Origin of the sequence: Mucilaginibacter sp. OK268 (assembly GCF_900103125.1) — a bacterium.
In the GTDB taxonomy this organism is placed as follows: domain Bacteria; phylum Bacteroidota; class Bacteroidia; order Sphingobacteriales; family Sphingobacteriaceae; genus Mucilaginibacter.
On sequence record NZ_FNJV01000011.1, the window covers coordinates 115,344 to 230,686 of the forward strand.

At 42.7% G+C, this 115,343-nt stretch carries 102 protein-coding genes, 1 tRNA gene and 1 riboswitch (2 of these 104 cut by a window edge); of the genes, 57 read left to right on the plus strand and 46 right to left on the minus strand.

Annotated elements, in window-relative coordinates; all coding sequences use genetic code 11:
• The 3 genes from BLR84_RS26050 to BLR84_RS26060 all read right to left on the minus strand — a co-directional run.
• Positions 1-128: the 5' end (the start) of a glycoside hydrolase family 125 protein gene (locus BLR84_RS26050; protein WP_090473195.1), read on the minus strand. Its footprint begins 1,306 nt before the window's first position; the window shows 128 of its 1,434 coding nt (coding positions 1-128); it begins with the start codon at positions 126-128; its stop codon lies beyond the left edge, outside the window.
• 237 nt (positions 129-365) lie between these two features.
• On the minus strand, positions 366-2,102 hold the full coding sequence (locus BLR84_RS26055) for a phospho-sugar mutase (protein WP_090473196.1): 1,737 nt from the start codon (positions 2,100-2,102) through the stop codon (positions 366-368).
• A 264-nt stretch (positions 2,103-2,366) separates the two neighbouring features.
• Complete coding sequence (locus tag BLR84_RS26060; protein ID WP_090473197.1) at positions 2,367-3,146, minus strand: heparin lyase I family protein; 780 nt, start codon at positions 3,144-3,146, stop codon at positions 2,367-2,369.
• 167 nt (positions 3,147-3,313) lie between these two features.
• Between BLR84_RS26060 and BLR84_RS26065 the strand changes: the two genes are divergently transcribed.
• Positions 3,314-4,357 (plus strand): LacI family DNA-binding transcriptional regulator, encoded by a 1,044-nt coding sequence (locus BLR84_RS26065; protein WP_090473198.1) that lies wholly within the window; start codon positions 3,314-3,316, stop codon positions 4,355-4,357.
• Between the two features lie 221 nt (positions 4,358-4,578).
• On the opposite strand, the gene BLR84_RS26070 is transcribed toward BLR84_RS26065, so the two are convergent.
• From BLR84_RS26070 to mraZ, 15 genes are all read right to left on the minus strand, one after another.
• Entirely contained in the window at positions 4,579-5,823 is a 1,245-nt protein-coding gene (locus tag BLR84_RS26070) for an aminotransferase class I/II-fold pyridoxal phosphate-dependent enzyme (RefSeq protein WP_090473199.1), read from the minus strand.
• Positions 5,824-6,093: 270 nt separating this feature from the next.
• The gene (ftsZ, locus tag BLR84_RS26075; protein WP_090473200.1) at positions 6,094-7,695 is read right to left on the minus strand and encodes a cell division protein FtsZ; all 1,602 of its coding nucleotides are present in this window, start codon (positions 7,693-7,695) and stop codon (positions 6,094-6,096) included.
• A 225-nt stretch (positions 7,696-7,920) separates the two neighbouring features.
• Complete coding sequence (gene ftsA / locus BLR84_RS26080) at positions 7,921-9,261, minus strand: cell division protein FtsA (protein ID WP_090473201.1); 1,341 nt, start codon at positions 9,259-9,261, stop codon at positions 7,921-7,923.
• Between the two features lie 4 nt (positions 9,262-9,265).
• Positions 9,266-10,132, minus strand: a complete 867-nt coding sequence (locus tag BLR84_RS26085) for a cell division protein FtsQ/DivIB (protein WP_090473202.1) — start codon at positions 10,130-10,132, stop codon at positions 9,266-9,268.
• Complete coding sequence (murC, locus tag BLR84_RS26090) at positions 10,125-11,483, minus strand: UDP-N-acetylmuramate--L-alanine ligase (protein ID WP_090473203.1); 1,359 nt, start codon at positions 11,481-11,483, stop codon at positions 10,125-10,127. Before murC ends, BLR84_RS26085 begins: the two co-directional genes overlap by 8 nt.
• Positions 11,484-11,538: 55 nt before the next feature.
• A complete protein-coding gene (murG, locus tag BLR84_RS26095) occupies positions 11,539-12,648 on the minus strand; it encodes an undecaprenyldiphospho-muramoylpentapeptide beta-N-acetylglucosaminyltransferase (protein ID WP_090473204.1) in 1,110 nt (369 codons plus the stop codon).
• Positions 12,649-12,724: 76 nt separating this feature from the next.
• Positions 12,725-13,870 (minus strand): FtsW/RodA/SpoVE family cell cycle protein, encoded by a 1,146-nt coding sequence (locus BLR84_RS26100; protein ID WP_090473205.1) that lies wholly within the window; start codon positions 13,868-13,870, stop codon positions 12,725-12,727.
• A gap of 50 nt (positions 13,871-13,920) precedes the next feature.
• Positions 13,921-14,262 (minus strand): four helix bundle protein, encoded by a 342-nt coding sequence (locus tag BLR84_RS26105; RefSeq protein ID WP_090473206.1) that lies wholly within the window; start codon positions 14,260-14,262, stop codon positions 13,921-13,923.
• A gap of 55 nt (positions 14,263-14,317) precedes the next feature.
• Positions 14,318-15,694 carry a UDP-N-acetylmuramoyl-L-alanine--D-glutamate ligase gene (gene murD, locus BLR84_RS26110; protein WP_090473207.1) on the minus strand — a complete coding sequence of 459 codons (1,377 nt, stop codon included), beginning with the start codon at positions 15,692-15,694 and terminating at the stop codon, positions 14,318-14,320.
• 61 nt (positions 15,695-15,755) lie between these two features.
• Positions 15,756-16,997: a phospho-N-acetylmuramoyl-pentapeptide-transferase gene (gene mraY, locus BLR84_RS26115; protein WP_090473208.1), complete on the minus strand. Its 1,242-nt coding sequence runs from the start codon at positions 16,995-16,997 to the stop codon at positions 15,756-15,758.
• 219 nt (positions 16,998-17,216) lie between these two features.
• A complete protein-coding gene (locus tag BLR84_RS26120) occupies positions 17,217-18,677 on the minus strand; it encodes a UDP-N-acetylmuramoyl-L-alanyl-D-glutamate--2,6-diaminopimelate ligase (RefSeq protein ID WP_090473209.1) in 1,461 nt (486 codons plus the stop codon).
• Positions 18,674-20,782, minus strand: coding sequence for a penicillin-binding protein (locus tag BLR84_RS26125; RefSeq protein ID WP_090473210.1), 2,109 nt, complete (start codon positions 20,780-20,782; stop codon positions 18,674-18,676). Before BLR84_RS26125 ends, BLR84_RS26120 begins: the two co-directional genes overlap by 4 nt.
• A complete protein-coding gene (locus BLR84_RS26130) occupies positions 20,772-21,185 on the minus strand; it encodes an FtsL-like putative cell division protein (RefSeq protein WP_090473211.1) in 414 nt (137 codons plus the stop codon). The genes BLR84_RS26125 and BLR84_RS26130 overlap by 11 nt, the downstream gene beginning before the upstream one ends.
• Positions 21,182-22,084: a 16S rRNA (cytosine(1402)-N(4))-methyltransferase RsmH gene (gene rsmH, locus BLR84_RS26135; RefSeq protein ID WP_090473212.1), complete on the minus strand. Its 903-nt coding sequence runs from the start codon at positions 22,082-22,084 to the stop codon at positions 21,182-21,184. Before rsmH ends, BLR84_RS26130 begins: the two co-directional genes overlap by 4 nt.
• The gene (gene mraZ / locus BLR84_RS26140) at positions 22,077-22,541 is read right to left on the minus strand and encodes a division/cell wall cluster transcriptional repressor MraZ (RefSeq protein ID WP_090473213.1); all 465 of its coding nucleotides are present in this window, start codon (positions 22,539-22,541) and stop codon (positions 22,077-22,079) included. Before mraZ ends, rsmH begins: the two co-directional genes overlap by 8 nt.
• A gap of 258 nt (positions 22,542-22,799) precedes the next feature.
• Here mraZ and BLR84_RS26145 point away from each other — a divergent pair, with 258 nt between their 5' ends.
• Positions 22,800-23,750: an amidohydrolase family protein gene (locus BLR84_RS26145; protein ID WP_090473214.1), complete on the plus strand. Its 951-nt coding sequence runs from the start codon at positions 22,800-22,802 to the stop codon at positions 23,748-23,750.
• 21 nt (positions 23,751-23,771) lie between these two features.
• On the opposite strand, the gene BLR84_RS26150 is transcribed toward BLR84_RS26145, so the two are convergent.
• Positions 23,772-25,001: a PepSY-associated TM helix domain-containing protein gene (locus tag BLR84_RS26150; RefSeq protein WP_176852158.1), complete on the minus strand. Its 1,230-nt coding sequence runs from the start codon at positions 24,999-25,001 to the stop codon at positions 23,772-23,774.
• 72 nt (positions 25,002-25,073) lie between these two features.
• Entirely contained in the window at positions 25,074-27,557 is a 2,484-nt protein-coding gene (locus BLR84_RS26155; protein WP_090473216.1) for a TonB-dependent receptor, read from the minus strand.
• A 186-nt stretch (positions 27,558-27,743) separates the two neighbouring features.
• Here BLR84_RS26155 and BLR84_RS26160 point away from each other — a divergent pair, with 186 nt between their 5' ends.
• Positions 27,744-29,057, plus strand: coding sequence for a polysaccharide deacetylase family protein (locus tag BLR84_RS26160; RefSeq protein WP_176852159.1), 1,314 nt, complete (start codon positions 27,744-27,746; stop codon positions 29,055-29,057).
• On the opposite strand, the gene BLR84_RS26165 is transcribed toward BLR84_RS26160, so the two are convergent.
• The 5 genes from BLR84_RS26165 to thiD form a co-directional block, all read right to left on the minus strand.
• Entirely contained in the window at positions 29,058-29,480 is a 423-nt protein-coding gene (locus BLR84_RS26165; protein ID WP_090473218.1) for a hypothetical protein, read from the minus strand.
• A gap of 51 nt (positions 29,481-29,531) precedes the next feature.
• Positions 29,532-29,987 carry a DUF2314 domain-containing protein gene (locus tag BLR84_RS26170; RefSeq protein ID WP_090473219.1) on the minus strand — a complete coding sequence of 152 codons (456 nt, stop codon included), beginning with the start codon at positions 29,985-29,987 and terminating at the stop codon, positions 29,532-29,534.
• Positions 29,988-30,589: 602 nt separating this feature from the next.
• Entirely contained in the window at positions 30,590-30,928 is a 339-nt protein-coding gene (locus BLR84_RS26175; RefSeq protein WP_090473220.1) for a cupin domain-containing protein, read from the minus strand.
• Between the two features lie 241 nt (positions 30,929-31,169).
• Positions 31,170-33,038: a CocE/NonD family hydrolase gene (locus tag BLR84_RS26180; RefSeq protein WP_090473221.1), complete on the minus strand. Its 1,869-nt coding sequence runs from the start codon at positions 33,036-33,038 to the stop codon at positions 31,170-31,172.
• A gap of 138 nt (positions 33,039-33,176) precedes the next feature.
• Positions 33,177-34,010 carry a bifunctional hydroxymethylpyrimidine kinase/phosphomethylpyrimidine kinase gene (thiD, locus tag BLR84_RS26185; RefSeq protein WP_090473222.1) on the minus strand — a complete coding sequence of 278 codons (834 nt, stop codon included), beginning with the start codon at positions 34,008-34,010 and terminating at the stop codon, positions 33,177-33,179.
• 55 nt (positions 34,011-34,065) lie between these two features.
• Positions 34,066-34,158, minus strand: a riboswitch (TPP riboswitch).
• Between the two features lie 406 nt (positions 34,159-34,564).
• Here thiD and BLR84_RS26190 point away from each other — a divergent pair.
• The 4 genes from BLR84_RS26190 (at position 34,565) to BLR84_RS26205 (ending at position 39,684) form a co-directional block, all read left to right on the plus strand.
• Positions 34,565-35,515: an endo-beta-N-acetylglucosaminidase H gene (locus BLR84_RS26190; RefSeq protein ID WP_090473223.1), complete on the plus strand. Its 951-nt coding sequence runs from the start codon at positions 34,565-34,567 to the stop codon at positions 35,513-35,515.
• Positions 35,516-35,547: 32 nt separating this feature from the next.
• On the plus strand, positions 35,548-36,780 hold the full coding sequence (locus tag BLR84_RS26195) for an endo-beta-N-acetylglucosaminidase H (RefSeq protein ID WP_090473224.1): 1,233 nt from the start codon (positions 35,548-35,550) through the stop codon (positions 36,778-36,780).
• 121 nt (positions 36,781-36,901) lie between these two features.
• Complete coding sequence (locus BLR84_RS26200) at positions 36,902-38,233, plus strand: EndoS/ChiA family endoglycosidase (RefSeq protein ID WP_090473225.1); 1,332 nt, start codon at positions 36,902-36,904, stop codon at positions 38,231-38,233.
• Positions 38,234-38,382: 149 nt separating this feature from the next.
• Complete coding sequence (locus BLR84_RS26205) at positions 38,383-39,684, plus strand: EndoS/ChiA family endoglycosidase (protein ID WP_090473226.1); 1,302 nt, start codon at positions 38,383-38,385, stop codon at positions 39,682-39,684.
• A gap of 187 nt (positions 39,685-39,871) precedes the next feature.
• Here BLR84_RS26205 and pgk read toward each other — a convergent pair whose 3' ends face one another.
• The 5 genes from pgk to BLR84_RS26230 all read right to left on the minus strand — a co-directional run bounded on the left by pgk (position 39,872) and on the right by BLR84_RS26230 (position 44,749).
• Positions 39,872-41,062 carry a phosphoglycerate kinase gene (pgk, locus tag BLR84_RS26210; protein WP_090473227.1) on the minus strand — a complete coding sequence of 397 codons (1,191 nt, stop codon included), beginning with the start codon at positions 41,060-41,062 and terminating at the stop codon, positions 39,872-39,874.
• A 101-nt stretch (positions 41,063-41,163) separates the two neighbouring features.
• The gene (locus tag BLR84_RS26215; RefSeq protein WP_090473228.1) at positions 41,164-41,598 is read right to left on the minus strand and encodes a GNAT family N-acetyltransferase; all 435 of its coding nucleotides are present in this window, start codon (positions 41,596-41,598) and stop codon (positions 41,164-41,166) included.
• A 57-nt stretch (positions 41,599-41,655) separates the two neighbouring features.
• Entirely contained in the window at positions 41,656-42,693 is a 1,038-nt protein-coding gene (gene gap / locus BLR84_RS26220; RefSeq protein ID WP_176852165.1) for a type I glyceraldehyde-3-phosphate dehydrogenase, read from the minus strand.
• Positions 42,694-42,795: 102 nt separating this feature from the next.
• The gene (locus tag BLR84_RS26225; RefSeq protein ID WP_090473229.1) at positions 42,796-43,899 is read right to left on the minus strand and encodes an MraY family glycosyltransferase; all 1,104 of its coding nucleotides are present in this window, start codon (positions 43,897-43,899) and stop codon (positions 42,796-42,798) included.
• Positions 43,900-44,002: 103 nt separating this feature from the next.
• Entirely contained in the window at positions 44,003-44,749 is a 747-nt protein-coding gene (locus BLR84_RS26230) for a glycosyltransferase family 2 protein (RefSeq protein WP_218128492.1), read from the minus strand.
• Positions 44,750-44,843: 94 nt separating this feature from the next.
• Between BLR84_RS26230 and BLR84_RS26235 the strand changes: the two genes are divergently transcribed.
• From BLR84_RS26235 to BLR84_RS26375, 29 genes are all read left to right on the plus strand, one after another.
• Positions 44,844-45,635, plus strand: coding sequence for a polysaccharide biosynthesis/export family protein (locus tag BLR84_RS26235; RefSeq protein ID WP_090473231.1), 792 nt, complete (start codon positions 44,844-44,846; stop codon positions 45,633-45,635).
• Positions 45,635-48,055 carry a GumC family protein gene (locus BLR84_RS26240; protein WP_090473232.1) on the plus strand — a complete coding sequence of 807 codons (2,421 nt, stop codon included), beginning with the start codon at positions 45,635-45,637 and terminating at the stop codon, positions 48,053-48,055. Before BLR84_RS26235 ends, BLR84_RS26240 begins: the two co-directional genes overlap by 1 nt.
• 12 nt (positions 48,056-48,067) lie before the next feature.
• Entirely contained in the window at positions 48,068-48,583 is a 516-nt protein-coding gene (locus BLR84_RS26245) for a UpxY family transcription antiterminator (RefSeq protein ID WP_090473233.1), read from the plus strand.
• Between the two features lie 196 nt (positions 48,584-48,779).
• Positions 48,780-50,567 (plus strand): asparagine synthase (glutamine-hydrolyzing), encoded by a 1,788-nt coding sequence (gene asnB / locus BLR84_RS26250; protein WP_090473234.1) that lies wholly within the window; start codon positions 48,780-48,782, stop codon positions 50,565-50,567.
• Entirely contained in the window at positions 50,560-51,681 is a 1,122-nt protein-coding gene (locus BLR84_RS26255) for a glycosyltransferase family 4 protein (RefSeq protein WP_090473235.1), read from the plus strand. The genes asnB and BLR84_RS26255 overlap by 8 nt, the downstream gene beginning before the upstream one ends.
• Positions 51,682-51,683: 2 nt before the next feature.
• The gene (locus BLR84_RS26260) at positions 51,684-52,541 is read left to right on the plus strand and encodes an ABC transporter permease (RefSeq protein WP_090473236.1); all 858 of its coding nucleotides are present in this window, start codon (positions 51,684-51,686) and stop codon (positions 52,539-52,541) included.
• On the plus strand, positions 52,542-53,834 hold the full coding sequence (locus BLR84_RS30150) for an ABC transporter ATP-binding protein (RefSeq protein ID WP_143014002.1): 1,293 nt from the start codon (positions 52,542-52,544) through the stop codon (positions 53,832-53,834).
• A gap of 21 nt (positions 53,835-53,855) precedes the next feature.
• The gene (locus tag BLR84_RS26270) at positions 53,856-54,701 is read left to right on the plus strand and encodes a hypothetical protein (protein ID WP_090473237.1); all 846 of its coding nucleotides are present in this window, start codon (positions 53,856-53,858) and stop codon (positions 54,699-54,701) included.
• A gap of 38 nt (positions 54,702-54,739) precedes the next feature.
• Entirely contained in the window at positions 54,740-55,807 is a 1,068-nt protein-coding gene (locus tag BLR84_RS26275; RefSeq protein WP_176852160.1) for an acyltransferase family protein, read from the plus strand.
• Positions 55,808-55,814: 7 nt separating this feature from the next.
• Complete coding sequence (locus tag BLR84_RS26280; RefSeq protein WP_090473239.1) at positions 55,815-57,392, plus strand: hypothetical protein; 1,578 nt, start codon at positions 55,815-55,817, stop codon at positions 57,390-57,392.
• Positions 57,379-58,302: a glycosyltransferase family 2 protein gene (locus BLR84_RS26285; protein WP_090473240.1), complete on the plus strand. Its 924-nt coding sequence runs from the start codon at positions 57,379-57,381 to the stop codon at positions 58,300-58,302. The genes BLR84_RS26280 and BLR84_RS26285 overlap by 14 nt, the downstream gene beginning before the upstream one ends.
• 147 nt (positions 58,303-58,449) lie before the next feature.
• Positions 58,450-59,838 carry an MBOAT family O-acyltransferase gene (locus tag BLR84_RS26290; RefSeq protein ID WP_090473241.1) on the plus strand — a complete coding sequence of 463 codons (1,389 nt, stop codon included), beginning with the start codon at positions 58,450-58,452 and terminating at the stop codon, positions 59,836-59,838.
• Complete coding sequence (locus BLR84_RS26295) at positions 59,838-60,899, plus strand: hypothetical protein (RefSeq protein ID WP_090473242.1); 1,062 nt, start codon at positions 59,838-59,840, stop codon at positions 60,897-60,899. Before BLR84_RS26290 ends, BLR84_RS26295 begins: the two co-directional genes overlap by 1 nt.
• 17 nt (positions 60,900-60,916) lie before the next feature.
• Positions 60,917-62,128 carry a glycosyltransferase family 4 protein gene (locus BLR84_RS26300; RefSeq protein ID WP_090473243.1) on the plus strand — a complete coding sequence of 404 codons (1,212 nt, stop codon included), beginning with the start codon at positions 60,917-60,919 and terminating at the stop codon, positions 62,126-62,128.
• Positions 62,128-63,039, plus strand: a complete 912-nt coding sequence (locus BLR84_RS26305; protein WP_090473244.1) for a glycosyltransferase — start codon at positions 62,128-62,130, stop codon at positions 63,037-63,039. Before BLR84_RS26300 ends, BLR84_RS26305 begins: the two co-directional genes overlap by 1 nt.
• A complete protein-coding gene (locus BLR84_RS26310) occupies positions 63,039-63,959 on the plus strand; it encodes a glycosyltransferase family protein (RefSeq protein WP_143014003.1) in 921 nt (306 codons plus the stop codon). The genes BLR84_RS26305 and BLR84_RS26310 overlap by 1 nt, the downstream gene beginning before the upstream one ends.
• Entirely contained in the window at positions 63,960-64,889 is a 930-nt protein-coding gene (locus BLR84_RS26315) for a hypothetical protein (protein WP_090473246.1), read from the plus strand. It abuts the gene before it with no gap.
• Entirely contained in the window at positions 64,868-65,827 is a 960-nt protein-coding gene (locus tag BLR84_RS26320) for a glycosyltransferase family 2 protein (protein ID WP_090473247.1), read from the plus strand. Before BLR84_RS26315 ends, BLR84_RS26320 begins: the two co-directional genes overlap by 22 nt.
• Positions 65,820-66,821, plus strand: a complete 1,002-nt coding sequence (locus BLR84_RS26325) for a glycosyltransferase family 2 protein (RefSeq protein ID WP_176852161.1) — start codon at positions 65,820-65,822, stop codon at positions 66,819-66,821. Before BLR84_RS26320 ends, BLR84_RS26325 begins: the two co-directional genes overlap by 8 nt.
• Complete coding sequence (locus BLR84_RS26330) at positions 66,818-67,879, plus strand: glycosyltransferase family 4 protein (RefSeq protein ID WP_090473249.1); 1,062 nt, start codon at positions 66,818-66,820, stop codon at positions 67,877-67,879. Before BLR84_RS26325 ends, BLR84_RS26330 begins: the two co-directional genes overlap by 4 nt.
• A gap of 51 nt (positions 67,880-67,930) precedes the next feature.
• Positions 67,931-69,184 (plus strand): glycosyltransferase family protein, encoded by a 1,254-nt coding sequence (locus BLR84_RS26335; RefSeq protein WP_090473250.1) that lies wholly within the window; start codon positions 67,931-67,933, stop codon positions 69,182-69,184.
• A 43-nt stretch (positions 69,185-69,227) separates the two neighbouring features.
• Positions 69,228-70,520: a glycosyltransferase gene (locus tag BLR84_RS26340; protein WP_255367050.1), complete on the plus strand. Its 1,293-nt coding sequence runs from the start codon at positions 69,228-69,230 to the stop codon at positions 70,518-70,520.
• Positions 70,521-70,957: 437 nt separating this feature from the next.
• On the plus strand, positions 70,958-72,118 hold the full coding sequence (locus tag BLR84_RS26345; RefSeq protein ID WP_255367051.1) for a glycosyltransferase family 4 protein: 1,161 nt from the start codon (positions 70,958-70,960) through the stop codon (positions 72,116-72,118).
• Positions 72,108-73,514 (plus strand): exosortase Y-associated Wzy-like protein, encoded by a 1,407-nt coding sequence (locus tag BLR84_RS26350; RefSeq protein ID WP_090473251.1) that lies wholly within the window; start codon positions 72,108-72,110, stop codon positions 73,512-73,514. Before BLR84_RS26345 ends, BLR84_RS26350 begins: the two co-directional genes overlap by 11 nt.
• A complete protein-coding gene (locus BLR84_RS26355; RefSeq protein ID WP_090473252.1) occupies positions 73,511-74,650 on the plus strand; it encodes an XrtY-associated glycosyltransferase XYAG1 in 1,140 nt (379 codons plus the stop codon). Before BLR84_RS26350 ends, BLR84_RS26355 begins: the two co-directional genes overlap by 4 nt.
• Entirely contained in the window at positions 74,643-75,263 is a 621-nt protein-coding gene (locus BLR84_RS26360) for a class I SAM-dependent methyltransferase (protein WP_090473253.1), read from the plus strand. The genes BLR84_RS26355 and BLR84_RS26360 overlap by 8 nt, the downstream gene beginning before the upstream one ends.
• Positions 75,263-76,681, plus strand: a complete 1,419-nt coding sequence (xrtY, locus tag BLR84_RS30155; protein ID WP_255367052.1) for an exosortase Y — start codon at positions 75,263-75,265, stop codon at positions 76,679-76,681. Before BLR84_RS26360 ends, xrtY begins: the two co-directional genes overlap by 1 nt.
• 99 nt (positions 76,682-76,780) lie before the next feature.
• A complete protein-coding gene (locus tag BLR84_RS26370) occupies positions 76,781-77,341 on the plus strand; it encodes a WcaF family extracellular polysaccharide biosynthesis acetyltransferase (RefSeq protein WP_090473254.1) in 561 nt (186 codons plus the stop codon).
• Positions 77,342-77,349: 8 nt separating this feature from the next.
• Positions 77,350-78,921 (plus strand): hypothetical protein, encoded by a 1,572-nt coding sequence (locus BLR84_RS26375; protein WP_090473255.1) that lies wholly within the window; start codon positions 77,350-77,352, stop codon positions 78,919-78,921.
• A 136-nt stretch (positions 78,922-79,057) separates the two neighbouring features.
• On the opposite strand, the gene obgE is transcribed toward BLR84_RS26375, so the two are convergent.
• From obgE to BLR84_RS26395, 4 genes are all read right to left on the minus strand, one after another.
• Positions 79,058-80,062 carry a GTPase ObgE gene (gene obgE / locus BLR84_RS26380; protein ID WP_090473256.1) on the minus strand — a complete coding sequence of 335 codons (1,005 nt, stop codon included), beginning with the start codon at positions 80,060-80,062 and terminating at the stop codon, positions 79,058-79,060.
• Positions 80,063-80,185: 123 nt separating this feature from the next.
• Positions 80,186-80,758 carry an adenylate kinase gene (locus BLR84_RS26385; RefSeq protein ID WP_090473257.1) on the minus strand — a complete coding sequence of 191 codons (573 nt, stop codon included), beginning with the start codon at positions 80,756-80,758 and terminating at the stop codon, positions 80,186-80,188.
• Positions 80,759-80,810: 52 nt separating this feature from the next.
• A tRNA-Arg gene (locus tag BLR84_RS26390) sits at positions 80,811-80,887 on the minus strand.
• Positions 80,888-81,045: 158 nt separating this feature from the next.
• Complete coding sequence (locus BLR84_RS26395; protein ID WP_090473258.1) at positions 81,046-81,507, minus strand: redoxin domain-containing protein; 462 nt, start codon at positions 81,505-81,507, stop codon at positions 81,046-81,048.
• Positions 81,508-81,596: 89 nt separating this feature from the next.
• On the opposite strand from BLR84_RS26395, the gene bla reads away from it, so the two are divergent.
• A complete protein-coding gene (gene bla, locus BLR84_RS26400) occupies positions 81,597-82,319 on the plus strand; it encodes a subclass B1 metallo-beta-lactamase (protein WP_090473259.1) in 723 nt (240 codons plus the stop codon).
• A gap of 69 nt (positions 82,320-82,388) precedes the next feature.
• On the opposite strand, the gene BLR84_RS26405 is transcribed toward bla, so the two are convergent.
• Entirely contained in the window at positions 82,389-83,555 is a 1,167-nt protein-coding gene (locus tag BLR84_RS26405) for a peroxiredoxin family protein (RefSeq protein WP_176852163.1), read from the minus strand.
• 379 nt (positions 83,556-83,934) lie between these two features.
• On the opposite strand from BLR84_RS26405, the gene BLR84_RS26410 reads away from it, so the two are divergent.
• The 19 genes from BLR84_RS26410 to BLR84_RS26505 all read left to right on the plus strand — a co-directional run bounded on the left by BLR84_RS26410 (position 83,935) and on the right by BLR84_RS26505 (position 104,830).
• Complete coding sequence (locus tag BLR84_RS26410; protein WP_090473261.1) at positions 83,935-84,513, plus strand: Crp/Fnr family transcriptional regulator; 579 nt, start codon at positions 83,935-83,937, stop codon at positions 84,511-84,513.
• 213 nt (positions 84,514-84,726) lie between these two features.
• A complete protein-coding gene (locus tag BLR84_RS26415; RefSeq protein WP_090473296.1) occupies positions 84,727-85,623 on the plus strand; it encodes an SDR family oxidoreductase in 897 nt (298 codons plus the stop codon).
• Positions 85,624-85,772: 149 nt separating this feature from the next.
• Positions 85,773-86,573 (plus strand): hypothetical protein, encoded by an 801-nt coding sequence (locus BLR84_RS26420; protein WP_090473262.1) that lies wholly within the window; start codon positions 85,773-85,775, stop codon positions 86,571-86,573.
• A gap of 24 nt (positions 86,574-86,597) precedes the next feature.
• A complete protein-coding gene (locus tag BLR84_RS26425; protein ID WP_090473263.1) occupies positions 86,598-87,131 on the plus strand; it encodes a hypothetical protein in 534 nt (177 codons plus the stop codon).
• Positions 87,132-87,545: 414 nt separating this feature from the next.
• Positions 87,546-88,532 carry an NAD(P)H-quinone oxidoreductase gene (locus tag BLR84_RS26430; protein ID WP_090473264.1) on the plus strand — a complete coding sequence of 329 codons (987 nt, stop codon included), beginning with the start codon at positions 87,546-87,548 and terminating at the stop codon, positions 88,530-88,532.
• Between the two features lie 160 nt (positions 88,533-88,692).
• Positions 88,693-90,198: a F0F1 ATP synthase subunit beta gene (gene atpD / locus BLR84_RS26435; protein ID WP_076374642.1), complete on the plus strand. Its 1,506-nt coding sequence runs from the start codon at positions 88,693-88,695 to the stop codon at positions 90,196-90,198.
• Between the two features lie 82 nt (positions 90,199-90,280).
• Positions 90,281-90,535 (plus strand): ATP synthase F1 subunit epsilon, encoded by a 255-nt coding sequence (gene atpC, locus BLR84_RS26440; protein WP_076374640.1) that lies wholly within the window; start codon positions 90,281-90,283, stop codon positions 90,533-90,535.
• A gap of 777 nt (positions 90,536-91,312) precedes the next feature.
• Positions 91,313-93,025 (plus strand): dihydroxy-acid dehydratase, encoded by a 1,713-nt coding sequence (gene ilvD / locus BLR84_RS26450; protein WP_218128494.1) that lies wholly within the window; start codon positions 91,313-91,315, stop codon positions 93,023-93,025.
• 115 nt (positions 93,026-93,140) lie between these two features.
• Positions 93,141-94,877, plus strand: a complete 1,737-nt coding sequence (gene ilvB / locus BLR84_RS26455; RefSeq protein ID WP_090473266.1) for a biosynthetic-type acetolactate synthase large subunit — start codon at positions 93,141-93,143, stop codon at positions 94,875-94,877.
• 30 nt (positions 94,878-94,907) lie between these two features.
• Positions 94,908-95,513 carry an acetolactate synthase small subunit gene (gene ilvN, locus BLR84_RS26460; RefSeq protein WP_090473267.1) on the plus strand — a complete coding sequence of 202 codons (606 nt, stop codon included), beginning with the start codon at positions 94,908-94,910 and terminating at the stop codon, positions 95,511-95,513.
• Between the two features lie 159 nt (positions 95,514-95,672).
• On the plus strand, positions 95,673-96,731 hold the full coding sequence (ilvC, locus tag BLR84_RS26465) for a ketol-acid reductoisomerase (protein WP_090473268.1): 1,059 nt from the start codon (positions 95,673-95,675) through the stop codon (positions 96,729-96,731).
• 141 nt (positions 96,732-96,872) lie between these two features.
• Positions 96,873-98,291 (plus strand): 3-isopropylmalate dehydratase large subunit, encoded by a 1,419-nt coding sequence (gene leuC, locus BLR84_RS26470; protein WP_090473269.1) that lies wholly within the window; start codon positions 96,873-96,875, stop codon positions 98,289-98,291.
• Between the two features lie 111 nt (positions 98,292-98,402).
• Positions 98,403-98,696 carry an antibiotic biosynthesis monooxygenase family protein gene (locus BLR84_RS26475; protein ID WP_090473270.1) on the plus strand — a complete coding sequence of 98 codons (294 nt, stop codon included), beginning with the start codon at positions 98,403-98,405 and terminating at the stop codon, positions 98,694-98,696.
• A gap of 46 nt (positions 98,697-98,742) precedes the next feature.
• Positions 98,743-99,333, plus strand: a complete 591-nt coding sequence (leuD, locus tag BLR84_RS26480; protein WP_090473271.1) for a 3-isopropylmalate dehydratase small subunit — start codon at positions 98,743-98,745, stop codon at positions 99,331-99,333.
• A 119-nt stretch (positions 99,334-99,452) separates the two neighbouring features.
• Positions 99,453-100,529 carry a 3-isopropylmalate dehydrogenase gene (gene leuB, locus BLR84_RS26485; RefSeq protein ID WP_090473272.1) on the plus strand — a complete coding sequence of 359 codons (1,077 nt, stop codon included), beginning with the start codon at positions 99,453-99,455 and terminating at the stop codon, positions 100,527-100,529.
• A gap of 103 nt (positions 100,530-100,632) precedes the next feature.
• Positions 100,633-101,388, plus strand: coding sequence for a methyltransferase domain-containing protein (locus BLR84_RS26490; RefSeq protein ID WP_090473273.1), 756 nt, complete (start codon positions 100,633-100,635; stop codon positions 101,386-101,388).
• A gap of 128 nt (positions 101,389-101,516) precedes the next feature.
• A complete protein-coding gene (locus tag BLR84_RS26495; protein WP_090473274.1) occupies positions 101,517-102,683 on the plus strand; it encodes a 2-isopropylmalate synthase in 1,167 nt (388 codons plus the stop codon).
• 2 nt (positions 102,684-102,685) lie between these two features.
• A complete protein-coding gene (gene ilvA / locus BLR84_RS26500) occupies positions 102,686-103,936 on the plus strand; it encodes a threonine ammonia-lyase IlvA (protein ID WP_090473275.1) in 1,251 nt (416 codons plus the stop codon).
• Positions 103,937-104,101: 165 nt separating this feature from the next.
• Positions 104,102-104,830, plus strand: a complete 729-nt coding sequence (locus BLR84_RS26505; protein WP_090473276.1) for a hypothetical protein — start codon at positions 104,102-104,104, stop codon at positions 104,828-104,830.
• Between the two features lie 203 nt (positions 104,831-105,033).
• Here the strand turns inward: BLR84_RS26505 and BLR84_RS26510 are convergent, their stop codons facing one another.
• From BLR84_RS26510 to BLR84_RS26525, 4 genes are all read right to left on the minus strand, one after another.
• Positions 105,034-106,032 (minus strand): ABC transporter ATP-binding protein, encoded by a 999-nt coding sequence (locus tag BLR84_RS26510; RefSeq protein WP_090473277.1) that lies wholly within the window; start codon positions 106,030-106,032, stop codon positions 105,034-105,036.
• A 135-nt stretch (positions 106,033-106,167) separates the two neighbouring features.
• On the minus strand, positions 106,168-106,986 hold the full coding sequence (locus tag BLR84_RS26515; protein ID WP_090473278.1) for an outer membrane beta-barrel protein: 819 nt from the start codon (positions 106,984-106,986) through the stop codon (positions 106,168-106,170).
• Positions 106,987-107,003: 17 nt separating this feature from the next.
• Entirely contained in the window at positions 107,004-107,771 is a 768-nt protein-coding gene (locus BLR84_RS26520; RefSeq protein ID WP_090473279.1) for a hypothetical protein, read from the minus strand.
• Complete coding sequence (locus BLR84_RS26525) at positions 107,755-108,324, minus strand: RNA polymerase sigma factor (protein ID WP_090473280.1); 570 nt, start codon at positions 108,322-108,324, stop codon at positions 107,755-107,757. The genes BLR84_RS26520 and BLR84_RS26525 overlap by 17 nt, the downstream gene beginning before the upstream one ends.
• Positions 108,325-108,428: 104 nt before the next feature.
• On the opposite strand from BLR84_RS26525, the gene BLR84_RS26530 reads away from it, so the two are divergent.
• Positions 108,429-109,694: a metal-dependent hydrolase family protein gene (locus tag BLR84_RS26530; RefSeq protein WP_090473281.1), complete on the plus strand. Its 1,266-nt coding sequence runs from the start codon at positions 108,429-108,431 to the stop codon at positions 109,692-109,694.
• A 113-nt stretch (positions 109,695-109,807) separates the two neighbouring features.
• Here the strand turns inward: BLR84_RS26530 and BLR84_RS26535 are convergent, their stop codons facing one another.
• The 7 genes from BLR84_RS26535 to hemB all read right to left on the minus strand — a co-directional run.
• Positions 109,808-110,344 carry a CopD family protein gene (locus BLR84_RS26535; RefSeq protein ID WP_090473282.1) on the minus strand — a complete coding sequence of 179 codons (537 nt, stop codon included), beginning with the start codon at positions 110,342-110,344 and terminating at the stop codon, positions 109,808-109,810.
• A 111-nt stretch (positions 110,345-110,455) separates the two neighbouring features.
• The gene (gene hemE, locus BLR84_RS26540; RefSeq protein ID WP_090473283.1) at positions 110,456-111,481 is read right to left on the minus strand and encodes a uroporphyrinogen decarboxylase; all 1,026 of its coding nucleotides are present in this window, start codon (positions 111,479-111,481) and stop codon (positions 110,456-110,458) included.
• Positions 111,482-111,575: 94 nt separating this feature from the next.
• Positions 111,576-112,097: a hypothetical protein gene (locus BLR84_RS26545; protein WP_090473284.1), complete on the minus strand. Its 522-nt coding sequence runs from the start codon at positions 112,095-112,097 to the stop codon at positions 111,576-111,578.
• Positions 112,097-112,804, minus strand: a complete 708-nt coding sequence (locus tag BLR84_RS26550; RefSeq protein WP_090473285.1) for a response regulator transcription factor — start codon at positions 112,802-112,804, stop codon at positions 112,097-112,099. The genes BLR84_RS26545 and BLR84_RS26550 overlap by 1 nt, the downstream gene beginning before the upstream one ends.
• A gap of 15 nt (positions 112,805-112,819) precedes the next feature.
• Positions 112,820-113,695, minus strand: a complete 876-nt coding sequence (locus tag BLR84_RS26555; protein ID WP_090473286.1) for a sensor histidine kinase — start codon at positions 113,693-113,695, stop codon at positions 112,820-112,822.
• A gap of 112 nt (positions 113,696-113,807) precedes the next feature.
• Complete coding sequence (gene hemL, locus BLR84_RS26560) at positions 113,808-115,178, minus strand: glutamate-1-semialdehyde 2,1-aminomutase (RefSeq protein WP_090473287.1); 1,371 nt, start codon at positions 115,176-115,178, stop codon at positions 113,808-113,810.
• 114 nt (positions 115,179-115,292) lie between these two features.
• A protein-coding gene (hemB, locus tag BLR84_RS26565) for a porphobilinogen synthase (protein WP_090473288.1) crosses the window boundary here: on the minus strand, positions 115,293-115,343 show its final stretch. 921 nt of this gene lie beyond the right edge of the window; 51 of the gene's 972 nt are visible here — the last part of the coding sequence; its start codon lies off the right edge, out of view — the gene reads right to left on this strand; the stop codon is at positions 115,293-115,295.

A 115,343-nucleotide genomic window follows, 5' to 3' on the forward strand; every position in this document is an offset into this window, starting at 1 on the left:
TCGGCCAGTTTAGGGCGTTTACTTTCAAACGCAGGCAAAGTGCTGGCAAATAATGACGGCGTAACACCCAGGGTAAGGCCTGCGGCGGCTACCCCGTTCAGTTTAATGAAATGTCTTCTGGTGAGCATAAAGATTTTTTAATGGTAGCCGTAAAAATATAAAAGCCTTTGGTTATCCGAAAGATATTAGGGTTTTATTTTAAAAGGTTTTAGCAACAATGGGAGGGCTGTCATCCTGAGCCCGTCGAAGGATCGCGCGCAGAGGCCCACCCACCATGCTTCGACAGGCTCAGCATGACACAGCCCTTTATGAAACAGCAAAGGCGCCTGTCGGCGCCTTTGCTGTTTCATATGTTTTTACCAGGATTAAACCCCCAAATCCTTCATAATGGTATCAATTTTCGCTTCCAGTTGGTGATCGGTTTCGTGGTAAGCGGCTTTGCTGGCCAGTTTACCATTTACGCTGCAATAAAACTTGATCTTAGGTTCGGTACCTGAAGGGCGGGCAGATATGATGCTTCCGTCGGCGGTAATGAATTGGAGTACATCTGATTTTGGCAATTCCAGTGCTTTAGTGGTATTGCTGTTCAGATCGGTTTCTACACCTTTTTCATAATCTTTCAGCGTGATCACCTTTGATCCGCCTAAGGTAGCCGGCGGATTATTCCTGAATTTATCCATCATCGCTATGATCTCTTCGGCACCGGTTTTACCCTTTTTAGTGATCGAGATCAGCTTTTCTTTATAGAAACCATATTGTACATAAGTATCAATAAGGGCCTCAAACAAGCTGCTGCCTTTATCTTTATAATAGGCCGTCATTTCGGCAATAAAAGCGCTGGATACAATGGCATCTTTATCGCGCACCAGCTCACCTATCAGGTAGCCATAGCTTTCTTCACCGCCGCCAATAAAGGTTTGCTTGCCTTGTAGCTTGGTCATTAACTCGCCGATATATTTAAAGCCGGTAAGCGTATTATAAAAGGTAACGTTTTTAGCCTTGGCTATCGCCTCGATCAGGTTAGTTGTTACAATGGTTTTAACGATGTACTCCTTGCCGGTTAGTTTGCCTTTATCCTGCCATGCGGTCAACAGGTAATTAATGAGCAAACTGCCGGTTTGGTTACCGTTAAGCAGTATAAATTCGTTCTGATCATTTTTAACGGCGATACCTACACGGTCGGCATCCGGATCGGTTGCCAGCACCAGGTCGGCGTCTGTTTCTTTGGCTTTTTTAAGGGCCAGGGTTAAGGCTTCTTTTTCCTCGGGGTTTGGATATACTACGGTTGGGAAATTACCATCGGGCGTGGTTTGTTCATCAACCAATATCACATTTTCAAAACCAAAAAGCGCCAGGGCTTTAGGGGTTAAAGTGATACCCGTACCATGAATTGGCGAATACACAATTTTAAGATCCTTTTGTCTTTTGATAGCTTCGGGCGATACAGAAAGCTTCACAATTTCCGACAGGTACAGATCATCAATGTCCTTACCTATTGTTTCTATATTTTCTTCAACGCGGTTAAATTTAACCTCATCAATACTTTTTATAGCCGCTACTTCGTCCATCACGGCTTTATCATGCGGGGCAACCAACTGTCCGCCATCATCACCATACGCTTTATAACCGTTATATTCTTTTGGATTGTGTGATGCGGTAAGCATTACCCCGCTTTTGCAACCCAGGTGGCGTACCGCAAAGGAAAGCTCTGGCGTTGGGCGTAAGGCCTCAAAATAATACACGTGAATACCATTTGCCGAAAAAACCTCAGCTGTGGTAGAAGCCAAAAGATCGGCATTGTTACGACTATCATGCGCGATGGCTACTTTAATTTTTTCGCCAGGATAAGTTTTTTTAAGATAGTTGGCCAGTCCCTGAGTGGCAGTACCGATGGTGTACTTATTAACACGGTTTGAGCCCGGGCCCATAATACCGCGAAGACCACCTGTTCCGAATTCCAGGTCTTTATAAAATGAATCTGTTAATTCTGTATATGCCTTATCATCCAGTAATTTTTGTATCTGTTGTTTAACATCAGCATCGTAGCTGCCTTGAAGCCATGTATTTACTTTTTGTAGTACGGAGGGGTCTAATTCTTGCATGTGTACCTTTATTAATGGATAATTTGTTAAAATCAGTTTGATAACAAATATGGTAATAAAATGTGTGCGTGCAATTGAACAATAAAATATTTTGTGGAGGGGAAATTCCCTTAAGCGTCATTGCGAGGTACGAAGCAATCTCTACACAAGCAGGTCAACCATAAAAGTTCACTCTGTAAAGCATAGAGATTGCTTCGTACCTCGCAATGACGCGTTTTTTTATACAAGAGAAAGCCCCGGTAAACCGGGGCTTTCTTTTATTTGTTACTGAGCTACATCTGCATAACTTGTACCAATCCGTATCTTTTTAACAATATGGGTTGCTTGTGAAGCATCGCCGCCATATACACCCCATTTGGGATCGCAGGAGTCGCTGTCGAAAGTGCGGCAGTAATATCGTTGACTACTATTAGTAAAAGTTTGTTTTACCCCGTTATACCATAGTTCAATATAGCCGTCGGTGGCGCTATCTGATAATTTGATACGTAAGACAAATGATTGCCAGACACTCACAGCAAGCGGAATTGACCATGGCACACTGGCCACATGATTAATATCAAAATATTGCAGTTCCAGATTGCCGTTATTGGTGCGCAGCATTAGTGGATGGTTGGCTGTAGTGCTGGTTGGATAGGATTTCCACTGAAATACAGCATCCGTTTTTAAAGAGGTAGGCATATACAGCTTGTCTGTCCACCCGATGTAAAACTCGGACCCATTTAATGCCTGGTAGTTTTTGGCGCCATGGCCTTCTGTGCGATGACTGCCTGCCGGTTTGGTAAATTGCCAGCAAAGAGTGCCGGTTTCGTCCGTAACGGTGGTCATGGCACCCGAGCCTTCAATGTTTACATCTTTCCACACATTACTTGAGCCCAGGGAGGCATCACCATTAAATAGTACCGAGAATGTTTTTAGAGTTCCCGCGGTTTGTGAAGCGTTGCCCCCATTGTTTACAGGATTGGTCTTTGCTTCTTTTGTGCACTGCGATAGCAGCATTACGCAACCTGCCCCCAAGGCAGTTGCCATTAGTTGAATTTTTCTCATGTTCTTCTTTTAGTTTATAATGGTAAATTATATATTTACGCAACCGGTTGCGTAAATATATAAAAATAATAATTAAAAAGCTTTTGCTGATATTTTTTATATATCGTTAGGCTATCCGGATGATTATCTTTACCCGGTATCAGCATAAATGATAAAATTAAGTAAGTATGAGTATAGAGGATAGTTATCGATCCAATAAAGAAATTACTTTAATTGATATAGCGAGGGAGTTAAATGTTTCTAAAAGCACCGTATCACGGGCGCTGCAGAACCATCACTCTATTGGTGCCGCCACCAAGAAAGCAGTATTGGAACTGGCCGAGAAATATAATTATCAGCCCAATGCCATTGCCTCCAGCTTATTTAAAAAATCAACCAAAACAATAGGCGTTATTGTCCCCATCCTATCCCATTACTTTTTTTCGACGGTAATAGCCGGGATAGAGGAAGTAGCTTACAAAGCCGGGTATAAAGTGATCATTTGCCAGTCGCACGAGTTGTATGAGAGGGAGATGATCGTATCAAAAACATTATTATCGGCCAAGGTGGATGGATTGATCGTATCCGTTTCAAAAGAAACCGTTAATATGGATCATTTCCAGTCGTTTTTGAACAAGAACATCCCCTTGGTTTTCTTCGACCGATTGCCCTCCGGTATCCAAAGTAACAGTGTATCGGTTGATGATTATGAGGGCGCCTTTAAAATAGTGGAACACCTGATTGAGCAGGGCTGTAAAAAGATTGCCCACTTTACCGGGCCGTTGAACATTACACTCGCACAAAACAGGTTGCAGGGTTATAAAGATGCTTTATGGAAGCACAACATCCCCATAAATAACGAATTGATATACGAATGCGGTTTTGAAAGAGCCCAGGGAATAGCCACTACAGAAAAACTGCTTGCTGATAAAGCCTCCATCGATGCCATATTCGCGGTTTGTGATCCGGTGGCTATTGGCGTAATGCTCACTTTAAAGCAAAAGGGCATCAACGTCCCCCATAACATCGCGGTTGTTGGTTTTAATGACGATCCTACCGCTACGGTTATTGATCCTCCATTAACAACTGTTGCTCAGCCTGCGTTTGAGATTGGTGTCGCAGCCGGCAATATTTTCTTAAAGCAAGTCACTGAACCAGGGGGCGGATATATAAAAGAAATATTAAAAACGAATTTGGCTATCAGACAATCCAGTCTTTGGGGCAATAGATAAATACATTCGGGATAAGAAATAAGGACCTTATGTCAACAAAAAGCATGTCATTTCGAACGAGGTACGAGGAGAAATCTTTTGCATGGGATACATCCAGCGCAAAAGATTTCTCTCTTCGTTCGAAATGACATACTTTTTTTAATTAACGAAATCACCATCCAATCATTCTAAAATGAGAAAAGCCCCGGTAAACCAGGGCTTTTCTATTATATCATGAAGTCTTAAGCTATTTCCAGCTTATCCTCTTTGTAGTAACCTGATTTTAGTTTTTCGGCCATTTCGCTGTAGGCGTCAAGCGTGCGTTGTACGTCCTCTAATGAATGGGCAGCGGTTGGTATAATACGCAGTACGATCAATCCTTTAGGGATAACCGGATAGATCACAATGGAACAAAAGATACCGTAGTTCTCACGCAGGTCGCGGGTAAGACTGGTAGCCTCAAACAGGTCGCCCTTTAAAAATACAGGGGTAACCATGGTGTTGCTGGCGCCCAGGTCAAAACCACGCTCTTTTAAACCTTTTTGCAAGGTAGAAGCGATCAGCCAAAGTTTTTCACGCAGCTCAGGCTGAGATTTCAGCATTTCGAAACGTTTCTTCAAACCCATTACCATAGGCATAGGCAGCGCTTTGGCAAATGTTTGCGAACGCATATTATAACGCAGGAAGTGAATGATCTGCTCATCGGCAGCTACAAAAGCGCCAATGCCTGCCATTGATTTAGCGAAAGTCGCAAAGTAAACGTCAACACCATCAATACAGCCTTGCTCTTCATGCGTACCGGCACCGGTTTTACCCATGGTACCAAAACCATGCGCATCATCAACCAGTAAACGAAAATCGTATTTCTTTTTAAGTTCTATAATTTCTTTCAGCTTGCCCTGAACACCAGACATGCCAAATACACCTTCGGTGATCAGCAAGATACCGCCACCAGTTTGCTCGGCGAGGCGGGTAGCACGCTCCAGTTGCTTTTCGCAGCTTTCTACATCGTTATGCTGATAAACAAAACGTTTACCTATATGCAGGCGCACACCATCAATGATACAGGCGTGTGATTCGGCATCATAAACAATAACGTCGTTCCTGTCAACCAGTGCATCTATAATGGATACCATGCCCTGGTAACCGTAGTTCAATAAAAAAGCGGCTTCTTTACCTACAAAAGATGCCAGGTTGTTTTCCAACTCTTCATGATGGATGGAGTTACCAGACATCATACGCGCACCCATAGGGTAAGCCATACCATAATCGGCAGCGGCTTTCGCGTCGGCTTCCCTTACTTCGGGGTGATTGGCCAAACCCAGGTAATTGTTCAGACTCCAAACCAAATGTTCTTTGCCGTTAAATTGCATATGCGGGCCGATCTCTCCTTCCAGTTTAGGGAATGAAAAATAACCATGTGACCATTTTTGGTGCTGACCGATAGGGCCGCCCAAACTTTTCGTTATTTTATCAAATAGATCCAAAATAGTACGCTTTTGTAGATAGTATTTTAAAATACAAATATAGCCGTTTATTCGGCTCGCAGCAATAGCTATAACTTTTTAGAATAGGTTATAACTTGGTTGGAAGGAGCAAAGATTATTGGAGCAAGGAATAAGGACAGAAGAATCGCATTTTCTTTAAACAAGAACAGGAAAATTATCTGAAGATTTCTTCTTGTGATAACTTTCCTGTCTTTATGGCTGTGGTTTTCAGTCCTTGTTCCTTTATCTTTTTATCCTTGCTCCACAATATTAATCCGCATTATCATGTAGGAAAGAGTTGTTCTTGCGGATCTCGGTATTACCTTCGTTATCCGGCATCAGGCTAAACCTGGAGATCTGGCTTTCGTCAGACTGCGGGGTTTCCTGCAGCGCTATTTCCTTGCGTTTGTAGGCTGGTACATTTTCCAGTTCCTGTATGTTACCGCTGCGCAGTTTCATGCTCAGGTCTTTCAACCTCATGATACGCTCGCGCGATTTTTTCAGTTGCTCCTCGATAGATTCATTTGTTTTATGATCATCGGCACCTACTACAGGCTCCGGTTCAGGAGCGGGAGCTGGTGGCTCAGGCATTCTTTCTTCCTTAACAGGCAAGTATGATTCAGGCTCACTCATTTTAAAGGTGAAACCCGCGGTATCCGGTTCGTGCTCTTCTTCAGCTTCCTCTTCATCCAGGTTATACCTCATCACCACTTCCTCTTTTTCTTCAGAGCGGGCGGCAAACATATCAAACAAGCCGGTTTGTTTTGGCTCATCCTTTGGTTTAATATAAGGCTCGGCAGTAGCGGTAGCTTTAACCGGGTTGATAAATTCATTTACCGGTTTTACCAAAGGTTTAGCCTCAGGCTCCAGCATAGAGATGATCTTTTTATTGCTGTTCTCTTTTTCGCGCTCATCCTTGGTTTGGAAACCGGTAGCGATAATGGTAACCGATAGTTGGTCGCCCAGGTTATCATCCACGCAATTACCCCATATCAGGTCGGCAGCTAAACCAGCTTCTTCCTGTATGTAATCGGTAATGATGCTTACCTCATCCATGGTTACTTCATGTATACCAGAGCTGATGTTCAGCAATATATATCGTGCGCCTTCAATTTCATTATCTTTTAACAACGGTGATGCCAGCGCACCTTCAACCGCTTTTAAAGCACGATTTTCGCCTTCGGCAGAGCAACTGCCCATGATGGATACACCGCTATCTTTCATTACGGTGCGCACATCCTTAAAGTCAACGTTGATATAACCCGGTAAGGTAATGATCTCGGCTATGCCTTTAGCGGCTGTTGTTAATATATTATCGGCCTGTGCAAAGGCTGAGCTCATGGTTAAGTTGCCGAAGATCTGGCGTAATCTGTCATTTGATATCACCAGGAACGAATCGACATATTTTTTCAGCTCTTCCAAACCGGCATCGGCCTGCATTTTACGGCGTTTACCTTCAAATGAAAACGGGGTAGTAATGATACCTACCGTTAATATATCCATTTCGCGGGCTGCTTTGGCAATGATCGGGCTTGCGCCTGTACCTGTACCACCACCCATACCAGCTGTAATAAACAACATTTTGGTATTAACACCCAGCATCTGCTTAATATCGTCGATATTCTCAATAGCTGAGTTTTTGCCCACCTCGGGTATTGAACCGGCACCCATCCCTTCAGTAAGACTTGCGCCCAACTGTACCTTGTTTGGTATAGGACTTAACTCCAGCGCCTGGGCATCAGTGTTGCAAATTATAAAGTCAACACCGGTAATTCCCTGCCTGTACATATGGTTCACCGCGTTACCGCCGCCACCGCCAACACCAATTACTTTGATGATTGACGATTTTTCTTTTAACATCTCAAACTGCATAATCTTCGTTTTCAGCTATATGTGATTCAACCAATATTTAGATTTTACCATCGTAATAATAGTACTTTTTCCACAAAGGTTTTCCACAATTGTCAATAATGTGGAAAAGTTGCTTTATGTGTAAAACTTTGGTATCAAGTAGCTCGTATCAAGTATCAAGATTTTGAATTCTCCCTAAAAAAGGGCTGTCGTTATACTTGATACTAACTACTTGATACTAAAAAACTATTTCAAAAAGTCCTCATCATTTATATCATCTTTTATAAATGTGATGCTTTTTTTCAGCAACCTGTCAAACAAACCGCCTTCTTTTTTGGGCTCGTATTTTGGTTTTTCTGTTCTTGTATCTGTTGCAGGCGCCGCGGTCATATACTCCGTTTTCTGGATACCTTTTATCAGCAAGCCAATACCTGTTGCAAAGGTTGGGCTCTGCAGCTCCTCATAAATATTTTTCGGCAACACTTCGTTTTTGGCCAGGTGCTCTGTAGGGTAACCTACACGGCAATCCAAGCCGGTAACAAACTCCACCAGTTGGCGCAGGTGTTTCAATTGAGCGCCACCACCGGTTATTACAATGCCGGCTATCAGTTTTTTCTCGTAACCTGATGATTTGATCTCGTAGTACACATGTTCTACAATTTCTTCCATACGGGCCTGTATTACATAAGCCAGGTTTTTTACCGAGATCTCTTTGGGTTCGCGGCCACGTAAACCGGGTACACAAACAATTTCGTTCTCTTTATTTTCATCAGCCAGGGCCGATCCAAACCTTACTTTTAACTGCTCGGCTATGTTACGCATTACTGAACAACCCTCACGGATATCTTCGGTTACGCTGTTACCACCAAATGGAATCACTGCTGTATGACGGATTATACCTTCGTGGAATATGGCCACGTCGGTAGTACCACCACCAATATCCACCAGCACCACACCCGCTTCTTTTTCCTCTTCGCTCAATACCGATTCAGAAGAAGCCAATGGCTCCAGGATCAGATCCTGGCTATCCAGGCTGGCCTTATTAACGCATTTTACAATATTTTTAATAGCCGTTACCTGGCCCGATATGATGTGGAAGTTTGCTTCCAGGCGCACGCCGGCCATACCGATCGGGTCTTTGATACCCGGCTCATTATCTACCGTAAATTCCTGCGGCAATACATGGATGATCTCCTCGCCCGGAGGCATCACCAGGTTGTACATATCCTCAATGAGTTTATCAATATCCTTACGACCAATTTCTGATTGCAGGTCACGACGGGTTATCAAGCCGCGGTGTTGCAAACTTTTGATATGCTGACCTGCTATGCCCACAAACACAACCTTAATATCTACATTGGATTGCGCCCCGGCCACATCAACCGCCTGGGAGATCCCTTGTACTGTTTTATCAATATTTGATACCATACCACGGGTAACACCCGCAGATTCGGCCTTGCCAATTCCTAATACCTCAATCTTCCCGTTCTTGCTCCTGCGCCCAACAATGGCGCATATTTTAGTCGTTCCGATATCCAATCCTACTACAATTGGCGAACTTTTGTCTTGAGTTGAGCTTTTGTCCATATTCCTAATTTATTTGAGATGTATCCTTTTCCATTTTTACAGAATCGGGCTTAAGGTTTTTGGCCTTGCTTGCCTTGATCGAATCTGCTTTCATATTTTCATTTTTAATACCAACCACCTGGCCGGAGTATTTTATGTTTATAGTGCTGTATTTATCCCAGCCCACTTTTGGCAATACCTGTTTATAAAACGCTATCAGGTTAGCAAATTTTACCTGCAATGAATCGGCATTACCGATCAGGATCCTTTGACTTCCTACCCGCGGGATCAGTTCAATTTCATGGTCTTTATTTACATATAGTTGTGCTATCTGCGCGTCCCATAAAGAGTCTTTGCGGATAAAATCGGCGGTTAGGAACAGGTCCTTGGCCAATTTGGTATGCAATGAATCTACATGATTGGTAAACAACTCGTCTATAAAACCATTGGCCACCAGTACCCTGGCGGTAAAGTTTGGCGACAGCGGTATCTTTAAACCATGCTGATCAACATAAAAGTCCATATCATAATGGTTCATGATACGCAGTATAGGCTGACGCTGACTTACCTCGACCCTTAAAACACCATCCATTTCGGTGTAAACCTTGGCAAATTCAATAAATGGATTCGCCCTGAGTTTGTTTTCCAGGTCCTGTATATCGATCCCTTCCAGTTTGCGCCCTATCAGTGTATGACTGTTGGTTTGCAAGATCTGGTCGACCTCCTGCTTGTCAATAAAATACTGACTGCCGGGTATATTAACTTTTACAGCGGTGCAAAGAACACCGGCCTTTTTTATTTGAATAAAACTCATAAGCGTGATAAGGCCACCCAGGCAAATTACCCAGGCAGATATGATCAACACACGCCTCCAGATGAGTTTCCTATCCATTACTTAACATTTCTTTTAAAGAGTGAACCAAAGTATCAATATCACCAGCCCCCACGGTCAGTAACAATTCAGGTTTTTCATTGGCTACCGCATCCAGTGCCTCCTGTTTGCTCAGTTTCCGTTTATTTTGCAGCTCCATTCTGTTCAGCAGCATTTCTGAATTAACGCCCTCTATAGGCAATTCACGTGCCGGATAAATATCCAGCATGATCAATTCATCAACCATATCCAACACTTCGGCAAAGCCTTCGGCAAAATCACGTGTGCGGGTATATAAATGGGGCTGAAAAATGGTAGTCAGCTTTTTGTTTGGATACAATTTTTTTACTGAGGATATGCATGCCCTTAATTCCTCAGGGTGATGCGCATAATCATCAATATAAATATGCTGTGGTGTTTTTACAATATATTCAAACCGGCGTTTAACCCCCTTGAACGATCCCAATGCGCTTTTAATAGCATCGGTATTGATATCCAACCGCAACACTGCCTCAATAGCTGCAACCGCGTTCTCCACATTATGCGTGCCCGCTATACCCATTCTGATATCAGGAATAGTAACATCGGCATTGATGAAATCGAAATAAAAATCACCGTTTTCAATACGTACGTTAGCCGCATGCGCATCGGCGGTAGCATCCGTAAGCGCGTAAGTATAGCCGGTATCCAAAGGCAAGCCTTTTTTATGCACCAGCGTACCGCCGCTTTTTATCTGCGAAGCAAACAGTTGGAACGACTCGGTTAAATGAGCGTGATCTCCATAAATATCCAGGTGATCAGCATCCATCGATGTGATGATAGCCACATCCGGAAACAAGGTAAGGAATGAGCGGTCATACTCATCTGCCTCTACCACCATCACGTTACTTTTACCATACAACACATTGCTTTGGTAATTGGATGATATACCACCCAAAAATGCCGAGCAATCGTTACCAGAATCTTTCAGGATATGTGCCACCATGGTTGAAGTGGTGGTTTTGCCATGCGTACCAGCAACTGCTATGGTAAAGGAGCTTTTACTGATCAGACCCAAAACCTGCGACCGTTTGAACAACTCAAACCCTTTGTTTTTAAAATAGTTTAATATAACCGAATCCTTAGGAATAGCCGGTGTGTAAATAACCAGGGTATCATCGCTGAGCTGCTGGAAACTCATCGGGATCCAATCGGCCCGGTCATCAAAAATAGTTTGTATGCCCTCATTGTGCAGATCATTGGTGAGATCTGTCGAGGTTTTATCATAACCACAAACAATACAACCTAAGTGATGGAAATAACGAGCCAGGCCGCTCATCCCGATGCCGCCTATACCTATAAGGTAAACCCTTTTGATGTTATGTAATTCCATTGTTTTAATTTTAAAAAAGGCCCTCCTCTTTTTGGGGAGAAGGAGGACCATAATTTTAATTGTTGTTGTTTATTGTTATTTTTAATAATTCACGTGCAATAACTTCGTCGGCATCTGGCATAGCCAGTTTACCAATATTAGTACCCAATTTCTTTTGTAAATTCCTGTCGTTTAATAATTCAATTGCTTTATCAACCAGCTTTTCTTCGGCATCCCTGTCGGCCAGAAAAATAGCAGCGTCTTCCTCTACCAGTGCCAGTGCATTTTTAGTTTGATGATCTTCGGCTACATTTGGCGAAGGCACCAGGATCACCGGTTTTTTAACCATGCACAACTCGGCAATGGTACCTGCCCCGGCGCGTGATATAATGATATCGGCAGCGGCATAGGCCAGATCCATACGAGTTAAAAACTCCCTGATCTTCACGTCCGGATGGTGATCTTCACCCAATTTCGCGATGATCTGTTTATAATAATACTTACCGGTTTGCCATATTACCTGTACATCGGCGGCAATTAATTTATCTAAACCGGCGGATATGCTGTTGTTTAATGTAAGTGCTCCAAGGCTCCCACCGGTTATTAATACTGTTTTTTTAAATGCCGAAAGCTTAAACAACTCCAGCGCCTGCATGTGCTTGCCTGCCACATTAACCGAATCGCGGCGGATGGGATTACCTGTTTTGATGATCTTGTCAGCAGGGAAAAACTTATCCATCCCATCAAAAGCCACACATATTTTCTGAGCGTTTTTACCCAGCCATTTATTGGTGATACCTGCATAGGAGTTTTGCTCCTGTATGAGGTAAGGAATATTTTTCAGCGATGCTGCATACAACAATGGCCCCGAAGCATAGCCCCCAACACCCACCGCGGCATCGGGTTTAAAATCTTTAATAATTTTAAGTGCCCGGCGCACACTGTTCATCAGCTTAATGGGGAACATTACGTTTTTCCAAACCGATTTACGTTGTATCCCCTGAATATCCAGACCAATGATCTTGTAACCGGCAGCCGGAACTTTTTCCATCTCCATGCGCCCATTAGCGCCAACAAACAATATCTCGATAGTTGGATCAATATTTTTTAAAGCATTGGCAATAGCAATAGCCGGGAAGATATGTCCTCCTGTTCCGCCACCACTGATGATTATTCTCTTTGCCATTTTTTTATAAACTCTAAAACTAAATTCTAAAACCCCAACTCACTAATTCACTAAATCAATAATTCACTAATTAATCTCAGGCCGTCCTGATCTCTCCTACCACTACTTTCTTTGGCTCTTCAATATCACGGCTAACCGATAATATGATACCAAACGCCACACTGGTAAATAATATCGATGTACCACCCATGCTCACAAAAGGTAAAGGCACCCCGGTTACCGGACCCAAACCTACTGCCACCGCCATATTGGCAAATGCCTGTATGGTTAAGCTAAAACTTAAACCGCAGGCCAGTAACGCCCCAAACGCCTTTGGAGCCTTCGTCACAATTTTTATACACCTGTAGAGTAAAAACAGGTAAATGCCTATTAAGGCAAACCCGCCTACAAGTCCATACTCCTCAATAATAATGGCGTATATTTCGTCGGAGTAGGACTCTGGCAGATAATTTCTTTCGGTACTGTTACCCGGACCTTTGCCAAATAATCCGCCGCTGGCAATAGCTATCTTGGCATGATCAGACTGGAACGACTTATCTGGCTTAGCCTGTTCAGGATGCAGGAACGTGCTTACGCGGGTAGCATACATATGCCGACGTGGCCCCAAGAACAAAACCCCCATTAACAATATAAAACCTGCCGCGCAAACCACCGCTATCTGTTTAATGCTGATACGACCGATAATCAACAGTAAAACACTTACCCCAAACAGCATCAGCGCGGTCGACAAGTTAGCCAGCGCTATGAGTATAAACACCAGGCAAACAGAACCCATAATAGGCAGGAAGGATTCTTTAACATCCTTAATATTTTCCTGCTTGCGCGATAGTGTACGTGCCAGGTAAGTGATCAAAGCCAGCTTAGCCAAATCGGATGTCTGGAAACTCAGACCTATTACCGGGATATTGATCCAGCGGCTGGCGTTATTGATGTGGCTACCAAACACCAATGTGTATAACAACAGTGGTATAGTCACGATCATCATGATCTTGGAGATACCTGCGTAGTAACGATAATCGAGCTTGTGCGATATATACATCAGCGCAATACCACCTACCACCATAGCCAGGTGTTTCATCAGGATCGATTCGACCCCAACACCACGCTTATAAGCCAGCGTACCGGTTGAACTGTATACCGCCAACAGGGATATAACAGAAAGCAATATGACTATAAGCCATATCCAGCGGTCGCCTTTTGTATTACTGAGTATCCTGTGCATATGATTAATGTATTTGCAGATATGCTAATGTGCAGATCTGCAAATGTTTTTTAATGTGTTGACGAAATTATTTTTCCTAATACTTTTATTATTGATTTTATATAATCGTACAGTTCCTCTTCAAATGGATAATTTTCTGCATGCTTGCATAGCATTAACCAATATTCTGTTTCCTGTGCTTCTTTGTATGCTATTTTACATTTGTGCCTAAAATCAGTTTTACTTTCTGCCCCCTGTGCCTCTTTAATATTGGCTCCTATTGATGTACCGCTTCTAAACAGTTGATTAGCCAGATTAAATCTTTTTTGTGATTCAAGCACTTCTGTAAATGCTATAATCTTTAAAGAAAAATTGAAGGTTAAATCAACAATCAAATTCGGCTTTTCATTCATTAATACTCATTTTTTTCATTTGCACATCTGCATATTCGCACATCTTCACATCTGATTATAATTCCCTTACCGCGGCTTTAAACTGATTGCCACGATCTTCATAATTTTTAAACAGATCAAAACTGGCGCAGGCTGGCGACAACAATACGGTATCGCCCTTCTCGGCCAGGTGAAACGCCACTTGCGCGGCTTCCTGTGCCGAACCTGTATTCACGATCACTTCCACATCATCTTCAAAGGCATCATGAATACGTTTATTATCCTTGCCTAAACACACAATGGCTTTTACCTTTTGCTTTACCAGCTGCTTCAACATACTGTAGTCGTTCCCTTTGTCAACACCACCCAGGATCAATACCACATCTGTAGTCATGCTTTCCAACGCGTACCAGGTTGAGTTGACGTTGGTAGCTTTAGAGTCATTAATAAAACTAATGCCCGAAATTTTACCAACCGACTCCAGCCTGTGCTCGATGTTTTTAAAGTTGCCCATGCTCTCTCTCATCGTTTCGTTGCGCAGCTCCAGCACCTTTGATACAATACCTGATGCCATGGAGTTGTAAATGTTGTGCTTGCCCTGCAGGGCTAATTCTTTAATTGACATTTGAAAATGTTCTTGTTGTGTGTTGATGACAATATTGTCGTTTTCGAGATATGCTCCCGGTTTAATCTTGGTTTCAATTGAAAAGGGTAATTGCTGTGCTTCAAACGTACGCCCGGCCATCCCTTTGATGGTTTCCGGATCATCGGCACAATAAATAAAATAATCGGCCGCTGTTTGATTCTGTGTAACACGGAATTTTGATGCTGCGTAGTTTTCCAGCTTGTAATCGTACCTGTCTAAATGATCAGGCGTAATATTGAGCAAAACAGCAATATCAACCTTAAACCGGTACATATCATCCAGCATAAAGCTGCTTAGCTCCAACACATAATATTCAAATTTTTCAGTAGCCACCTGGTAGGCAAAGCTTTTACCAATATTACCCGCCAAACCCACATTTAATCCCGCGTTTTTAAGGATGTGGTAAGTTAAGCTGGTGGTAGTGGTTTTTCCGTTTGAGCCGGTGATACCTATGATCTTTGCATCGCAATACCTGCCAGCAAACTCTATCTCGGATACTACAGGAACACCTTTTTCTTTCAGCTTTTTAACGATCGGGGCTTTGTCTGGTATACCCGGACTTTTGATCACTTCAACCGCGTTCAATATTTCTGCCTCGGTATGCTGGCTCTCCTCAAAACGGATATTCCAGTCCTGCAGTTGTTTTTTATAGTTATCGGCAATGGCTCCAAAATCCGAAACAAAAACATCATACCCTTGCTGTTGGGCAAGGTATGCCGTACCCACACCGCTTTCGCCAGCGCCGAGAATGGCTAACCTTTGGGTTGCGTGTTGTGTGTTACGTGTTGTGTGTTCTTGTTGGTTCATTACTTTATTGCACTTATTTTCTTTGTCTTGTATCTTGATTCTTATCTCTTGATTCTATTACCTATCTCAGCTTCAATGTTATGATCGTTATAATGGCCAGCAGGATACCAATGATCCAGAAGCGTGTTACGATCTTGGCTTCATGGAACCCTTTTTTCTGGTAATGATGATGCAGCGGTGCCATTAAAAATATCCGCTTGCCTTCGCCCGATCTTTTTTTGGTGTATTTGAACCAGCCTACCTGCATAATAACCGATATATTCTCGATCAGGAATACACCGCATAGTACCGGGAGCAATAACTCTTTACGTATCACAATAGCAAAAACAGCAATGATACCACCAATGGCCAAACTACCGGTATCACCCATAAACACCTGCGCCGGATAGGAGTTGTACCATAAAAAGCCTACACAAGCACCCACAAACGCACCGGCAAATATTACCAGTTCGCCCGAGTTGGGTAAAAACATGATGTTCAGGTAATCGGCCATGGCAATGTTACCGGATACGTAAGCCAGTAGCGCCAGTGTAATCCCTATAATGGCCGAGGTACCGGTAGCCAATCCGTCGATACCATCGGTAATGTTTGCTCCGTTTGATATAAAAGTGATGATCAATATGACAAAGAACAGGAACACGACCAAACCGTATTGCTCATAACCAGGTCCCAGGAATTTTAATACCTTGGCATAGTCAAACTCATTGTTTTTATAAAAAGGCATGGTGGTTTTTGTCGACCGCACATCCTGTGTATAAACCGGCACATCTCTTTTCATGTGGAACTCAACCGGGGCATCAACCTTTACGGGTAGCTTCACTTCCTGCCTGATCACGATATCGGTATTGAAATACATTGTCCAGCCGATGATGAGCGAAAGCCCTACCTGACCAATGATCTTAAACCTGCCTGCCAGGCCCTCTTTATTCTTTCTGAAAACTTTGATATAATCATCCAGAAAGCCGATAGCTCCCAGCCATACCGTAGTGATCAGCATCAGGATGATGTATACGTTACCCAATTTGGCAAACAGCAGCGTAGGGATCAGGATACCTAATAAAATGATGATACCACCCATAGTAGGCGTACCAGATTTTTGCATTTGTCCTTCCAGGCCCAGGTTCCGTACCGTTTCACCAACTTGTTTAAAACGCAGGTAATCGATCAACCGACGGCCATATACGGTAGTGATGAGCAATGATGTTATTACAGCCAAAGCCGTACGGAAGGTGATATACTGAAATACCCCCGCTCCCGGAATACTGTAGTTTTTACTTAGATATGTAAATAAATAATATAACATCTTTACTCTTGATGTGCAGATGTGCAGATTTCAAATGTGCAAATGATGTATTTGCAGATTTTAGATGTGCAGACTTGCGGTTTTATGTTTTGATTATTTCTTATCGTTACTTGTTAGTTTATATTAATTGGTTGATGTTTTGTCTGAACCTTGATTATGGGATTAAAGGATTATATGATTCTGTCAATTCTTTAATTCTGTAAATTCTGATTCAGACAGCTAATTCATTAATTTAAACTGTGCTTCCAGTTCTTCCATATCATCGAAGTGATTTTTCACTCCGTTTATTTCCTGATATTTTTCATGCCCCTTACCGGCTACCAGTATAATATCGCCCGGATTGGCCAGCATGCATGCTGTTTTAATTGCTTCGTGACGATCTACAATACTCACTGTATGTCTTTTGAAAGCCGGGTCAACCCCTTCCTCCATATCTTTGATGATCTGTCCCGGATCTTCCGACCGTGGATTATCAGCGGTTAATATTACCTTATCGCTCCATTCACTGGCCACACGTGCCATAATTGGGCGTTTGGTTTTATCCCTGTCGCCACCACAACCAATCACTGTGATCACTTTCTCGTTCCCCTTGCGTATATCGTGAATGGTGCTCAATACATTTTGCACAGCATCAGGTGTGTGGGCATAATCAACTATACCTATTACCTTGTTGGGCGCTACTATATATTCAAAGCGGCCTTCGGCTCCGGTCAGCTTACTCAGGCTGGTTAGTACTTTAGCTTTATCCTGATCAAGCAGCATAGCTGTGGCGTAAACCGCCAACAGGTTGTAAGCATTAAACGTACCTACCATTTTAAACCAAACTTCTTCGCTATCAATGTGCAGCAGCAAACCATCAAACTGATTTTCCAGTATGCGGGCCTTATAATCGGCCATAGATTTTAATCCGTAAGTTTTTTTATGCGCCTCTGTGTTTTGCAACATCACACCGCCATTTTTATCATCACTGTTGGTAAGCGCGAAGGCTGTTTTTGGCAAACCATCAAAAAATGCCTTTTTGGCTTTCAGATAGCTGTCGAACGTTTTATGATAATCTAAATGATCATGCGTTAAATTGGTAAATATCCCACCAGAAAATACCAGATTGGCAATACGGTGCTGGGCTATGGCATGTGAACTTACTTCCATAAAGCAGTAATCACAGCCTTGCGCCACCATGTCTGCCAGTAAGCTATTCAGCTCAATAGGATCAGGAGTGGTATGGGTTGATGGGATCACTGTATCATTGATCTGATTTTCGACTGTTGATAATAAACCGCATTTATATCCCAGATCGCGAAACAGTTGGTACAACAAAGTAGCAACGGTAGTTTTACCATTGGTGCCGGTAACACCAACCAGCTTAAGCTGCTCAGATGGCTTGCCATAAAAGTTGGCGGCAACAATGCTTAATGCTTTACCAGAATCGGCCACCATCAAAAAGTCGACCTCAGCTACGGTATGTGCGGGCAGATCTTCACAAATAACCGCTATGGCGCCGCTTTTAATAGCCTGATCAATATAATCATGGCCATCAACCAGCGTGCCTTTTACGGCAACAAACAATGAACCCGGCTGAACTTTGCGCGAATCAAAGGTTACAGACGTAATTTCCACATCAGCGCTTCCCTGTAATTCAGTAAAAGCCAATCCATCCAATATATCACTTAAATACATCATTGTAATTCAATTGTTATTCGTGATCCTTTTGGTATGAGGCTGCCGCCGGTAACCGATTGTGTGGTTACTACACCGCTGCCGCGTACCGTTACTTTATAACCCGCATTGCCCAAAACATACAGGGCATCACTAAGGCCCATACCGGTGACTGCCGGAACGGTGCCGTTCTTATACCTTACTTCTTCAAAAGGGATCCCGTTGCTGGTATCAACCCCGCCCGCATCAGCATTTGCCGAAGCATACAGCGGTTTTACACCCAGTTTGGTATACACCTGTTTTAATGCTTTTAAATTACCTTGCTTTACTTTTGGCATACTGGTATTACCCACCAGGTGCGTAGCCGGGCTTTGGTTTATCTCCATATCGTTGGCATAAACCCTGTCTGCCACTTCCCTGAAAACCGGACCTGCAACCAGGGCCGCCAGGTAATTACCTTTTGTTGGGTTATTAATCACCACGATCATGGAATATTTAGGATGATCGGCAGGGAAATAACCGCAAAATGAAGCCTGATATTTTTTGTCTTTATAACCCAAAGTTCCATTAGCTACCTGTGCTGTACCGGTTTTACCAGCCACACTGTAAAGCTTGTTTTTAATAACGTTTTTACCAGTACCGTTAAGCACCACACCTTCCAACATACCCCTTATCTTACCCAGCGTAGCATCAGAACAAACATGTTCATTAATAACCCGGGCCTGAAACTGCTCAATAGGATTACCCAGACGGCGTATCTCGCGTACAAAAATGGGGGCTATAAGCTTACCATTGTTGGCTACCGAATTATAGTAAGCCAACATTTGCAAGGGTGTTAAATTCATTTCATACCCATAGGCCATTTCGGGCAGCGTATAGTTTTTATTCCAGCTGCGATTTGAAGGATTTTTGATCACCGGTTGACCTTCACCCCGTATTTGCAACTGCAACTTCTCATTTAAATGATAGCTGTACAGCTTATTGATATATTCCCAGGGATTACCACTATAGTATCTGGTGACCAATTTAGCTGCCGCCACGTTTGATGATTCTTCGAAAGCGCGTTTAACGCTCATCTCATAATTATCATGCTCGGTGTCGGTGATGGTTGGCCCCTTTGGGAATTTATATTTACCACCTTCGGCATTAACAATGGTACTGGTATCTATCTTATGCTGATCAAGCAAGGTCATGTACGAAGCCAACTTAAAGGTTGAACCCGGATCGATAGCGTTACTGATAGCATAGTTCATCTTTTCTTTATAATCACCTTCCTTGGTACGGGTAAAATTGGCTATAGCCCGCACCTCGCCGGTAGCTACTTCCATTAATACCACACAACCATGATCGGCCTCGCTTTTGATCAACTGTTTCATCAAAGCATCCTGCGCCACATCCTGAAAATTCACGTCGATGGTAGATATGATATCGGCACCATCTTTAGCCGCTATCTCTTCGTCGTCATCAACAGGCATCCAGGTTCCACCGGGAATGCGCTGCATTAACCTGCGTCCATTCTCGCCATTGATATAAGCCGAATAGGCCCCTTCCAGGCCTACCGCGTTTTTTACATTCTCATTCTTATAACCAATAGTACGGGCTGCCAGCGAATGAAACGGCAGTATGCGCTTATTCTGCTGCAACACGATAAGGCAATTCCTGGTCTTCCTTTTTTTGAAGATCGGGAAGTCCTTGATCTTTTTTAATTCCTGATAGCTTACCCTCCGTCTTAACAGTTGATAACGCGAACCATCTTTTCGGGCTTCACGAAATATCCTGGAGTATTCGCGGGCCGGTCTGTCGTTATACATTTTTGACAAATTCATAGCCAGCTGATCAACATTGTCATTAAACACGCTATCCTCGGCAATACCACCGGCCAGCATATCCATGTGCAACTCATACTCCGGAACAGAGGTAGCTAAAAGACTACCATCTACAGAAAAAATATTACCACGGGCAGCTTCAACGGTTTGATACTGGGCCGATAGACTGGCCGCCATATCTTTCCATTTTTTGCCCTGCACAAATTGCACCCGGCATAACTGCACCACTACAGCAAAAGCAAACAGCAATATCAGCCCGAAAGCGATATACACCCGCAGCAGAATGTTGGTTCTAATTCCCATCCTGATCCTCCTTTACTGTTATCTTTTGCGGCGGCTCAACAGACTGCCTTACCCCCAGGGTATCGGCGCGCTTAGCAACCTCGGTTAATGTACTTTTAAAGGCCATATCGGCTTTGGCTGTTTTGTAATCCCAACCACGCTCCTTTACCTCTTTTGTAATATCATCTATGTCACGTATCGTTTTTTCGGCCAGGTGCATATTACCAATGTATATCATCCCCAGGAAGGCTATATACATGATGAAGGGTAAAGCACCGGTAGCTGTTTCTTTTGTAATAAAGCCTTTGGCAAAAAACTGAGTAAAAAGATTGTCCTGAATTTCGCGCACAGGTTTTTCCTCCACGATGATATCCTGCTCCAATTCTTCTTCGTCCTGAATTTCTGTACGTAAACGATTAGTCATTTTTTTACAGCTATCCTTAATTTAGCGCTCCGTGCTCTGTTATTATTCTTTATTTCCTCATCCGATGCTGTTATAGCTCCACGGCTTACCGCATCCAATGGTTTATTGTTATTACCGTAAAAATCCTTCTCCACCTCGCCGCTGAATTTGCCTTTGGCGATGAAGTTTTTCACCAGCCTGTCTTCCAGCGAATGATATGACATCACCACCAGTCTGCCGCCAACCGCCAATACTTCTGCCGATTGAACCAGAAACTCTTTCAATGCTTCCAACTCCTGGTTAACCTCAATGCGCAATGCCTGGAACACCTGTGCCAGGTATTTATTTTCCTTACCACGTGGAATCCGGTTACTGATCGCGTTTTTCAGATCGGCAATGGTTACTATCGGCGCATTTAAACGCGCTGTCGCGATGGTTTCGGCCAGCGATTTCGCGTTCTGTATCTCACCGTAAATACCAAAAATGCGGTGCAGCTCGGCAACGGTGTAATTATTAACTACATCCTTAGCAGTAAGCTCACCCAGTTGATTCATGCGCATATCCAACTCGGCATCAAACCGGATCGAAAAACCCCGTTCGGCCTGATCAAACTGATATGACGAAACACCCAGATCGGCCAGTATACCATCAACCGGAATAGCGCCATGCAAACGGCAAAAGTTTTTGAGATAACGGAAGTTTTGATCAACAAATACAAAACGTTCATCCTCAATCAAATTCTGCTGCGCATCGGCATCCTGGTCAAAAGCCAGCAAAGTACCCTCGGGCCCCAAATGTTTTAATATCTCACGCGAGTGACCACCACCACCAAAAGTAACATCCACATAAGTGCCGTCCTTTTTAATGGCAAGTCCCTCAATACATTCATTGAGCATTACCGGTACATGATACTCACTCATCACCCCTCCTTGCTTTATTACCCATAACCCGCTGCGCCAGTGCGCTAAAGTTCTGCGGTTCATTGGAGAACGCTGCTTTATGCGCCTCCGCATCCCATACCTCAATTTTATTTAACTGGCAGGCCAGCACTACATCATTTTTTATACCCGCGTAATCCAGCAAAAACTTTGGCAACAACACCCTGCCGGCAGCATCAAGCGAAAGCTCAGTTGCGCCACGGGTGAAATATCTGATAAACTCTATGTTATCCTCCTCGTATTCGTTAAGTTTGCTCAGTTCGTCCAATTTTTTGTCCCATTCTGTTTTAGTATAAATAACCAGGTAATTTTTGAATCCGCGATTGATCACCAGGCCCTCAGTTTCAGCTTCAGGAAGCTTTTTTTTGAGCCCAGCAGGTATCATCATCCTTGATTTAGGATCCAGCTTACATTCAAATTCACCGGTTAAATAGGACATTTTAAGACTATGGCATAATATAATGAGTAAAAGTAAGGTACTTTTACCACTTTCTACCACTTTTTACCACCAAAAAGTTTTCAACATTTTTGGTGGGTATTGTGCTATATCCATAAAAAACAACGCTCATATATTTTCCAGAACTAAATTTGGTTCTTGATGCCTTTTGAGAAAGGGATTTAGGGAATCCACTATATGCCTTTCGGTTACAGGTTTTAAAAACTTAATTTAGCTGCTCATCATTAGCGTTTGTATCATATGCGCACCATCACTATAGAAGAACATTTTGCTACGCCTCTTTTTCTTGCGGGAGCAGGTAGCAGTATAAACGGATATCCGGAAACTGCTGAAAAACTGCTCGATCTGGGCGAAAAAAGGATTGCCGAAATGGATAGCGCCGGCATTGATATGCAGGTGCTGTCTATCACGCCGCCGGGTGTAGAGCAAAGCACGGGCGCTGAAGCCATTACTTTAGCTCAAGACATCAACGACACCCTGGCCCAGGCCATCGCCAACTTTCCGGATCGTTTTTCCGGGTTGGCCGCTATTCCGACTGCCGATCCTAAGGCAGCAGTTGCAGAATTAGACCGGGCAACTGGATCATTAGGATTCAAGGGAGCTGTTATTAACGGTCATGTTAACGGGCGTTACCTGGATGATCAATATTTTTGGCCCATATTTGAAAGTGTGCAGTCACTGGGCGTACCGATCTATCTGCATCCTACCAAACCGCCCAAAGCCATCAGCGATATTTATTACAGTGGTTTTTCACCCGTGATTGAAGAGTTTTTTGCGGGAGGGGGCTATGGCTGGCACATTGAAACAGGCATTCATGTAATGCGATTGATACTGGGTGGGGTGTTTGACCGTTTCCCTGATCTGCAAATAATTATCGGGCATTTAGGTGAATCACTGCCGTTTATGCAGCAGCGGATGAACAGGATGTTCTCTCCCGAACGTACAGGCCTGGAACGTTCTATAAGTGCCTATCTAAAAGAAAATATCCATTACACCATCGGAGGCTTTAATTATGAAGCACCATTCCGGAATTTATTGCTCGAGGTAGGTGCTGAACGGATTCTGTTTTCTGCCGACTATCCCTGGGCCTCAATGGCCAATGCCAGGGATTTTCTAATGGCGCTTCCAGTCAATGAAACCGAAAGACACAGGGTCGCATACCAGAATGCAGAGGCCTTATTAAAAATTTAGTTTTTTACTCATTCAATAGCTTTAAGCAGCAACTACAACCTTCTTTGCCAAGGGCTTCTTCTTTTTCTTGATGCGGTTTAACCACATCATTACCCCTGTTACCGGGAATATGAGCGACAAGGCACAAACCACAAAACTGATTATCTGGGTAGGCAAACCGTATACAGCTCCTGTATGAACCGGTTTTACAAATGCCCTTACCCGTTGACCCAAACTTTTAGAGGCAAACGTTTGAGATCCTGCCAGGCTGCCGCTGTACTGATCAATATAATAGATATCCGCGGTGGTTTCCAAAGCTCCTTTTGGCCAAACATTTACTGTATAGGTGGCCGATGAATCGCGCGGGAGGCGAACGCTATAATATTCGGCTGTGGCGATTGTTTTACCCATACCAGCTAAAACCGCGTCGGCAGATAAAGCTGCGGTGTTGGGTTTGTATACAGACAGCGGTGCTTTGGGTTGCTCTTTAACAGGTGGCTTTGACCCCAGAATAGCGAACAAGGTAACATTGGCCCATTTAAAGGTCATGATCAACCCGGTTAATACCACCACGATCAAAAACACCGAAGTATAAAAGCCGGTAACTATATGCAGGTCATGCGTTAACCTTTTGACACTGCCATCCCACTTAATTTTAAGACGTTGCCGCATGATCGCTTTTGTCTTGGGCCACCATAATATCACCCCTGTGATCAATATAAACAGAAAAATAAGCGTAGATAACGATACTACCCAATCGCCAAAACTATTCTTGGCTCCTAGTAAAAAGCGGTGAAACATCTCCACCTTATACAGAAAAGTTTGGCGACGGTTAAACTGTTCGATCACCTGACCTGTATAGGGGTTTACAAAAAGGGTTAGATTAGGCTTTTCATCCGCCTTTAGTTTCTTGTCTTTATGGTCATGGCCATTACCTTTTTTGCTTTTTTCTGTTTTTAGAGCTGGTTGCTCTGCGTCTTTTTTATTCTTCTTTTCAGGAATTATTACCGCTATTTCGGTGGCGCGCACTGGATCATTATACACCATAACCGACGAGAGTTTAGCCCGGGGCACCTGCTTTAAAGCCTCGGGTACCAGGTTCGCCAAAGTCATCCTTGTCTCCTGTGGTTTTATAGAGTAACGCTGCGGATGAAGCGCATGCTGTATCTCCTTTTCAAAAACCAGCATGGTACCCGTAAAACACGAGCAAAAAATGATAATACCAGCCGCGAGGCTCAGGTAAAGATGTATCGTGCGAAAAAAAATCTTCATAGCTGCTGTATCTGCAAAAACCGGTACGCAAAGCATAACCGGTTTAATATTTTATATTGTGGTTTAAAAATCTTAAAACTTATAAGCCAATGTGGTTAAAAACTGTCGCGGTGGTATTGGATTTATGCTGTAGTTTTCGTGCACATTGTAATTAAGCACATTACCTATGTTTGATATTTTGCCGATGATGGATAATTTTTTATAACTGTATCCTACCGATGCGTCAACCGTGGTAAACCCCGGAACATTAACCAGTCTTGTTCTGGGTTGTGTTGAAGTTGGTGTTTGTCCAACGGTATTGGCATTACCGGCAGTGCGATCGCCCAGGTAATAAACAGAAGCCCCAACTTTAAACCCTTTCAGATCACCATTATAAAAAGTATAGAATAAGCTGGTATTTGCGGTATGCTTCGGTACATTCACCAATGGCTGACCAGCTATATTGCTGCCTACCGCTGTTGGTGTTTTGGTATACCTGGCATTGGTATAGCTATAACCTGCTAATATATCAAGCCCCTTTACCGGATGGCCCGCAATATCCAGTTCAACACCATCACTTTTGGTTTGCCCTGTTAATGTTTTAATGTTGGTATTGGTATTAGGTGTAACCCCATCGGCCTGGAAAACTGCCGTTTGAGCCAGGTTATTATTCAGTATCCGGTAAGCCGTTACATTTACCGACAGATTACCATTCAGGAAATCGTTTTTAACACCAAATTCATATTGATCAAGCAGCGAAGGATCAAGTGGATTGTTATTAACATCGGTACCTGTATTTACAACAAACGAATTTGAGTAGCTGGCAAATAAAGCAGTATTGGTTAATGGTTTGTAAACTATGCCAACCCTTGGCGAAAATGCTTTATCCTCTTTACCGGCTGCGGGTTGTGCTAAAGCAGGGCTTGTGTTATAATAAGTACTAACCGTAGTAGGCGATATATATTGATATGACCAACGCAAACCAGCAAGCACCTTTACTTTATCCGATAAGCTGATCAAATCATTAAAATAAGCGCCAAAACGGTTTGTAAGCGTTAAAACGTTATAAAAAGGGTTCATGGTTGGCTTATCCGTACGCTGGGTATATTTAGTAAGGTCAAGAATGTTGATCTTATCATAAACTGCATTTTGAAGTGCATTATTCTGATCAAGATAACTTGATACTTTATTTACAGTAGCCACATAGGTGTAGTTGGTGTTTCTATACCAGTCGGCATCAACACCTACTAAAATATTATGTTTGATAGAGCCTGTATTGAACTGCCCGGTTATATTAAACTGAGCGGTATAATAATCTTCCAGTGTTTTAGCACGATTTAAGGTACGCGCCCAGTCGCCGGTAAGCGTATCGGGCAGCACACGTTCGGTAGTTTGATACTGACGATCAAAATGCTGATAGGAAAGCCCACCACTTAACTGCCATAAACTATTGATCTGGTGATTAATAGTAGCTGTAGCCGTTGTTTGCTTGGTGTTACCGGTTGACCATGATGCACCCAGGTAACGGTTACGCGGTACTTTGGCAATTACATTATTGATTTGCCCGGTTCCAAAATCAGGTGTAAAATCATAGTTCAGATAATCACCTTCAACAATGATTTGGGTTTTATCACTGATCTTGTACAAGAACGAGGGATTGATGTATTCACGTTCTGATTTTACGTTATCGCGAAAGCTTTTAGCATTTTCATAGGTTCCGTTTACGCGGTATGCCAATTTAGATGATATAGGACCATAAACATCAAAAACCGGCTTATACAGATCGTAACTACCATAAGTCATGGATACCTGGCCACCTTGTTCAAATTTTGGTTTTTTGGTAACCAGGTTCAGTATACCGCCTGGTGCAACGTTGCCATAAAGCAAAGCGGCACTGCCTTTTAAAACCTCCACCTGTTCAAGCGAGCTGATCTCAGGCATTACACCTGAGTTTATACGGAAACCATTCTTAAACATATTGGTGCTTGAAAAATTATACCCACGCGCGCCAAAGGTTTCCTGGGTATTGCCACGGGCACTGTATAAATAAACACCGTTGATATTTTTAGTTACATCACTTAACCGTAATGATTGTTGCTGATCAAGCACATCGCGCCCTATAACGGTAACACTTTGAGGCAGATCCATAGGCGATACATTTATTTTACCTACACTCAACTTTTTACTATTGATGGTTTTTGTAGATGATATAACCACCTCATTAAGTTGCGCCGAACTTTCACTCAGTATAAAACTAACAGTAGTAGTTTGTTTGGCTTGTACCTCTACCGTTTTCTCTTCACTTTTAGTACCGATATATGATGTTGTTAATAAATAAGTTCCGGGTTTTATGTTGTTAAAGATGAAGGAACCATCGCCAATGGTCATGGTACTTTTATTTAAACCTTTTATAGATACATTAACAAATGCTGCCGGTAAACCGTCGCTTGTTTTAACAAATCCGGATATCTTTCCGTTAACGCCTTCATCATCGGCTTTTGCTGTTAAAATAGTTATGAATAGAACTAAAAGGAGGAAAGAAAATTTTTGCAGGGTATTGTGTAAGTATTTTGCCATTTAATTTAGATTGAGTCTAATTAAGCGCAAAAATAACAACGCAATCCTGATTTGCAAACATTATTTAGAATTAGTTTAAATTAATAAAAACATGATCATCGCATAATTAACTATTTTGTTACAAAAGCATTAATACAAAGCATCATTGTGTAAGTATGTTATATTAGCTACATAAACCTTTTTATGATGAAAAAACTGCTTCTGCTGGTTATCGCTACATTGTCTTTAAGTCCATTGGTAAAGGCCCAACCAGGTAAAACCCAAATAACCAAATGGCAGTATGGCCGCAACGGAGCGGTATCCATTACCTGGGACGATGGCTCTATCAATCAGTTCAAAGTAGCATTACCCATACTCAACAGGCTGCAATTACCGGCTACGTTTTTTATCATTACCGGGCAAATACCGGGTTCACAATATCATGGCAAATTCATTGGCCGCCCGGTAAAAGATATTATCAAGGAAACAGCTACCATACCAACCAATAAGGACAACTTTTTCGAGCGGGCTTCAGCAGCCGGATATCTGGGCTTGATCGGTCCGCTGGATTATCATTATAAAGCCGGATCACTGGTAGATACCGGTAAAACCGAAGCTGCCTATAAAGCCATTGATGAGTGCTATGCTAAAGTGCGCAATGGCGAATTTAAACCCGGCGTACAGCATAACGACGAATATAAAGACGCTCACGGCACTACTTGGGCACAGATCAAAGCTTATGCCGCGCAGGGGCATGAATTTGCCAGCCATATGGTAACCCACCCCCGCCTGGCAGCACTGGACGAAACCAATTTAATGTACGAAGCCGAAAAAAGCCGGCTGGATGTTTTAAATCATTTAGGCCTCGCATACACCTTCAGTGCCGAAGGACCGTTTGGAACCGAGAATGAGCGTGCCGTAGCTTACCTGGCCAAGGTTTATCCTGCCCTGCGCAACCGTATGCCCGAACCCTGGCTCAAAGAAATAAGCCGCGGTAACAAGGATACCCCTGGCAATACCAATAAGGAATATGTACAATACCAGCGTGGTGCAACAACCAAAACCCCATTACCCATGATGAAAGCCTGGGTAGATACCACCATGACCAGAAAAGATACCTGGCTGGTACTTACCCATCACGGCGTTGACGGTATAGGCTGGGAAGCCCTACCCCACCAGGAGCTGGACGAATATTTTACCTATATTAAAGATCACCAGGACAAACTTTGGGTGGCCACATTTGGCGATGTAACCAAATACATGCGCGAAAGGCAAAGCGCCAAAGTACAAAGCAGTTTAAAAGGCAGTAAAATAACCGTTACTATCAGCCACCCGCTTAGTAAAGTTTTTTACAACATTCCGCTTACACTTAAAACCCATGTGCCGGCCGGCTGGAAAAACGTAAGCGAGGTACAGGGCAGTAAAAAACAATCGCTTAAAGTAATTGCCGATAGCAATGGCTCCTATGTAATATACCAGGCCTACCCTAATGTTTCTCCGGTGAACTTGTCGGCTATCTGATCAGTCAAATACTATCTTATCCGGACCTGAGACCTTTTTGATATGGCAATTGCAGCCTCCGGATATTTTGATGGTTGAACTTAGCGTTTGATGGGTTGCCGCGTTAGTGGCAGTTATTTTTACATCGTCCCCCTCTGTCGAAAAATCTTTGATATTATCGTCTGTAGCTAATAGTGTGAAGCCTTGCACAAAATCAATATTAGGGGGGTACTTTACTGGTGACAATGCCTTGTTGGTACGCAGGTTAATGGCCGAAAAACCAGTGATCGCCGGGTAGGTATTTTGCTTATCGGTGATGACAATTCCCAGGTAAGTATACTCCAGGGTACAGGTTTGTACGCCACAGCCGTTTTCTTGTTTGTTTCCTTTGCAGGCAGCAAAGCCAACAATTAATAATAGCAGGAAAGGTACTTTCTTTATCATAATCAGGGTTTTATACCTATTACGACAGGAAAGTTATAAATGCTACAAAAACTACTGCTTGCTGTTCAGGTATTTCTCTGAAAATTCGCCTGTTATTTTCTTGGTTCTCAGGTTATGAACAGCCCAATCCTCCACGTCTGCTTGTTTAATGCTGATCTTATCGCCCAGCTTAATATCTTTAAGCGTAAAAGGCGAATCGATAAATATGGCTTTAAAAACCCCATTGCTATAGCCAACCACTTCCGACCACATATGTTCATGGGTGTCGCCCTCTGCAAAGTCGGATTTTACCACAAAACGGTAGCCCTGACTATCGCCTCCGTGCTTTTGCAGGCTATCTATAAACTGGGGCAAGTATTTCTGAGCTGTACGTTTTAAGGCCAAAAAACCCGCGTCGTTTTTAGATAATGGTACCGATTTATACACCACATTATTTTCCACCTTGGTTTGTTGACCATAGGCACCGGTTATAATGAACAGCAATAAAATAAACAGTAAATTTTTCATGCGTTTTTCACTGATAAGTTTGGATCTTCAGGTTTCAACTCCAAAACTATAGTTTAGTGCAAATCCTGCATTATACCACAACCGTTATTTTTATACCGAATTTTCATTGATCTACGGGCGACAAAAACTTTTTAAAGCTTTATTTTAACACTTTTTTAACTAAAAATAGGGTCAAAACGTGTCGAAAACTGCTCAAAACTTATTCAAAACCCCTCATTTTAACACTTTTTAACAAATTTTAACATGGTTTTGATAGGTTTAAAAAGTATTAAATTACTGACTATCAAATAACTAAACAAAAAACAATTGATTTTTGGGCTTGTTTTTCTCTTAACTAAACAGCCCGGTTTTCTAAAAAAATAGAAAACCGGGCTGTTTGTACTAATATACGAAATATTGGCCGATCATACAAGATGATGGGGCAACAAGTAGAGGTCATGCCGAATTTATTTCGGCATCCCACTTGCAGGTAAGCACAGGATAGGTCTGCAACAGGCAAATCGCAGATCCGGCAAGCCTGAATATCCTGTGGGATGCCGAAATAAATTCGGCATGACATGCTGCATTTTTCAACTCGATTTCCTTGATCGCAGCATACCTGCTTAGCCCATTACCGTCTCCGTGTTTTTATGCTCGATGGTGAGGTTTACAGACCTTTCCCCTCCGGGTCGGGTACGGTGACGTGTATTTTGGGGAATGGTTAACAATTGCCCGGGCTGCAATTCGAGGGTGCCGGTTTCCAGATCGATCAGCAGGGTGCCTTCCAGTACCAGGAAGGTTTCGTCGGAATTGGGGTGAAGGTGCCAGAAATAGGCTTCGGTCATGATCCCGATCCGTACGATATGATCGTTTACGCTACTCAGGATGGTATTGAAATAATCCTCCGGGTGTTCTGCCGAAATCACCTTTGTATCGATAACAGTTAGTTGTAAAGGTTCCATATAAAATCAAATTATACAAAGTTTCAATAGCGATCCGGCAAATGGCTATTGCAGATACAGATAACAATCACAGGGAGCAATTTATGCAAGTGACAACGCTACCGTTCTATTCCATAAACCCCTTCCTACCCTTCCCCAGGGAAGGAATCGCACCATCCTTTGCTTTTTTAACTTTTGCTATAACGGATGCTGAATGATTCAGCCTTCAACATTCAGCATCCGGTGTTCGATATTTATTGCCCTATTCTATCACCCTTACTTTCAAAAAACTTGGGCTATCTTTTGAGGTATAAACGCGGTGGGTGGCCTTTTTAAAGTCGGTATCTTTTGCTTTCATGATATCCTGGAACTGCTGGGTATTCCTGTCAATAAGTGGGAACCAGGTACTTTGCACCTGCACCATTAAGCGGTGCCCTTTTTTAAAGGTGTGCAGCACATCCTGCAGCTCAAAATTAACCGGCGTTACCTGGCCTGGTACAAATGGCTCAGGTTTACCAAAATCATTGCGGTATTTACCACGAATAGCCTCGCTGCGTACCATTTGCTGGTAGCACGACAGGTACACATCCTTGCCTGTCCGCTTATTGTTTTTGGTTGAATCGGGATATACATCAATTACCTTAACCACCCAGTCGGCATCGGTACCTGTGGTTGATACTTTCAGATTGGCCCAGATGTTACCGGCCAATGTTACGTCCTTATCCAGCACATCGGTTGCATAAGTTAGTACATCGGGCCTGCGGGCGGCAAAACGCTGATCGCCGGTCATGTACTCCCGCTTCATATCCATGGTAATATCGTTTGTAAAAGGCACCGGTTTGTTTGGATCAGATACAAACTCATCAAAGCTGCCAGCTGTAGTTGCCGGCGCATCAAAAGACAATTTACCGCCGGGTAACAGGTACAGGTTCTTTTCTGCAGCTTCTTTTGATGGCCAGGCATTATAGGTTTTCCATTGATTGGTGCCGGTTTCAAATGCGGATACCGGTGCCAGGCTTAGTTCAGTACCTTTGAGGTAGTGACTAAAAAAGGCGAACTCTATCTTTTCGCGATAAAAAGGTCCGGTTGGCCCGCCAAAATCTACATCGCCTAAATGGTCGCCATCGCCGCGGGCCCAGCCGCCATGCACCCAGGGCCCCATGGTAAAGTAAACGGGTGTTTTAGGGTTTTCTTTTACCAATGTTTTGTAGGTATTGATAGCGCCGTACAGATCTTCGGCATCATACCAGCCACCGGTAACCAGCACCGCGGTTTTAATATCGTGCAGGTGGGTTAACACGTTACGATCTTTCCAATGCTGATCATAATCGGGATGATCCAGCATCTCGTTCCACAGGCGGATGGTATCTTTATAAAATTTATCGTTCGTGTTTTTTACCGAACCCATCCGCATGAAAAAATCATAACCATCTTCTGTTCCTGCATTAAGTCCGGGTGCACGGCGTTGCGTAGGCTTATCATCCTGACGATTGGTGAAAAACGGATAAAATCCAAAGTTAGCTACCAACATAAAGGCACCGTTATGAAAAGCATCATCTCGGTACAGATCGGCCATGGGAGCCTGCGGTGATGCGGCTACCAGCGCCGGATGGCGACTCAGCAATGATGCTGTGGTATAAAAACCGGGGTACGAAATACCCCACACCCCTACTTTACCATTGTTGTTAGGCAGATTTTTAAGCAGCCAGTTGATGGTATCATAAGTATCGGTGCCTTCATCAACATCGTTTTTGGTTTTGTGCACCTCTTTTTCGGGCGTCATTTCTTCAAAAACACCTTCACTCATCCAGCGGCCACGCACATCCTGGTAAACAAAAATAAAACCATCATGCACAAATAAGGATGATGGCCCCAGGCCCCCTTTATACAAATCGGTCCCATAGGGTGCAACGCTGTAGGGCGTGCGGTCCATCATGATGGGATACTTTTTCGACTGGTCTTTGGGTACGTATACCGAGGTAAACAGCTTTTTACCATCGCGCATGGGTATCTGGTATTCGTATTTCTGATAATTGGCCTTAATGTATTCCGCATCAGGTGCCTGGGGCTGGGCATATACGCTGATAGCCGTTATCGTCAGCCACAAATAGGTAAATAAAGTTTTTTTCATTTAATTAGTTAATCAAGCCCTAAATGTACCTGAATAAAATAAAAGAGGCAACTGGTGTTTGGTCTTGAGTTAGGAGCAGTGATTTATGGGTTAACTTAAACTTTCAGGAGACCCCGAGTGGACAAAAAAGCTACCCACCTATTTGTTTATGATTAGTTTTTGCGGATCAAAAAAGTGATTCAGCGGACCATTGCCTTTACCAGTTTGTACATCTTTTCCAGTCAGTATGGCCTGGTGCACGTATTCCTGTGCAAGGGCTATCGCATCGGGCAGTGATCTTCCTTGTGCGATGTAAGCAGCTATGGCCGATGACAGGGCGCATCCTGTGCCGCGGGTATTTTGGGTATCTATTTTTTCAAAACTGTATTCCTGTACCTTGCCATCGTTTGTAAAATATAAGGAGGTTAATTGCGCAGCATCCAGATGACCGCCTTTTAATAATACGGAGCGTGCTCCCAGCTCCATGAGCTTTTTACCGGCTATCCGCATATCATCTATGGTATGTACAGGCATCCCGGTTAAAACAGCGGCTTCATCTAAATTAGGGGTAATAACAGCCGCCAGCGGGAACAGTTTTTTAACAATTGCTTCTATCGTACTATCCTCCAAAAGCCGGTGCCCGCTGGTTGATACCATAACCGGATCAAATACCACCAGAACCTCCGGGTACTGTTGCAGGGTATTTACAATGACCTCAAGCACCTCAGTTGTATGCACCATACCTATCTTAATAGCATCCGGGAAAATATCATCCAATATGGCTTGCAGTTGTGCTCCCACCACTTCGGCAGGGATAGAGTGAATGGACCTTACCCCACAGGTATTTTGCACCGGGAGCGCGGCGAGCACCGAAGTAGCGTAGCATCCCAACGCCGAGATGGTTTTGATATCGCCCTGGATACCTGCGCCTCCGCTGCCATCGAATCCCGCAATCGTTAAAACGGATGGATAACTAGATATCTTCTTATTCATGGTTTACAATTTCATAAAAACATGGCTTCGGGGCGCAGAACTAAGCGCTACAGGCAGGTATGTCCCGACTTTTCCCTACGCCGGTATCAGCCGGATCAGGTTCAAAGGGTTTCTCTCAATTCTTTACAGAATACCCCTAAAGCCATGGCAAATGTAGTTTTTTTCCTGGTGGCATACTATCGGCTATAGCGGCAAACGATGTTATTAAACCATATATAGCCATAATATGTATATTAATATAATTAAATTTTAATTACTTGTAGGCAATTGTTATTTATTGTTTGTCTATATACCTGTAAACCAATTAAATCATTACGCATATAAACCCATTAATATATGCCCATTACATTACCGGATAGTAAAAAATACCTAACATTTATTAGTTATTTAACTAAACATATTATAATGCTAAATCGTTTAACACCCAACCCTCCCTATTAATTTACCCCAATTATCCCTTCGTTGCCATCAATAAAAGCCGATACGCCTATGGATAAACACCGCTCTTAATACCAATTAAAAACTTATAAAAAAACCAATTTAAAAAACCGACAATGAGAAAAACATCTAATTTATTATTGACCAAAGCCTCAGTGGCCGTATTAGGCTTTTCGCTGCTGTTTACAGCAGCCTGTAAAAAGGATTTGGCTCCCACTCCGCAGGCAGACAATGCCTCATCAAAATTAAGCACCGATGCCATTGGTGTTAGCGGCCCAAAAGGCGTTTGCTATGTGGAAGTAAACAGCAACGACATCCGTAACGTAGGCAAATACACCTTATCAACCGGGCAGCAATTGTTTGATATCGGTATTATATTCGCGGCCAATATTAATTACAACACCACCACCCAAAAGGCCGAATTATTTTTCAATCCGCAGGTAACTAATGTACTGAGCAACAAAGCTACTTATATCCAACCTTTGCAGGCCAAAGGTATTAAGGTAATGCTTTCTATATTGGGTAATCACCAGGGAGCGGGCATCACCAATTTCCCAAGCCAGCAAGCTGCGCAGGATTTTGCGCAATTGTTAGCCAATGCGGTAACCGCTTACGGACTTGACGGTATTGACTTTGACGATGAATATGCCGATTATGGCACCAACGGAACCGGGCAACCCAACTCCAGCTCATTTGTTTACCTGGTAACCGCCTTACGTCAACTGATGCCTACCAAATTGATTTCCTTTTATTTTTATGGCCCTGCTGCATCTCGTTTAAGCTTTAACGGGGTAACCGTTGGTTCAAAAGTTAATTACAGCTGGAATGCCATTTATGGTTCGTACTCGGTACCAAATGTTCCGGGCTTAGCTAAAAGTAACCTGGGGCCTGCCGCTATTGATATCCAGAGCACCAGCTCATCAACCGCTGCTTCACTGGCAACACAAACCGTAAACAATAGCTATGGTATCTACCTGTATTATAACCTGCCCAATACAGATGCACATACTTACTTAACAAGCGTATCTAATAAGCTTTATGGTAAGGCTACCGTGAAATTGCCCTAACATTTACCCTAAAAAACCAATAAAAAACCGACATGAAAACATCTATGAATTTATCCTTTAACAGGATAACTATGGTCATACTAGGCTCCGCGCTAATGTTCACGGCTGCCTGTAAAAAAGACCTGGCCCCCACCCAGCAAACAAACAATGCTTCATCAAAATTAGGTACTAACGCTATTGGCGTTAGCGGTCCCAAAGGCGTTTGTTATGTGGAGGTGAATAATAACGACATTCTAAACTTGGGCAATTATACCTTATCAACCGGGGAACAGCTTTTTGATATCGGTATCATATTCGCGGCCAATATTAATTACAACACCACTACCCAAAAGGCCGAATTATTTTTTAATCCTCAGGTAACTACGGTGTTAAACAATGCAGCCACCAAGATACAGCCTTTACAGGCCAAGGGTATAAAAGTGCTGCTCTCTATACTGGGTAATCACCAGGGAGCGGGCATCACCAATTTCCCAAGCCAGCAAGCTGCGCAGGATTTTGCGCAATTGTTAGCCAATGCGGTAACCACCTACGGACTTGACGGTATCGACTTTGATGATGAGTATGCCGACTATGGAACCAACGGAACCGGTCAGCCAAATTCAAGCTCATTTGTTTACCTGGTAACCGCCTTACGCCAGTTGATGCCAACCAAGATCATTTCTTTTTATTTTTATGGCCCGGCGGCTTCCCGCTTGAGCTTTAACGGGGTAACCGTAGGCTCAAAAGTTGATTACAGCTGGAATGCCATTTACGGCAGCTATTCTGTACCAAACGTACCGGGATTAGCGGCCAGCAACCTCGGCCCTGCTGCTATTGATATCCAAAGCACCAGCGCATCAACAGCGGCATCCCTGGCCACCCAAACCGTCAATAACAATTATGGCATATATCTGTACTACAACCTGCCTAATGCCGACTCACACACTTACCTGAGCAGTGTTTCCAACGCGTTGTATGGTAAAGCAACGGTATTTGGCAGCGGCGGCGGTACTACCTCCGGTGTTACTTTTTACCAGGATATCAATTATGTTGGCACCGCCACCAGTACCATACCCAAGGGTAACTATACCTTATCGCAGTTGCAGGCCCTGGGTTTTGTGAACGACTGGGCATCGTCGGTAAAAATACCTACGGGATGGACTGTAACCATGTACGGAGATGATAATTTTACCGGTACTTCCTGGACGCTAACCTCCAACACTACCAATTTCACCACCCTTTCGCCCAACGCGAACGATGTAGTAAGTTCTGTTAAAATTCAATAACAAAATAAGAGTCAAGAATCGAGAATCAGGAATCAAGACAGGAACAAAATCCTCCAGGAATCATTTTTCCAAACGCTTGATTCCTGACTCTCTCTATTACCTATTTATAAAAACCCCCATTATGAAAAAAAGATTGCTCTCTCTTAAAACCGGTCTGCTTATGTTAAGCATGTCGGCTCTGGCCCTCACTCAATCCTGTAAAAAGGATAATGGAAGCGCTGCCGAAAAATTACAAGCCGCAGCTGCGTCCAAAAATGGTTTAACAACGATGTCGACCACTTCAAATGCCGACCTGATCGCTTACAAAAATAGTGTACATAAAATATTTGTAGGCTTTCTGGTAGGGGATGGTGCCGACCCGGCTGCCAGTTATAATCCAGCCAATGCGCCAGACAGTACCGATTTCCTGGAGTTTTTTGCAGGAAATGATGCCACCAGGTCACATTGGCGCGCTGCCCAGGCCAAGGGAACCAGGATCGTGGTATGTCATTTTCTGGGCGATGCCTATTTTGATGGTTCATCCAAGGATCCTGCTACGCCAACTTCAACCGCCACCGTTGCAACAGCAACCAGCACTTATGATCATTGGTCGCAGGTCATGTATAACCAGCACATTGTAGCCGATTCTTTGGATGGTATAGATCTGGATATCGAGTCCGGTACCATCGACAACAAAAATGTAACCAGCAGCAGCTATCCGAATTTATTGAAATCAGTGGCTAAATGGTTCGGACCAAACTCCACCTCGGCGGTTACATTAAGTATGGGTAAAAAACCAGTGTTTTTTTATGATACCGATGGCTCCCTGGATAACAACAGTTTAACCGGCACCAAAAGCAATTATGACTATATATTATTCCAGTCCTATACTACCGGAAGCCATTTCTGGAGTGGCAGCGGAACACAGAGTTTTAGTCCGCTGGTTACCGCGTACGGATTGGATAAGCTCATTTTCCTGGTTAACGGAGACAGCTTTAAACATGCCGACGGCACCGAGGATCAATCGGGTGGCGACGCCAAAGCAACGTCAGATCTGTACAGCTATGCCAACTGGGTTAAAGCTAATAATGGAACCGGTGTAGGCGCTTACCGCATGAGCCGCGATTATAACCACACCCCTCCATTTATAGTTTCCAGAAACGCCATTCAGCTCATGAACGGTACAGGAGGCGGTACTACAACCACCGGTGTAACTTTTTATCAGAATACCAATTACAGCGGTACGGTTACCAGCCTTATACCTAAAGGCACTTATACCCTGGCCCAATTACAGGCTTATGGTTTTGTAGACAACTGGGCATCATCAGTAAAAGTACCGTCGGGCTGGACGGTGATCATGTATACCAACAATAACTTTGGCGGTACCTCATGGACACGTACGGCCAACACGCCTGATTTTACCACCTTATCGCCAAATGCCAATGACAAAGTAACCTCTGTTAAAATTCAATAAATACTAACTGATCATACCCGGTATAAGAAACCGGGTATGGTCAGTTAACCTGCTTCAAAACCCTCTTTTGGGAGGGTTCATGGAGAGTCTATTGCCATTTTTTCAAGAAAATCAAACAATAAATTATAAACCCTTTAAAAACCTCCATTATGAAAAAAAATCTGTTCTCTCTTAAAGCCGGCCTCTTTATGCTTGGTCTGGCCGCCCTGGCCTACACCCAATCCTGCAAAAAGGATAGCGGAAACGCTGCTTCAAAATTACAGGCAGCAGGTGTTTCCAAAAACAACCTCACCACCATGTCGGCAGCTTCAGACAGCGCGTTGGTTGCCTACAAAAAAACAAAGCACGAAATTACCGCGGGTTTTTACCGTGTACAGGGCCCTTGTTATGGAGCCGGTGTTAATGGTTCTAATTTTTCGCTGGTACCGGATAGCCTTGATGTGCTTATCCTGTTTTGTTTTGACAAAACCTCGCCTATTGCCAGTAGTGTACCGGCATGGGTAAGCGCGCTACACGCCAAAGGCACCAAAGTTATCATCACCGGCAACCTGGATATTCCTTCGGGCGTACCGCATACCACCGCAGGATATCAGACCACAGCCAAACTGATCATGGATAGCGTGGTTAATAAATATGGTTTAGATGGTTATGATATTGATGTGGAAAGCAATCCATCGGGTACAACATTAACTGATATGACCGGCGTTTATACCGCACTTTCGGCTTACCTGGGTCCAAAATCAGGTACCGGCAAACTACTTACTTTTGATACCAATCAAACCGGTACTAACAGTCTTTTCAGGAACGTATATACCATGATTGATTATGTTTGGTTACAGGCTTATGGCCGTGGTTCTTCTACTTTGCAGGGCACATGGAACACCTTCTCTTCTTACATCACTTCGGATAAATTTGTACCAGGATTTTCATTTTATGAAGAAAACGGTTACCCAAGCAATTACTGGGATGATGTTACTTATCCGGAAAACGGCACAGGTCGTGCTTATGATTATGCCCGCTGGGAGCCAACTTCAGGCAAAAAAGGCGGCGTATTTGGCTATGCTATTGACCGCGATGCACCGCTTACCTCTATGCATGATAATACCCTTCGCGTTCCGGATTACAAAGTGACCAAGGACCTGATCAAGATCATGAACCCAACCGGTGGTGGCGGTACTACTACAGGCGTAGTTTTTTATCAAAACTCCAACTATGCCGGTACGGCTACCCAAAAAATAGCCAAGGGTAATTACACCTTAGCACAATTACAGGCCAAAGGCTTTGTGAACGACTGGGCTTCTTCGGCACAAATACCCTCCGGCTGGACGGTGATCATGTATTCGAATGATAATTTTAGCGGTACATCATGGACATTGACAGCCAATAACAGCTGGTTCGGCGCCCTGTCGCCAAGTGCCAATGATGTGGTGTCGTCGGTTAAGATTCAGTAACCCCCTCTAAATCTCCCCCAAAGGGGGAGACTTCAAAAAAACGCTTTAAAGCCCTCTCCTTTGGAGAGGGTTTGGGTGAGGTATTTACTTCGTACCTCGCAATGACGCGTTTTTGTATGACTGATTACCCACAAAAAAAGCCTCCCGATAATATCAGGAGGCTTTTTTATTTAAATAAGATATTCTCTTAGTCGTTAATAGCTTTTACGCCTGGTAACTCTTTACCTTCCATGTATTCCAGTAAAGCACCGCCACCGGTTGATACGTAACTTACCTCGTGAGTTAGGTTAAATTTGGCAACCGCAGCAGCCGAATCACCACCACCAATCAGGGAGAAAGCGCCATTTTCGGTTGCTTTAACTACCGCTTCGGCAATAGCTTTAGTACCTACTAAAAATGATTCCATTTCAAAAACACCCATTGGGCCGTTCCATAAAATGGTTTTCGATTCTTCGACCACTTTGCTGAATATAGCAACGGTTTCAGGACCGATATCCAGGCCCATCCAGTTGTCAGGAATTTCGCCGGTTTTAGCAACGCCGGTTTTGGCATCGTTGGCAAAAGCATCAGCAATTACGTTATCAACCGGTAAGTAAAGTTTCACGCCTTTATCTTTAGCTTTTTGTTTCAGGCTGATAGCCAGGTCAAGCTTATCGGCTTCAACCAGTGAAGTGCCAATATTACCACCATCTGCTTTAGCAAAGGTATAAGCCATACCACCGCCAATGATCAGGTTATCAACTTTATCCAGCAATTTTTCGATCAGTTCAATTTTATCAGAAACTTTAGAGCCGCCCATAATTGCGGTGAAAGGTTTAGCAGCGCCATTCAAGATTTTTTCGGCATTGTTTAATTCAGCAGCCATCAGGTAACCAAAATATTTGGCATCCGGGAAAAACTGCGCGATAACTGCTGTAGAAGCATGCGCGCGGTGAGCGGTACCAAAGGCATCGTTCACATATATATCACCTAATTTGGAAAGCTTTTCGGCAAAAGCCACATCGCCTTTTTCTTCTTCTTTATAAAAACGCAGGTTCTCTAATAAAAGCACCTCGCCTTTTCCAAGTTTTTGTGATTTTTCAAGAGCATCGGCGCCAATGCAGTCATCAGCAAATTGTACCTGCTGACCCAGCAGATCAGATAAATGCGCAACAACATGTTTCAGGGAATCCTTTTCATTCGGACCATCTTTTGGTCGGCCCAGGTGCGACATCAGGATAACCTTACCGCCATCTTTTAAAATCTTTTTTATAGTTGGCAAAGCAGCCGTCATCCGGTTATCATCAGTAATGTTGTAATCCTTATCCAAAGGCACATTAAAATCAACCCTGATCAGGGCTCTTTTGCCTGCAAAACTTATTTGATCTACTGTTTTCATATTAATTATATGGGTCATTTACTGTAAGGCGCGCAAATTCAACATTTTATTCTTAATTCTTAACGAAAAAGTAAAAAAGGTGTTTGAAAATGGCCCAAACTTCATGTTATTTTAACATACATCACGTAATGCGGCCCAATTCCGGGCACTTCAAACTCCGGCGAAATGATCTCGAAACCAGCATTGTGATAAAAAGCGACCGCCTTTTTACGCGCGTTGCACCAAACGTAATTGGCCTTTTGCCCGCGAAGATAAACCAGGGCAAAATTAACTAGCAGATTCCCCAGTCCTTTACCTCTATATTTTTCGATAGTAGCCATACCCCGCAGCTGATAGGCCTTGCCCGGAAAACCTTCATAATTTTGGGGATGGAACGATGCTATACAAGCCAGTTCTTCTCCCTGGTAATAGCCTAAATGAAATGCACCCTCTATCTTATCAGTCGGGAAAATACATTCTTCTAAACTGAGTTTCCCTTCACGCAGCACTTCGTTGCGGATGGGCAATAACCCTTCTACAGTTATAAATTTGATCATAGTTTCTTATTAGAGTCAGGAATCAAGAGTTAAGAATCAAGAAAAAGCATTCGTTTATCAGTGATTACTTCCCACTCTTGACTCTTGATTCTTAACTCTTGGTTCTAACGCAGCTATTTCCTCCACCAGGTCAGCCAGTCGGCTGCTGTAGCCCATTTCGTTATCGTACCAGCCAACCACTTTTACCAGTCCCCCTACAATAGAGGTTAATTGCGCATCAAAAATACAACTGTGTGGATTGTCCAATATATCGGTTGATACAATAGGATCTTCGGTATATTCCAGTACATTTTTCATAGGGCCATCGGCAGCCTGTTTAAATGCCAGGTTAATTTCATGAATAGTGGGCTGTTTTTTAAGGCTACAGGTAAAATCAGTTAATGAACCATTGAGCACCGGCACACGGATCCCGGCACCACCCAAACGCCCTTCCAGATGTGGAAATATGGCGGTAATAGCTTTCGCGGCACCCGTACTGGTAGGTATGATAGAAGCCGAAGCCGCCCTTGCCCGGCGCAGGTCTTTATGTGGGGCATCATGCAGGTTTTGATCGCCGGTCATGGAGTGAACGGTAGTGATATAGCCATCAATAATTCCCCAGTTCTCGTCCAATATCTTCACCATAGCCGCCACATTATTGGTGGTGCAGGAGGCGTTGGATAATACCGGTGAATGCAGATCGACTAGGCCATCATTCACACCTAATACAACAGTTGGAACATTTTTATCAGTTGATGGGGCCGAGATGATCACTTGTTTGGCACCGGCGGTCAAATGCAATTCGGCACCCTGCCTGGAAGTGAATTTCCCTGTTGATTCTATCACCAGGTCGATATCCAGCGTACCCCAGGGCAAGGCCAATGGGTCGCGCTCAGCAAATACTTTTATCTGGTGGCCATTGATATAAAGATTACTGGCATCATGATCAACCGTGCCTTTAAATCCACGGTGAACCGAATCATATTTAAATAAATGAGCAAGCGTTTGGGTATCCGTGAGGTCATTTATAGCTATCACCTCAATACCTGGTTTAGCTAAAATATTTCTTAAAAAAATGCGGCCAATCCGGCCAAATCCATTTATAGCGATCTTCATCATCTGTTTTTTAAAAACAGCCAAAGTTAATGAAGATGTACGGGAAATTACGATATCTGAAATTTAGCGCCGTGAATACTACGCCAGCATTACAAAACAGCTTTAAACAAATAAGTTTCGTAAAGCTACCTGTTCGCGCTCTTTGGAGCGGATACAAAAAGTGACCATCCAATTAAAAATAATGGGGATCAACAGGATGATTGAAATCAAAAAAGTATTACTCAGATCACTAAAAAACAGTACAAAACCAATAGCACCCAGGTTAATACCTGCCAGGCAAAGCGTGGCCTGTAAATGGTTCAGACCCAGTTTCAGCATCCGGTGGTGCATATGGTTCCGGTCGGCATCAAATGGCGATACCCCTTTTAATATCCGGAGCGTAAACACCCGCAGGGTATCAAAAACAGGGCCTATTAGTATAGCTACCGTAAGCGCGGGCGCGGTAAACAAATGTGGTACTCCTGCTACACTGATCTTACTGATCTCGGTGTACTTAATAGCCATTACCGCTGACACCAAACCGATCAGTAAAGCCCCCGTATCGCCCATAAATATCTTGGCCGGGGTGATATTATAGCGTAAAAACCCGGCTACTGCCCCTACCATCGCCAGGCAAATAGCAGCCAACTCGTACTGTTTTACCGATAGGAACATCAAAGCAAGCGTACCATTAACGATCAGCCCGGTGGTGGCGGCCAGGCCATCTATCCCGTCTATCAAATTAAAGGAATTTACGATCAACATGATCAGCAGGATGGAGAAGATAGCGCTGGGCACATAGGGTAAGCTAAAAATACCCCATATACCATACATACTGGTGATCCGGATATCGCCCAGCAAAACCAGTATGGCGGCTACGATGAACTGGATCAGGAATTTGGTACTGGAGTTTACCCCCGAAAGATCATCCTTTAAACCCATGGCAAATAAGATGATACAGGCTATCAGCAAATAACTGATGGGCAGGGCTTTGTCTATAATACTGAATAGCAGCGTGGTGATAATAAAGCTGACAAATATGGCCACACCACCCAAACGCGGGATGCCATGATCATGCTGTTTGCGGAAATGGCCAACATCATCATACAAATGACGGGCACGCGCCACATGCAAAATGGATGGTATAGCTAACCAGGTTATAAGCGTTGATACTACAAGTATTAAAACCTGATACCCAAAGTTGTATGAATGCAAAAGTTCTATCATGTAATGTTTTTATAATGTTAGCGGGGGCTATCTCATAAAAACAGTTATGTAATTATTTACACTCCTTATACGAGTATGAAAAATTTTAGGTTTAAATCTGAGGTTAAATAAATTGAATTATTTTTCGGAGGGGTTTTAGCACCAGGGCCAGGGTAGGAAACGGGAGTTTATTTTGACGCATAGCCAGCAAATCAAATTGCCAGGCCTTGATCCTGTTCTTTAAATTTTTGCTGCTTATGCCGCCAGCAAGCATGTTAACCATCACCTTTTTCAGATGAAAGCTTTTGATCTGGTGCCGGAACATCAACCGGAGCATCAGCTCGTAGTCAGCCGCCGATCCATGATCAAGACTGTAAAAGCCAAATTGCTCAAATAAACCGCGCCTGCAATAAAAGGTGGGATGTGGAGGCATAAACCCCAGCCTAAAGGAACCGCGGTTACATTTACCGGAACGCCATTTACGGATAACGCGATGGTGCTGATCAATAATATCCAGATCGCCATATAATGCCCCGATATCCTGTTGTGTAAATATCCTGGCTACTGATTGTAAAATATGGTCATCGGCAAAATGATCGTCGGCATTTAACATACCCACTATATCGCCCGTAGCCAGCCGGATACCTTTATTCATGGCATCATATATACCCTTATCCGGTTCCGAAACTAAAACCTGGATATATTCGCGATACTCATGGATGATTTGAAGTGTGTTATCTGTTGAACCACCGTCAATAATAATATATTCCAGGTAAGGATAATTTTGGCTGATAACAGATTGGATACATTGCCTGATGGTATCCTGAGCATTATAAACTACTGTAACCAGGGAAAGCTTCAAAACGTACAAATGGGAAAAGAATTACCAATATATATACCCGCAAATTATGTATTTTTGAAATCATTCCCTAATTATATAGTTATTTAGCTTTCTACTCGTCTGTATGCGTATTTATACCCTTACTCTTTTATTTTTCGGGATAATTTTTGTTTTAACATCCTGTTCCAGCAAACAATACCAATCGCTTTTTGAACAAAAAGCCGGTAGTCCGGATACCAGTTCAGCGCAAAAAACCGCTGTAACCCTGGCCGCCTATCGTATACAACCTCAGGATGTACTACAGATCCGAAACCTGCAAAACGTAAAGTACATAGTTGACGAAGTTCCTGTAACCAGCAGTACTACTTCGGGTGGAGGCTCCAATACAGGTACAGGCCAAACTTTCCAGGTTGAGGATGATGGTACTGTGGCCCTGCCGGTTATTGGCCATGTGGCCGTGGTGGGGCTTACCCGCTCTGAGGCAGCAAAACTCATAGAGGGCCTTTACCGTAAAAGCCTGCTCAAAGACCCCATCATCGAACTAAAAATAGTGAACCTGAAGGTTACGTTACTGGGTGAAATAAAAGGACAGGGAAATTATCCCCTAATCAAAGACAGAACCACCCTGGTTGAAATGATAGGGGCGGCAGGTGGACTTACCGACAAGGCTAATGAAACAAATATTCATATTATACGAGGCGATCAGGTAAATCCGCAGGTAACGGTCATTAATCTCCGGGATATTCAATCCATTAATGATCCGCGCGCTATTCTTCAAAATGGAGATATTATTTATATTGCCCAGAACAAACGTGCTGTCCGGAATGACAACCTTCAGAATCTATCAGTGATCAGTCAACCGATATTACTTTTGTTAAACACAGCCTTAATTATCTTCACGCTTTCCCGTCGCTAATGGAAGAAACAGAAAAAATTCAGCGAAAACTACCCAACCAGGAGATCGACTATTTTAAGATCGGCAAAATATTATTGAGCCGCTGGTATTGGATAGCCGCGTCTGTGGGGATAGTTGTGCTTATCTCCTATACTTACCTCTGGTATACGCCCAAAACATATTCATCATCAGGAACATTAAAAATCGAAGAAAAAAAAACGGAGATAGCTGACCTGGTAACCGTGATGGCCGTTCCTGAACGTGGGCCATCAAAAATACAAAGCATTACTTCTGTATTGCAAAGTCGCAACCTTATCCTCAGCGCTGTAAAAGATCTGGATTACAGGATAAGTTTTTATATCATGGGGCGGGTACGTACTTCTGAGATCTATCCCTCAAAACCATTGAATATTGAACTGATCAGGTTTGATAGTTTGAATTTTTACCATAATCAAATAGGTTTTAAACCGATTAATGACAAGTCATTTGAACTATCATACAAAATTGGAGGTAAAGAAGCTCAGAATACCTTTAATTATGATACACCTGTCAATATAGGTCCTACCAGTTTCACCATAAAGTATCCGGGCGGGCTAAGCAAAAATACCGTTTACCTGTTTAAGTTCAATATTCCTGAAGATTATGTGGATCGGGTAAAAGCGGGTTTATCAACCGGCGAAACTTCAAAAAACTCCAATATCATCGGCCTACAGGAAATTGACTCCAACCCTCAGTTTGCCGCCGATATTATCAATAGCATCATGAATGAGTATGTTGCATTTGATCGTAATCAAAAGGCACAATCGGCTTCGCAAATGATTGATTTTATTGATAGTCAGCTGGCCTTTCTGTCAACCGAAGTTAAGGGCTCGGAGAGCTCCATTGAAAAATACAAGCAAAAATCAAAGATACTGGATGTAAGTTCAGCTTCAACCACATCAGTTGCTAAAGCGGCCGACATTGAATCAAACAAGTCTTTATTAAAAATCCAGCTGATGGCCCTTGATCAGCTCAAAGACCAGATCACCAGGGAAAAAGATAATGTCAATTTAAACTTTACTACCGCGGCTTCAGACAATCACGTATTACAGGGCATGGTTGAAAAACTGGATGCCTTGATACAGGAGCGGAACGCGCTGTTAAAAACTTATAATAGCGATTCGCAACCTATCCGCGATATTAATCAGCAGGTATTGCAAATAAAACTGAATGCCCTCAATAATATCAGGGTTTTACGTTCTGGGATTGAAAAGAACATTGCTTTTTTAGATAGTCAGCTTTCGCAGGTTAATCAAACCATCATGACATTGCCCGCCGCCCAGCGCGACCTGGTGAGCCTGCAACGGGATTTTGAGATCAATGATAAAGTGTATTCGTTTTTATCAGAAAAAAAACTGGAGGCCCAAATAAGCAGGGCGGGTATATTGCCGGGGGCAACCATTATTGATCCTGCTCAGCCTAATTTTAACCAGGTATCACCAGATGAGCATAATATACATCGTTCGGCTATTATTCTGGGTTTAGTTATTGGCCTGGGTCTTATTATCGTTGTTCGGATAATGAATCCTTACATCTATGATAAAGAAACTATCGAAAGCCTTACCTCTGTACCTATATTGGGTATCATCCGCAAATTCCCGGAGCCAATTGACGAAAATAACGGACAAATTTTAGCGCTTGTTAAACCCAAGTCCATATTTGCGGAGTCGGTGCGTTCTGTACGTACCAATTTAAGTTTTCTGGCATCTGATAAGCAAAACAAGGTTATTTGTATTACATCTGAAGTAGCCGGCGAGGGAAAATCATTTGTTGCCGTTAACTTGTCAAGTACACTCTCATTGATCGATAAAAAAGTTATCCTGATCGGAGCCGATCTTCGCCGTTCCAAGATACATAAGATATTTAATGTGGCCAACGACCTGGGATTAAGCAATTACCTGGCGCATCAAAGCGAACTGGATGACATCATTTTTCATTCCGAACAGGAAAATCTTGATTTTATAATTTCCGGGCCTGTACCACCCAACCCTTCCGAATTACTGCATAGTGAACGGATGACTAGTTTAATAGCCCAGCTAAAAACCAGGTATGATATTGTGATGATTGATACCGCGCCTATCGGCCTGGTGTCTGATGCTATCCCGCTTATCCGACTGAGTGATATCAATGTTTTTGTGATCCGATCAGGAAGGTCAAAATTTTACGCCGCTACCGTACCTCAGCGCGTAGCGCTGGAGTATCAGCTTAATAACACGGTAATAGTACTGAATGCATTTGAGGAAGAACCGCTGCACTCCAGGTATTACACCACCAAATTTACCGGTGATAGCTCCGGGGTGCACTATTATTATTATGCCGACTACAATGGTTATGAAGGTTCGGGGTACTATATGGATGATAACAAAACCAAATGGTGGAATATCAGAAGATGGTTTAAGTAAGCTTTTAATACAATGAACCTGCTAACAAGTGAGGCGAAAAACAAATGGTATCCGGTTTATACGCATGCACGGGCCGAAAAAAAAGCATACGAAGCACTAATCAATAAAGGAATTGTAGCCTACCTGCCACTGCACCGGCAACTTAAACAATGGAGTGACCGTAAAAAGTGGGTCGAGGAACCCTTTATCAAATCATACGTATTTGTTAACATCGCCGAACATGCGCAGGCAGAGGTATTGATGACAAAAGGAATATCCCGCTTTTTATATTTTTCGGGCAAACCGGCCACCATGCCCGACCGCCAGATCAACGAACTGAAACTATTAATGACAAGTTCACTTGATTTGGAAATTACAGAAGAGGATCTGCAGCCCGGGGAAAAAATTATTATAAAAGCGGGACCCTTAAAAGGAATGACCGGCGAGGTAGTTATATACCGGTCGCAAAAGCAATTGATATTAAGGCTTGAAAGCATAGGATGCTCCATTATAGTGCATGTTGCCGCTTCATATATAGAGCGCATTTAATCAGAATTATTATTTTTAACAATAAAGAAAATACGACAAATCAAGAATCAAGAAAATAAGAGTCAGGAAGCAAGAAAGAATAGTTATTTTCTTGCTTCTTGACTCTTGGCTCTTTATTCTCTTAAAAAACTGTAAAATAATAAGTTACAAAACAAAACTGTGACTTACGGGGCGAAGCTGTGAAGATATACCAACCATGTGCAGGATAGCAGGAATAATTGATAAAAGCTTACAGCCTGATGAGATCCATCAAAAGGTAAAAGCCATGTGCCAGATATTACAGCATGGCGGCCCAGATGATGAGGGCTTATTTTTTGACGACAAAAATCACATCGGGTTTGGGCATCGCCGTTTATCGATCATTGACCTGAGCAGCAACGGGCATCAACCCATGGCCGATGCCGGGCAAAAAGTCTGGATAACTTTTAACGGCGAACTTTATAATTACCTGGAGCTAAAGGCAGAACTGTTAACGCTGGGCGCACAATTCAAATCGGCGACCGATACCGAGGTGATCTTATTATCATACCTGCAATGGGGAACCGCTGCCTTTGCCAAGTTTCGTGGCATGTTTGCATTCGCTTTATATGACACCGTTAATAACCTTGTTTACCTGGTACGTGATAGCGCCGGCATAAAACCCATATATTATTACGCGCAGCATGGGGCTTTAAGCTTTGCATCAGAAATAAGGGCTTTTACCGAGGCAAATATCACTACAGAAAAAGACCCGAGCTGGCCGGTAAGGTTTTTAGCCTTTGGCCATATCCCCGAGCCATATACTACTCTAAAAAATGTTTTCAGTTTACCCAAAGGTCATTTTTTACGCTGGGATACTGCGTCATCGGCATATACCATCAACCCGTATCATGAAACGCCGGTACAGGAACAGATCACCGATGTAAATGAGGCTCGCTTACTGATCAAAGACACGCTGATAAAAAGCGTAAACCGGCAACTGATAGCCGATGCCACTATCGGCGTTTTTTTAAGCGGGGGTATTGACTCCAGCTTGCTCACCCTGCTGGCCAACCTTAAAAAAGAGCAACAGCTTAAAACAGTATCTCTTTATTTTAATGAGCAGAATTATAACGAACAGAACTACCAGCGCGTAATTTTAGATAAGCTCCAGGGTCAAAGCTTTTCGCACCTGGTGCAACAGCATGACTTTGATACCTTTCTGCCTCAGATTCTTGATGCCATGGATATGCCTACAACCGATGGCATCAATAGTTGGTTTATTAGTAAATATGCCCATGAAGATGGTTTAAAGGCAGTACTATCGGGCATTGGCGCCGATGAGCTTTTTGGTGGTTATCCCTCCTTCGGGCGGATAAAGTATTTGAAGTATCTCCGAAAAGTTAGTCCATCATTATTTTCGGCTATCACCGGCTTTTTACCAGATCAGTATAAAAAGCTCACCTTTTTAGCCAATGACCATCATTTGGCAGATTACCTTTTGCTAAGAGGGTTCTTCTCCCCCACCGAGATCGCTAAATTTCTGGATACCGACAGTGAGCAGATCAGGACCATACTCTTTGATACCAGCCATGCCTCCTACCCAAACAATTACGATAAGGAACATGCATCCTGGCTCGAAACTAATTTGTATATGCAAAATCAGTTACTCAGGGATACCGATGTGATGAGTATGAATCATGGGCTGGAAGTTAGGGTGCCTTTTTTAGATGAGGACTTTACAAATACCATAAACCGTATTGCTCCAGCCATCCGGTTTGACAACAATCAGCCAAAAAAACTACTGATCGATAGCTTTGGGGATCTGCTGCCATCACAAATATGGAACAGACCCAAAATGGGCTTTTCCTTTCCGCTGCAGCAATGGATGATGGCCCATCCCCAAATAAGTAACAGTCAATTTTACAAAGGACCTGAAGCCAAAAAAATGATTCAAACATTTAAAAATAAGGGCATGCACTGGTCAAAAGCGTTTGCACTTTATCAGGTACAAGCCCATGTCTAAAAAAGTGCTGCTGCTTACCTTGCAAACGTTTAGCACAACGGGCGGCATCCAAAAAATGACCCGTACCTTAGGCTATACTTTAAACCAGATAGCCCAGGCTAATAACTGGGACTTTGAATTATGGTCGGCATATGATCATACCGGGGATCTGATGCCGGAGTACCTGCCGGCATCAAATTTTAAGGCATTTGGCATTAACAAATTAAGTTTCGCTTTAAAGGCTGTAATTAAAAAGTTCAATTCCAGGGATGTTATTATACTGAGTCATATTAACCTGGCTGTAATCGGTTTGATCGTCAAGATCATGAACCCCAAATGCCAGGTTTGGTTAGTGGCCCATGGCATTGAGGTATGGAGACCATTTTCATTCATTAAAAAACGTTTCCTGAAAAACTGCGACAAAGTAATTTGTGTAAGCAATTATACCAGGCAACAAATGCTCGACCGGCATCATATTGATAAAGACAGGTGTATAGTGCTGAATAATGCCATTGACCCTTTGATGCCATTACCCCTTACATTTTCAAAGCCCGCAAATTTGCTCGATCGTTATGAGCTTAACAATAGCTATCCGGTTGTATTCACCTTAACCCGTATGGCCTCAACAGAAAAGTACAAGGGTCATGAACTGGTGATCGAAGCTATCGGAAAATTGAAGAATGAATATCCCGGCATTAAATACATATTGTCCGGAAAATACGATGAACTGGAGGGTGTCAGGATCAATAAACTGATAACCGATCATGATGTGAGCGATCAGATCATCTTAACCGGGTTTATTGAGGAAGCCGAACTCACCGATCATTTTTTACTGGCCGATCTGTTTGTTTTACCGAGTAAAAAAGAAGGTTTCGGCATTGTGTTTATCGAAGCTTTGGCTTGTGGCCTGCCCGTTATTTGTGGTAATGCCGATGGAAGCATTGACGCTATACGTAATGGCGAATTAGGCCGATCCGTTAACACAGACGATGTTACAGAATTATATAACTGCATTAACGAATCATTAGCGCAACCGCTAACACCTATTGACCGGGAACAATTACAAAAGCACAGTTTACACTACTTTAATCAAATTGATTATGCACATAAACTGCAGCAACTATTAACTGAATAAGCATGTTGGAAAACGAAGACTGGGATATTAAAATAACCGCGCAAAACAACATTTTCGACTTAAAGCTTAAGGATGTATGGCAATACCGCGATCTGTTGTTGTTATTGGTAAGACGCGATTTTGTTTCATTTTATAAACAGACCATCCTGGGGCCCATCTGGTTTTTTATCCAACCGGTTATTACTATTATGTTTTATACGCTGGTTTTTGGTAATCTGGCTGGTATACCGGTTGATGGTCTGCCCAAGCCCTTGTTCTATTTAGCAGGGACAATCATATGGAATTATTTTGCCGAATGCCTTACCAAAACATCTACCGTTTTCAGGGATAACTCGGCCCTTTTAGGGAAAGTTTATTTCCCCCGGTTAATCATGCCTTTGAGCATTGTATTATCCAACCTGATCAGGTTTGGGGTACAGTTTTTACTTTTTATGATCCTTTATGTGGTCTACCTGTTTAAGGGGACCGTTATTCTTCCGAATGCTTTTTTATTGCTATTACCCTTACTCATTATCATGATAGCGGCTTTAGGTTTAGGGCTTGGGATGATCATATCAGCAGTAACTACTAAATACCGCGATCTGGCCTTTATCGTATCATTTGGGGTACCTCTATTAATGTACACCACTACGGTAATTTTTCCGCTGTCAGTAGCCGAAGCCAAGTACCCGGCTTATAGCTGGCTGGTAAAATTCAACCCGATAACGGCTATCATTGAAGCTTTCAGATATGGCTTTCTAGGTCGCGGGAGTTTTAGCTGGGAACTGATGGGTTACAGCCTGGTAACCACTGTTGTTATTCTGTTGCTGGGCACTATTATATTTAACAGGGTTGAAAAAACGTTTGTCGATACCGTATAAATGAGCACCGTAATTAAAGTTGAAAACCTGTCGAAAGCCTACCAACTGGGCGATTTTGGTACAGGTACCATCTCCCGCGACCTGGAACGTTACTGGGCCAGGATACGTGGTAAAGAAGATCCCTTTTTAAAAATTGGTGAAACCAATGATCGCACAACAAAAGGCGAAAGTGATGTGGTTTGGAGCTTACGCGATATTAATTTTGATATTGAACAAGGTGATGCCGTAGGCATTATTGGTCGTAATGGTGCAGGCAAAAGCACCTTGCTTAAAATATTAAGCCGGGTTACCTCGCCTACCACCGGTTCAGTAAAGGTAAAAGGCCGCATAGCCAGTTTGCTGGAAGTAGGAACCGGCTTTCACCCGGAATTAACCGGGAAGGAAAATATTTTTTTAAACGGCGCTATCCTGGGGATGCGTAAGGCCGAGATCAAACGAAAATTTGATGAGATCGTAGACTTTTCGGGGGTTGAGCGTTACATAGATACACCGGTAAAAAGATATTCATCGGGTATGTACGTGCGCCTGGCATTTGCGGTGGCTGCCCACCTGGAATCGGAGATACTAATAGTAGACGAAGTATTAGCCGTGGGCGATGCCGAGTTTCAGAAAAAATGCCTGGGCAAAATGGGCGACATAAGCAAAAGCGAAGGCAGGACTGTTTTGTTTGTGAGTCATAATTTACAATCAGTAAGGGCCATCTGCAATTCAGGCATCGTTTTGAAAAACGGACTGATTAATTTTAGCTCAGACAAAATCAATGAAGTACTTGACAACTATGCCAATACCGAGCATGAACAAAACACATTGAGCTGGGTACACGATGGTGCTAATAAAAAACGTTCAGACTATTTATTTATCCATTCGGTATTTATAAGTCAGTCAGCTGCTCCTACTACTTCCGTAGTAAACAGGGAAGATGATATCTCCTTTAACTTAAATGTTGCCATCAATACCAAAGATCCACGGTTGGAGATCGCTATCATTATAAAGGATTCGACGGGCAATACTGTTTTCATAACACAGTCGACTGATGATATACAGGAAAACTGGCCCTCTATAAAAATCGGGGATAATCACTTATCGGTTGTAGTTCCCAAAAACACATTGAACCACGGCGAATTTATTTTAGTTGTGGAAGCTTATTTATACCGCACTGAAGTGCTTTACTCCGAATCTGGTAACGCGCCGCGCATACGGTTCAAAGTAGATGGCAACCTGAGCAATTCTACCTACTGGACCCAGGCACGCCATGGCTCTTACGCGCCGATATTGTCGTGGAAATCTAAATGATCATCAATTTAACACCTCATTATGGACTTGCTGCAACTCAATAAGTTTGGCAACTTACATAACAACCAAAATATTTTCTTTTGTAAAACTGATTTCCTGAAAACGGAATTTAAGGTTATTCAAAAGCTTAAAAATGAAGTGATCCTGATCTCGGGCAATAGCGATATTAATATCGATCCCAGCTTTATTCCGTTGATGCCTGATAATATTACCACCTGGTATTGTCAAAATAACCTGGTGTATCATGATAAATTAAGATCCATACCTATTGGTTTAGAAAACACATTTCCTAACAAAAGAAAAGGACATGGCGTAGCATGGCAACATGCCAAACAAAAGATAGAATTATTAAATGAGGTTTTAATTAAAGCAGGGCAACAAGGCATATCAAAACTTTTATACGCCAATTTCAATATCCAAACCAATTTCAAACACCGCTCCTTAATAAAGGAAATTTGTACCCGGGCCGAATTTATTACGCTTGATGAACCAGACCTGGATTATGCAACCTACATCGATAGGGTTTTAGCGCATGAGGCGACCATTTGCCCAACGGGTAATGGTATAGATACACACAGGATATATGAGGTATTATACTGCAACAGGATCCCCGTAATCATTAAAAGCAGCGACTATCCCATCTATACCGACATTTACGATCATCTTCCGATAGTTATTCTACAAGATGCAAACGAGCTAGCCGATATCGAAAAACTACAGGACCTGGTCAATAAGGCTAAAGAAAAAGTTGTAAGACTGGAATTACTCGATTTTCAATACTGGCAAAAGCTAATTTCTGCTGAGGCAAAGGGTATCGCAATTCCTAAGACAGGCTTTTTTGAAAAACTTTTTAATTATAAAGCTTAGTTTCAACAATAGTTAACCGCTGGTCATTACCAATCAAATTGGAAATAAAAACTATCCCCCCGGTACTTAACCAACCTTATTATCCAACTTTAAACGGGCTTCGCGGGGTAGCTATTTTAATCGTGGTAATTGGTCACCTAACCATCGGCACTCCATTTGGCAATTATTTTAAAGGCAATGCTGGGGTGGGCATATTTTATGTACTAAGTGGGTTTTTGATCACCACCTTATTGCACAAGGAGAATATTTTAAATGGCAGGGTTTCGTTTAAAAATTTTTACATCAGGAGAGCGCTGCGGATCTTGCCCGTATCTTATTTATTCCTGATCGTATTGCTTATTTTAAACGTTCTTCTAAAGCTTTCCATTTCAAACGTTTCATTCCTCACTTCTTTTCTTTATTTAAGAAACCTGCCTATTCATACCAATAATGCCGATTGGTATAACGGGCATTTTTATACCCTGGCCGTCGAGGAGCAATTCTATCTGATTTTTCCGGTGATCATCGTTTTCTGTTTTAAGCACTATATAAAAATTGTATGCCTCATCATCGTCTCGATCAAGGTGCTGGGCTTTCTGGTTTACAATAATGTCGGCTGGTTTTTCTCTGTTAAAATTATTCACAACCTGTCGCTCCTGGTAGTTCTTTTATTCGGGAATGATACGATATCTATATTAATCGGCACTATACTTTCAACCCTGCTTTTTAAGGGAATACTGCCTACAGATAAAGTAAAAAGCGGTTTCCTTTTTACCCTTGTCCTTTTTGTTGCTGCCATTATTTTCAGAAACAGTCAGCTCATCGAAAATGAATTTATAACCACATTGATCTTTGATTTGCTGATAGCCACCGTAATATATCTGTGTTTTGACGAAAGTACTTTATTGTCTAAAATCTTAAAAAACAAGGTCTTGATGCAAATCGGGACCTTATCATACAGCATTTATATATGGCAGCAATTGTTTACCCAATACCAACCCTGGGGACATTATTTCCGGTATGCTGATTCGGCATGGTTTAATGTGCCTGTTCTGTTTATCGTTTCTTATTTGTCATACTATTTGTTTGAGAGCCGCTTTTTAAAACTTAAGAAAAAATTCAACTGATAATTCCTTGATCATCCAACGAGCAATAGTCTCCACAGACGCCAACCCACTCTATTATGATTTTTGGCCATTAACTGCAAAAGCATGGGCTAATTTTAAAATAACACCCACTGTAGCCGTTATAGGAAATCTTAATCTTAATTATGAGCATGGCCTGGTGATCAAGGTACCGTTTATTGATAATGTGCCCTCGGGTTTTATAGCCCAGGTTATCCGCTTTATTATACCTTGTCTGTTTCCGCATGAAGTATCTGTTATAGGCGACATCGACATGATCCCCTTAGATAAAACATACTTTACTCAACAAGTGTCGCAGTATAATGATGATAGCGTCATCATTTTTTCGGCGGATGCTTATAAAGATCAAGTCAGGTACCCGATGTGCTATATAGCCGCCAAGGGTAAATTTTTTCAAGAAATTATTGGGTTGAAAGATACCAGCTGGCCAACAATAAAGGAATTTATAGAGTCCCTGTATGCCTTAGGTTTGAACTGGGAGACCGACGAACTGTTTTTCGCGAAACAATTACATGAATCACCATTGCTAAAAAAAACCATATTTTTAAAAAGAGGCGGATGGGCTCCCTATGCCAGAAAAAGGATAGACAGGGGTAGGTGGCAGTATTCCAAATTAGGATTATTTAATAACAGATATATTGATGCCCACAGTGTAAGGCCTTTAAACCCCAATCTGGCTAAGCTAAAAACCCTTATCGCGTTTGTTGAAGCAGGCTCTGATCATAAAACTTTCTTTATCCAGTCATTAAAAAAACCGGTTAAGACAGCCTATCTCAGCATTAAACATTTAAAGCAGCTTCTTTTTGATAAAGACCTATACCAGGTTTTAAAAACCATCCCGGCAAAAGCCTTAAAAACTAAAACCATCGCCTTTACGCTTTACGGCAACGAACCAAGGTATATTGAAAACCTGGATCAAACCCTGGCCTCCTATCATGAATGGCTGCCCGATTGGCAATGCCGGTTATACATTGGCAGCGATGTAAATGACAAGACCATCCAACTGCTTCTGGATAAACAATGTGAGGTGATTGTTATGAAAATGGGGGGAATTGATGCCCGGTATATGAACTGGCGTTTTTTAGCCATGGAGGATAAAACCAAGGACGCCGTTATTATCCGGGATGTTGATTCATTTTGTACTTACCGGGAAAAATTAATGATAGAGGAGTGGTTAAATTCCGAGAAGAAATTTCACATCATCCGGGATCATGTGAACCATACCGGTAGAATTATGGGAGGTATTTGGGGCATAAAAAAAGGGTTGATAGACATTGACATCAAAAAAGAAACCAAAAAACTATTGATGACAAACCAATACGGAATGGATATGGCTTTTTTAAATAAGATCATATATCCGTTGGTTAAGCATGATGCCATGGTGCATGATAGCTTCCCGAGATTTCCTGATGAAGACCCTATAGTTGTGCCCGTGGATATAAATGCCGGCTTTATTGGTGAAATAAATACCGACCTGACCTTAAGAGATAGGGACCGGGCATTTTTAAATCATTTTGATCAAAGATGCTTCTCTCTTGAAAATAAAACGATAAATGCTTCTGCCTGACCTGCTTCAATACCGTACCGAATTAGAGAAAAATGGAGCGGCGTTTCCCTTGCAAACCGTACCGTTTACAAAACAGGGTTTGTTAAGTATTTTACCCAAACCGAAAACTGATCAAACAGACTGGCCCTGGGCCGAGGAAGTTCCTCCTGCTCAATATGATGAAAGGGCAGCATGGCCAAAACTCACCATCGTTACACCTTCTTTTAATCAGGGTCACTTCTTAGAAGAAACCATCCGGTCAGTACTCTTGCAAAACTATCCTAACCTGGAATTTATAGTGATTGACGGGGGCAGTACAGATAGCAGTCATGCTATACTGGAAAAATACTCACCCTGGATAAGTTATTGGCAAAGTAAAAAAGACAAGGGGCAATCAAACGCTATTAACTTAGGGTTTAGCCTGGCGAGCGGCGACTACTACGCCTGGATAAACAGTGATGATTATTATCTGCAAAATGTGTTTCAGCTGGTCATTAACACATTTTTAAAATCCCAAACAGATTTTGTTTACGGGTATGCCTTTAATAAAAAGGACAGCAAGTTGGAATTGGTGACTGTGCCACCGCTATATGATTACTTTATAAAGATCCCCTCATTACCACAACCAGCTTGTTTTTGGAGTTCAGGCATCCATCAACCCGTTTGGGAAGAGATGTATTGCGCGCTTGATTATGAGCTGTGGATAAGGCTTGTGAAAGGCAATAAACGCAAACGCATCAGGCAGCCGCTGGCCGTTGCTAATGTTCATGATGATGCCAAGACCCATGATGATGCTATCAAAATTAAATGGCATGAAGATCATCTAAAAATGTGGTCGGCCGAAGGGCATGGACCAGTACCAGAATGGAAACGAATAGTTTTCCTGAACCGCATCAGGCTAAAATTATATAAATTATTGAAGATCATTTAAAAGAGGAATCAAGATATGAGAGAAAAGAAGCAAGATATAAGAGTCAAGAATCAAGAATCAAGAAAAAAATAGTATGTTGATTTTTTCTTTAATCTTTTTTGCTTAGGTCTTAATTCTTGACTCTTATATCTTGCTTCCTTCCCCCCTATGTTATTTAACTCGCTTCTGTTCCTGATCTTTTTCCTGGTAGTAACCAGCGCGTATTATCTGCTCACGCCCAAATTACGCTGGGCATGGCTTTTAATGGCCAGCTGCTACTTTTACATGTATTTTAAACCGGTATATATTTTAATCATACTGTTTACCATTGTAGTTGATTACATAGCAGGTTTATTAATTGAAAAGGCACAAGGTCATACTAGAAAGTTTTTTTTGCTGGCAAGTATAATAGCTAACGTAGGCGTATTGGCTGTATTTAAGTATTTCGATTTTTTCGCAGGTAACTTCAATTTCCTGAGCCATAGTTTTAGCGGCCCGCAGATACCCTTGCTTCATATCTTGTTACCCATAGGCTTGTCCTTTCATACTTTCCAGGCCATGAGCTATACCATTGAGGTTTACCGGGGAAATCAGAAAGCTGAGAAGCATTTTGGTATTTACGCGCTATACGTGCTTTTTTATCCGCAGATGGTTGCCGGGCCAATTGAAAGACCGCAACATATTTTACCCCAGCTGCATCGCGTAAATAAGTTCAATACTACGGGCTTTATCACCGGTATATTTTTAATAACGATAGGCCTGTTTAAAAAAATGGTGATCGCCGATCGTTTGGGCTTATATGTTGATCCGGTGTTTAACAACCCGCACGGTCATTCTGCATTTGATCTGCTCGTGGCCGTTTACTTTTTCGCGTTCCAGATCTATTGTGATTTTAGCGGATACTCAGACATTGCCGTGGGTGCTGCACTAACTTTAGGTATCGAACTGATGCGGAACTTTAACATGCCCTATCTCGCCAAAAACATTGCGGAGTTTTGGCAGCGCTGGCATATCTCCTTATCAACCTGGTTTCGCGATTATGTTTATATTCCGCTTGGTGGTAGCCGCGTAACTTTCATGGTCACCTGCATCAATATACTCATTGTATTTATTATCAGCGGTTTGTGGCATGGCGCCAACTGGAAATACCTGGTATGGGGTTTAATACATGGCTTGTTGCTTATAGGCTACCAGCTATTAAAAAAGCTGAAAATTAATATAAAGGGGCTTAGCTATCTCAAATGGATACTCACCTTTAACCTGGTTTGCCTGGCATGGATATTTTTCAGGGCCAATACGGTTACCGAAGGCTTTTTCATTCTAAATAAGATCTTCACTTTAACTGCCTTCCATTATACTGCTGCGCATATTATGCCATGGAACGAGCTTTTCTATTGCATATTCATTATACTGGCTCTGTTAGCGGGCGAGTGGTACCTGCAGCGTAAAGCGCTGTGGTCAAACCGGGGCATGTTGTTTACAACGGCCATTTTATGTATTGCCTGTTATTTCCTGGGTATATTTAATGAGGCCCAGTTCATATATTTTCAGTTTTGATGAAGAAGATCACTAGCATATTGGTATTGGCTTGTAGTACACTCGTACTATTGGCAGCCATGAACCAGTCGTTCATCAACCGCATTAAACAGGATAGATATTTTGATCATTTAAATAATGCACACACCACCAGATCATTATATCAACGCATTTTTGTAAGATCAGACCGCTGGGCATATGGCGATCTTTATGGTTTATGCTATTTACCCCAATACCGGTTTAAGCTGGAGGCTTTTAAAAAATATAATCCCAGAAACAGCAGAAACTCTCAAAATCGGATCCTTTATATTATTGGCGATAGTTTCCTGGCTGATAAAACTTTGGCCGGAGCATTTGATGGCTTCGACAATGTTATTTTCGTAGACAGGAGGTTCCACTTCGGCCCTATCCAATTAGACAGCACCCAGCAAAATTTCCTGATCATGGAATTTGCGGAACGTAATCTTAACAGCTATAATATTGACAAAACCAACGCAATAAAAGCCGATACCCCTGCGCCACTTTCTTTGATGAACAGATTAGGAAACATCATTTTTAACAAAGACCTGAGCCGTAACCTGGAACTCTTACTATTTGACGATAAATTATTTACGTCGATAAAGGAATTAAAAGCTTCGCTCAACTACAATTTATTTGGCCGGGTAGCAAAAGAAGTTGCGGTGAGTACCGACAAAAAAAGGTTATTATTAAACATCACCGTTGATACCAATGATACCCATTCGGCATTCAGATATAAAACCGCCCGGCAAATTGATAGCATAACGACAAACCTTAAAGAAGCTCAAAATTACTACGAGGGTATCGGGTTTAAAAAAGTATTTTTAAGCATCGTCCCTAATCCGGTGTCGGTTTATGACGAAAACCGCATGCCGTATAATCATCTGCTGGAACGGGTAGAGCAACAAACAGACCTGCCCCTCATCAGCATCTATAAAACATTTAAGACTGATAAATATAATCTATACTTTTTAAGCGACGCGCATTGGAATCCATTGGGCTTTGATACCTGGGTAGAGCAGGTAAATAAAACTTTAAAAAGCGATGATGAAAGAAATCACTAATTCAATAATTACTTGGGATGACCATTGGTTTAGTTACACCTTATTACCCGGATAAACAAACTTATAACAGTGGTATAGCTAATCATTTTTCCATTCTGGCTAATACCCTGGCGCAGCAGGGTCATCGTGTGGTTGTTTTGCATGTAAGGCCTTCTTATGGAGATAACGATAACATCCGAAGTCAACAGGTTACCCCTTTAATAACAGTATTAACTTATCCTATAACATTACCGGCTTATTTCCATAAACTTTTCAAAAACAAATGGGCCGTGCTCGATTTTCTACTCAAGCTACGGTGCATGCTGACCACCTTTAAAAACCTGAACAGCATCATCAAAGAATATCAGCTTGATATTATTGAAACAACCAATTATTATTCGCTGTGCTATTTTAATCTGTTAACAAAAAAACCTCAAGTACCTGTTGTTGTACGGGTGAGCACAACGTTCTTGCAAATAATGGAGGAGTACTATCCGTTTAAGTCGCGCCTTCAAAAAAAGCTGGGGCGAATGGAAATAGCGATGCTAAAAAAAAGTAAATATCTGGTTACCCATACCCATCATCACGCGGCTGAAATGGAAAGGTTGTATGGTATTAGTACCGCTAGCTTCCATATCATTCCACATGGCATTCCGCTACCTGTTTTGTCGCCGGCTCCAACTAAAAATAGCGATCAAATTGAAATATTGTTTGTGGGTCGTTTTGAATACAGAAAAGGCATCGATTTATTATTAGCAGCAATACCTTATGTATTGGAAAAATATAAAAAGGTAGTTTTTAAACTGATCGGTACCGATAAGGATAATTTTTACGAAAACACTTTTCGTAATCAATACCCTGGTTATTTAGATAAAATTATGTTTTATGGTTTAACGAGTTCTGAGGATATAAAAAGGGCTTATGCCGGTTGTGATATTTTTGTAGCCCCCTCGCGATACGAGTCGTTCGGGCTGATATATATTGAGGCCATGAGTTATGGAAAACCTGTTATCGGCTTAAAAGCGGGTGGGGCAATGGATATTATCAAAGATAACTACAATGGTTTATTAGCCGAACCGGAGAATGTACAAAGCCTTGTTCATCAACTGTCCAGTCTCGTAGAAAATCATGAGCTGAGAAAAGAATTGGGCACAAATGCCCGAAAAACGGTTGAGGATAAATTCTCAGATGAAGAACTGGCCTCTAATTCAATAGCCTATTACCAGGAGGTGATCAACAAATTAATTTGATGGAAATCTCGGTTATTATTTGTACTTATAATCCCCATTTAAAAAGGCTTGATCAAACGCTTTCATCCTTGCGAAAGCAATCATTGGATGCTTTGTCATGGGAACTCATCATTGTAGATAATAATTCTTCCAACGAATTTGATACTCATCTTGATCTCAGTTCTTTTCCAAATTCCAGTATTGTCAAAGAACAGCGGCAAGGCCTTACTTATGCCCGGCTTAAAGGATTTGACGAGGCTAAAGGAGCGATCATTATTATGGTTGATGATGACAATATCCTTCAAAGCGATTATCTGGAAACAACCTTAAATATATTTAAAGATCATCCCCAAATAGGTTCGGCAGGGGGTAAATCGCTGCCGGAATTTGAATGCGAGACACCAGCCTGGTTAACCGAGTTTTACGGCAACCTGGCACTGCGAGATCTGGGCAATGATACCATCATTAAAAAATGGGAAAGCAGTTATCCTAATGTCGCTCCTATCGGCGCTGGTATGGCCATCAGAAAGCTTGCGCTGCAATCATACATCGATGCCGTGACTACTGATAAAAGTATTATAACCGACCGGACCGATACCTCCCTAACATCAGGAGGAGACAATGAGATCAATATCCAGATTTTAAAATCGGGTTGGGAGATCGGATATTTTCCCGAACTGGTTCTTCAGCATATTATTCCAAAAGAAAGGATGCAGATAAAATACCTGGCCAGGTTGCTCCGGGATACCAACAGATCCTGGGTACAATTGCTGGACAAACACCACATCAACCCATGGAAAACTATCAGTAAACAAACGCTGTTACTCCGGAAAATAAAAGCGTACCTCACTTATAAGGCCTGGAAAAACGAGGTTCATTTTATTAAATGGCAGGGAGCCTGCGGCATGCTGGAAGGAAGGGTAAAACCATAATGTTACAGCAAATTATTAATGTACTCTACCGGCATCCTTTATCCCAACTAAAAAGGTATAGGCGCTTCGGGGGATATTTTAGCTATCGTGCCATGATGCGTGGCAGCCGGCAAATGATGGAGGCATCTTCACAGTTGCCACCCGTTCATTGCTACGCTCACGGTCTGCCCGTTTATTTTTTAACTGGTAAAAACTACCTCTATCAAACTTTATTTTGTATCCGATCATTGGTAAAATTCAGCAACGAAGAGTTTCAGTTTATACTGGTTGATGACGGCAGCTTTGATAGTACACTTGTTGCCCAAATTCAAAAACAACTTCCGGGTTGTACCATTGTTATGCAGGATGAAGTAGATAAAAATTTGCAGCAACTTTTACCACCGCAACAGTACCCCCATCTATATCAAAAGCGAAAAGTATATCCCCATTTAAAAAAGCTAACGGATATCCATACCCTTACCGGCTCTGATTGGAAACTGGTATTGGATTCTGATATGTTGTTTTGGGATACACCTCAGGAGATCATTCAATGGCTAAAAAAACCGGAGCAGCCTATACATATGGTAGATTGTGTAGAAAGCTATGGTTATTCCAAACAGCTTATGGAAAAACTGAGCGGTCACCCTATTCCCTCCCTGCTTAATGTGGGAGCTATCGGCTTAAACAGTACCGAAATCAATTGGTCGGCACTGGATAATTGGGTGCATGTTTTGGAAGAAAAAGAGGGCGCCTGTTATTACCTGGAACAAGCCTTAACAGCCATGCTTATCGGTGAGCAACAATCAACTATTTTGGATAAGGATCAATATAAAGTAAACCCCTCCCTGGGCGATGCTAAACCACCTGTTCTTCACCATTACGTGGACCTTTCCAAAAAATATTATTACACACAGGCCTGGAAAAAACTAATCAATTATTAAATGGGTATCGGAAAACTAGTCTACAAAGTATTTTTTAAACCAACGTTACCTATCAGGTACCATATTACTCATTTTGGCATAATGGGTTGGTATAAGTTGCACAAAGGCGAGCAGCAAATGAAAAAAGCAGCCATGAACATTACCTCTATCGCCTTAACTGATGATTATATATTAGAGGTGTGCTATTTAACTGGCAACAAATACTGGCATCAAACCATTTTTTGCGCCCAATCGCTTGCCAAAATTTTACATGGAGCTGTTAAAATAAACATATATTCCGACGGAACATTAAGTCCAACACAGGAAGCTTTTATTGCACGAGCTATTCCCGGCGTCAACATTGTTGCAGAAAAAACTATTGATGAGCATCTTGATCAATTTCTTCCGGCTGCTCAATTTCCTACCTTGCATTATTTGAGAAAATGGCACCCAGTTTACAAGCGGCTAATAGATATTCATGTTACCCCAACATGGGCCATACATTTGGATAGTGATATGCTTTTTTTTGATCGCCCGCAACAGATTATAGACGCATATCAAAACAAAGCAGCCATTTATATGGAAGAGCTTTTGGATAATTCCTATTTTGTTGATGATGACAAAAACTTAAAAGACAAACATGGCATCAATTGCATAAGCCATGTAAACGGAGGTATCATTGCCTATAACGGCGATATAGATTACACCGACCTGGAAGAAAAAGCAAAAACTTTACTGGACCATTATCATCATAGAGGACCGGGCCGGGCCGAACAAACCTTACTGAGCTATTTGTTATGTAATCAAAATGCTACGCCATTGGATAAACACCGATACCCTATATTTTACGACAGTAAAATTGAACTGAATGATTCACAAATTGTACGTCATTATATATACAAAGCCAAACTACCGTACTTTACTTCTGAATGGAAAAAAATACGCCCTTAGTTTCTGTTTGCATGCCGGCTTACAATGCAGGTGAATACATTGCTGATACGGTAAAATCAATTTCCGGTCAATCGTATACCAACTGGGAGCTCATTATTGTGAATGATGGGTCAACAGATGATACAGCGGCTATCCTTAACCAATTAACAGATACCCGGATCAAAGTATTTCACCAGGAAAATAAAGGGCAATGCGCAGCGGCCAATTGGGCATTCCAACTATCAAATGGTGAGCTGATCAAGTTTATGGATGCTGATGATCTGTTATCCCCCAACTATATTCAAAACCAGGTATCGGCGATCAATGGTGATGATGGTGTAATTGCTTTTGCGGCCTGGGGAAGGTTTTATAACAACTCCTTAGCAAGCTTTCAGCTGGATGATGACTTTTTAAAAACCTCCATGAAACCTGCCGAATGGCTCATCGCCTCTATGATCGGTAAACAGGTGATGCTGCAATGTGCCCTGTGGCTTATCCCCCGTAAGCTATTAGAAGCTTCCGGCTTATGGAACGAAACGCTTTCGCTGATCAATGATTTTGAATTTTTTATCCGGGTATTGTTATGCGCCCATGAGCTCCGGTTTACAAACGATGCTATTTTATATTACCGCAGTGGACTAGCCCAATCCCTGTCTGCCACCACTTCAGCAAGAGGTGCTGAATCAGCCTATAACTCAGTAGACCTGGGCACGCAGCATCTTTTAAACTATGAAGCCAGCGACAGGGTAAAAAAAATAGCTGCCGATTGTTTTCAACGATTGGTTTATACTTTTTACCCTCAACATCCAGTCATTGTTCAAAAAGCAGAATTAAAAGTAAAGGAGTTGGGTGGTTCATCCATTGCTTTCCCGGCAGGTGGCTATACAAAAATATTGGCGTCGGTATTAGGATGGAAAGCTACCCAGTATCTCAAATTTATATTTAAAAAACGTGCTTAGTTGCAGGGTCTATTTATTTACTTATAAAAGGAACCACCTGCTGCCCAGGGCTGTTGAAAGTCTTATCAATCAAACTTTTCAAAACTGGGTTTGCGAAGTACACAATGATTGCCCGGATGATCCATTTCCGGCAGCTTACATCCAATCATTAAATGACCCCCGGTTTATCATGAAAAGCCATGCGGTTAATATGGGTGCTGTTGCCAGTTTTAACCTTGCTTTTGCGGGCTGTACCGAAGATTATGCCAGTATCCTGGAAGATGACAATTGGTGGGAGTCTACTTTCCTGGAAGAAATGATTGCGCTGATGGAAAATAATCCAACTGTTAATATCGCCTGGAGCAACATGAACTTGTGGCAGGAAAAACCCGGTAATGAATGGCTAAATACAGGTAACCCTATTTGGCCCGCTGGTGCGCAAACAACAACCTTTTCGTGGCCGGTACAACAACAAGTTATTGGCGCCCTTCATTCAACCGGGGCCATGTTGTACAGAGGAAAAATTGCCCATCATTATATAGCACCTCATGAAACCCTGTTAAATGCTATTGAACTGGTTCGCGAGCGAAGCTTTGAACATCCCATCATTTTAAATCACAAGCCACTGGCTAATTTCGCCATCACCATAAGCACCAACCGTTCTGCCGATCCTTATCCCTGGATTGCCTCGCAAGTAATGCTGCTGGCCAGTTATATAGAAGCATCCGATAATCAAACTGAAATCATACAGGAAGCACTGGCCTATCATCGCCGGTTAAAACCCAGCCCTATTGCCAATTTCTTTTTGGCCGATCTTTTTCTGCTGAAAAAGGGCTCGCTGTATAAGTACTTCAACTTATCCGATTGGATGGTGATTGGCAAATGGCTCATCAGAAACGGGCATAAACTAAACTATATTAAAACCTACCTGGCATCGCAACAAAAAACAACCTACAGTTTTTTACTAAAACATACCCGGTTACGATTCCAGGAGTCAAAACAAAACGTACATTGAAGATAGCCCTTATTGTAAATCCTTTAATACCTGTACCGCCCGAACAATATGGCGGTATAGAACGCGTGGTGTATGTACTGATCCGCGAGTTGATAAAAATGGGTCATGATGTAAGGCTGTATGCCAATCCCGCTTCGCAACCAGGTTGCAAGCTCATAGGCTACCGCGAATCTGAAAATTATGGATTAAAGGATTTTGTAAAGATCAACCTGCTAACTTCTTCACTCCTTTTTAAAAATTTTGATGTGGTACACACCTTTGGCCGGATGAGTAATATAGCATCGCTCATGCCTTTTAAACAGCCTAAAGTAGTTTCGTACCAATTACCGCCTACTATATTACAGGTAAAAAAAGCGGTAAAAATTGCTGCCAAAAATTCGCTTTATTTTACGGCTTGCAGCAATTTTATTGCCGGGCAGATCAATCATATCGGTCATGTTACTACTATTTACAACAGCGTGGATATGGATGACTATCATTTTAACGCCGAAGTTGATGCAGACGCGCCACTGGTATTTTTAGGAAGGATCCAGCAGGAAAAAGGAACCGCTATAGCTATTGAAATAGCGCTTAAAACAAATAAAAAACTCATCATTGCGGGTAATGTACCCAATGAGCAAATCCATCAGCAGTACTTTAACGAGCAGGTGAAGCCTTTTATTGAGCAGGACCAGATCAAATACATCGGGCCGGTTAATAATAGTCAAAAAAACGAGTTATTACGCAACGCCAGCGCCTTGTTGATGCCGGTAACCTGGGACGAACCCTTTGGTATTGTAATGGCCGAGGCCCTGGCCTGCGGTACACCAGTAATTGGATTTAACAGGGGCGCGGTACCCGAAGTGGTAACCAACGGATCAACCGGTTTTGTATGCAGTAACATCAACGAAATGGTGGAAGCGGTGAATAATATACATGCTCTAAGCAGATCGAAATGCCGTGAGGCGGCTGAGGAAAAATTCAGCTCCATTGTAATGGCTAAACAGTATGAACAATTGTATAAAAAAATAGAGTCAAGAGCCAAGAATCAAGAGTCAGGAAAAAACAATGCTTATTGAATTTACTTCCGTCTTGATTCTTGACTCTTGGTTCTTGACTCTTAGCACAACGTGAAAAACATCACCTTCATTACCACCGGACAACCAAGCACCAATCCAAGGCTGGTTAAGGAAGCCGAAACCTTAATTAAACTGGGGTACCGGGTTAAGGTGATTTACTGCTTTTATCAAGGCTGGGCGCAGGAGTTTGATCAGGAGATCATCAATAGAAACCCAAGTGTATACATTTACTGTGGCGGCAACCCAGTGAATGAGAAACTAAACTATTATAAAACACGTTTGCGGCAAAAAACAGCTCTGCATCTTTTTAATTATACCAAAGCTTTTGGCGTTCCGGAAAATGCCATATCCCGCACGCATGCAGAGGCTTTGTCTATCGCCAGATCCATAAAAACCGATCTGTATATCGCTCATAATTTGGGGGCTTTATCGGCAGCGGTTCTGGCAGCAAAATTCAACGGCGCCAAAGTAGGATATGATGCCGAAGATATGCATTCGGGACAGTTCAAGACCAAGACCGAAAAAGGCTATCTGCTGAATAGATTTATGGAAGAAAAATACTTCCCTCAAACAGATTATTTTACGGCGGCAAGTCCACTGATTGCTCAAAATTACAAACAGGTTTATCCCTACCTGAATCCTGTACTGATCAATAACGTTTTTCCAAAAACAGATCTCCCGACCATCACAAATACCGATGCGGCACGGCCCTTAAAACTTTTCTGGTTTTCGCAAACCATTGGGGCCGAACGGGGGATCGAAAACATCATTGGAGCGATGGCGCTTATTGCCAAACCAACAGAGTTGCACTTGCTGGGAAATTGTTCTGCCCAGGATGAGCTGGCCATCGTAGAGCTGGCAAAATACAATCGTCTTGCACCCGGTCAAATTCATTTTCACAAACCCATTGCCCCGGATGAGCTGTTCAAATTCGCGGCCTGGTTTGATATCGGCATGGCCACAGAAACAGCGCCGAACCTGAATAGGGATATTTGCCTCACCAATAAAATTTTCACTTATATACAGGCCGGCCTCGCCATTATCGCCAGCGATACCCAGGCCCAGCGCCTTTTTATGGAGCAATATCCTGCCACCGGGAGTCTGTATCAAAAAGATGATATCAGCTCCCTGGCCAATTGTATAATGGGATATATCGAAAACCCGGAAAGCTTAACACAAACAAAGCAAATGAACTATCAATTGGGACAAACGGAACTGAACTGGGAAAATGAAAGCCAGATATTCCAGCGCATAATAGAGAGTCAAGAAGTTAGAATCAAGAATCAAGACAGGAAAAAAAGTTGATTAATTATAGAAGCTTTCTTGATTCTAAAGTCCCACTATCAAATTGAAAAACCTCCTCATCATATCACCCTACTTCCCGCCGGGAAACGCGGCCGATATGCAACGGGTACGCATGAGTTTACCTTATTTCGCCAGCAATGGCTGGAATGTGGAAGTAGTGATGGTAGATGAAAATTATACGGATATTCAGATCGATCCCCTGTTACTGGAAAGTATCCCCAACGATATCAAGATTCACAAAGTTAAAGCGCTGAATAAACGGTGGACATCCAAACTGGGCCTGGGGAGTATTGCTTTACGGTCGTCTTGGTTTTATCGGCATCAAGTGAACCGCCTTTTAAAGAATGGTAAATTCGACCTGATCTATTTTTCAACCACGCAATTCCCGGTTTGTATTTTAGGCGCTTATTGGAAAAAGAAGTTTGGGGTTCCCTATGTTATAGACATGCAGGATCCCTGGCATTCTGATTATTACCAAAACAAACCCAGGGCGCAGCAACCCCCAAAATACTGGTTTTCGTACCGTTTAAATAAATACCTGGAACCCATCGCCATAAAAAATGCAGATGGGCTGATCAGTGTTTCTGAAGCTTATATCGATGACCTAAAAAACAGGTACCCCTCGATAAAAAATAGACCATCGGCGGTGATCACTTTTGGCGCGTTTGAACCGGATCTGTCCATCGCCCGTGAAAACCAAACAAAATTTGTGAGCTTATTAGATCCCCGGTTTATCAATATTGTTTATACCGGTCGCGGTGGTGTCGATATGCACCAAGCCATAACTCCCGTATTTGAAGCATTTAAAAAAGGCCTGTCGGATAAGGAAAATGCATTTTACAGGCGCTTGAAGTTTTATTTTATCGGTACCAGTTATGCCCCGGCTGGTCAGGGTAAGCCAACGATACTGCCCCTTGCCCAACAGTACGGGATAGCAGATCATGTTGTTGAAATAACCGATCGCATCAGTTATTATCATACCCTGCTCACCTTGCTACAGGCCAGCGCTCTTTTTATTCCGGGATCAGACGATCCGCAATATACGGCCTCAAAAATTTACCCGTACCTGCTTACTCAAAAACCATTGCTGGCTATTTTTAATGGTAAAAGTTCGGCGATACCAATACTCCGGGAGTATGGCGTAAGACACGTTTATGATTATGAAAATGTAAGGGAAACCAATATCAATGATTTCTTTTCAGAACTGAATAACGGTGATTCCGAACCGGTATATGACCAGGAAGCGATCAACAAATATTCGGCACAACAAATGACGGTGAACCAGTGCCTGCTTTTTAACCAGGTTTTAAACCTGGAGTCAAGAATCAAGAGTTGAGAGTCAGGAAAAAGGATAATATACCTTGTACTAAGCTGATTAATGGCAAAACATATAACTACATAATTTTCAACCAGATAACCAAATGTAAACCATGTATATTATGGTTTACACATAATGACGATGATTAACATTCAATCTATTGATTTTCAATTAAATAAGTCAATGCTAACCATAAAAAGTGTAAACCATGTAAACCCACTTTTAACAAAATGGCGGCCTCTTTAGAATAATAGCCCATGAGTAGACATAACAAACAGGTAATATTCAAAAAAGGGGCTGTCACCCTGAGCTCCGTCGAAGGGTCGAGCGTAGAGGCCTGCCCACCATGCTTCGACGGAGCTCAGCATGACACCTTGTTTACTCATGGGGTGAACGTTTCTTTATTTTTTTCTCTTGATTCCTGATTCTGATATCTTGACTCTTAATTGGCACTTATGCGCTTAGCCATTATAGCCACCCATCCGGTACAATATTACGCCCCTGTTTTTAAACTGCTGGCTGAAAGCCCGGACATGGAGATCAGGGTATTTTATACCTGGGGCGAAAAAGCTATAGAAAAGTTCGATCCCGGTTTCGGGCAAAAAGTCGACTGGGATATCCCCTTATTACAGGACTATGATTTTGAATGGGTAAGCAACACGGCATCAGATCCAGGCTCACACCACCGCAATGGGATTATTAACCCGGGATTGATCGATCAGATGAACCAATGGCAGCCAAACGCTTTATTGGTATTTGGCTGGGCCTATCACAGTCACTTAAAAGCTATTCGCCATTATCATCATAAACTACCTATATATTTCAGAGGCGACTCTACCCTGATCGATGTAAAACCTGGTATCCGCGCGTTTTTAAGATCTGTTTTCTTAAAATGGGTTTACCGGCATATTGATCATGCTTTTTACGTGGGCACCAATAATAAAACCTATTTTAAAAAATATGGGCTTAAGGACAAGCAGCTAACTTTTGCCCCGCACGCTATAGATAATGAGAGATTTAGCGCCGACAGATATGAGGAAGCTCTAAAATTACGGCAAAGCCTGGGCATTACCGATAATGATACACTGGTACTTTTCGCGGGTAAATTCGAGGACAAAAAATCACCGCAATTATTGATCGACGCTTTTTTGGCCTTAAATAAACCGGCTGTTCATTTATTACTGGTAGGAGGTGGCATTTTAGAGATCCCTTTAAAAACAAGGGCCAGCATTAATAAGCGTATCCATTTTATGGATTTTCAAAATCAATCATTCATGCCGGTGGTATACCAGGCCGCTGATCTTTTCTGCCTGCCCTCCAAAGGTCCCGGCGAAACCTGGGGGCTTGCAGTCAATGAAGCCATGGCTGCCGGAACACCGGTACTGATATCCAACAAAGTGGGTTGCGCGGCCGATCTGGTGATACCCGGTTTTACAGGAGATATTTTTGATTCGGAAAATTTATCAGATATTACCGAAAAGCTTGGCGATCTTTTGAAAGACAGATCCAGGTTGAAGGCTTTAGGGGCCAATGCCCAATGTAAAATAGTCGATTGGAGTTTTGACAAACAAGTGGCTGCCATTTTAAATACAGTAAAGCATAACTATGCGAACTAATCAGGCTCCCTTGGAGCGGTTTTTCATATTATTTTTACCCTGGGGGCTCTCCTTTTTATTAAAAGGCGACCCGGTGCTCTCCTATTTTATCGCCTGGCTGGGTTCGTTTTTGATCTTCTGGCTTACATTAAGCGGCTGGGTGAAACCTATACCCGCCGACAGGAGCATTGCGGGCCAGTTAATGCGCCCTATTTTTTTGGTTCAGATAATTTTTGCCGGATACATGGCCTGCACCTCCATTTTTTATTTCATGGATGTAATGGGCTATGAGAATTTTGTAAAACAAGGCTATATTTTAGTAGATCATGAAAAACTCCTGCTCACCGCGCAATGTCAGCGTTATTACTGTCTGGGGCATGCTTCTTTAGTTTTGGGGATATTGATCTTTATGGATTATCCTGTTAAAAAGATTTATCATGTAGATACTGAAAAACTTACCCGTCTGCTGATGTTATTTGCTATGGTTAGTTTTCCTGTATCTATTTTGTTTTTAAAAATACCGGGGCTGTCACAATTTTATAATCAATTAAACTCCCTTAGTTTTATTGCGGGTACTTTGGCTTTGGCATTTGCTATACCACTCAAAAAAGTAGGTAACACGCTGGTATGTATTGGCTTTTACTGTTTTAATTTTTACCAGTCGCTCATCTCCGGGTTTAAAGAGCCCATTATTGTAAGTGTAATGGTATTGGGTATATTTCTGTATCCCAGTTATAAAAAAGCGGTCACTCTTACCTTTATCCCCTTACTGCTATTGTTATTTGTTTTTTTACCGACCTACAATCGTGTTTTTAGGCAAAATGCGTGGGCTGGTAACAGTAATGCCAGCGAAGCCAGTCAGCTGGCATTGGATGCTACCTTAAACAATGATGTAGAGGACGATGATTCCAATTGGTCGTTTTTGGTGAACCGGCTAAGCGAAATAGATATGTTTACCCACTTTGTACAATCAACCCCAAAGCAGGTAAATTATTACGGTTTTACGCTGCTTAAACAATCCGGAACAGCCATTATCCCCCGCATATTCTGGCGATCCAAACCCATTACCGAAGAAATGATCATGGAACGGGTTTACAATGCCGGGGTTATTAATCGTTTCTCCAATGTATCGGCTAAACCCGCGTTTATTGTTGATGCCTATCTTTCGGGAGGAGCCCTAGGTATACTTTTGTGTTTATTTGCCTATGGCGCTATCGCTCAACTGATCGCTCTGCAGGCCGAGAAACTTTTTGGGGGTTATGTCCTGGGCACAGCGCTGATCTTTAGTGGATTATTTCAATTTTTTTGGCGCGGACTTAGTTTCGAATTCTTAGTTAACAGCTTGTTCTGGAGTTATATTACCATGCTGGTCATTCATAAAATACTTACGGCGACCAATATCCTTCAAAAAGTTTGAAAATTTTACAGATCTCAGCTTCTTACAAACCAGCGGTTATTTATGGCGGCCCCATTATGTCGGTAGCTATGCTCTGCGAACAATTGGCGAATGCAGGTTGTGAGATCATGGTATATACCACAACCGCCAACGGATCAAAAGAACTTTCGGTAACTCCAAATGAAGCTGCCAATATTGATGGTGTTGCCGTTATCTATTTTAAACGGATCACTAAGGATCATACCCACTTTTCACCAACCTTGTTAAAGTCGGTTTGGCAAAATGTTAAAAATTATGATTTGGTGCACATCCAGGCCTGGTGGAACCTGGTTTCGGTTTTATCCTGCCTCATAGCGGTTTGGCGCAAGGTACCTGTTGTGATCTCGGCCCGGGGTACACTGAGTCCTTATTCTTTCCAAAACAAAAACAAGGGCATTAAAAAGATCATTCATCATCTGCTAACCAAACCTTTATTCAAACGGTCGCATTGCCATGTAACTACCGAAAGGGAAAAAGAGGCCATGCTTAGCCTGGTTCATCCTAAAAGTATTTTCAATATAGCTAACCTGGTTAAACTACCATTGGCAAATTACACTGCAGGTAACAACGGAGGCTCGGTATTTAAATTAATCTTTCTTTCGCGGATCGAAGAAAAAAAAGGCTTGGATATACTGATCAATGCGTTACCTTATTTAACGTTTCCCTTTACATTGACCATAGCTGGCGACGGCGATAGTAACTATGTAGATGGATTGAAGGAACTGGTAAAAACCCATGGCCACGAACAAAACGTCAACTGGCTTGGCTTCCAAAACGAAAACAAATTTGAGCTCTTAAACGGGCATGATCTGCTGGTGTTACCATCCTACGATGAAAATTTTGGTAACGTGGTTATCGAAAGCTTAAGCCAGGGAACAGCAGTATTGTTAAGCGAATTTGTAGGTCTATCGGCCTATGTGGTTCAAAAAAAATTGGGTTGGCAGTGCGAACCGGACAGTCGCTCCTTAGCAAACCAGTTGAATTTAATAAGCGGTCAGCAGGCTCAGTTAACCCGTATCCGTACCACCGCCCCAGCGATAATTGAGTCTGACTTTGATAAAAGCAAACTCCTGAACCAGTACACAACTATGTATACTCATATCATTAACAATGGCTGATTATAACGATTATGGTTATCATGATGATCAACCTACGTGCAACTTAGGCTATCAGCTTCATGACCTGCTCTGCTTGCTTAATAAATCGCGGCATCATTATATACTTGATCTGGGATGCGGTAATGGCTACCTGGTGAATTATTTAATTGAACATGGCTACAACGCCTACGGAACCGACGCGTCTGAAGAAGGCATCAACATAGCCCGACAAAAAAATCCCGATCGCTTTTTTGTTCAGGACCTGTCGTCTGATAATTTACCCGAACAATTACAAAATATAGCCTTCGATATTATCATCACTACCGAAGTTATTGAACATTTATACAACCCCGAAGCGTTTATCCTGTTTTGCAAAAAACAACTTAAAAAAGGTGGCGAATTAGTGATATCAACCCCTTATCATGGCTATTTAAAAAACCTGGTGCTCAGCATTTTTAACAAATGGGACAGCCATATGGACCCACTTTGGCTTGGCGGGCATATTAAATTATGGTCAAAAAAAACATTAAGTAAGGCATTGTCAAATGCCGGTTTTACAGTTACTTCGTTTAAAGGTAACGGGCGCTGGCCTTATTTATGGAAATCAATGTTGATAAAAGCTAAACTTAATTGATGGTTCCTTATTCAGTCATCATACTTACTTATAACGAAGAGCAGCATTTGCCCCGTTTGCTGGAGTCGATAGCGGCGCTAAAGGCACCCATTTTTATACTGGATTCGGGCAGTACCGATCAAACCATCCAAATAGCAGAGCAAGCGGGGGCAGTTGTACAGCAACACCCGTTTGAAAATCATCCCAGGCAATGGGACCATGCATTAAAGATTTTTGATATACAAACTCCCTGGGTTATTTGCTTTGATGCCGACCAGATAGTTACCCCGGAGTTAAAAGAACTGCTGCTTAATTTTAATGACGCGGATTATCGGGACGTTAACGGCATATACTTTAACCGGAAAAACTTCTTTAAGGGCCAGTGGATCAAACATGGGGGCTATTACCCCATCTATCTGCTCAAAATGTTCAGGTATAAGGCCGGGCATTCTGACCTGAATGAAGGAATGGATCACCGCTTTATTGTTCCGGGTAAAACCATCGTATGGAAACAGGGGCACATTTTAGAGGAGAATTTAAAAGAGAACAACATCAGTTTTTGGATAGATAAGCATAACCGTTACAGCGACCTGGTGGCACGGGAAGAGGTGGAACGGATGCAAAACCTCAGGCACCAAACGCTAAAACCAAGCTTATTAGGTTCGCCCGATGAACGTACTGCCTGGCTTAAGCGGCTATGGTGGCAATTACCAAGGTATTTACGGCCTTGGCTGTACTTTGGCTACCGCATGACATTTCAGTTAGGGATATTGGACGGGCGCACGGGTATCATATTCCATTTTTTACAGGGTTTCTGGTTCAGGCTTATTGTTGATGTAAAAATTGATGAGATACTCAACGCCACTCCAAAACGAGCTGCCCATATCCAAAACTCCCCCCTAAAATTCGCTTTTAAGTTCATCGTGCTGTTCCTGTTATTTTATTACTTCAATATCTTGTTTTTAGGCATGACCAGCCACGGAAATCATTACAATGCTTTTTTAGCCACTTATTTGAATTATATACAAGGCTTACGGACTCTTTTACTATCGGGCAGTGCCTTCATACTTAGCGCACTCGGTTTTGATGTAATTTACAATCATATTGATCTGTTGGTTGCCGGTAAAGGTACTATCCGGTTAGCCTATGATTGCCTGGGCCTGGGGGTCATGAGTTTTTTCTCGGCATTTGTGATCGCATATCCTAAACAATTCAGATCAAAAATCTTATTTCTGATCTCGGGCTTATTGGGCATCCAATTTTTAAACATTATCAGGTTTGTGCTGTTAGCTTTGTTTTGGAGTAAAAAAACAAATCCGGTAATTGATCATCATACCATTTTTAATATCATTATCTATATATTGATCATGTTCAGTCTTTATTTTTGGGTAAAAAGAGAACCAGGAGTCAAGAATCAGGATAAGGGCAAAAACAAATGATTTATAAAAAATTTATTTCTTTATTGAAATTACAAACAAGAGCAAGTTATTTTTTCTTGATTCTTGACTCTTGTATCTTGCTTCTCTTTATCAACACGCATGCATAAAACCGACCTATCTACCTATAATAATTACCCTTTTCATCCGGGAGGTAATGCTGTAAAAAGGTTATTATGGTTTTATGTGAATGCTTTGTTCTTCAAAACCAGCCTGGTGCCCATCAGCGCGTTTAAGGTGTTTCTGCTCCGGGTATTTGGCGCAAAGATTGGCAAAAATGTAACCATCAAACCTTGTGTCAATATCAAATATCCCTGGCATCTGAGCATCGGTAATGAAAGCTGGATAGGTGAAAACGTGTGGATCGACAGCCTGGTTACCATCAGAATCGGCGCCCATGTATGCCTTTCGCAGGGTGCAGTATTACTCACCGGTAGTCACGATTATAAAAAAACAAGTTTTAACCTCATAACCAAACCACTTATTATAGAAGATGGCGCCTGGATAGGTGCCGGTGCCATCGCAAACCTGGGCATTACAGTTGCCAGCCACGCAGTACTCACCAGTGGCTCTGTTGCCACAAAAAACCTGGAAGCGTACAGTGTGTATCAAGGTAACCCTGCCATCAGGATCCGCGACCGTATTATTACACATCAAACCTAAGCTCATTTATGTCAACGCAAAAGTCTCACATCCATCAAATTATTTTAGCCGCTCTGGGTATCCTTGTACTTATTTTGGGTACCATGATATACCTGTACCCTACCTCCATTTTCCCCGATTCATGCTGGGGTTTCCAGGTGTTGCGCGCTATGCAAATGGGCGGAGGTTTTAATATGGCCATCAAGCCTGATGCTGCCGATATCGCTAAAAACTCAGCAGAGTTTTTAACCTGGTGGTCACCGGGACAATACCTGTTCCCTTATGTTTTTAAATTGGTATTGGGTATCAATACCGGTAAAGCGGCGGCGGTCACGGTTACCTTGTTTACTTTATCTGGCTTAGCCGGGTTTTACCTGCTTTTCAAAAAGGTAGGCTTTACGCCACTTGTTGCCGCTATCAGTGTATTGGTTATTGCCTGTCAACAGGCGTTTATTGTTCCTTATGTTTTTTACAACGGTGGCGAGGTTTTACTTTTCGGCTTCGCCGGATGGTTCCTGTATGGCTGTGCAAGCATCGATAAACCCGGGTGGAAGATCGTAGCTTTTTTGATCATTTCAGGCTGGATAGGTTTTTGTTGTAAATCATCCTTTTTGTGGGTATATGGCGCTGGTTGCGTTTATTTATGGATAACCTTATCAACAGGCCAAACCAGTATATGGGGATGGATAAAAAAAGGATTCTGGATAGGTGTGCCTGCTGTAATATCATTGGCAGCGATATACAAATTGTATCTATCCAAAGGCACCACACCTGCCTCCGGAGCAGGGGGCATCAAACTGGCCTGGGAAACTTTTAGCTTCCCAATGGCATCACCTATATTGGCGGGATTTTCGGTTGATGATATGATGAATGGCTTAATATATCATGACGATGCGCCGATGTTAAACCATTTCTGGTCGATAGTAACCGTTGTATTAGCGGCGATATTAAGTGTTTTACTGGTAAGCAGGATAGTGCGTAAGGCGCCGGATAAAAAGTACGCGCGGCTGCTCATCGTTTTTTATTCTGTGGCCATATTGTTCTTTGGATATAACTTTTTAAAGCAAGCCTATATTTCCTACGAAGCCAGGCACCTGCGCTTAATTGGCTTATTAGTTATACCGGGTGTGGTGTATTTAGTAGGCCAGAGCGGCATATTTTACAAAACCGCGTTTGGCTTTATTTGTATGGTAATCGCTTTTTTTAGCTTTCGCTATTTTATGCCGGGCTATCTGCAAAATAAAAATGTGAATGCCAGGGGCACCTCTGGTTTAGCCCAAATGTTTATCGACCAGCCATCGCTAAACTACATCATGGACCTCGACAGAAAGAACAACAATGCCCTTTTTGTATTTACCAGTCCGGATCTGGGATTGGAGATCAACCATAATCGTTTTATTACGATAGATCCAATCGACTCGGATATTAAAATTGATTACGACACTTACGCACACTACGGGCACGCCGGACCTATATTTATCCTGTTACCCGCAAGTTATATGGGTCCCAAGTCAAACATTATACGCAAGTGCTTCCCGGGCTACACGGGCTTTAAAATGGATATGCTGAGCAATAATTACGTACTGTATTCAGCGAAGTGAAGCAGAGGCAAGATATTAGAGTCAAGAATCAGGATAAAACACATCGCTCCAGGTAGTCTAAAGACTACTAACATAATAGTCCGAAGTCAGAGAATCGGACAGCGCATTCTTGATTCTTGTCTCTTGACTCTTAATTCTAAGATCCTTTATTGATCTCGGTCCAAAGAAGATCTTTCAATTCCGTCAGATTCTTTTGCGCTACGGAGGATATGAATAAAGAAGGAACGCCCTCAGGGAGTTCTTTTTTCATTTCGGCCTGAAGCTCATCATCAAGCATATCCATCTTGGTAACTGCTAAAACGCGGGGCTTGTGCATCAGTTCGGCATTGTATTGCTCCAGCTCGTTCAGTAATATCTCGTATTCTTCTTTAATGGTACGGTTAGTGTCGGCAGGTACCATAAATAATAGTACCGAGTTACGTTCAATGTGCCTCAGAAACCTGAAACCTAAACCCTTGCCTTGTGATGCCCCTTCAATAATTCCGGGAATATCGGCCATCACAAATGAGCGGTTATTACGATACGATACAATGCCCAGGTTTGGCACCAAGGTAGTAAAGGCATAGTCGGCAATTTCCGGCTTAGCAGCTGATACTACCGAAAGCAGGGTTGATTTGCCCGCGTTCGGGAAACCTACCAAACCCACATCGGCCAATATTTTCAGCTCCAGTATATTCCAGTCTTCCTTGCCATCTTCGCCGGGTTGGGCAAAGCGGGGGGTTTGCTGGGTAGGGGTTTTAAAGTGCCAGTTGCCTAAGCCACCGCGACCACCAGGTGTTAATATTTTTGTTTCGCCATCCTGGGTTATCTCGAAGATGATCTCTCCCGTTTCGGCATTTTTTACCGTTGTACCCAGGGGTACTTCCAATATCTCATCTCTTCCGGTTTTTCCGCTTCTTAAGGAGCTACCGCCCGAATCACCGTCGCCGGCAATTACGTGTTTACGGTATTTCAAATGAAGCATGGTCCAGAGCTGGGCATTGCCTTTGATGATCACATGACCACCGCGGCCGCCATCTCCACCATCCGGGCCACCTTTGGATGTTAATATATCACGGTGTAAATGAGCAGAGCCCGCCCCTCCGTGGCCAGAGCGGCAACAGATCTTCACATAATCAACAAAATTGGAACCCTGCGACATTGTATTTTTTATTTTAATTTGTCCAAAAGCCCGAAAGTCAGTAAAGTCCGAAAGGTTAAGAATTTTGATTTTCTCAACTTCCGGACTTTACTGACTTACCCGACTTGCGGACTGTCTTTTTACTTAATAATTTTCGATAACCGTATCAATTGCGCCATATATCTGGTCAATTGAGCCAATACCGTTTATGCTGGTAAACTTATGCTGGTTTTTATAAAAATTAGCAACCGGCGCTGTTTTATCATTGTACTCTTTAATACGTTTGCGGATAACTTCCGGGTTGGCATCATCTGCACGACCTGAATCTTTACCACGCAATAAAAGGCGGTGCTCCAGTTCGTCGTCATTTACCTCCAGGGCTATCATGCCAGATATGGCCGACTCTTTTGATTTCAGTAGCTGGTCTAATGCTTCGGCTTGTGCCACGGTGCGCGGAAAGCCATCAAATATAAACCCTTCGGCATCTTTATTAGCATCCAGCTTATTGCTGATCATGCCTATAACTACCTCATCCGGAACCAGCATCCCCTCATCCATCAGTTTTTTCGCCTCTAAACCAAGCTTTGTTCCTTGTGCAATTTCGCCGCGTAAAAGGTCGCCTGTTGAAAGGTGTATTAAACCGTGTTTTTCAATAAGCTTTTGCGACTGAGTCCCTTTCCCTGCTCCGGGAGGGCCAAACAATACCAGATTTAGCATGCTCTATACAAATTAAAAGCCTTTCGGTACAACACAGAAAGGCTTAACGTTATGGTGCACTTGAAGGGAGTCGAACCCCTAACCTCCTGATCCGTAGTCAGGTGCTCTATCCAATTGAGCTACAAGTGCTTTTTGAAACGGAATGCAAAAATAGAATTTTTCACCGTCCGTTGCAAACTTTTTTAAAATAACTTTCTGATTTATTTTTTCTGAATAGCCAAATAGCTGATTTGATGCTTACTAAGCCGTTTCTCTTTTTCAACCGGCAGCCTTGCATCAGCTCAAAACTACTTTACTATCTCGGCTATAGCTGCAAAATCGGGCAGTTGACCTGCGTCTTCCAGCACTTCAGCATAGATAATATTCTGCTCTTCGTCAATTACAAAGGCCGAACGTTTGGAAACGCCTTTCAGGCCCAGTACAAATTCTTCATACAAAGCGCCGTAAGCGGCCGATACTTCTTTGTTAAAGTCAGACAGCAGATCAAACTGATAATTGTTCTCAGCCTTGAATTTGGCCAATGTAAAAGGCGAGTCGACGGATATACCTAATATCACAGCATTCAATCCGTCATAGTACCCAAAGCTATCGCGCATGGTACACAGCTGTGTGGTACAAACACCGGTAAACGCTAAAGGGAAGAAATGTACAACTACTTTTTTGCCTTTAAAATCGGCTAATGATACCGACTTGATATCGGTTGATAATAGTGAGAATTGAGGTGCCGCCTGGCCTGCTTGTAATGTCATAGTTAATGTTTTTATTACAAATAAAAAAAAATTACTGGCTTTATTAGTAATCAGCGGGTAATTAATTGCGTTTAATATAATTTTGAGTCATGAAATATCTATTGTTTGCTTTATTCCTGCTATCATCTACTTTCACCAAAGCGCAAACCAGGCCATTCCGCATCAGTACGCAGCATTTAACGGGCAATGTATATGTATATATTTCTTATGGCCTGCCCGATGATAAAACACCATTCCCAGCCAACGGCCTCTATATTGTAACACCGGCCGGCATTGTATTGATTGATACCCCCTGGGACGAGGATCAGACCCGGCAATTGATAGATACCATCAAACAACGTTATCATCAAAAAATAGCGCTTTGCATATCCACCCACTTCCACACCGACCGTACCGCGGGGCTCGATGTGTTAAAAAAGAATGGCACCAAAACCTACACCAGCGTATTAACCAAACAGCTGGCCAAACAACACAACGATAAACAACCCGAGTTTACCTTTACTAAAGACACCGTTTTTAACATTGGCGGCGTAAAGGTGCAAACCTATTTCCCGGGCGAGGGCCATACCAGAGACAACATTGTAATATGGCTGCCCCAAACCAAAGTATTATTTGGCGGCTGCCTCATCAAAAGCATGGATACCAACGAAAAGGGTTACACAGCCGATGGCAATATTGCCGAATGGCCCCTAAGCGTAAACCGGGTTAAAAATCGTTTCAGGGATATCAAATATCTTATTCCAGGTCACCAGGGATGGCAGGGCGATACCCTGATGCTGAACCATACTATAGACATAGCGAGACAGAAATAATTATTTATTTAAGAGGGCTTTATTACTCCTACGGAGTAACCTTCCTTTTTCCTGACGATGCTATATTTCCTATTTCTTTAACAAATCATCAATTATCGCGGTCGCGTTCTTTTCAAAATCATCACCATAACCAACATGTACATTGGCTATTTTTCCTTTTTTGTCAATGTAATAAAAAGTAGGAAAAGCTTTTACATGATATGATTTGACTACATCGGCCGCATTAACGTAGCCCGGGTATTTTAAACGGTAATTTTTTTCAAAGTCCAAAACAGATTGCTTACTATCTCGCTCCGTTAGGCTTGCTATTATAAAGTTTTTGCCTTTATATTTTTCAAAAAGATTATTTAATGGTTTTAAAGAAAGCATACAACCAGCACAACCAATAAAATAAAAATCCATCAATACAACTTTACCTTTCAATCGTGTTAAGGACGTTTTCTTACCATCGGCAGTATACAAAGTCCAGCCGGGTGCAACACTCCCTAAGGCTAACAGATCAGTTTGCTCTTTGGGTAAAGCAGGCTGCTCTTTGGGTGGATGAAAGCCCTTAGGGATTGTTATCGAAGCTATATCAATATTATCCTCATTAAATTTATAATCAGAATAACGGGTTTCGGAATAATACATGGTAGCACCATTACCAAAACTCATATCTCTTGATCTGATGATGATACAATCGGGCATACCTGATAACTTGTCGATATACAAATGCACATAGGAATAGTCGTGTTCTTTATTAATGAGCGTGTCTTTTATATTAACAATTAAATGATAGTTATCAACTGCATTGATGGTAGTATCGCTGGTTTTTACAACTTTTGACAGTCCTTTTTCCAGGCGGCCCTGTATCCATTTTAAACGCCCTGGCAATGTACTCTGTAGCGTGTAGCCCGTCATCTGCGGGCTTTGTATTTGATAAGTACTGTCATTAGGATCTGTATGTATCAGCTGTTGCCCATTGTACAAATCTGCAGAAGTAAATTGATCATTTTCCTTTTTGGTTTCTATGTTAAGCAGATAACCCCAGTTTTTATCACCGGATGCTTTTTCAAAAACAGCATGATTTTGTTGTGTTACCGTATCATTGGTAAATATTTCCTTCATTCTATTGACAGACCGGTAGCTAAAGTTTTTATAGCTTTCCATTTTATCCATAATTTGTCGAACTGAAACTACCTGCGCGTTCACGCTTGCACCAAACAAAACAAATGCGAGGCAGATAAATGGCTTCATAAGTCTTCTGATAAGGTAAATCATGCTATGTGGGTTATAATTATCAATCAGCTCTCTAAGATAATCCAAAAAGAAAAGCCTAAACAAACCTTAACTTTTTTTAACAACCCTCCGTAGCGTGCGCAGATAAATCGCTTTAAAAATTTGTTTGGCTAAAGCCGTTTTTCAAATGCCCCTACCCGCCCCATAAATGGGACGGCAATGAATTTTGATTTTACTTATAACTGTTTTTGCTATTAATTGCCGTTTGGCTTTAGCCAACGGTTAAATAAAAAATATAAAAAAGGTCTTTAATCTACCCTTTTTACAACATATCATCCCAAAGTGATTTCCTTACAGCATTATACCCCTCTTCTATATTTTCCTTATTTTTGATCATATGTACGCTGAATTTGAAACTTACCTCCGGGATAATATGCAGCTGTCTGACGATGAGCTCAGACTAATTCACTCCTTTGCTGTTGAAAAAAAGGTACGCAGAAAACAGGTGCTGCTGCAGGAAGGCGAGATATGCCGCTTCAAGATATTTGTTTGCAAAGGTATATTGCGCACCTACCGTACCCGTGAAGATGGCACCGAACATATTGTCCAGTTTTCGCCAGAGAATTTGTGGGTTACCGAGCCCGAAAGTTTACATAATCATACCCCTTCCCGTTATTATATCGATGCTGTGGAAGACAGCGAACTTATCTTTTGGACCAAAAGTGATTTTGATACCCTGTTTGTACAGATCCCCCGCTTAAAATATTTTACGGAGCGGCTCATCTCCCGCAATGTCACTTTAGGCCGCGATCGGATCTTTAGCGCTATCAGCGCAACACCCGAAGAAAAATACGATGAATTTGTACAAACCTATCCCAGCGTTTTTGCACGTGTGCCCCTGCACATGATCGCGTCATACCTCGGGCTTTCGCTCAAAACCCTTAGTCGCGTGCGGCATGCCCAGCTCAAACGATAGATAATGAATTTTCTCAAAGAAGGGGTGTCACCCTGAGCTCCGTCGAAGGATAGAGCGCAGAGGCCTACCCACCATACTTCGACTGTGCTCAGTATGACATCCTCTTTAGATAAATGAAAACAGCGTCAAATGTCCTCTTTTCCCCGTGCGGCATTGGCCAATTTTGTATTGTTAAAAAACGATTCAAATTTTTATTTATCTAATCAAAAAAACATGCGTGTATTTGTAACAGGCGCTACGGGCTTTGTAGGCTTAGCCATTGTTCAGGAATTAATAAGCGCGGGGCACCAGGTGCTTGGTCTCGCGCGTTCAGATGAGGGTGCGAAATCGCTTATTGCCGCCGGCGCCGAAGTGCACCGCGGCGATCTGGAAGATCTCGAAAGCCTGCGGTTAGGAGCAGCCATGGCCGATGGCGTTATCCACACCGCTTTTAACCACGATTTTACCAAATTTAAAGCCAGTTGTGAAGCAGACCGGCAGATTATCGGAGTGTTGGGTTCTGCGCTCATCGGTTCCGATCGTCCGCTGATCATTACTTCCGGTACCGGGCTGCTGGCAGGAAGACCGCTGGCTACCGAAGATATTGTACCCGACTTCAGCGCCTCACCTATTCCCCGTGTAGCTTCGGAAGAGGCAGCGATAGCCATAGCGGCGCAAGGCGTACGTACAGCGGTAGTTCGTCTGCCACCATCCGTGCATGACGATGGTGACCATGGCTTTGTTCCGGCGCTTATCCGCATGGCCCGGGAGAAAGGCGCTTCGGCATATATAGGCGAAGGACTCAACCGCTGGCCCACCGTGCACCGATTGGATGCCGCTCGTTTGTACAGGCTTGCGCTGGAGGACGGTTCAGCAGGAGCCCGGTATCATGGTGTTGCCGAAGAAGGTGTGTTATTCCGTGACATCGCCGGTGTGATCGGGCGCCATCTGGGTATACCGGTTGTGAGCAAGACTCCCGAAGAAGCCGCCGATCATTTTGGCTGGTTCGCGCATTTCGCGGCCATGGATAACCCGGCTTCCAGCGCCCAAACCCGCGAACAGCTGGGCTGGCAACCAAACGGCATCACCCTTATTACCGACCTGGAACAGGGAACCTATTTCGGGGAGTGAAAAGGATAACACTCACAACGGATGTCATGTTGAGCTCCGTCGAAACATGGTGGGCGTCTATACGCTCCACCGTTCGACGGGCTTAGGGTGACACCCTATTTTAATAACTCCTCTTAACGCTTGCGGATCTCCACCGTGCGACCCTAAGCGTGACTTATTTAGGTATTGAATGTGAGGGCGATGGAAATGATGATGATGGCGGTGTTGGCGATGATGAGGGGAGTGGCGGTGATAATAATGATAATTTGCCACCCGATGCGGTTATAGATAAAAAAGATCCCTGCATAGAAAAAGGCATTATCAACAGAAATAATGCAAACACCACAATAGCAGCACAAAATGCAGAAATATTATCCAAATCAACTACCAATGAATATGGAACTAATCAAAAATTAACCAGCTTATTGGGCAATACTTATGTCAATACGCCCGTTACAACTGATGGTTCAACAGGGGCTTTTACACCTGGTTTTACATGGAACAGCACAGACGGGTATACCGTTGGATGGTCACATGGGCACCCGGGAGGAAACTCGGCGTCACCTGATGATATTTTTGTAATGATAGACAATCTAACTAACCCGGATCTTATTGCCGCTGGTAGCCAATCTATAAAATTTTATCGCGATAATGTATCGATGACCATTGTTACTAAAACAGGAAATTACGTGGTAACCGTTAAAGACTGGGGTAAATTACAAACACTCTTTGACCGATTTAAAGACGATAGTGGTGGATTTGATGATAATTATGTTAACAATAGGGATGCATATCTTGCAGATCACACCTACTTAGGCCTTGGCCTTGCCGGTGTTTACTCCCTGATGAGCATCTTTGGCGATGCTATTAATATTTATCAGTCACCATATCCATCAACACCTTATTCACCATTAACTGTCGATCCTACTGATGCAAATCATACAGTGATCCCCAAACCATGCCCTCAATAAATAACCAATTATAATCACAAAAAAATGAAAAAGGTAATTTTCTTATTAATCAGTATTATTTATAGCCTGTCTTCTGTAGCTCAACAAACTTCTTTAAATGAAATGGTGAGTATTCAACTTCCTGTAGGAGCAAAAAAATTGAACAACGAACAAGCGATGGCTTTTATAAACAATAAGTTTGGCAGTGATGTAGCTGCATCAAACATTTTAAAAACAAATCCGGAACATGTATATCTGATCAATGATATACTGGTATCATTCATTCCTGGAACAGCAGGCGGACCGTTTGGTGGTGACTATCTGTTAAATGAAAAAAAAGGATTAGATGGGCTGTTCAAAAAAACCGCAGGTTATACCTCACAAATCAAAACAGTTAACAATAATCAGATATTGGTATGTCACTATATGACAAAAAGTTTTGGCATTTATAGGTTTTTATCTATTAATAGTACAGGCACCCGTTCTTTAAACTGTCGTTTGCAATTTGATAAAGCCGACATCGATAAGGGGGCCTTATTATCAGATAATTTATTACAGAATATAATGTTTACAAAGTAGATAATTGATTTAAGAGTTGCATATATACTCTCCCTAATATTGCGTATATTTGCCGGTATAGCAGCCCGTTTCTCTTCCATAAAAAGAGAAACGGGCTGTTTAGTTAAAGGGTAAAAGAGTCCCCAAATCGGCCAATTCCAACACAGTTATTTGACAATCAATTATTTAATACTTTTTAAAGTTTTTAAAACACGTTAAAACCGCGTTAAAATTTGTTAAAAAGTGTTAAAATCGAGGTTTTTCAAACGTTTTTGGGGCGTTTTTACGCTGTTTTTGAGCAGAAAAGTGTTAAAATTTAAGGTTTAAAAAGTTTTTGAAAATAGATGTGCAGATTTCAAATGTACAAATATGCAGATGAGGTTCTGAAGGCATAAAAATCAATAATTTACTAAATCAATAATTCAGTAATTAAATATGAAGGCAGTTGTTATAAGCCAGCCCGGCGCCCCATCCGTTTTGCAGATCGCAGAAAAACCGAAACCTGCCTACGCCCTAAACGAGGTGTTAGTAAAAGTGATGGCTGCCGGGGTTAACCGCCCGGATGTAAAACAGCGCGAGGGCAAATATCCCCCACCCGCTGGTGTAGTACAGGATATCCCCGGCCTGGAAATAGCAGGCACCATAGTTGAAACCGGCGCGGCGGTTACCCAATGGAAAATTGGCGACAAAGTTTGCGCCCTGGTAGCCGGAGGCGGTTATGCCGAATACTGCAACGCTCCCGAAGGCCAATGTCTGCCTGTTCCTGAGGGACTTTCCTTTATAGAAGCCGCCTCGCTGCCCGAAACGTTTTTCACTGTTTGGAGCAATGTGTTTGATCGGGCTAACTTAAAAGGCAATGAAACCTTGCTGGTTCATGGCGGCTCGAGCGGTATTGGGGTTACGGCCATACAAATGGCCAAAGCATTGGGCCACCCGGTTTATGTTACCGCCGGCTCCGACGAAAAATGCCGCTTTTGTGAACAATTAGGCGCTGCCAAAGCCATCAACTATAAAACCGAAAGTTTTACCGATATCATCAAACAACTAACCAACGACAAAGGAGTTGATGTGATACTGGACATGATAGGCGGTGATTATACACCGGGCAATATCCAGTCGCTGGCTGTTGAGGGGCGCCTGGTGATGATCAATACCATGAAAGGCAAGGATGCCCTGGTCGACCTGGCTCAGGTAATGATGAAAAGACTGGTGATCACCGGCTCCACCTTGCGGGCCCGGGATATAGCCTTTAAAGCCGCTATCGCACAAAAGCTGCAAGAAAACATCTGGCCCCTGCTGGCATCAGGGCAAATAAAACCGGTTATCTACAAAGTTTTCAAAGCCGAAGAGGCCGCTCAGGCCCATGAGCTGATGGAAAGCAGCGCGCACACAGGAAAAATTGTGTTGAATTTCGCGCATTAAAAAGGCCAAAACGGGTGTGCAGAAAATATATGCAAAAATGTTGACATTGCTATTTAAATATTTGGATAGAAATCTTAACTTTGCGCCTCTGAAATAGCATCTTATATTTTAACAGTAACAACTATTTCGCAGAAAAATTCTTTAAAACACCAGGTTATATATGCCAAACATTGGAAAAATATCACGGATCATTGGTCCGGTAGTTGACGTAAGTTTCGCTGATGATGCTCATCTTCCCAAGATTTATGATGCGTTAGAGATCACGAAAGATAATGGCCAAAAAGTAATTTTAGAAGTTCAACAGCATTTGGGTGAAGATCGCGTACGTGCGATCGCGATGGATTCGACAGACGGATTGCTACGTGGCATGAAAGTGTTGGATACCGAAGCCGCTATCAAAATGCCGGTTGGCGAAAACATTAAAGGTCGCGTGTTCAACGTAGTTGGTGATGCTATTGACGGTATCGCTAACTTGGATAAATCTAATGGCCGCCCTATCCACAATGTACCTCCACGTTTCGAAGATCTATCTACCGAAACTGAAGTATTGTTCACAGGTATCAAAGTTATTGACCTGTTAGAACCTTACGCTAAAGGTGGTAAAATTGGATTGTTTGGTGGTGCCGGTGTAGGTAAAACCGTATTAATTCAGGAATTGATCAACAATATTGCCAAGGCTTATTCTGGTTTATCAGTATTTGCCGGTGTAGGTGAGCGTACCCGTGAAGGTAATGACCTTTTACGTGAGATGCTTGAATCAGGCATTATTAAATATGGCGATGGCTTTATGCACTCGATGGAAGAAGGCGGTTGGGACTTATCTAAAGTTGATACCGAAGCTTTAAAAGAGTCGAAAGCAACATTCGTTTTCGGACAAATGAACGAGCCTCCAGGTGCGCGTGCTCGTGTGGCTTTATCAGGCTTAACCATTGCCGAGTATTTCCGTGATGGTGAAGAAGATGGTAAAGGTCGTGATATCCTGTTCTTTATCGATAACATTTTCCGCTTTACACAAGCAGGTTCTGAAGTATCGGCGCTGTTAGGCCGTATGCCATCAGCGGTAGGTTACCAACCAACACTGGCTACCGAAATGGGTACCATGCAAGAGCGTATCACCTCAACCAAAAGAGGTTCAATTACCTCAGTACAGGCAGTTTACGTACCTGCGGATGACTTGACCGACCCTGCGCCGGCAACAACCTTCGCTCACTTAGATGCTACTACTGTACTTTCACGTAAAATTGCCGAGTTAGGTATCTACCCTGCTGTGGATCCATTGGATTCTACATCACGTATCCTTAGCCCTGCTGTTTTAGGCGATGAGCATTACAATACTGCTCAACGCGTTAAAGAAACTTTACAACGTTACAAAGAGTTACAGGATATTATCGCGATCCTGGGTATGGACGAGTTATCTGAAGAAGATAAGCTGGTTGTATCCCGTGCTCGTCGTGTTCAGCGTTTCCTGTCACAACCATTCCACGTGGCCGAGCAATTTACTGGCTTAAAAGGTGTATTGGTTGATATCAAAGAAACTATCAAAGGTTTCAACATGATCATGGACGGCGAAGTTGATGAATACCCGGAAGCAGCTTTCAACTTAGTAGGCAGCATCGAAGACGCTATTGAAAAAGGTAAAAAACTATTAGCAGAAGCTAATAACTAATAGAATCAAGACATAAGAATCAAGAACCAAGAGAAAAGAAAAGTCTTAACTCTTGATTCTTGACTCTTGAATCTCAACAGAAATGACATTAGAAATTCTTACTCCCGATAAAAAAGTGTACGAGGGCGAAGCCACATCGGTAACCGTTCCAGGTACTTTGGGATTATTTGAAATATTAAACCACCATGCGCCTATCATCTCTACTTTACAGGATGGTAAGCTAACTGTGCGCGGTGGCAGCGCTGCTAAAGAAGAAGTTTTTTTTATTAAAGGCGGCGTGGTTGAAGTATTAAACAATAAGGTCATTATTCTTGCTGAAGGCATTCAGCACAAGTAACCCTTATACCTACATTTACAAAAAACGCCCGGGTATAACACCCGGGCGTTTTTTTATGGCATTTTTTTCGACAGGGGGATTTAACAAATTACACCAACCACAAATTAGCGCACCCTTTTGAGTTAGGGAGTAATTCAATCAACAAAAAGTTGGTTTACATGGTTTACACTTTTTATGGTTTACACTTATTTAATTAATTGATAGTCAATAAATTAATTTTATTTCACTATAAAAAAACGGTTTACAGTGTAAACCATGTTCTTAGGATAATACTACTGGCTAAACATTAATTCATAGGCGACAACACATTAACGGGCACTGAACAAACTGAATCCTTTTTTTATCGGCCCATATTTAAAAGTTGTTTAAATTAAGGGAAGTAAATTTTCAGGCAAATTATATAAAGATAAAGCAACATCATTAAGCAGTAATTACACTATGCAAAGCAATCCGATTTTTACAACTTCTGCATCAGCTTTAGCCATTTCAGGAAGAAAATCGACAACTTACTATGCATGCATAAAAAATGTACCGAATACCGTTTTGAACTTTGGTATATTTTATAACATACATTATTGCTATATTTTTATTTTAAACAGAATTAAATTTCATATTTATAATAAAAACAGCATAAAATACTTTTTTAAAAAAAAAATTCGCAGCTATTGCTATTCTTTATTGCTATATCTACCTTACAAATACAGATTCGTACTGTGCGAATAAAACAGGATCAACAGGCAGAATTATTTACAAATTAGTCTATCATACCAAATAAAAATGAGTTCATCATCAGATACTACAGCGGCTATAGAATTGAATAAGTACAGCAAAACCTTTACGCAGGACGAAACACAACCTGCTGCCAAGGCCATGTTATACGGCATAGGTTTAACTGACGACGACATGGAAAAAGCACAGGTTGGGGTAGCCAGCATGGGTTACGATGGTAACACTTGCAACATGCACCTGAACGATCTGGCCAAGCTGGTTAAACAAGGTATCTGGGATGAGGATATGGTAGGCCTGATATTTCATACCATTGGTGTAAGCGACGGTATGAGCAACGGTACCGAAGGTATGCGCTATTCATTAATGAGCCGCGATATCATTGCCGACTCTATTGAAGCAGTTACCGGTGCACAGTATTATGATGGCTTAATTACCCTGCCGGGCTGTGATAAAAACATGCCGGGCTCTATTATGGCTATGGGCAGGTTAAACCGTCCATCGATCATGGTATATGGTGGTACTATTAAACCCGGTCACTGGAAAGGTGAAGACCTGAACATTGTATCGGCATTTGAGGCTTTGGGAAAAAAGATTGCCGGCCAGATAGATGATGTTGATTTTATGGGCGTAATTAAAAACGCTTGTCCAAGCGCGGGCGCCTGCGGTGGCATTTATACAGCTAATACTATGGCCGCCGCTATTGAGGCATTAGGTATGAGCTTGCCCTACTCGTCATCGAACCCGGCATTAAGCGAAGATAAAAAAGCAGAGTGCCTTGCCGCCGGTAAAGCGATCAAGATATTGCTCGAAAAAGATATTAAACCATCAGACATCATGACCCGCGAGGCATTTGAAAATGCCATGGTAGTGATCATGGTATTGGGTGGCTCAACCAACGCAGTATTGCATTTAATTGCCATGGCCAAGAGCGTTGATGTTAAAGTAACTCAGGATGATTTCCAGACGGTAAGTAACCGCATCCCGGTATTAGCCGATATGAAGCCAAGCGGTAAATACATGATGGAAGATCTGCACAAGGTTGGCGGTGTACCTGCAGTAATGAAATATTGCCTGAGCCAGGGATGGTTGAATGGAGATTGCCTTACTGTTACCGGTAAAACCATTGCTGAGAATTTAGCAGATGTTCCAGAGATCAATTTCGAAACACAAACTATAATCCGCCCGGCCGAAAAACCAATTAAAGCAACAGGCCACTTACAGATATTATACGGAAATCTTGCCGAAGGTGGCAGCGTAGCAAAGATCACCGGTAAAGAAGGTACCAGCTTTGAAGGCCCGGCCCGTGTATTTGATGGCGAATTTGAATTAATCCATGGCATACAAAGCGGACGTGTTAAGGCTGGAGATGTAGTAGTTATTCGTAACGTAGGTCCTAAAGGAGCTCCGGGCATGCCAGAGATGCTAAAGCCTACTTCCGCCATATTTGGCGCTGGCCTGGGTAGTTCCGTAGCATTAATTACTGATGGCCGTTTTTCGGGCGGAACACACGGCTTTGTAGTTGGTCACATTACACCAGAAGCTTATGATGGCGGCGGTATCGCTTTTGTAAAAGACGAAGACCGGATATTTATTGATGCCGTTAACCGCACCATCAACGTGATCATCAGCGACGAAGAATTTGCCGCCCGCAAAGCAGCCTGGAAACAACCTGCTTTAAAAGTAAGCAAAGGCTTATTATACCGTTACGCCAAAACAGTAAGTACCGCTGCCGAAGGTTGCGTAACTGACGAAATGCCGTAAAATTATACGTATAACGTTTTACGTTGTACGCAATTAAAATCGAATAAATAAAAACGTATCACGTAAAACGTACTACGTAAAACAACAATAAACATACAACATAATACCCAACACTATGGAAGTTGCACAGGAAACACTAACTACACCCGCTCCAACAACAGCGGTAGAAGTTTCAGGATCAGTAGCATTATTGGAGGCATTAATTGTTGAAGGTGTTGATACCATCTTTGGCTATCCAGGTGGCGCTATCATGCCCATCTACGATGCTCTATTTGATTATAATGATAAACTGAACCACATCCTGGTCCGTCACGAACAGGGTGGTATCCATGCTGGTCAGGGTTATGCCCGTACTTCAGGTAAAGTGGGTGTTGTATTCGCAACCAGCGGTCCCGGCGCAACCAACCTGGTAACCGGCTTAGCCGATGCACAGATAGATAGTACCCCTGTGGTATGTATCACCGGTCAGGTATTTGCTCATTTGTTAGGTACCGATGCCTTCCAGGAAACCGACGTGATCAACATCACCACCCCGGTAACCAAATGGAATTACCAGGTAACTGATGCTAACGAGATCCCCGAGGTTATTGCCAAGGCCTTCTATATAGCCAAAAGCGGCCGTCCCGGACCGGTATTGATCGACATTACCAAAAACGCCCAGATACAAAAATTCAATTTTCAAGGTTATACCAAATGTAACCATATCCGTAGCTACAGGCCAAAACCTATTGTGCGTACGCAATACGTTCAAGAAGCTGCCGCGCTGATCAACCAGGCTAAAAAGCCATTTATCATTTGGGGCCAGGGTGTAATCCTGGGCAGTGCCGAGCAGGAATTTAAAGCTTTTGTTGAAAAAAGTGGTATCCCTGCAGCTTGGACTGTTTTAGGTGCCGGCGCTATCCCTACAGAACATCCTTTAAACGTAGGTATGTTGGGCATGCATGGTAATTATGGCCCTAACGTATTAACTAACGAATGTGATGTGCTGATTGCTATTGGTATGCGCTTTGACGACCGTGTAACCGGTCGTTTAGATAAATATGCCAAACAAGCCAAGGTAGTACACCTGGATATTGATCCGGCTGAGATCGACAAAAATGTAAAATCAACTGTACCGGTATGGGGCGACTGTAAAGAAACCCTGCCTATGCTGACCAAGCTGATTGAAGAAAAGAAACATACCGAATGGCTGAATACTTTTAACGAATACACCCGAAAAGAAATTGAAGCAGTAATTCATGACGAATTGAACCCAACTACCCCGGAAATGACCATGGGTGAGGTGATCAAACAACTCAATGAAATTACAAAAGGTGAAGCTATTATCGTAACCGACGTAGGTCAGCACCAGATGGTGGCTTGTCGTTATGCCCGATTCAATAAAACACGCAGCAACGTTACCAGTGGTGGTTTAGGCACTATGGGCTTTGCCCTGCCTGCTGCTATCGGTGCTAAATTCGGCGCCCAGGACCGCACCGTTGTGGCTATTATTGGTGATGGCGGTTTCCAGATGACCTTACAGGAATTAGGCACTATTATGCAAACCGGCATCGATGTAAAGATCATCATCCTGAACAATCGTTTCCTGGGAATGGTTAGGCAATGGCAGGAGTTATTTAATGAGCGCCGTTATTCATTTGTAGATATCCAAAGTCCTGATTTTGTTGCTGTTGCTGCTGCATACAGAATTGCCGGTAAAATGATCGATGATCGTAAAGATTTGCCTGCTGCATTAAATGAAATGCTGAGCACGAAAGGATCATTCCTTTTAGAAGTGATGGTAACTAAAGAGAACAACGTGTTCCCGATGGTACCGCAAGGATGCAGTGTAGCCGAGATCAGGTTGAAATAATTACAGCCTATAACCTTAAAAATAGCAATCATGAGTAATCAAGATACAGAGAAACAAGAATTTAACATCACGGTATACACCGAAAATCAGATAGGCTTGCTAACACGCATAGCCATCATATTTTCGCGCCGCAAGATCAATATCGAAAGTTTGAACACATCTCCATCTGAGATAGATAAAATTCACCGCTTTAACATTGTGATCACCGAATCTGAAGAAGTGGTACACAAGCTTGTTCGCCAGATAGAAAAACAGGTGGAGGTATTGAAAGCCTATTATCATACCAACGCCGATGTAATTTGGCAGGAATTAGCGTTATATAAGGTATCAACTGATGTTATTGCTGAAAAGGTAAGCGTTGAACGCCTGCTGCGCGAAAACGGTGCACGCGTAGTTGTACTGCGTAAAGATTATACCGTATTTGAGACCACTGGTCACCGTGAGGAAACTGACAATTTGATCAGTATATTGCAGCCCTTTGGCTTAATTGAATTTGTACGTAGCGCCCGGGTTGCTATCATTAAAGACAGTGATGGCTTCAACCGTAAACTACGCGAATTTGAAAGACTGGAACCAGGCGAAGAGGTGATAGAAAACGAATACCTTAACCAGGGTGAAAAAGTATTTACGATGTAAGCTGAAAGCCGAAAGGTTAAAGCTGAAAGCTAACAACTAAAATGACTGATTTTCGTATAAAATCGGTGAAATCAGAACAAATAAACTTAAAATAGAATAACCGGTGAAATCACTTACAATCGGTGAGGTCATCAAAATCATTAAAATAAAAACAAAACAATGGCAAAATTAAATTTCGGCGGTACTGAAGAAAACGTAGTAACCCGCGAAGAGTTTCCTTTATCAAAAGCGCAGGACGTATTAAAAGACGAAGTTGTAGCAGTAATTGGCTATGGCGTTCAAGGTCCTGGTCAGGCATTAAACCAAAAAGACAATGGCATCAATGTAATTGTTGGTCAGCGTAAAGGCACTAAAACATGGGATAAAGCTGTAAGCGATGGCTTTGTACCCGGCGAAACACTTTTTGAAATTGAAGAAGCTCTGGAAAGAGGAACTGTAATTTGCTATTTATTAAGTGATGCAGCTCAGATCGCTCTTTGGCCAACTGTTAAAAAACACTTAACTCCTGGTAAAGCATTATACTTTTCTCATGGTTTTGGTATTACTTTTAACGAGCAAACAGGCATCATCCCTCCTGCTGATGTTGACGTATTTTTGGTTGCCCCTAAAGGATCAGGCACTTCATTACGCCGCATGTTCTTACAAGGCCGTGGCTTAAACTCAAGCTACGCTATTTTCCAGGATGCAACTGGTAAAGCATTTGATCGTGTAATTGCATTGGGTATTGCCGTAGGTAGCGGTTACTTATTTGAAACCAACTTCAAAAAAGAAGTATATAGCGATTTAACCGGCGAGCGTGGTACGCTGATGGGTTGTATCCAGGGTATCTTTGCAGCTCAGTACGATGTATTGCGCGCCAATGGTCACTCACCATCTGAAGCCTTTAACGAAACTGTTGAAGAGTTAACTCAATCATTAATGCCATTAGTTGCAGAAAACGGTATGGATTGGATGTATGCCAATTGCTCAACTACAGCACAACGTGGCGCTTTGGATTGGTGGAAAAAATTCCGTGATGCTACTAAACCAGTATTTGAAGAATTGTACAAAAGCGTTGCAACAGGTAAAGAGTCACAACGTTCAATCGACTTAAACAGCCAGCCTGATTACCGTGAAAAATTGGATGCAGAATTAAAAGAATTACGCGAAAGCGAAATATGGCAAGCAGGTAAAACTGTACGCAGCTTACGCCCTGAAAACCAGGTTGTAGAAGCGTAAGGAATAAGGTGAAAGCCGAAAGGTAAAAGCCCCATGTCATTGCGAGCGTAGCGCGGCAATCGCGAACTATGCATAACCAATTGTAAGGTTCGCGATTGCTTCGTTCCTCGCAATGACATATTTTAATAAATTAATACTACCATGGGACAAACATTATTTGATAAGATTTGGGATGCACACGTCGTCAGTAGCAACGAGGGCTTTCCTGATATTTTATACATCGATACACATTTCATACACGAAGTAACCAGTCCGCAGGCATTTGATGGCTTGCGTACCAGAGGCTTACCGGTTTTCAGGCCCAAACAAACTGTGGCCACTGCCGATCATAACGTTCCTACAATTGATCAGCACCTTCCCATTAAAGAAGAACTTTCTCGCTACCAGGTTGATATGCTCACCAAAAACTGTAAGGAATTTGGCATTGAGCTGTACGGCTTAGGTCACCCTTTCCAGGGTATAGTACACGTGATAGGGCCCGAGCTGGGCATTACACGTCCGGGTGGCACTTATGTTTGCGGCGATAGTCATACATCAACACATGGCGCCTTTGGTGCCATAGCGTTCGGTATAGGCACCTCACAGGTGGAGCAGGTAATGGCAACACAATGTTTGCTGCAATCGCGCCCTAAAAGGATGAAGATTGAAGTGAACGGCAAGCTGCAAAATGGTGTTGGTGCTAAAGATATTATCCTGTACATCATTGCACAGATCTCTGCCGCAGGCGGAACAGGTTATGCGGTAGAATACGCCGGCGATACCATCCGCTCATTAAGTATGGAAGGTCGTATGACCATCTGCAATATGAGTATTGAAATGGGTGCACGTTGTGGACTGATAGCTCCCGACGAAACAACTATTGAATACGTAAAAGGCCGCGAATTTGCCCCTAAAGGCGAAGAGTGGGATAAAGCAGTAGCTTACTGGAAAACTTTATACTCTGATGCTGATGCATCTTTTGATGAAGTATTATCCTTTAAAGCCGAAGACATTGAGCCAATGATCACCTACGGAACAAACCCCGGTATGGGCATTGGCGTTACACAACACGTTCCTGAAACTGCTTCGTTTGAAGCCAAAGAGCAGGGATCATACAAAAAAGCCCTGGAATACATGGGTCTGCATGACGATGAGCAGTTATTGGGCAAACCTATCGACTATGTGTTCATCGGCAGCTGTACCAACTCACGCATTGAAGACCTGCGCCAGGTAGCCGAGTTTGTAAAAGGTAAACACAAGGCAGATAATGTTACCGTATGGGTAGTTCCCGGATCAAAACAGGTACAGGAACAAGCCATCCGCGAGGGACTGGATAAAATATTTGACGCGGCTGGTTTCCCACTTCGCGAACCGGGATGCAGCGCGTGCCTGGGCATGAACGAAGATAAAATACCGGCAGGCAAATATTGCGTATCTACCTCCAACCGTAATTTCGAAGGCAGACAGGGGCCAAATTCCCGCACCTTCCTGGCCAGCCCGCTAACCGCAGCGGCATCGGCCATTACGGGTGTGGTAACGGATATACGGGAGTTTTTGAAAGAAAAAGAATTGGTAGGTTAACTATAAAAACCATGTCATTGCGAGGAGGAACGACGAAGCAATCTCATCGCGTTCAATCTGCAACCGACGAGATTGCCACGCTATCGCTCGCAATGACATAAAAAGAAATAAATGATACTTGAAGTCGCTATATTAAATGTGATCCCTGGTGAGGAAAATGCTTTTGAAAAAGCTTTCTCCCAGGCCCAAAATATCATATCCAAAATGGCAGGTTATATTAGTCATCAGTTAAAGGGCTGTATTGAGCATTCAAGCCGCTATATATTACTGGTTGAATGGAAAACATTAGCTGATCATACCGAGGGCTTCAGGCAATCAAAAGAATACCAGGAATGGAGGAGGTTATTACATCATTTTTATGATCCTTTTCCGGTTGTTGAACATTATAAAGATATTGAGTTATAGACAAAACAGTCTCATATCTCACATCTAACATCTCATATCTAAAAGTATGGCAACTAAAATATTTAAACATATACAAACCAGCGTGGTGCCTCTGCCTATCGAAAATATCGATACGGATCAGATCATCCCCGCCAGGTTTTTGAAAGCCACCACCCGCGAAGGATTTGGCAACAACTTATTCCGCGACTGGCGTTTTGACGGCGATGATAATCCGAAACCGGATTTTGTGCTCAACAACCCAAACTTCAGTGGTAAAATACTGGTTGCAGGCAAAAATTTCGGCTGCGGCAGTAGTCGCGAGCATGCTGCCTGGGCCATTGCCGATTATGGCTTTGACGCCGTAGTAAGCAGCTTTTTTGCCGATATATTTAAAGGCAACGCCTTAAACAATGGTCTGCTCCCGGTACAGGTAAGCGACGATTTTTTAAAGAAGATCTTCGAGGCCGTTTATGCCGATGAGCATGCTGTAGTGGAAATTGACCTGGTTGATCAGTTCATTAAAATTGTAGCCACAGGCGAACAGGAAACATTTGAGGTTAATCCCTACAAAAAAGCATGTATGACCAACGGCTATGATGATATTGACTACATCCTGAGTAAGAAGGAACTGATAAAGGAGTTTGAAGAATCTAAATAACTAGAAGTCATCCTGAACTTGTTTCAGGATCCCTCAGGACATGCCGGCATGCTTAGCAGCCTGTTATTTCAAATGAGATGCCGAAACAAGTTCGGCATGACATACATAAAAAGAACTAAATGGCACTTAAAAAACATATATTAGTAATACCCGGTGATGGTATCGGTACCGAAGTAACAACCTGGGGTAAAGCTGTACTGGAAGCAATTGGTCAAAAATTTGGCCATGAATTTACCTTCGACGAAGCCCTGATGGGTCACGCGGGTATTGAAGCAACCGGCAATCCACTGCCCGACGAAACTTTAGCTAAAGCAAAAGCCAGCGACGCCATTTTATTTGGTGCTATTGGTCACATTAAATATGATAATGACCCTTCGGCCAAAGTACGTCCTGAACAAGGTTTATTGAAAATACGTAAAGAGCTTGGGTTATATGCTAACCTGCGTCCTATCATGCTATTTGATGAACTGCTGGATGCATCGAGCCTGAAACCCGAAATATTGAAAGGGACTGACATCCTTTTCTTCCGGGAACTGACCGGTGATGTTTATTTCGGCGAGAAAAAACGCAGTGAAGACCGTAATACCGCGTCGGATCTGATGATCTATTCACGCTATGAAGTAGAGCGTATTGCCATCAAAGCTTATGAAGCAGCCCGTGTTCGTGGCAAAAGATTATGCTCTGTTGATAAGGCCAATGTATTGGAGTCTTCACGCCTATGGCGCGAGGTTGTTCAGGAGATAGCCAAGCAATACCCTGATGTTGAAACCGAGCACATGTTCATTGATAATGCAGCCATGCAGCTGGTTAAAAATCCTAAAAAGTTTGATGTGGTATTAACCGCCAATCTTTTTGGTGATATTTTAACCGATGAGGCATCGCAAATAGCGGGTTCGATGGGTATGCTGGCATCGGCATCTATTGGTGATGGAACAGGTTTCTTTGAGCCTATCCACGGTTCGGCACATGATATTGCCGGGCAGGACAAAGCCAATCCGCTGGCTTCTATATTATCAGTAGCCCTAATGCTGGAGATCAGCTTCGGATTAAAAGAAGAAGCAAAACTGATCACATCGGCTATCGATAAAGCGCTTAAACAAGGTTACCGCACCGGCGACATTGCCGATGCCAATACCGACAAAAGCAAAATTTTAGGCACTAAGGCCATGGGCCAAAAAGTGTTGGAATACTTATAGACCCCACCCAACCCTCCCCAAAGGAGAGGGCTTATAGTAGTGGAGTTATAACTTTTAAAATAAAAAGTCTCCCCCCTCGGGGGAGATTTAGAGGGGGTTAAATATGAAATGGAACGCTGATTTGTACGACCAAAAGCACGCCTTTGTATTTCAATACGGTGAGGATGTGCTGGAGTTACTGGATGTTAAACCCGGCGAATATATACTGGATCTGGGTTGCGGCACCGGCCATTTAACACAGCAAATTAAAGATAAAGGAGCCCGTGTAAAAGGCACAGACTTCTCGCCGGAGATGATTGAGCAGGCAAGGGCAAAGTACCCGGAAGTTGATTTCGCGGTAGAGAACGCTGCTGACTTTTTTACGGACGAAAAATATGACGCCGTATTTTCAAACGCGGCCCTGCACTGGGTGCTTGATGCCAATGGTGCTGCCCGCAGTGTGTATAACAGTTTAAAACATGGCGGTCGTTTTGTAGCAGAAATGGGCGGTAAAGGTAATGTGGCCCGCTTAATTGAGGCAACTCAACTGGTACTACAAAACCATGGCTACCATGTACAGGCCGATACTAAGATCTGGTATTTTCCATCCGTAGGCGAATATGCTACTAAGCTGGAAGAACATGGCTTCAGGGTAACCTACGCGGTTCATTACGACCGTAAAACACCGCTACAGGATGGCGATGAAGGTGTAGCAAAATGGGTTACCATGTTTGGCGCGCAATACCTGGAGAATATCCCTGAAGAGGAGAAAGCGGAGATATTAAAAGAAATCACCCACAAACTGGAACCCTACTACAACGAAAACGGCCAATGGTATGCCGATTATAAAAGGCTGCGGTTTGTGGCGATAAAGGAATAGATATGAGACGTGAGATTTGAGACTTTTCATCTTTCAAATTACACACAACAAGTAAATAAATAAAGAATTAACCGATGATAGGTACGAGTCTCAAATCTCATATCTAACATCTCAAATCTAAAAAAGATATGTTACACGATCCCAACCGCGTTTATGTTTTTGATACTACGCTTCGCGATGGCGAGCAGGTACCGGGTTGCCAGTTAACAACCCCCGAAAAAATTGAGATAGCAAAAGAACTGGAGCTGCTGGGCGTGGATATTATTGAAGCAGGTTTCCCGGTTTCAAGTCCGGGCGATTTCAACAGTGTTGTTGAAATTTCAAAAGCTGTAAAAGAACCTACTGTTTGCGCCTTAACCCGCGCCAACAAAGGCGATATTGACGCTGCTATCGAATCGTTAAAATACGCCAAACGGCCGCGTATCCACACGGGTATTGGTTCGTCTGATATGCATATCAAGCATAAATTCAACAGTACCCGCGAAGAAATTCTGGAGCGTGCTGTGGAAGCTGTAAAATATGCCAAACGTGCCGTAGAAGATATTGAGTTTTACGCCGAAGATGCCGGCAGGGCCGATGTAGAATACCTGGCCAAAATGGTTGAGGCTGTAATTGCCGCAGGTGCTACCGTAGTGAACATTCCGGATACCAACGGTTACTGCCTGCCTGATCAATATGGCGCCAAAATCAAGTTCCTGAAAGAGAATGTTAAAAATATCGACAAAGCCATTATTTCGGTGCATTGCCATAACGACCTGGGTTTGGCCACAGCTAACTCTATCGCCGGTTTGCAGAATGGTGCACGCCAGATAGAAGGTACCATCAACGGCATTGGCGAGCGTGCAGGTAATACTTCTATTGAGGAAGTCGTCATGATTCTGAAAACACATCAGGTGCTGGGTTTACATACACAGATAGACTCTAAAAGATTTTATGAGCTTAGCCAAATGATCCGTACACAAATGCGTATGCCGGTACAACCTAATAAAGCTATTGTAGGCGCCAACGCGTTCGCGCACAGTTCTGGTATACACCAGGATGGCTTTTTGAAAATGCGCGAAAATTATGAGATCATTCGCCCGGAGGATGTAGGTTTCCCAAGCGCAAGTATCGTACTAACCGCTCGCAGCGGCAGGCACGCACTTAAGTTCCATCTGGAGCGCCTGGGCATCAACCTAAGCAAAGAAGAACTGGCCGAAGCTTATAACAACTTTTTAACCCTTGCAGATGCTAAATTAGACATCAACGATAATGATCTGTTGAGCCTGGTAGCGCACAAGCTGGTAAAAAACTAATAATGGAAACTGATACGAAGAACCAGCTGGATTTTGAAGCCGCGCATGAACGCCTGAAAGGCGTAGTTAAGCGCACTCCGCTGGAATATAATGCCGGCCTTTCGGCAAAATACGAATGTGAGGTTTACCTCAAACGTGAAGACTTACAAGTTGTGCGCTCTTACAAATTGCGTGGCGCGTACAACATGATCAGTCAGCTAAGCGCCGAAGAGTTGAGTCGTGGTGTAGTTTGCGCCAGTGCGGGTAACCATGCGCAGGGTGTGGCATTCAGCTGCAATGCCTTAGGAACTAAGGGTGTAATTTTTATGCCTGAGATAACCCCAAAACAAAAAATTACCCAAACAGAAATGCATGGGCACGGCAACATCGAGATCGTTTTAACAGGCGATACTTTTGACGATTGCCTGCGCGAAGCATTAATCTATACAGAAGCCAATCAGATGACCTTCATCCCACCATTTGATCATTATCGCATTATTGAGGGCCAGGGAACTGTAGGTTTAGAAATACTGGAAGATCTGCCAGATCTGGAAGCCGTAATTATGCCCATCGGTGGTGGCGGTATGGCAGCTGGTACAAGCAGCTATTTAAGGCAGCACGTTCCTGGAGTTTACCTGATAGGGGTTGAGCCGGAAGGTGCACCATCTATGCTGAAAGCTTTTGAACATGGTGAACCGATCACACTACCGGAGATAGATCGTTTTGTTGATGGTGCAGCGGTAAAACGTGTAGGTACTTTAACCTATGAGATTTGCCGCGAGTTACTGGACGAAATGCTGTTGGTACCCGAAGGAAAAGTTTGTACCACCATACTCAAACTATATAACGAAGATGCCATTGTGGTTGAACCCGCAGGTGCTTTATCTGTTGCAGTGCTTGATGCTTGCAAGGACAAAATAAAAGGCAAAAAGGTAGTTTGTATAGTGAGCGGTGGCAATAATGATATCGCCCGTATGCAGGAGATCAAAGAGAAATCCTTACTGTATGAAGGTCTTAAACATTACTTCATTGTACGCTTTCCGCAGCGTCCGGGTGCTTTAAAGTTGTTTGTGACTAACGTATTAGGTCCGCATGATGATATTACCCGTTTTGAATTCATCAAGAAAAACGATAAAGAGAATGGCCCTGCCCTGGTAGGTATCGAGCTTCAATCAGCTGAAGATTATCCAGCTTTGTTAAAACGCATGTTAACCCATCGCTTTAATGTTATCGAGCTCAATAAGGATCGTACCTTGTTTGAGTACCTGGTGTAAAAAAATATCCATTTACAAAATATCAGCCCTGGCTTCACTGAAAGCCAGGGCTTTTTTATTTCCTCCAATAAACCTTTGTATAATATTAAGGTCTTACGCTAGATATTACTTGTATTATAATAATAAAAGCAACCTTATTATCTTATTTTCGCACCAAATTTCTACATGAAAAAATCTACATTTCTTTATTCCCTTCTCCTTTTATCCGCATTTACCTCTTGTCAAAAAGACCATCCCGTTAAAGTAGATACTACCGGAAACAAGCCTCCTGTAATTGCTGCTGTGCACGATTCGGTTTCGTATACGGTTGATGGTAAAACATACATGGCTAATTCTTATAGTGCTTACAGTTCAGGCACCGAACAGGTTAATCAAAAAGTTATTTTTCCTGACAGCAAGAACTTATCCAATTATGAATTGGTTGGTAATCCCGATTCTGTATTATATTTCCAGCGAAATACGATTTCATCTGATGGTGCGAGCCTTCAGGTACTCTTTTTAAAAAAATACCCTAAATGGCATAAAAACGATGGTATAATTTACTTCCCGGCATTAAAAGACCTGCTTACGCAATTTACCATCGGCAAATATCCATATGCAGAAGATTTTGAGCGGGAAAACTCAGAGAATGGTATAGCCATGGTTATTTCGGCCAATGGCAGAAGTTATGCATCTTATTCTCCTTTTGATTTGAGCAGACCAACCCAACTCAAACCTGGGTTTCAAAAAAATTCCACATTTGAGATCATCAGTTTTACCCGGGTTACATCCGGCGGCTACAACCTTGAAGCCAAGTTCAGTGCAGTTGTAGTGGATGGATTTACAGAGGAACAGAAAAAATTAGAAAACGGCTATTTACGCTTGTATTTCACGCCATTTGTAGCAGCTGAATAATAAAGAAACCGAAGAATGTCATTCAACTTCAGAGTCCCCGGATTTAACACTTAGGAACGCCCCCTCTATCATGTCATTGCGAGCGATAGCGTGGCAATCTCATAGCTATTTTTTACCAATAAGAACGCGAGGAGATTGCTTCGTGCCTCGCAATGACATATTTTTTATAAAAAATGGCAAATTAGCCCTATTTATGGTTGGTTTTAATACTCCAACCACTTCCCTACCCTTACCGCAACTTTATCGCCCTCAGCATATTTCCCAGGCTCTTCATTCACTATGCGTAATGAAACACCCTTCTGTTCCAGTATCAGGTCTTCATAAAAACCTTTAAAAAGCACCTGTTTTACAGTCCAGCCTTTATTGGGTGTGATCACCTTTGTTTTGATCCATTCCGGATATATAACAGCGTGTTCTTTTTTAATATCCACTCCACAAAGTTTGGCTTCGGGGGCTGTAAGTACATTGCAATTGCTCAGTAATTGCGCGGTATACAGATTCTTTGGCGACTGGTATAAAGTTTTAGGATGTCCATGCTCGATGATCTCTCCATTTTGCAGCACGATCAATTCATCAGCCATAGAGAGCACTTCGGCCGGGTCATGCGATACCATGATCACTGTAAGTCCGGTTTCTTTTACTATCTGCCTGATATCGCGCTGCAAGCCTTCCCGGAATGAAGTATCTACCTGGTTAAATGGTTCATCCAGCAACAAAACCTGCGGACGGGTAATAATAGCCCGTGCAATGGCTACACGCTGCTTTTCACCACCGCTCAGATCAGCCACACGCCTTTCGGCCATGTGTAACATGTTCAATTGCTTGAGTACCTGCTCTGTTTTTTGTTGTTTGGCGGCCAGGTCGGTTGCAGGCAGCATAGCGGCTACGTTATCCCACACTTTGGCAAACAGATTCAGATCGTCGGTATGCTGGGTAACCATTTTCATGGCATCATGCCCTGGGATCAGTTTTTCTTCGGGCCCCCAAATACGGTCGCCTTTAAATTGTACCTCCCCGGTATCAGGTGATAATAAGCCATAAAGCAGTTTCAGTAAAGTACTTTTCCCGCTGCCGCTTTCACCAATAATAGCCGTTATTTTACCGGGCTGCACCACCATGTTGGTTGGTTTTACACCCGAAAGTTGTTTACCAGGATATATTTTACTTACCGCAATAGCCTGCAAAAAAGGAGTATCTGACATGAAAGGCAAAGATACAAAATTGTCTGAATCACAGTTTCTGTCCGAACCATGATTTACCGGATTAACGGATTAACATGATTTTTTTGACATGATCTTATCAAGGTAATCCCTAAATCAGATGAATCATGGTTCAGACTAAAAACCCAATGTTAACCCAAACGAGAAATTCCTCAATCCGTTTTGTGCAGGGCTGTTCTCAAACATATCGCTAAAGTAATATTTGGCATAAATACCCATCAGGCCATAACCTACACGTACAAAGGCACCTTTGCGCAATTTGGTAAAATGATAGTCGTCATTAAATTTCTGTTTGCCGTTCTCTTCGCTTATTTGTTTTACACGGCCATTCAGCAATACGCCAATTTCGGGGCCGGCAACTACACGGAAGTAATTGCCTCTTTCATCCTCATGGCTACGGTAGTAAAACGACAGCGGAATCCGCAAATAACTTGACGAAAAGCGGTTCTTGCTATAATGGATATCATCCTCGGTATAAGTTAAAACCGGGGTGTTCCGTTGTATGGTGATATCCCTGCGTAAGCGGATCAATGTCCAGTCGAACCCACCCGAAACGTATATTTTAAAGGCACTGTTAAAACGATAGCCAAACTGTACCACATCGAACCCAAAATTGCTGGTTTTCCATTGACGGTAACTCAAAAACTGGTTATTGGGTGATAAGGTAAAGCTACCATGATCAATCAGCGTAGCCAAACCCAAATCGATACGGGAAAACGTTACCCCGAACGAAAAGCCCGGCGCCTTGTGCACATGATAGGCGGTATCCGGTTGGTTGACCGAAACAGCCGGCGCGTCATCCCCCACACCTAATTTTACCCGCACTCGTTTCCTATGAACGCTATCAACGGAAGTATGAGTTGAATCGGAAGTGGTTTGCGCAAAGCTTGTGCTTACTACAATGCATATGATGATGGTAAAAATTAAGCGTTTCATATATAATGGTAAATATATTATTTTTCTTTCTTCACTTTAATAATACCCAGGTTAATGCCGGTAATAGTAGCGTCATCCTCGTCGGTATTGGAAAATTCAATAAATTTGTCCTTGCGCTTATCCACTGCTGCTATCACCACGTTAAACACATCGCCCATACTACGGATACGATGTTTTTTAACCGGGGCTTTAACTGGTTTTATAGTCAAAGCTGCCAGCTGCGATTTGCTCTCCAACAAACTCAGGTCATGTATCGCTGGTTTTACTGATATTTCGTCTCCCGTATGATCAGGTATAACCGCGCTGGCCAAATCATCTCCACGGGATGTTAAAACAGCTTGTGGCTCATTATTTATCTTTGCCAATCCTTCTTGCTGTACTCTTAATTTTTTAGTCTTATCTGCCTTATTGTTCAGCCTTTCAAGCTTCACAGCCGCCAGATGGTTAGTTGGGGCTATAACTGCCTTGGTTACTTTTTTGTTTTGCTGTTGGTCAGCTAATACAACAGGAATTGTTTTAGTGACCGGAGATGTTTGTTTAACTATCCTGTTAGCTAATGGATCCTGCTTGTTTACCCTAACCTGTTTTGGCATAAACAGCACACCTATAGTAAGCGCTAAAACAATACCTGCCGCGATACTCCAAAAAGACACCAGCGATCTTTTGCGTTTGCCGGCATCCAGCTCAGCGGCTATGCCTGTCCATACATGGGCCGATGGCTGCATTTCCAATTCATCAAGCGACGACCGGAACAGTTCATCTAATTCATTACCCTGCATATCCATAACTTTTACCCTCCATTTTTGCAATTTGTTCTTTTAATATAGTCCGCGCTCTTGATAGTTGTGATTTGGAAGCCCCTTCGCTGATACCCATCATCTCCGCTATTTCTTTGTGCGAATAGCCTTCCAGCGCATAAAGGTTAAATACCATGCGATAGCCCGGCGCCAGCTGCTGTATCAGGCCCAACAATACCTGTGCATCTAAATTTGATGCTGCCAGTGGGTTTACCGATAGCTCATTTCCCACATCATCCGTATTAAGCACCTGCAGCATTTTATGATGTTTACGATAATATTCAATAGAGCTGTGCACCATAATGCACCTTACCCAGCCTTCAAATGAACCGTCGCCCCGAAAGTCTGCTGCTTTTTGAAACACCCTGATAAATCCGTTCTGCAGCATATCCTCGGCTTCCATCCTGTCGGTAGCATAACGCATGCACACCGCCAGCATTTTGGCCGCGAATTGTTTATATAACAACTCCTGTGCTTTGCGTTCGCCCGCTTTGCAGCGGTCTATCAATTGTTGAATGGTAAATTGGGGTTCCAAAAACATCATTTATAGCATTAAGATGTAATGCCTTGGTAATTGGTTGCATGGTATCGAAAATATATTTATAGTATATTTTTTAACCTCCTTTAAACTATCTTTAATTTATAATGAAAAGATCACTTATCACATTAGCATTTATTATATGCTGCCTTCAATTGCTTGCCCAACCTGCCGAATATTATACCCTGCTTAAACCCGACCGCGTTTTCGACGGCGAACAGATGCACCCGGGCTGGTGGGTGCTGGTAAAAGGCAATCATATTGAAGCGGTGGGTGATGCTTCGCAGATAAAAGCTCCGGAAGGTGCCCGTATCATCGAGTTGAAGGGCACTACCCTGATGCCCGGTCTGATCGAAGGACATTCGCACCTTTTCCTGCATCCCTATAACGAAACCAGCTGGAACGAGCAGGTACTCACCGAAAGCAGGGCCGAACGCATAGCCCGGGCAACCGTAAACGCCTGGGAAACCCTCATAGCAGGTTTTACCACTGTACGCGACCTGGGTACTGAAGGCGCTGCCTATGATGATGTAGGTTTAAAAACAGCCATCAATAAGCATGTGATATCCGGCCCGCGCATGTTGGTGGCTACCCGTGCCATTGTGGCTACAGGCAGCTACGGTCCTAAAAATGAGGTACCCGAAAATATGATTACCAAAGGGGCTGAGGAATCCGACGGAGTGGATGGTATTACCCATGCGGTGCGGTCACAAATTGGGCATGGTGCCGATCTGGTTAAAATATATGTAGATTATCGCTGGGGACCGAATGAAACACCCGCACCTACTTTTACCGAAGATGAATTGAAAGTAGCCGTACAGGTTGCTAAAAGCAGCGGACGTATGGTTGCCGTACACTCAGGTACAGAAGAAGGGATGCGCCGGGCCATCGCCGCTAGCGTTACCACTATTGAGCATGGCGACGGCGGTACACCGGAGCTATTTAAATTAATGAAAGAGAAAGGCATAGCGTTATGCCCAACATTGGCTGCTACCGAGGCTATAGCCAGTTATAAAGGCTGGAGAAAAGATATTGATCCGCAAACGACCGGCATCAAGCAAAAACATTACATATTTACCGAGGCTATGAAAGCCGGTGTAATCATTTGTATGGGCGGCGATGTAGGCGTGTTCCCGCATGGTGATAATTCCCGCGAAATGATACTGATGGCGGAGTACGGCATGAAACCGATCGACGTTTTGCGTTCTGCTACTTCTGTAAATGCTTCGGTTTTTAAATTGAGCAACCTGGGTAATATTAAAGCGGGCTACTTAGCCGATATGGTTGCGGTAACCGGTAACCCGGTTGAGGATATGAAGGTTTTAAAACAGGTAAAACTGGTGATGAAGGATGGGATTGTAGTGAAGGAATGATCTCAATCAAGGTCATGCCGAATTTATTTCGGCATCCCACAAGCAAGGTTTACAACGTACTGGTTAAATGTCCTGTGGGATGCTGAAACAAGTTCAGCATGACGAGGGGGATTTTATTGCTTCTTCATCCTGTAGCGCTTGTATATTTTCACGGCGATCATCAGGATCATGGCTAAGGCAACAAGGCCTACTACGCCAAAGATCCAGTTGAGAGCACTTTTAAGCACTACCAGGAAAACGATGGCAAACAGCAATAAAGTGGCCAGTTCATTCCACAAGCGTAACTGAGTCGATGTCCACTTAAATACGCCATTGGCCATCTGCTTGATCTTATTCTGGCACATATGGTGATATACACCCAATACCACCACAAAAGTAAGCTTCAGGTGCATCCAGCCAAAATGAAGCCAGCCGGGTTGCATTATTAACATGGTAATACCAGCGGCCACAGTAAGGATCATGGAAGGAATGGTAATGATATTCCACAGCTTACGCTCCATAATGGTAAACTGATCTGATAATATCTTACGATCAGGCTCCGGTTTTTCCTGGGCCTCGGTATGGTAAATAAACAGGCGCACTATATAAAATAGCCCGGCCATATAACAAACCACAAAAATGATGTGTATGGCTTTAACGTAATTGTACATAGGTAGTTATATTTAATTACGGATTAACAAACACGAACTTAAGGGGAATTATTAAAATTTCCCTGATTCCATTTATCCATTAAGCAAATAGGTGATATTCGCCTATTACTGTTAGTTCCTGTACTCCTTAATCACCTCTACCGCGTACTTCACGTTATCAAACGGGATATCGGGCATAATACCATGACCAAGGTTAAAGATGAAACCATTCTCGTCCTTCATCCTATCGAACAGGCGGTAAATCCGTTCTTTGATCACCTTTTTATCGGCATATAAAATATGCGGATCGAGGTTACCCTGTACGGCAATACCTGCAGGTAAACGTTTTTTGATATCCAGCAGATCAACGTTCCAGTCAATCGAGATCACATCCGGTTTGGCTTCGGCCATCAACGGCGCAAATACCGAACTGCCTTTGCAGAAAGATATCACCGGGATATCCTTACGGTTCAGCTTGCTGATGATCTCGGCAATATAACGGTGACTAAATTCTTTATAATCATCCCAAGCCAGCGCTTGTGCCCAGCTGTCAAATATCTGCACAGCATTTACACCGGCAGCTATCTGCATGTTCAGGTAATCGGCGGTAACGGTAGCTATTTTTGATAACAGCTGATGAGCCAGTTCGGGCTCATTATGCAGCATCAGTTTGGTGAGTTTAAAATCTTTGGTCGATCCGCCTTCTACCAGGTAGCTCATTACGGTAAACGGGGCGCCGGCAAAACCAATAAGCGGGATACGGCCGTTTAAACGCTGTTGTATCACTTTAATAGCATCGGCAACATATTGCAGTTTATGCGTTACATCGGTTTGCAGGTTATCCACATCGGCCCGTGTACGTACCGGGTTGGCAAACTTGGGTCCAACGCCATTGGTAAAGCTCAGATCGCCACCCATGGCTTCGCCGGTAACCAATATGTCCGAAAACAGGATGGCTCCATCAATACCCAACAGATCAACCGGTAACATGGTAACATCAGCAGCCAGTTCTGGGGTTTTGCACATTTCCAGGAACGAATACTTGTTTTTGATATCCCAGTATTCTTTCATGAAACGACCAGCCTGGCGCATCATCCACACCGGCGGGCGTTCTGTTTTTTCGGAAAAAGCTGCTTTTATTAATAACGAATCTATCATATTTTTGGAAGAGGCAAGAAATAAGAGTCAAGAATCAAGATTTTGTTGCTTTGTATTTTGTCTTATGTCTTGATTCTTATCTCTTGCCTCTGTATTAGTGTTTTTTCAATTCCTGATGAAGGCGGTTAATTACCTCCTTCATTTTGGCTGTCATTTTATCTGTATGTTTTTCGGCTAATCCTAAATAAGCTTTGGCTTTATCAAAATTACCAAACCTGATGTTGAGATTAGCTACGGTAACCAACGCAGCCACGTGATCATTCAGCGTATGCAGCGGGTATTGTGCGGCCAGCTCATAATGCTGTTCAGCGGCTTCAAATTCCTGCCGCTGGATACAAACACCACCGTATATGTATTCATAAAACCCACGGCGCTTTTTGCTTAACCATTTGGGGTTACTGATCTCTTTTAACGATGCTTCGGTTTTTACATAGTCCTTGGCATGAAAATACTTGGCCGCTACTACCAGGGTACCTTGTTTAAAGTAATCCCAAATGAGCAGCAAGATCATCATTACCGCTACTGCTGCCAGTTCATAAATGCGCAGGTACAGTAACAGGCCTAACGATAACAGGAAAATAAATGCTATAAATAAACGTACCCTGTTACTGAACATTAATGCTGATTATCGGTAAACTTATAACCTACACCACGGATAGAGTGAAAATAAACCGGGTTTTTAGGATCTGGTTCAAAATACTTACGGAAGGTTAGGATAAAGTTATCAATGGTACGGGTGGATGGATATACATCATAGTTCCAAACCGTTTCCAGAATCTGTTCGCGCGATACAGCATCATTTCTGCGTTCAATAAGCAGTTTAAGCAGCATGGTTTCTTTTTTGGTAAGCGCGGTGATCGAGCCATCGGCATTTACTAGTTCAAAAGAGTTAAAATGGATGGTTTTATCACCAATTTTATAGCTGTTAAACTCTTTCAGATCCTCACCTTTCAGGCTGCGTTTTACCAGGTTGTTCACCCTTAAAATCAGCTCTTCCAGGTTAAATGGTTTAGTCAGATAATCATCGGCGCCTTTTTTAAGACCCGCTATTTTGTCCTCATTAGTGTTTTTAGCGGTTAAAAACATAATAGGCACTTCAGTATTTTCAAGCCTGATAGTTTCGGCTACAACAAAGCCGTCAATCTCGGGCATCATTACGTCTAATATCACCAGGTTAAAACGCTCTTCCTTAAACAACTGTAAAGCCTTTTTACCATTTTTAGCTGTAGAAACTTTATATCCTTCCAGCTCAAGGTTAAGTTTGATGGCTTCCAACAAATGTTCTTCGTCTTCAGCTAATAAAATTCTTTTCTTGTTAGGCATGTTATTTTTTTAAATTTAGGTTAATCCAAATACTACTTCAAAAACACTGCCCGCCGGACGGTTATCCCGTACTTTAATGCTGGCCTGGTGTTTATCAAGCACTTCTTTTACAATATAAAGCCCCAGTCCGGTACCCTTGGTATTACGGGTATCCTCGCTGCCTACACGGTAAAACTTATCGAAAATACGTGTTTTTTCGTTATCGGCTATACCAATGCCCTGGTCGGCCACTTCCAGGTAAACCTTATCGTCTTTAGAAAACAATTTTACCGCCACTGCCGAGCAGGGACTGGAATATTTAACCGCGTTCTCGATAAGGTTAGTTACCACCGATGTCAGCGCGAACTTATCGCCGGTGATCTCTATCTTGGGTTCTATTTCGGCATCAATGATCTGCTGATTGCAATCGCATTTGGTGATCTGCAAACGGTTCACAATACTATCCACCAAAACCGAAAGGTTAAAACTGTTTTTGGGGAAGGTGTATGACCGGTTATCGATTTTTGATGCCAGCAGCATATTCTCTACCATATCATCCAAGCGTTCCACATCCAGTAATGATTTGCTCACAAAATCAAGCAGCTGTTCTTTGGTTAAAGAGCGCTTCTGAATGGTTTGCAGCAATATTTTAATAGAGGCTAAAGGCGATTTAAGCTCATGCGTAACCGAAAGCAAAAAATTCCTTTTCTGCTCTTGCAGCTTACGCTCTTTGTTGATCGACGCGTGCAGGCTATAAGCCCCTACCACTAATATCAATATGAACATCGAGCCTTCGCCCAGGATCATCCCGATGCGTTGCGGCTGTAATTTCATCAGCATATACCCCCACCAAACCAGTTCGGAAACGGCGTATATGATGAGCGCATAGAAAATAATAAATGGCTTCTTCATTGTTATAACCCCCTCTAAATCTCCCCCGAAAGGGGAGACTTTATTTTATTTTTTAATACTAAATGACACCTTTCTTTAAAGCCCTCTCCTTTGGGAGGGTTTGGGTGGGGTGCTATTTTCCGTTAAATACCAGGTCAAGACTATCAAAGATAGCACGTTTAGCTTTCTCCAGGTCTATTTTTGTATGTGCCGATGATATAAAGCCCACTTCATAACCTGATGGCCCCAGGTAAATACCCCGGTTAATCAGTTCGCGGTGGAATTTCTTGAATTTTTCCATACTGGAGGCATCAATATCTTCGGCTTTACGAATATACTCTTTATCTGTAAAAGCAAACCAGAATATGGAGCCGATGCCAAACACCTTAAACTTATAGTTACGTGCTGTGGCAAAGCGTTGTACCGCATCGCGGAACTCCTCTGTCTTGTTGTTCAAATCGCGATAGAAACCCATTTTCAACAATTCGCTCAATTGGGCAATACCTGCGGCCATAGCCACCGGGTTGCCTGATAATGTACCAGCCTGATAGACCGGCCCTTCGGGCGATATATTAGCCATGATAGCTGCTGATGATCCGTAAGCGCCAACAGGCATACCCCCACCGATGATCTTACCATAGGTAATGATATCCGGCTTAATACCATAATGACCAGATGCACCTTCAAACCCGATCCTGAAGCCTGATATTACTTCATCAAATATCAGCAGGGTTCCGTTTTGGGTACATATATCACGCAAAAACTGCAGGTATTCTTTTTCCTGTAGCAGCAAACCATTGTTGGCCGGTATAGGCTCAATAATAATGGCGGCAATCTGGTCTTTAAAATCTTCAAAAGCTTTGGTTAAAGCTTCCTTATCGTTCAGGGATACAACGATGGTTTCGTCGGCAAAAGCTTTGGGAACACCTGCTGATGAGGTTTCGCCAAAAGTTACCAGTCCCGAACCCGCTTTTACCAGCAAGGCATCTACGTGACCATGATAACAGCCTTCGAACTTCAATATTTTGTCGCGTTTGGTATAACCGCGGGCCAGGCGAATAGCCGACATAACGGCCTCAGTACCGGAGCTTACAAAACGCAGTTTTTCAATCAGTTTATTATTTTTCAGGATCAGCTCAGCCAGTTCATTTTCCAAAGCGGTTGGCGCTCCGAACGACATGCCATTTTGCATTACTTCGGTCACTTTTTCCCTAACCTTCGTGTTGTTATGTCCTAAAATGAGCGGGCCCCATGAGCAGCAAAAATCCACAAATTCGTTACCATCGGCATCCCAGATATGGCTGCCATCGCCTTTTTGTATAAACAAAGGCGTACCATAAACAGATTTGAACGCCCTTACCGGTGAATTTACACCACCCGGAAAATAGGTTTTCGCTTTCGCGTATAACTCCGCAGACTTTTCCCTGCTGATATCAGGCTTGCCTGTAGTATTTAAAGGCTCATTAGCCTCACCCGAAAACATTTTCTTTATTGAATCTAACATGTTTCTTTTAATCTCTAAATGCTAATCTTTAAATTCTAAAACTCAAAGATCCATTATTGATAAACTCTAATTAATTTTTTTAGGATTTAGAAATTAGAGTTTAGAATTTCTTTTCTAAAGCCATTTATTCTCCAAAACCTCTTTGGCGTGATAGGTTAGTATCGC

Bases quoted from the DNA above. Each gene is read 5' to 3' on its own strand.
- BLR84_RS26055 (WP_090473196.1), bottom strand. From the start codon at position 2,102: ATGCAAGAATTAGACCCCTCCGTACTACAAAAAGTAAATACATGGCTT.
- BLR84_RS26060 (WP_090473197.1), bottom strand. From the start codon at position 3,146: ATGAGAAAAATTCAACTAATGGCAACTGCCTTGGGGGCAGGTTGCGTA.
- BLR84_RS26065 (WP_090473198.1), top strand. From the start codon at position 3,314: ATGAGTATAGAGGATAGTTATCGATCCAATAAAGAAATTACTTTAATT.
- ftsZ (WP_090473200.1), bottom strand. From the start codon at position 7,695: ATGCAGTTTGAGATGTTAAAAGAAAAATCGTCAATCATCAAAGTAATT.
- ftsA (WP_090473201.1), bottom strand. From the start codon at position 9,261: ATGGACAAAAGCTCAACTCAAGACAAAAGTTCGCCAATTGTAGTAGGA.
- BLR84_RS26085 (WP_090473202.1), bottom strand. From the start codon at position 10,132: ATGGATAGGAAACTCATCTGGAGGCGTGTGTTGATCATATCTGCCTGG.
- murC (WP_090473203.1), bottom strand. From the start codon at position 11,483: ATGGAATTACATAACATCAAAAGGGTTTACCTTATAGGTATAGGCGGC.
- murG (WP_090473204.1), bottom strand. From the start codon at position 12,648: ATGGCAAAGAGAATAATCATCAGTGGTGGCGGAACAGGAGGACATATC.
- BLR84_RS26100 (WP_090473205.1), bottom strand. From the start codon at position 13,870: ATGCACAGGATACTCAGTAATACAAAAGGCGACCGCTGGATATGGCTT.
- BLR84_RS26105 (WP_090473206.1), bottom strand. From the start codon at position 14,262: ATGAATGAAAAGCCGAATTTGATTGTTGATTTAACCTTCAATTTTTCT.
- murD (WP_090473207.1), bottom strand. From the start codon at position 15,694: ATGAACCAACAAGAACACACAACACGTAACACACAACACGCAACCCAA.
- mraY (WP_090473208.1), bottom strand. From the start codon at position 16,997: ATGTTATATTATTTATTTACATATCTAAGTAAAAACTACAGTATTCCG.
- BLR84_RS26120 (WP_090473209.1), bottom strand. From the start codon at position 18,677: ATGATGTATTTAAGTGATATATTGGATGGATTGGCTTTTACTGAATTA.
- BLR84_RS26125 (WP_090473210.1), bottom strand. From the start codon at position 20,782: ATGGGAATTAGAACCAACATTCTGCTGCGGGTGTATATCGCTTTCGGG.
- BLR84_RS26130 (WP_090473211.1), bottom strand. From the start codon at position 21,185: ATGACTAATCGTTTACGTACAGAAATTCAGGACGAAGAAGAATTGGAG.
- rsmH (WP_090473212.1), bottom strand. From the start codon at position 22,084: ATGAGTGAGTATCATGTACCGGTAATGCTCAATGAATGTATTGAGGGA.
- mraZ (WP_090473213.1), bottom strand. From the start codon at position 22,541: ATGTCCTATTTAACCGGTGAATTTGAATGTAAGCTGGATCCTAAATCA.
- BLR84_RS26145 (WP_090473214.1), top strand. From the start codon at position 22,800: ATGCGCACCATCACTATAGAAGAACATTTTGCTACGCCTCTTTTTCTT.
- BLR84_RS26150 (WP_176852158.1), bottom strand. From the start codon at position 25,001: ATGAAGATTTTTTTTCGCACGATACATCTTTACCTGAGCCTCGCGGCT.
- BLR84_RS26155 (WP_090473216.1), bottom strand. From the start codon at position 27,557: ATGGCAAAATACTTACACAATACCCTGCAAAAATTTTCTTTCCTCCTT.
- BLR84_RS26160 (WP_176852159.1), top strand. From the start codon at position 27,744: ATGAAAAAACTGCTTCTGCTGGTTATCGCTACATTGTCTTTAAGTCCA.
- BLR84_RS26165 (WP_090473218.1), bottom strand. From the start codon at position 29,480: ATGATAAAGAAAGTACCTTTCCTGCTATTATTAATTGTTGGCTTTGCT.
- BLR84_RS26170 (WP_090473219.1), bottom strand. From the start codon at position 29,987: ATGAAAAATTTACTGTTTATTTTATTGCTGTTCATTATAACCGGTGCC.
- BLR84_RS26175 (WP_090473220.1), bottom strand. From the start codon at position 30,928: ATGGAACCTTTACAACTAACTGTTATCGATACAAAGGTGATTTCGGCA.
- BLR84_RS26180 (WP_090473221.1), bottom strand. From the start codon at position 33,038: ATGAAAAAAACTTTATTTACCTATTTGTGGCTGACGATAACGGCTATC.
- thiD (WP_090473222.1), bottom strand. From the start codon at position 34,010: ATGAATAAGAAGATATCTAGTTATCCATCCGTTTTAACGATTGCGGGA.
- BLR84_RS26190 (WP_090473223.1), top strand. From the start codon at position 34,565: ATGAGAAAAACATCTAATTTATTATTGACCAAAGCCTCAGTGGCCGTA.
- BLR84_RS26195 (WP_090473224.1), top strand. From the start codon at position 35,548: ATGAAAACATCTATGAATTTATCCTTTAACAGGATAACTATGGTCATA.
- BLR84_RS26200 (WP_090473225.1), top strand. From the start codon at position 36,902: ATGAAAAAAAGATTGCTCTCTCTTAAAACCGGTCTGCTTATGTTAAGC.
- BLR84_RS26205 (WP_090473226.1), top strand. From the start codon at position 38,383: ATGAAAAAAAATCTGTTCTCTCTTAAAGCCGGCCTCTTTATGCTTGGT.
- pgk (WP_090473227.1), bottom strand. From the start codon at position 41,062: ATGAAAACAGTAGATCAAATAAGTTTTGCAGGCAAAAGAGCCCTGATC.
- BLR84_RS26215 (WP_090473228.1), bottom strand. From the start codon at position 41,598: ATGATCAAATTTATAACTGTAGAAGGGTTATTGCCCATCCGCAACGAA.
- gap (WP_176852165.1), bottom strand. From the start codon at position 42,693: ATGAAGATCGCTATAAATGGATTTGGCCGGATTGGCCGCATTTTTTTA.
- BLR84_RS26225 (WP_090473229.1), bottom strand. From the start codon at position 43,899: ATGATAGAACTTTTGCATTCATACAACTTTGGGTATCAGGTTTTAATA.
- BLR84_RS26235 (WP_090473231.1), top strand. From the start codon at position 44,844: ATGCGTATTTATACCCTTACTCTTTTATTTTTCGGGATAATTTTTGTT.
- BLR84_RS26240 (WP_090473232.1), top strand. From the start codon at position 45,635: ATGGAAGAAACAGAAAAAATTCAGCGAAAACTACCCAACCAGGAGATC.
- BLR84_RS26245 (WP_090473233.1), top strand. From the start codon at position 48,068: ATGAACCTGCTAACAAGTGAGGCGAAAAACAAATGGTATCCGGTTTAT.
- asnB (WP_090473234.1), top strand. From the start codon at position 48,780: ATGTGCAGGATAGCAGGAATAATTGATAAAAGCTTACAGCCTGATGAG.
- BLR84_RS26255 (WP_090473235.1), top strand. From the start codon at position 50,560: ATGTCTAAAAAAGTGCTGCTGCTTACCTTGCAAACGTTTAGCACAACG.
- BLR84_RS26260 (WP_090473236.1), top strand. From the start codon at position 51,684: ATGTTGGAAAACGAAGACTGGGATATTAAAATAACCGCGCAAAACAAC.
- BLR84_RS30150 (WP_143014002.1), top strand. From the start codon at position 52,542: ATGAGCACCGTAATTAAAGTTGAAAACCTGTCGAAAGCCTACCAACTG.
- BLR84_RS26270 (WP_090473237.1), top strand. From the start codon at position 53,856: ATGGACTTGCTGCAACTCAATAAGTTTGGCAACTTACATAACAACCAA.
- BLR84_RS26285 (WP_090473240.1), top strand. From the start codon at position 57,379: ATGCTTCTGCCTGACCTGCTTCAATACCGTACCGAATTAGAGAAAAAT.
- BLR84_RS26290 (WP_090473241.1), top strand. From the start codon at position 58,450: ATGTTATTTAACTCGCTTCTGTTCCTGATCTTTTTCCTGGTAGTAACC.
- BLR84_RS26295 (WP_090473242.1), top strand. From the start codon at position 59,838: ATGAAGAAGATCACTAGCATATTGGTATTGGCTTGTAGTACACTCGTA.
- BLR84_RS26300 (WP_090473243.1), top strand. From the start codon at position 60,917: ATGACCATTGGTTTAGTTACACCTTATTACCCGGATAAACAAACTTAT.
- BLR84_RS26305 (WP_090473244.1), top strand. From the start codon at position 62,128: ATGGAAATCTCGGTTATTATTTGTACTTATAATCCCCATTTAAAAAGG.
- BLR84_RS26310 (WP_143014003.1), top strand. From the start codon at position 63,039: ATGTTACAGCAAATTATTAATGTACTCTACCGGCATCCTTTATCCCAA.
- BLR84_RS26315 (WP_090473246.1), top strand. From the start codon at position 63,960: ATGGGTATCGGAAAACTAGTCTACAAAGTATTTTTTAAACCAACGTTA.
- BLR84_RS26320 (WP_090473247.1), top strand. From the start codon at position 64,868: ATGGAAAAAAATACGCCCTTAGTTTCTGTTTGCATGCCGGCTTACAAT.
- BLR84_RS26345 (WP_255367051.1), top strand. From the start codon at position 70,958: ATGCGCTTAGCCATTATAGCCACCCATCCGGTACAATATTACGCCCCT.
- BLR84_RS26350 (WP_090473251.1), top strand. From the start codon at position 72,108: ATGCGAACTAATCAGGCTCCCTTGGAGCGGTTTTTCATATTATTTTTA.
- BLR84_RS26360 (WP_090473253.1), top strand. From the start codon at position 74,643: ATGGCTGATTATAACGATTATGGTTATCATGATGATCAACCTACGTGC.
- xrtY (WP_255367052.1), top strand. From the start codon at position 75,263: ATGGTTCCTTATTCAGTCATCATACTTACTTATAACGAAGAGCAGCAT.
- BLR84_RS26370 (WP_090473254.1), top strand. From the start codon at position 76,781: ATGCATAAAACCGACCTATCTACCTATAATAATTACCCTTTTCATCCG.
- BLR84_RS26375 (WP_090473255.1), top strand. From the start codon at position 77,350: ATGTCAACGCAAAAGTCTCACATCCATCAAATTATTTTAGCCGCTCTG.
- obgE (WP_090473256.1), bottom strand. From the start codon at position 80,062: ATGTCGCAGGGTTCCAATTTTGTTGATTATGTGAAGATCTGTTGCCGC.
- BLR84_RS26385 (WP_090473257.1), bottom strand. From the start codon at position 80,758: ATGCTAAATCTGGTATTGTTTGGCCCTCCCGGAGCAGGGAAAGGGACT.
- BLR84_RS26395 (WP_090473258.1), bottom strand. From the start codon at position 81,507: ATGACATTACAAGCAGGCCAGGCGGCACCTCAATTCTCACTATTATCA.
- bla (WP_090473259.1), top strand. From the start codon at position 81,597: ATGAAATATCTATTGTTTGCTTTATTCCTGCTATCATCTACTTTCACC.
- BLR84_RS26405 (WP_176852163.1), bottom strand. From the start codon at position 83,555: ATGAAGCCATTTATCTGCCTCGCATTTGTTTTGTTTGGTGCAAGCGTG.
- BLR84_RS26410 (WP_090473261.1), top strand. From the start codon at position 83,935: ATGTACGCTGAATTTGAAACTTACCTCCGGGATAATATGCAGCTGTCT.
- BLR84_RS26415 (WP_090473296.1), top strand. From the start codon at position 84,727: ATGCGTGTATTTGTAACAGGCGCTACGGGCTTTGTAGGCTTAGCCATT.
- BLR84_RS26425 (WP_090473263.1), top strand. From the start codon at position 86,598: ATGAAAAAGGTAATTTTCTTATTAATCAGTATTATTTATAGCCTGTCT.
- BLR84_RS26430 (WP_090473264.1), top strand. From the start codon at position 87,546: ATGAAGGCAGTTGTTATAAGCCAGCCCGGCGCCCCATCCGTTTTGCAG.
- atpD (WP_076374642.1), top strand. From the start codon at position 88,693: ATGCCAAACATTGGAAAAATATCACGGATCATTGGTCCGGTAGTTGAC.
- atpC (WP_076374640.1), top strand. From the start codon at position 90,281: ATGACATTAGAAATTCTTACTCCCGATAAAAAAGTGTACGAGGGCGAA.
- ilvD (WP_218128494.1), top strand. From the start codon at position 91,313: ATGAGTTCATCATCAGATACTACAGCGGCTATAGAATTGAATAAGTAC.
- ilvB (WP_090473266.1), top strand. From the start codon at position 93,141: ATGGAAGTTGCACAGGAAACACTAACTACACCCGCTCCAACAACAGCG.
- ilvN (WP_090473267.1), top strand. From the start codon at position 94,908: ATGAGTAATCAAGATACAGAGAAACAAGAATTTAACATCACGGTATAC.
- ilvC (WP_090473268.1), top strand. From the start codon at position 95,673: ATGGCAAAATTAAATTTCGGCGGTACTGAAGAAAACGTAGTAACCCGC.
- leuC (WP_090473269.1), top strand. From the start codon at position 96,873: ATGGGACAAACATTATTTGATAAGATTTGGGATGCACACGTCGTCAGT.
- BLR84_RS26475 (WP_090473270.1), top strand. From the start codon at position 98,403: ATGATACTTGAAGTCGCTATATTAAATGTGATCCCTGGTGAGGAAAAT.
- leuD (WP_090473271.1), top strand. From the start codon at position 98,743: ATGGCAACTAAAATATTTAAACATATACAAACCAGCGTGGTGCCTCTG.
- leuB (WP_090473272.1), top strand. From the start codon at position 99,453: ATGGCACTTAAAAAACATATATTAGTAATACCCGGTGATGGTATCGGT.
- BLR84_RS26490 (WP_090473273.1), top strand. From the start codon at position 100,633: ATGAAATGGAACGCTGATTTGTACGACCAAAAGCACGCCTTTGTATTT.
- BLR84_RS26495 (WP_090473274.1), top strand. From the start codon at position 101,517: ATGTTACACGATCCCAACCGCGTTTATGTTTTTGATACTACGCTTCGC.
- ilvA (WP_090473275.1), top strand. From the start codon at position 102,686: ATGGAAACTGATACGAAGAACCAGCTGGATTTTGAAGCCGCGCATGAA.
- BLR84_RS26505 (WP_090473276.1), top strand. From the start codon at position 104,102: ATGAAAAAATCTACATTTCTTTATTCCCTTCTCCTTTTATCCGCATTT.
- BLR84_RS26510 (WP_090473277.1), bottom strand. From the start codon at position 106,032: ATGTCAGATACTCCTTTTTTGCAGGCTATTGCGGTAAGTAAAATATAT.
- BLR84_RS26515 (WP_090473278.1), bottom strand. From the start codon at position 106,986: ATGAAACGCTTAATTTTTACCATCATCATATGCATTGTAGTAAGCACA.
- BLR84_RS26520 (WP_090473279.1), bottom strand. From the start codon at position 107,771: ATGGATATGCAGGGTAATGAATTAGATGAACTGTTCCGGTCGTCGCTT.
- BLR84_RS26525 (WP_090473280.1), bottom strand. From the start codon at position 108,324: ATGTTTTTGGAACCCCAATTTACCATTCAACAATTGATAGACCGCTGC.
- BLR84_RS26530 (WP_090473281.1), top strand. From the start codon at position 108,429: ATGAAAAGATCACTTATCACATTAGCATTTATTATATGCTGCCTTCAA.
- BLR84_RS26535 (WP_090473282.1), bottom strand. From the start codon at position 110,344: ATGTACAATTACGTTAAAGCCATACACATCATTTTTGTGGTTTGTTAT.
- hemE (WP_090473283.1), bottom strand. From the start codon at position 111,481: ATGATAGATTCGTTATTAATAAAAGCAGCTTTTTCCGAAAAAACAGAA.
- BLR84_RS26545 (WP_090473284.1), bottom strand. From the start codon at position 112,097: ATGTTCAGTAACAGGGTACGTTTATTTATAGCATTTATTTTCCTGTTA.
- BLR84_RS26550 (WP_090473285.1), bottom strand. From the start codon at position 112,804: ATGCCTAACAAGAAAAGAATTTTATTAGCTGAAGACGAAGAACATTTG.
- BLR84_RS26555 (WP_090473286.1), bottom strand. From the start codon at position 113,695: ATGAAGAAGCCATTTATTATTTTCTATGCGCTCATCATATACGCCGTT.
- hemL (WP_090473287.1), bottom strand. From the start codon at position 115,178: ATGTTAGATTCAATAAAGAAAATGTTTTCGGGTGAGGCTAATGAGCCT.